The sequence below is a fragment of the Massilia varians genome (assembly GCF_027923905.1).
Taxonomy (GTDB): domain Bacteria; phylum Pseudomonadota; class Gammaproteobacteria; order Burkholderiales; family Burkholderiaceae_D; genus Telluria; species Telluria varians_B.
The window spans coordinates 5,336,027-5,447,579 of record NZ_AP026966.1; the positions used below are offsets into that span (position 1 = coordinate 5,336,027).

Genomic DNA, 111,553 nt, shown 5'->3' on the forward strand with positions numbered 1-111,553 from the left:
GGCCGGGGCGCGTGCGCGCATCGGCAGGCAGGGCCACCCGGGCCACCAGCACGGCGAGCAGGGCCGGCAGGGCAAGCCATGCCAGTCCCGCCGTCCAGCTGCCGCTGGCCTCGGCCACCAGCGGGGACAGCATGGCGCCGAGCGCGCCTCCTCCCATCAGCATGGCCGAATACAGGCCCATCACGGGCCCGGTGTGGCGCGGGAAGGCGCGCTTGATCATCCCTGGAAAGACGGCCTGCACCAGCGCCACGCCCGCGCCGATCAGGGCGGCGGTGGCGACCAGGGCCGCGCCGGAACCGGCCGCCAGGCGCAGGGCGCAGCCGCCGCAGATGGCGGCCAGGGCGAGCAGCACCGCGCGCCGCGCGCCGACCGCGCTTTCCAGGGCCGGCGCGGCGAATGCCAGGATGCCCATCAACAGCATCGGCACCAGCGTCAGCAGCGCCAGGCCCTGCAGGCCCAGCCCTGTGTGACGCTGGATGCCGGCGGCGAGCGGGCCGATGCCGGTGATGAAGGGCCGCAGGTTGATCCCGACCAGCACCACGGCGGCGATCGGCATCAGCCGGCGCACTGCGCCGGGGCTAATGGCGCTGCTGCCAGTGCGCGTACAGCGCCGGCTCGCCCTCGAGGCGGGCCGCTAGGTGCCGGATCCGCATCGACTGCTGGTCGACCGGCTTGGCCAGGTCGGCGTAGACCGCGGCCGTGGACAGGCCGAAGGGCTCGGCGTCCTGGTTGGAATAGGCGTAGGTCACCGCCGCGATCCCGGCCATGCGCATCGCCCCCATGCACATGGGGCAAGGATGGCCGCTGGCATAGACGGTACAGCCGGCCAGGCTGGCCGAGTCGAGGACGCGGCTGGCGGCCCGGATGGCCAGCAGTTCGGCATGCGCCGTCGGATCCCGGGTAGCGACAACCTCGTTGACCGCCTCGGCAATCACCTTGCCGTCCTTGACGATCAGCGCGCCGAAGGGGCGCCCGCCCCGTTCGACGTTGGCGTAGGCCAGCGCGATGGCTTGCCGCAGAAAATCCGTGTCCTGGTTCATGTGCTTTCCTCTCAAAGGCTCAGCGCCCGCCGGCGGCGCGCAAGACGCTTTCGATCTTGCGGTAGCCGCGGGCGCGCGCGTGCTGCAAGGGCGTGATGCCGTTGCGATCGGCAATGTTGGGATCGGCGCCGGCTGCGAGCAGGATGTCCACGATCTGCCGGTGGCGTTCGCCCTCCCCGCCCAGGATGATCGCCTCCAGCAAGGCGGTCCATCCGAGATTGTTGACGTGGTCCACCGCCACGCCGGCCTCGATCAGGGTTGTCACCGTGTCGACGTGGCCGCGCTCGGCCGCCGGAATCAGGGCCGTGCCGCCATAGCGGTTGGTGCTGCGCAGGTCGGCGCCATGCGCCAGCGTCATCTTGAGGATCTCCAGGTAGCCCCGGGCGCCGGCATACAGGTAGGGACTGTCGTCGATCTGGTCCTTGGCGTTGACGTCGGCGCCGGCCTCGATGAGCACCCGGGCGGCGGCGGCCTGGTCGGCCCTGGTCGCCACCAGCAAGGCGGTCGAGCCGGACGCGTCACGCGCGTCGATCCTGGCGCCTTCACGCAGCAGCCGCTCGATGGCGGGAACGTCGCCGCGCGCGGCGGCGGCATGCAGCGGATGGGCGGGCATGGGCTGCGCCGAACAGGCTTGCATGCCCACAAGCATGGTGCTTGCGCACAGGGTTGGCACGAGGGACTTGGTCATGTCTGCTCCGAATCGATGGGCCAAGCATAACCAGCCTGCCTTTTATTTGGAAATTAAATTAAAGCATCATAATTATTAAAAACCTGCATGATAGGATGTGTGCTCCACCATGAACCGGCCAGGACCATGTTCGACCTACGCTTGCTGCGTGCTTTTGTGACGATTGTCGATGCGGGCAGCTTCACCGCGGCGGCCGAGCGCCTGCACATGACGCAATCCACCGTCAGCCAGCAGATCGCCCGGCTCGAAGAAGCAGTCGGCCAGCCGCTGGTGGACCGCTCGGCGCGGCCGGTACGCGCCAGCGCCGCCGGCGAGCGGCTGCTGGGGTATGCGCGGCGCATCTTGCTGCTCGAGAACGAAGCGCAGGCGGCCCTGGCCGACCCGGCCGGCGCAAGACCGGTACGCATCGGCCTGCCCGAAGACGTCTTCGACGGCAGGATGGCCGCGGCCTTGCAGGCGCTGGCCGGCCAGGATCGCTCGATCCGGCTCGACATCACGACGGGACTGAGCCGCAAGCTGGCCGAGGCTTACCGGGGCGGCGAATTCGATATCGTGGTGGTCAAGGAAGCGGCGGCAAGCGCCGATTGCCTGGCGACGTTTCCGGAGCCGATGGCCTGGTTCGAAGGCGAAGACAGCACGCAGCCGTGGCCCGACCCGATTCCGCTGGTCGTCTTTCCGCCGGGCGGACTGTATCGGGAGGCCATGTTCGAGCGCATCGAGCGGGCGCGCCGGCGCTGGTATATCGCGTTCTCGGGCAGCAGCCTGCAAAGCATCCTGGTCGGGCTGGAGGGCGGCCTGGGATTGTCCATGCTTCCGGTGCAGGCCGCCAGGGGACGGCGCCTGCGCATCCACGCTCCGTTCGGCACGGCGCCGCCCATGGCCGTCTCGCTCTACACCTGGGACAAGAGCGGGCTGGTGGCCGAACTGGCCAGGGCAATGGCGGAGGTGCTCGACAAGCGCTGAAGGCCGCGTGGGGCCGCGGGCGTCAGGAAGCCAGCAGCTCCCGCGCATGCTTGCGCGTGGTCTCGGTGATCTCGATCCCGCCCAGCATGCGCGCCACTTCCTCCACCCGCGCCCGGGTGTCGAGCACGTCGATGCGCGAGACCGTGCGTCCGTCGCCTGTGCTGCCCTTGGCCACCTGGAAGTGCTGGTTGGCCTGGCTCGCCACCTGCGGCAGGTGGGTCACGCACAGCACCTGGCGCTGCTGGCCCAGGCGCTTGAGCAGGCGCCCCACCACCTCGGCCACGCCGCCGCCGATGCCGGTGTCGACCTCGTCGAAGATCAGGGTCGGCGTGGTGGTCGCGTGCGCGGTGATCACGGCGATGGCCAGCGAAATGCGCGCCAGCTCGCCGCCCGAGGCCACCTTGGCCAGCGGCCGCGCCGCCACGCCCGCATGGCCAGCCACCAGGAATTCGACCTGCTCGAGGCCGTGCGCGCCCGGCTCGCCCGGATTGAGCGCCACTTCGAAGCGGCCGCCGCTCATGCTCAGTTCCTGCATCGCGCTGGTGACGCCCCGGCCCAGCTCCACGGCCGCCTGCTGGCGCCGTTTGGAGAGGCGCTCGGCCACTTTCATGTAGGCCGCCTTGGCCTTGTCTTCCTGCTTGCGCAAGCCTTCCAGGTCGCTGGCGTCGGCCAGCTGGCGCAGCCTGGCGGCCAGCGCGGCATGTTCCTCGTGCAGCTCTTCGGGCGTGACGTGGTACTTGCGCGCGGCGCCGTGCAGCGCTTCCATGCGCGCGTCCACTTCGCGCAGGCGGCCCGGGTCGAGCTCGACCTTGTCGATGTAGTTGTTCAGCGCGTACACCGCTTCCTGCAGCTGGATGCGCGCCGGCTCCATGCAGTCGAGCACCTCCTGCAGCTGCGTGTCGACGTCGACCAGCTTGCCCAGCTTGGCGTTGAGCGAGGACAGCTGCGACAGAATCGGGTGGTCGGCTTCCGAGATGGCCTGCAGCGCTTCCTGCGCGCCTTCGAGCAGGCTGGCGGCATGCGACAGGCGGCTGTGCTCGTTGCTGATCTCGGCCCATTCGCCGGCCTTCGGCGCCAGCTTGTCCAGCTCGCTCACCTGCCACTCCAGGCGTTCGCGCTCGAGCAGCACGTTGCGCGCATCGTGCTCGAATTCCTCGCGCTGGCGCACCAGCGCGCGCCAGGCTTTGTAGGCGCCGGCGGTGGCCTGCACCTCTTCGCTGGCGGCCGGGTCGCGCACCGCGATCTGGTTGTCGAGCAGGGCGCGCTGCGCATCGCTTTTCAACAGCGACTGGTGCGCATGCTGGCCGTGGATGTCGACCAGCATGTCGCCCAGCTCGCGCAGCTGGGCGGCGGTGGCGCTGATGCCGTTGATCCAGGCCTTCGAGCGGCCGGCGTTGTCGATCACCCGGCGCACCAGGGCCACGCCTTCCTCGGTCGAGAACTCGTTGGACAGCAGCCACGACGAAGCCGCCGCCGTCAACGCGAATTCGGCGGTGATGTCGGCCTTGGCCGCGCCTTCGCGCACCATGCTTGCGTCGCCGCGCCCGCCCAGCGCCAGTTGCAGCGCGTCGATCAGGATCGACTTGCCGGCGCCGGTCTCGCCGGTGAACACCGTGAAGCCATGTGCGAACTCGAGTTCGATGGCGTCGACAATGACGAAATCACGGATGGTAAGTGTGCGCAGCATGAAAAATCGGGTCTCCTGTTTTTGCTCTGCTTGTGACGGGATTACGTCAATTTGCCTTCGTTGGTCGGGTATTCGTTCCAGTGCAGTTTTTCGCGCAGCGTGTGGTAATAGCTCCAGTCGCGCGGATGCAGGAAGGTGATCGTGTGCGGCGAGCGCGAGATGACGATGCGGTCGCCCAGCTGCAGGCTGGTGAAGGTCTGCATGTCGAAGTTGACGCTGATGTCGCGTCCGGCCACCAGCTCGACCACGATCTCGCTCGACTCGGGCACGACGATCGGCCGGTTCGACAGCGCGTGCGGCGCGATCGGCACCAGCACGATGCCCTGCACGCGCGGATGCAGCAGCGGACCGCCGGCCGACAGCGCATACGCGGTCGAACCGGTGGGCGTGGAGACGATCAGGCCGTCGGCGCGCTGGTTGTACATGAATTCGCCGTCCACGATGAGCTTGAGCTCGACCATGCCGGCGCCGGTGCCGCGCGCCACGACCACGTCGTTGAAGGCGACGCTGCAGAAGATCTCCTGGCCGTCGCGCACCACGCGCGCCTCGAGCAGGCTGCGCTCCTCGGCCTCGGCCTGGCCCTGCAGGATCTCGTGCAGGGCCGGCACCATGCGGTCGAGCGGGATGTCGGTGATGAAGCCCAGCCGGCCCGAGTTGATGCCGATCAGCGGGATGTCGTACTTGGCGAGCTGGCGCGCGATGCCGAGCATGGTGCCGTCGCCGCCCATGACCACCGCGTAGCTGCCCTGCGCGCCGATCTCGGCCACCGTCATGGCCTCGATGCCGTCGATGCCAAGGTAGGCCGCGGTATCGGTCTCGAACACCACCCGGTAGCCCTCTCCAGTCAGGAAGTCGGTGAGCTGCCGGGCCGGCTCTTCGATGCCGGGGGTGTTTTGCCGCACCACGAGCGCGATGATTTGTTGCTTTTCAGGCGACACTGACATGGGTCTCGACGGTTGGGATGGGACTTTGGAGATTAACCGATTATCCCCGCGTCTGCCATATGAGCCCCTGTGGGCGCTCGCAAATGACTGTACAAATAAACAGTATAACGGGCACCCAGGGCTTCCGGCAAGATCAGAGCAGCAGTCCGAGCGCCACCGCCAGGAACACCACCATCATCAGGGTGAACACGTGCAGCACCATCAGGACCATCCAGCGCAGCGCCGTGGTGAGGCGCCCGCCGCCGAAGACGCGCCGCATCGCGGTCGGCAGGTAGCACACCAGCCAGGCCAGCAGCGCCAGGCGGACGATGCTCCAGCCGTCCGCCAGCATGAACAGGCTCAGCATCAGGAAGGCGAAGCCATTGCTGTGCAGGGCGAACAGGAAGTGCTCGCCGTAGCGCCGCCCCGAGCCGAGGTAGAGCAGCTTCAGGTAGAGCGCGAACACCGGCATCATCAGGAAGATCGCGTACGGCGTATAGCTGAAGAACACGCGCTTGGCGGTCTCGCTGCGTTCCTTCTGCGACAGGGCGAAGAAGCGTTCAGCGCCCTGCTCCAGCCGCGGGCTGACATGGCCCAGCAAGCGCTTGGTCTTGACCTGGATTTCCGCCAGGTCCCGGTCATCCGCCGCCTGCGTACTGGCCGGCGCGCTCACGGCCGCGGGCGCTCCGTCGCGGCTCATGATGTTGATGTCCTGCAGGCCAAGCGTCTTGAACAGCGCAAAGAAGATGATGCTGAAGCTCAGGTACAGCCGCAGCGGCTCGATGTAGCGCACCCTGCGCCCTTCGATGTATTCGCGGCTCAGGAAACCCGGCTTGAACAGCAGCAGCTTGAGCGAGCGCCACAATTTGCCCTCGATCGCCACGTAGTGGGCGATGAACTCGTGCAGGAATTCGCGTGCGCTCGGCACGTGCAGGTGGGTCGCCTGGCCGCACTGGTGGCAATAGTTGCCGGTGGTGGCGGCATCGCAGTTCTTGCAAAAGCCGGCGTGCTGGTGGGTATCGAGGGCGTGGGCGGTCATGTTACAGGTCGTGCAATATTGTCCAAGCTGCCATGTTAACGGTTAAGTTGCAAAAAAGCATCTCGTATTGTTATGGCTTTGGCTTCAATTGCGCGACTGTTTCGGCGGGCGGCGGCTAGGATGGGGCTTAACTGGATTACAAGGAGGCCATATGGTGACCGAAACCAAAGACCGCTTCGTCAACACGAAAGCACCGATCGAGAACGATGGCGTCAAGCGCCAGCCGCACGAGCGCGACGAAAGCCCGGACGGGCAGGACCAGGCGCCGCGCGGCGTCATGGAGCAGGCCGCCTCGGACATGGCCCAGGGCCTGGTGAACACCGACATGTACGGCACCAATCCCGACGGCCTGGAAAACGCCGTCGACCCGGCGCCCGGCGCCAGCGGCCAGGCCAAGCCGCAGCCGCACAACCACGAGTCGATGCGCCGGCACGACACGAGCAACGATCAATCCGACAAAAACAACCTGTAGGGAGAACACATGACCATCAAACGCAACGGCAGCGCCGTCTGGAGCGGCGGCCTGAAGGACGGCAAGGGCGCGATCTCGACCGCGAGCGGCGTGCTCAAGGACACCCAGTACGGCTTCAACACCCGCTTCGAGGACGGCCCCGGCACCAACCCCGAAGAACTGATCGGCGCGGCCCATGCCGGCTGCTTCACCATGGCGCTCTCGGGCCAGCTGGGCCAGGCCGGCCTGACGGCGCAGGAACTGCGCACTACCGCCACGGTCTCGATGGAAAAGGTCGAGGGCGGCTTCTCGATCACCGCGGTGCACCTCGACCTGGTGGCGAAGATCCCGGGCGCCAGCCAGGAAGCCTTCGACAAGGCGGCCAACACGGCCAAGGAAAACTGCCCGGTGTCGAAGCTGCTCAACGCGGACATCACGATGACCTCGCGGCTGGAAAACTGACGCGCATTTGTAGGGTGGACGGCTTTGCCGTCCGCGCGTTCGACTACCCCTCGCGCTGCCGAGCTGCGTCCGGCAGAAATCGCGCCCAGCGCATAAAATGGCCGCTTTCCGTTTCACTAGAAGGACACCCCCATGCGCATTCTCCACACCATGCTCCGCGTCGGCGACCTGCAGCGTTCCATCGACTTCTACACCAAGGTGCTCGGCATGCAGCTGCTGCGCACCAGCGACAATCCCGAGTACAAGTACAAGCTCGCCTTCCTCGGCTACGGCAGCAACCCGGACCACGCCGAACTCGAGCTGACCTACAACTACGGCGTCGACAGCTACGACATGGGCACGGCCTACGGCCACATCGCCATCTCGGCCGAAGACATCTACGCGACCTGCGACCAGGTGCGTGCGGCGGGCGGCAACATCACCCGCGAACCGGGCCCGGTCAAGGGCGGCACCACCGTGATCGCCTTCATCACCGACCCGGACGGCTACAAGGTCGAACTCATCGAGCGCAAGGACCACGAAGCGGGCGGCGGCCTGAGCAGCTAAGCCCTCCCCGGCAGGACCGGCGGCACACTGCTACAATCGCCGGGCCTGCTTTTTCAGGCAACAAAAATGCGTCTTCGGGGCGGGGTGTGATTCCCCACCGGCGGTATGGCCTGCAATGGGCCGAGCCCGCGAGCGCCTGCGTGAGCAGGGTCAGCAGACCTGGTGAGAGGCCAGGGCCGACGGTATAGTCCGGATGAAAGAAGATGTGCGCTGCCACGCGCTGTCCTCGCTGCTTTTTTGCAGCCGGGCCAGCGCGCGCTTTGCTTTGCCCTGATGCGTTTTTCGCCAACCTACCGCGAGGAGCGTTTCACATGTTCGTCACCACCAGCCATTCCCTCACCAGCACCGACCTGGAAGGCCGCATCGCCGCCGCCCTGGACGCCGTGCGCACCGGGGTTCCCGTCATCCTGCTCGACGATTTCGACCGCGAGAACGAGGCCGACCTGATCGTCGCGGCCGACCGGCTCAGCGTCGAGACGATGGCCTTGATGATCCGCGAATGCAGCGGCATCGTCTGCCTGTGCCTGTCAAGCGACAAGGTACGCGCGCTCGAACTGCCGCCGATGGCGGCGGAGAACGGCAGCCGCTACGGCACGCCCTTCACCGTGTCGATCGAGGCGCGCCATGGCGTCACGACCGGCGTGTCGGCGGCGGACCGCGTCACCACTATCCGTGCGGCGATCGCAGCCGATGCGAAGCCGGATGACCTGGTGCGGCCGGGCCACGTGTTTCCCTTGCGCGCCACCCCGGGCGGCGTGCTGGCGCGCGCCGGGCATACCGAAGGCTCGGTCGACCTGGCCATCATGGCGGGCTTGATGCCGGCGGCCGTGCTGTGCGAGTTGATGAATCCCGACGGGACGATGATGCGCGGAGAGCAGATCGAGCGCTTCGCCGCCTTGCACGGCTTCCCGATCCTGACGATTGCAGAGATGATCGCATGGCGTAAGCGCCAATAATTGTAGGGTGGTCGGCTCTGCCGACCGCGCGTTCAAAACACGATCGAGTAGACGCAGCGCGGCTATTCTTCCGCTGGTCGAACGCGCGGACGGCGCAGCCGTCCACCCTACGGCAAACCGATCCGCTTAGGCCAGCGGATCGATCGCGAAGGCCGGCATGCGCGCCTGGTTCTTCGCGCATTCCAGGAACTTGTCGGCGGTGGCCAGCGCCTCGTTGATGGTCACGTCCATGTCCAGGTAGCGGTAGGTGCCCAGGCGCCCCACGAAGGTCACGTTCGGCTCCTCGCGCGCCACGTTGACGTAGCGTTCCAGCTGCTGCTTGTCGCGCGCCTGGCGGATCGGATAGTAGGGGATGTCCTTTTCTTCGCACTGGCGGCTGTATTCCTTGTACATCAGCGTCTTCTCGTGCTTTTCCCATGGCGAGAAGTGCTTGTGCTCGGTGATCCGGGTGTAGGGCTGGCTGTCGTCGCAGTAGTTGATGACGGCATTGCCCTGGTAGTCGCCGGTGTCGCGGAACACTTCGAAGTCCAGCGTGCGGTACGGCAGGCGGCCTTCGGAATGCTTGAACCAGGCGTCGATCGGGCCGCTGTAGAACACGTGCTCGTAATCGCCCTTGTTGGCCGGATCGAACCTGGTGTTCAGGTGCAGGGTGATGCCCGGCACGTCCATGATCTTTTCCACCAGCGCGGTGTAGCCGTCTTCCGGCATGCCCTGGTACTTGTGCGCGAAGTAGTTGTCGTCGTAGTTGAAGCGCACCGGCAGGCGCTTGAGGATGCTGGCCGGCAGTTCGGTCGGCTGCATGCCCCACTGCTTGACGGTATAGGTCTTGAAGAAGGCTTCGTACAGCTCGCGGCCGACGAAACGCAGGGCCTGGTCTTCAAACGTCACCGGATTCTCGATCGACTTGTCGCCGAGCGAAGCCAGGAATTCCTGGGCCTCGGCCGGACGGAAGGTCTTGCCGAAGAACTGGTTGATGGTGAGCAGGTTGATCGGCAGCGTGTAGACGGCGCCGTTGGTGATCGCCTTGACGCGGTTCACGTAAGGCATGAAGCGGCTGTAGCGGTTGACGAATTCCCAGACGCGCTCGATATCGGTGTGGAAGATGTGCGGCCCGTAGACGTGCACCATGACGCCGGTTTCGGCGTCACGCTCCGAGTGGCAGTTGCCCGCGATATGGGGGCGCGATTCGAAGATCTCGACCTTGTAGCCGGCCTGCGCCAGCTGATTGGCAATGACGGCCCCGGAAAAACCGGCGCCGACAATCGCGATGTTCTTTTGCATATTGTTTTTCCTTAGGGAAGAGCTGAGGGATAAGCATCCTGGCTGCGGCACTCTCGGCAGGCGGGCTGTTCTGGCCTGCCATGAAAAGGCGCGTTAACGTTGCCAGTTTATCAGCTTTGCAAAAAAATCCCCCTCGGCGCGACTTGTCGTGCGTCAACTATTCTGTCGCAAAATCAATGAGTTAGCATAAGACCAAAAAGCAAAAACCCGGTTCTTGCGGACCGGGTTTTTGACATTTCGCGGCAGCACGAAGCTGCGTGACGACTACTTTTCCAGCAGGTTGTTCACCGCTGCCAGGTCCGATTCGCGCAGCGAACCGGCGGCCGCCTTCAGGCGCAGGCCGTTCAGGATGGTGTTGTAGCGCGCCTGGGACAGGTCGGTGCGGGTCTGGTACAGCTGGCGCTGGGCATTCAGCACGTCGATGTTGATGCGCACGCCGACCTGGTAGCCCAGCTTGTTCGATTCCAGCGCCGACTGGCTCGACACTTCCGCCGCTTCCAGCGCCTTGACCTGGGCCATGCCGCTGTTCACGCCGAGGTAGGCCTGGCGCGCCTGCAGGGCGGCCTGGCGGCGCGTCGCTTCCAGGTCGTTGCGCGCCTTATCTTCCAGCGCGATGGTTTCGCGCACGCGGCTGGTGACGCCGAAGCCATTGAAGATCGGCACGCTGAACTGCACGCCGATGCCATTGTTGGTATTGGTGCCGGAAGCGCCCATGGTACCGCCGTGGATCTTGGTACGCTGGTTGCTGGCCACCAGGTCCAGGGTCGGATAGTGGCCGGCGCGGGTCTTCGAGATCTCGCGCTTGGCCAGTTCCACCTGCAGCTGCGACACGGTCACGCCGTAGTTCTGGTTTTCGGCCGAGGACACCCACGGGTCGGGATTCGCCGGCGTCGGCGCGGTCAGGGTGATGCCGCTCTTGAGCGGGGCCAGGTTGCTCGGCGCCGTGCCGATGATGGCCTGCAGCGCATTGCGCTTGTTGTCGAGGTCGTTCACCGCCGCGAATTCCTGGGCGATCACCAGGTCATACGCCGCCTGCGCTTCATGCGTGTCGGTGATGGTCTGGGTGCCGACTTCGAAGTTGCGCTTGGCCGATGCCAGCTGCTCGGTCACCGCGGTCTTCTGGGCGCGGGTCGATTCCAGCTTGTCCTGGGCCGCCAGCACGTCGAAATAGGCCTGCGCCACGCGGGTGATCAGGTCTTGCTGGGCCTGGGCGAACTGCGCTTCGGAGATGGATTGCTGCAGCTTGCTCTGCTGGTAGGTTTCCCAGCGATCCCAGCGGAACAGCGGCTGCGTCAGCAGCAGCGTGTAGGTGCTGGTGCGCAGGTTCGAGTCGTCGCCCGACACGATGGTTTCCCTGCCGGTGAGCGGATCGGTGATCCTTGCTCCTTCGTTGAACGGCGACGCTTCGCGGTCGTTCTTGATGCTGCTGCCGGTGATGCCCACGGTCGGGAGAAGTCCTGCGCGCCCCTGCGGAATCCGCTCGCGCCCGGCAGCCGCCGACGCACGCGCGCTTGCATAGGCCGCATCGTTGGCGAGTGCCTGCTGGTACACCTGGAGCAGGTCGGCCGCGCTGGCGTTCAGCGAAAAGACGGCACCGGCAACCAGCACGGCAAGAAAGGATTTGCGCAGGGGTTTCTGCATTACGTTCTCCACTGGAGTCATCAAAAGTTAAGGACAGGTAGTACTTCGCAAGTCAGTACTTCGGCATCGAAGGATCGACCTGCACGGCCCAGGCGTGTATTCCGCCCGTCAAATTCGTTACGTTGTCAAATCCGTTCCGTTCGAGGAAGGCAGCCACTTGCATGCTGCGCGCCCCGTGGTGGCAGATGCACACGATCTCTCGGTCATCTGGCAGTTCGCCGGCACGGATGGGTACCAGGTGCATCGGGATCTGGGTCGAGCCTGCGATATGGCAGGTCTCGAATTCCCAGTTTTCGCGCACGTCCAGCAGCATCGGCTGCTCGGCTGCCGGATCGGCAAGCCGGGCAGCGAGCTCCGGGGCGGTCATGTGCTGCATCGCGGCCTCAGAACTGGAAGCGCGACGGCGCCTGCGCGCCGGTCAGCGGCTTGACGATGGTCTCGAACAGCTTGACCGTGTCGTAGCCGGTTTCCGACGTGCGCGTGATGATGTTGAAGCTCATCGCCGGCGCCTCGCCCAGGATCGCGCCGATGCGGCCGCCCACCTTCACCTGCTTGAGCAGTGCTTCCGGCAGCACCGGCAGGCCGCCCGACACCAGGATCACGTCGTAGGGCGCGCCCTTGTCCCAGCCGCTGGCGCCATTGCCTTCTTCGACCGTCACGTTGGTGATGCCGGCGCGCGCCAGGTTTTCCTGCGCCAGTTTCACGGCTTCCGGCTGGATCTCGACGGTGGTCACGTGGCGCGCCTTGTGCGCCAGCAGTGCCGCCATGTAGCCCGAACCGGTGCCGATTTCGAGGACGTTCTCATGCTTCTTGACCGCCAGTTCCTGCACGATGCGCGCTTCGACCTTCGGGTTGAACATCGCTTCACCGCCCGGCAGCGGGATCTCGACGTCGGCAAACGCCAGGTTCTGGTACGCGGCCGGCACGAATCCTTCGCGCTTGACTACGTGCAGCAGGTCCAGCACGTCCTGGTCAAGCACGTTCCACGGACGGATTTGCTGTTCGATCATGTTGAAGCGGGCTTGTTCGATATTCATCTTAGTTCTCGATGGAAAAATAAATAATCCGATATTTTATCGTTGAACGGCCTCAGGACGCACATCTTAGCGATGGGCTGCCCGGACCGGGGGAAATTGCGACAGTCTGCAGTTTGGAGGGGTTGAACGCCGAAAAAACGGCGCAATGGCGCAAACGGCAACTCAGGCACTGCGGGGAAGAAGACCGTTCAGAGTCAGGTCAAGCAGGTTCTCGAGGAAGGCCTGGGGCTGCAGCTCGCCTTCCCCGCAAGGGAGCACGGCCGAGTGCCGCCACACGTTGAGCATCATCATCGGTGCGATCAGCACCTGGGTCATCTGCAGGACGTCGACATGGCGGAACTCGCCCCGGCTGACGCCGCGCTCGACGATGCTCGAAATCATGTGGATGGTGCGGCTCATGACCTCGTCCCGGTAGAACTTGGCCAGATCGGGGAAATTGACGGCCTCGGCCAGCATCAGCTTGCCCAGGCCCGACGCCTTGCTCTGGCCGATCTGGCGCGACCAGTTCATGACCACGTCGCGCAGCAGGTCGCTGCTGTGGCCATCGAATTCGGCCACCGAGGTCTCGGCCTTGCCCAGGAAAGGCAGGATGCTTTCGCGCACCACGGCCTTGAACAGTTCTTCCTTGTTCGTATAGTAGAGATAGAGCGTGCCCTTGGAGACACCGGCGCGGCGCGCCACGTCTTCCAGGCGGGTGGCGGCGAAGCCGCGTTCAACGAACAGGTCAATTGCGGCAGCAAGGAGCTCCTGGGGACGGGCATCCTTCCGGCGTTCCCACCGCGGCTTGCTGTCGAGTGGACATTGCATGTTTCTGCCTAGAAACCAACTGAACAACCATAGAATATAGTCGGGGCTTGTCAGGCAGTCAAGCAGTCCTTCCCAAAACTGTCAATATAAACAGGTATTTACGTAATTCGGCCCTCATGACGGACCGTAGATGCGGCCGTTCGCCCGCGATGCATACAGAGCGCCGTCCGGATTGCGCGGCGGCGCATCCTGCTGCTGGCGCGGCACCTGCAACACCGACAGGCGGTCCGTCAGGCCGGGGACGATCTTCTCCATCAGCACATCGAGTTCGGCCATCATGCCGACCCGCACCGTGCGCATCGGCGTCACGGCCGCATGCAGGATGGCGGCCGCCACCTCGTGCGGATCGACCTGCGGCGAAGGCAGCCTGGGTTCGCAGTCCATGTAATTGCGCGCATGCTGGGGCAGCGGCGTGTCGACGGCGGTCGGCTCGATCAGCGTGATCGATACCGGCGCCCCGTCCATGTGCTCGACCTCGATGCGCAGCGCATCGGTAAATCCCTTGACGGCGTGCTTGCTGGCCGAATACATGCCCTGCATCGGGATCGCCACCTCGGAGGCTTCGCTGCCGAGGTTGATCAGGGCGCCGCCCTGGCGCGTGAGGTGCGGCAGCGCCACCAGCGAACCGTGCACCATGCCCCAGAAATTGATGTCGAACAAGCGCCGGCTGTCGTCCTCAGATACCTGGTCGAGCCGGCCGTAAATGGTGCCGCCGGCATTATTGATCCAGGTATCGATGCGGCCATGGCGCGCGATCGCGACCCGGGCGATGCGTTCGACCTGGGCGCGCTCGGCGACGTCGGCCACCACGGCGACGGCGTCGACACCGTTCTCGACCAGTCCCTGCACGACCGCCTCGAGCACGTCGGCCCCGCGCGCGGCCAGCACCAGCTTGGCGCCCTGCTTGCCCGCTTCCTGCGCCGTGGCCAGGCCGATGCCGCTCGAGGCGCCGGTGATCACGACGACCTGGCGGTTCAGGGGTTTGAGGGGACTGGACATGGTGCCTCCTGCTTGTGCTGTGCGATGACAACAACGTAGCAGGAAAACGGTGGGCGACGCGCCCGCCATGGACGCCGCGGCGCTATACTGCGGCCCTTCCACCTCGTCCTTCCCGCCACCATGCAGTGTAGAAGCAACTGCGGCGCCTGCTGCACCGCGCCCTCGATCACCAGCCCGATTCCCGGCATGCCTGACGGCAAGCCGGCTGGCGTGCCTTGCGTGCAGCTGGGCGAGGACAATCGCTGCCTGGTCTTCGGCCGGCCCGAGCGACCGGCGTTCTGCGGCGGGCTGCAGCCCTCGCTGGAAATGTGCGGGGACAGCCGCGAGCAGGCGATCCGCTGGCTGGATGAATTAGAGAAGGCGACCGCACCGTAGAGGTGATCTGGTCCAGTGGACCAGATCACGCTCTGCCGACCGCGCGTTCAACGTGAATAAGCGCATTGGCAACGCACGCCGGAGCTGGACGCGCGGTCGGCGAAGCCGACCACCCTACGTTCAGGCATGTTCGTCGCGCGTCTTATCGTCGGGCATGACCAGCCCGAGACGCGTTTTCTTCTTCTTGATCACGGTCGCGTGCTCGACCGCCGGCTTGGTGGCCGGTGGCGGGGTGACGGGCAGTGGAAAGCCGAGGAAGGCCATTCAGTTTCTGTTTCAGCATGCCCGGCACATGGCAGCATACTTACAGAAAGCAAGACCGGACCCTTACCCACGCGGGGTAATCTGCAGTGGCGCCAGGCCGTCCAGCCCTCCGCTTACGCCGCGGCCGTCTTGCCGCGCGCCTGCTGCACGCGCTGGAACAGCCCGCCCAGCGTCATCCCTTCGTGCCAGATCTCGTCGAGCTTCACGCCGTAGCGCTCGCGCAGCGCCTTCGCCAGCGTCTCGAATTCCTGGGCGTCCGGCAGCCAGCGCGTCGGGTTCACCTCGCGGTAGATGCCGAGCACTTCGTCGTCGGGACGGAAATGCAGCCGCTCGCTTTCGCGAAAGGCAAAGGAGGACACGAAGACGGACAGGAAATCGCGGATGTCCTTCCGCGAAGCGGTAGGGAAGGTACTGCGCCAGGCCCGGCCCTGGCAGGGCCGGTAACGCAGGGAGTTGGGGCTTTGCCAGCCGTGGAATGCCGCCCAGGCAAGGGCAGCAAGGATCAGGACAACAAAGATACTCATGCGGTTGAGTCAGGAATACGCATGCTGTCCAGTGTAGCACGCGTTCGGGCTGGAGGCGCACGGAAGAATTTCACAGTCATGCCCTTGAGCTAACCCTGCGGCAACCCGGGCGCGGTACAATCTTGCACCGGACACGGCAGGCGACGTCGCCTGTTGCAATCATGTTAAGCTTCGGCCCCGCCGTACCTTCCACGGGACATCCCGACAGCATCCGCATTCAGCCGCATTCACTCAAACGCACACATGGACATTCTTCTCGCCATCAAGGCGATCATCATGGGCCTGGTCGAAGGCTTCACCGAGTTCCTCCCGATTTCCTCCACCGGGCACCTGATCCTGGCGGGCAGCCTGCTCAATTTCACCGGCGAGAAGGTCAAGGTTTTCGAGATCGCCATCCAGGCCGGCGCCATGCTGGCCGTGATCTGGGAGTACCGCCAGCGCATCGCGACCGTGCTCGCGGGCCTCGGTTCGGATCCGAAGCAGCAGAAGTTCGTCCTCAACCTGATCATCGCCTTCATTCCGGCGGCCCTGCTCGGCTTCCTGCTCAGCGGGATGATCAAGGCCGAACTGTTCGCGCCGGTGCCGGTGGCCACCGCCTTCATCGTGGGCGGCCTGGTCATCCTGTGGGTGGAACGCCGCCATACCGGCAAGGACCGCCAGGCCCGCGTGGAAACCGTGGACGATATGAGCGCCACGGACGCGCTCAAGGTCGGCATCGCCCAGGCCTTCGCCCTGATTCCGGGCACCAGCCGCTCGGGCGCGACCATCATCGGCGGCATGCTGTTCGGCCTGTCGCGCAAGGCGGCCACCGAATTTTCCTTCTTCCTGGCGATCCCGACCCTGCTGGCGGCCACCGTGTACTCGGTGCTCAAGGAGCGCCACCTGCTGTCGATGGCCGACCTGCCGATGTTCGGCCTGGGCGGCCTGGCGGCCTTCGGTTCGGCCTTCCTGTGCGTGCGCTGGCTCCTGCGCTACATCAGCACGCACGACTTCACGATCTTCGCCTGGTACCGTATCGTATTCGGTATCCTGGTCCTCGTGACCGCACACTTCGGCCTAGTGACCTGGGCTGAATAAACAGTAAGCAGCGTATGACAAGCGAAATCGGCGCGCGCGCCCTCCACGTCCTCGAGACGGTCTTCGGCTATCCCGCTTTCCGCGGGCAACAGGCCGACATCGTCGAGCACGTGGCCAGCGGCGGCGACGCACTCGTCCTGATGCCCACCGGCGGCGGCAAGTCGCTGTGCTACCAGATCCCCGCGCTGCTGCGCGAGGGCGTGGGCGTGGTCGTCTCGCCGCTGATCGCGCTCATGCAGGACCAGGTCGATGCACTGGAAGAAGTCGGCGTGCGCGCCGCCTTCCTGAACTCCACCCAGACCTTCGAGGAAACCCTGCGCATCGAGCGCCTGGTGCGCAGCGGCGAGATCGACCTCGTCTACGTGGCGCCCGAGCGCCTGCTGACGCAGCGCTGCCTGGAACTGTTCGACGTCTCGCCGATCTCGCTGTTCGCCATCGACGAAGCCCACTGCGTGTCGCAGTGGGGCCACGACTTCCGCCCGGAATACATCCGTCTGTCGGTCCTGCACGAGCGTTACCCGGGCATTCCGCGCATCGCCCTCACCGCGACCGCCGACCTGCAGACCCGCGAGGAAATCGCGCACCGCCTGCAGCTCGACGACGCGCGCAAGTTCGTCTCGTCCTTCGACCGCCCGAACATCCGCTATTCCATCGTCGAGAAGACCACCGGCCGCAAGCAGCTGCTCGATTTCATCAGCAGCGAGCACCCGCAGGATTCCGGCATCGTCTACTGCCTGTCGCGTAAAAAGGTCGAGGAGACCGCCGACTTCCTGAACGAGCACGGCATTCGCGCCCTGCCCTACCATGCCGGCATGGAGTACAGCCAGCGCGCCGCCAACCAGTCGCGCTTCCTGCGCGAAGACAACATCACGATGGTGGCGACCATCGCCTTCGGCATGGGCATCGACAAGCCCGACGTGCGCTACGTCTGCCACCTGGATCTCCCCAAGAGCCTCGAGGGTTACTATCAGGAGACCGGCCGCGCCGGCCGCGACGGCCTGCCGGCCAGCGCCTGGATGGCCTATGGTTTGCAGGACGTGGTGCTGCAGCGCCGGATGATCGACGAATCCGAAGCCGACGAGACCTTCAAGCGCGTGCTGTCGATGAAGCTCGACGCCATGCTCGGCCTGTGCGAAACCCTCAGCTGCCGGCGCATGCGCCTGCTCGACTACTTCGGCGAGCGCTCCGGTCCCTGCGGCAACTGCGACACCTGCCTGATCCCGCCGATCCAGGTCGACGGCACGGTGCCGATGCAGAAGCTGCTGTCGGCCATCTACCGCGTCGACCAGCGCTTCGCCGCCGGCCACGTGATCGACGTGCTGCGCGGCGCGCAAACCGAGCGCATCAGCCAGTGGCACCACGACAAGCTCACCGTCTACGGCGTCGGCGCCGACCGCTCCGAACCGGAGTGGCGCGCCATCGTGCGCCAGGCCATCGCGCTCGGCTTCGTCACCGTGGACCACGACGCCTTCAGCTCGCTGAAGCTGACCGACGCCGCGCGTCCCGTGCTCAAGGGCGAACAGAAGGTGCAGCTGCGCCAGTACCAGAAACCGGTCAAGGCCAAGCGGCCTTCGTCGCGCGCTGCCGGCAGCTACGAGGAACTGGAACTGTCGCGCTCCGAACAGGCCATCTTCGAGCGCCTGCGCACCTGGCGCATGGGCACCGCGCGCGAGCACGGGGTGCCGGCCTATGTGGTGTTCCAGGATGCGACCCTGCGCGAGATCGCCAAGGTCAAGCCGGGCTCGCTGGACGCGCTGCGCGGCGTGTCCGGCGTCGGCGAGAAGAAACTGGTGTCGTATGGCGACGAGATCGTCGCCATCATCAATGAAATGATGTAATCGCCGGCCGCGTTTCGGCCTTGCTGTCCGTAGGGTGGGCAGGTTTCCTGCCCACGCGTTCAAATGACGGTGATGCTTACGGCGCGGCTGTTCTTATACTGGCTGAACGCGTGGGCAAGGAACTTGCCCACCCTACGGTAAGCCTACTTTTTGGTGAAGACCAGGTCCCACACGCCGTGGCCCAGCTTGAGGCCGCGATTCTCGAACTTGGTCAGCGGCCGGTAGGACGGCTGCGGCGCGTAGCCTTCGGCCGTGTTCTCGAGTTGCGCTTCATTGCCCAGCACCTCGAGCATCTGCACCGCGTAGTCTTCCCAGTCGGTGGCGCAATGGATGTAGCCGCCCGGCGCCAGCTTGTCGCACAGGACCTTCACGAAGGCCGGCTGGATCAGGCGGCGCTTGTTGTGGCGCGCCTTGTGCCACGGGTCCGGGAAGAACACGTGCACGCCGGCCAGCGAACCATCCGCGATCATGTGGTTCAGCACCTCGACCACGTCGTGCTGGATCAGGCGCAGGTTCTCGATGCCCTGCTCGCCGATCTGCTTGAGCAGGCTGCCCACGCCCGGCGTGTGCACCTCGACGCCGATGAAATCCTTCTCCGGCATCAGGCGCGCGATGTGCGCGGTGGTGTCGCCCATGCCGAAGCCGATTTCCAGGATCACCGGCGCCTTGCGGCCGAAGGCCTGTTCCAGGTCCAGCGTCTCCTTCTTGTACTCGATCAGGTACTTGGGGCCGAGCTCCTCCAGCGCGCGCGCCTGGGCGGTCGACAGGCGGCCGGCCCGCGTGACGAAGCTGCGGATGCGGTGTTCGGTCGGATCGTACAGCATGGAACGCGCCGGGCCGGGGGTAGGCTTTTCAGAGGACATGGGGAGTGATAGTGAGGAAAAAACGGCTGTCATTATAGCCCAGCCGGGAACGTGCGAAGCCCCGCGGCGGAATCGCGGATAATCGTGCTTTATCCATGCCGAGCCCAGGAAGCCTGTCCATGCAATCAGTGAAACACCCGATCGCCGTCGACGAGAACGTCGCCACCGCCCACCTGACTTCCTTCCACTACGGCAGCCCAGGCGCCGGCAAAAAGGTCTACATCCAGGCCGCCGTCCACGCCGACGAGGTGCCCGCCATGCTGGTGGCCCACTTCCTGCGCCAGGAACTGGAGCGTCTGGACGCCGAGGGCCGGGTCAAGGGCGAGGTCATCCTGGTGCCGGCGGCCAATCCGATCGGCCTGTCCCAGGTCATCCACGGCGCGCCCTTCGGCCGCTACCACCTGGCCACCGGCACCAACTTCAACCGCCTGTACAAGCACGTGGCGGACGAGCTCAAGAAGTCGCTCGAAGGCAAGCTCGGCAGTGACGTGGACGCCAACATCGCCCTCATCCGCGAGCACGCCCGCCACCAGGTGGGACTGTGGGAGCCGAAGGACGACGTCGAGACGCTGAAGAAGACCTTGCTGTCGATGGCGATCGATGCCGACATCGTGCTCGACCTCCACTGCGATAACGAAGCGCTGATGCACATGTACACCGGCACGCCGCTGGTGGAAAGCGTGGAGCCCCTGATGGCGCTGCTGGGCGCGCGCGTGCTGCTGGTGGCCAAGGCCTCGGGCGGCGAGGCCTTCGATGAAGCCTGCAGCCGCCTGTGGTGGGACCTGGCCGAGCACTTCGAGGGCACGGCGATTCCGCCCTCCTGCGTCGCGGTCACGGTCGAGCTGCGCGGCGAGAACGACGTGCGCTACGACTACGCGCGCCAGGACGCTGCCGCCCTGCTGCAGTACCTGGGCCATGCCGGCATGCTCGACATCCCGCTCGCGCCGCTGCCGGAAACGCCCTGCCGCGCAACGCCGCTCAATGCCGTCGAGCCGCTGGCCGCACCGCATGCGGGCGTGCTGGTCTTCCACAAGAAGCTGGGCGAGCTGGTCGAAGCGGGCGAGCCGGTGGCGGACATCGTCAACCCGGTCAGCGGCCAGGTGAGCACCTTGTGCGCGGAACACGCCGGGCTGCTGTTCGCGAGCACCGCGCACCGGCACCTGCTGCGCGGCATGCATGTGTGCAAGATCGCCGGCACCGAATCCTTCCGCTCGGGCGACCTGCTCAGCGCCTGAACTTCTCCCACAGCATGGCGCCCAGCGCAAGCAGCGCGCCCGCCGCCGGCCACCAGGGCCGCGCCGCGTGCAGCTCGAGCACGGTCGCGGTGCTGGCGGCGCACCATAGCAACGGCACCACCCACAGCGACCATGGCGCGCGCCAGAACATCAGGGCGCCGAGCGTGAGCAGTGCCGTCGGGTCGGGCGCGACACCGAAGACCTCGGCCTGCCACCAGCCGCGGCCGTCGAGCGGCGCCAGCAAGGGGTAGCCGACCAGCGCCAGCAGCGCGAGGGGAAAGGCCATGGCCACCGCAGGCGTGGGAAGCGCCGGCGGCGGCGGCGCTTCCCACGCCATCCAGGCATGCAGGGCGGCCTGCAGGAAAAAAGCGGCGGCGAAATACGGCGCACCGGTGTTGATGTCGGCATAGCGCTGCAGGTGGTAGGCCCAACCCACCCACAGCCAGGCCGCGGCCAGCAGCGCGAAGGCGACCCGTGCGCTGGCCAGGCGCCGCTGCGCAATGCCGCCCAGGATGGCCGCGCCGGCGCAGAGTGCCAGCAGCTGCAGCGGCCACCACTCGCGGTTCATCAGCTCGAACTGGCGGTAATAGGTCCGCGCCGAGAACATCAACAAGTCCGACAGCGAATAGGTCCACCATTCGCTCATGCCAGCCTTTCGACGTCCTGGACGATGCGGCGGCGCAGCGCCTCGTCCGGCAGCGGCCCGGTCGCGGCCAGCAGGTTCTCGCGCACGTGGGCGACGCTGGAAGTGGCGGGAATCGCGCAGGTGACGCTCGGGTGCGCAACGATGAACTTGAGCAGCGCCTGCGCCCAGCTGCTGCAGCCGATCTCCGCGGCCCAGCCGGGCAGGCGCTTGCCCGCCAGCGCCCGGGTCAGGTCGCCTTGGCGGAACGGCCGGTTGACGATCACGCCGATGCGCCGCTCGCGCGCCAGCGGCAGGATGCGCTGCTCCACTTCGCGGTCGAGCGCGTTGTACGAGACCTGCACGAAGTCGATCGGCTGGCTGGCCATGATCTTCAGGATCTCGCCATGACGGCGCCCTTCCGAGGTGGTGATGCCGACGTAGCGTAGCCGCCCTTCCCGCTTCATCCGCAGCAGCGTCAAGAGGTGCGCTTCCCAGGCCAGCAGGTTGTGCACCTGCAGCAGGTCGAAGCGCGGGATTTGCCACAGCCGGCGCGAGGTTTCAAGCTGCGCCGGTCCCTGCGCGCCGTCGCCGATCCACACCTTGTCGGCCGAGAACAGCTGCGCGGGCTTGAGCTTGCCGACGGCTTCCCCGATCACCGCCTGGGCCGAGCCGTACATGGGCGAGGAATCGATGAGCCGGCCGCCGCTGGCGAAAAACTGGCGCATGACGGCCGCGCACTCGGCGCGCGCTTGCGGATCGCGCCCGACGTTGAAGGTGATCCAGCTGCCCAGGCCGACCAGCGGCAGCCCTTCGCCGGAAGACGGAATGGCGCGCGTCAGGAGCATCGGCCGCCCCTGGGCATGGGCGAAGGCCGGCAAGGCCAGCAGCGAGGCGAGCAGGCGGCGGCGCGATCGGGAGGCAATGGGCATGCGGGCGCTCCTTGGCGGGTGGGACGAGTAGGATCGAGCATACCGCGCCGGCGCCGGGCGCGGCGCCGCCTGGAGAAAGCCCATGCGATTCCCCGTTCGCACCCGCCTGCTCGTCCTTGCCGCGCTACTGGCCTGCATGCCGGTCCGGTCCGCGCCGGACCCGCGCGCCGTTCACTGGCTGCCCGTGCAGGACGTCGCCAGCGGCGGCGGCACCAAGGGGCCGTGGCGTCAGAACGACTCGCAGTACGACTACGTGGACGACGGCACCCTCGCCTTCCTGCCCGGCGGCCGCCTGGCCGTGGCCTGGGTCGACCAGCGCCGCAAGGAGGTGCTGCTGCGGGTCTTCACGCCGGATGGACGCGGGCACGGCGCAGCGGTGGACGTCTCGCGCAGTCCCGATACCTTTTCCTGGATGCCGCGCATCGCGGCGGACGGTCCGGACACGCTGCACGTGCTGTGGCAGGAGATCGTCTTCTCGGGCGGCGCGCATGGCGGCGAGATCCTGTATGCGCGCTCCATCGATGGGGGCCGCAGCTTTTCCCAGCCGGTGAACCTGTCGAACTCGCCGGGCGGCGACGGCAAGGGACGCCTGGACCGCGACACCTGGTCGAACGGTAGCCTGGACTTGGCGGTGGATGCGGACGGCAAGGTCTACGTGGCCTGGACGGACTACGATGGCGCCCTGTGGCTGGCGCGCTCGCACGACGGCGGGCGCGGTTTCACGCCGCCGCAGCGGATCGCCGGCGACAATGCACTCCCGGCGCGCGGCCCGGCGCTTGCCCTCGACACGGGCGACACGCTCTACCTGGCCTGGACCGTGGGCGAGGACCCGGACGCCGACATCCGCGTCAGCCGCTCGCCGGACCGCGGCGCCAGTTTTTCTCCGCCGGTACTGGTCGGCGCCAAGGGGGCGCGGGCCGATGCGCCGCGCCTGGCGTTCGATGGCGGCGGAAGGCTGCATCTGGTCTACATGGAGGGGACGGGAAAGCAGCCGGCGGCGATCCGCCACGTGCGCTCCGAGGGCCCCGAGCTGGCGTTCGGCACGCCGCGCACCCTGTCGGCCCATGGCGAAGCGGCGATGGCGCCGCAGCTGGCGGCCGATGCGCAGGGCCGCGTGCATGTCGCATGGGAGTCGGCGCAGGGGCTGCGCTACATCCGGGTAGCCAACACGATCGTCCCGGTCACCGTGCCGCATGGCAGACCGGGTGCGGGAGCACGCCAGGGCAGCCAGCAAGGGCTGCTCGGCAGGAAGCTCGCGGCCGGCGACGGGATGGTCGCGCTGGTCAACAGCAGCCTGGCTGCCGGCCACGGCAGCCGGGTATGGCTGATGCGCGGGCGCCTGCCTGATTCTTGATGCGGGGATGGAAGCTGGGGAGTGGAGCGGGTGAAGGGAATCGAACCCTCGTCTTAAGCTTGGGAAGCTCCTGCTCTACCATTGAGTTATTAATCATGGTATTTGTTCATCTTCTTTCTACATCGATGCGCAGTTTACGAAATCAAATTTCAGAATTACCATAGAAAACAACAACTTACCCGAAATGTGATTGTGAATCCCGTTCATTTATATTCACAAATCCCAAATTCGGTTACACAACAATTCGTTCGATAACACCTCGCAAGTTGCCTTTTTGTAAACCGAGCTACGAGTAAAGCTTATCTAGGATAAACCATCAAAAGTGATGTGACCTCTAGAAAGCCGGTGTCATTACTAGTCAGTATCGCAGTACTAAGCAAGCAAACCGCCAAGTTGACGTGTCAAAGTGTGCGATTAAGTGGTCTTCTGCTTAAGATTGGCTGCCAAAAAAGATGCTCCAGGGGACGTCCCTCATCGTGCAACTGTCATACATTGACGCTTGCACTACGACAGAGAGGTCTGCTTGATTTCATTTGGGTCTACCCAAGCAAGCTCAACGAGCGCGATGAATCTGCTTGTACGTATGTCCAATGCTTTTGACAACGCAAACAATGTAGAGAGGGAAGGCTGTTTTTGCGCTAGTTCTAGCGCAGAGATATGTTTCCGTTGGAGGCCAGCCCGGAAACCCAGCTCTTCTTGGGTGAGTTGACGCTCAGACCGCAGTTGCCGCAGCACTGCAGCAAACGCCAGAACAGGTGATTTTTCCAAAAATTGTCCTCATGATCATGACGCAATTTTGGTCATCATGTATCATTCGGTCTTCCCCCTACAGGGGGCACGGACTAAGTTCGTGGCCTTGGCATGCACACACTGCCTACAAAATCAGCAATTTTACGGGGTAAGAACGTATGTTTCATGTGAATGCATCGTGGGAAAATCATTCTGATCGGGATGCAATACGAGCACTAATGAAACAACCTGGACTATTGCGATTTCCGATAGTCGAGCTTCCATTAAATATACAGCTGTTTCATGTAGCTCTTCCCTTCCAAAGACACGAACAGCCGGGATACTGGCGCCGCTATATATGCTGGAATCTGTCGAATGCAGTGCAGTTATTGAAAGGCGATGAGAGCGGAAACGCGAAATTAACTTGCCAATCACCGCGAAAGGATTCGGGATACGATTTGCGAGAAGTGAGTGAAGTTGGCTTAGTTATTGATGCTGAAGGCTTAGAAGTTTATTTTTGCAGATTTTCCGATGGTAGTGCAGTCATCGATAACCTCCAAGTTGCTTCCCTTAGGATTCCGGCCAAGGCTCAAATTATTTGGAGCACGACTTTGCCACCACCAGACGAACTAAAGACTAGCCCGTGATGACCCACTAAATTTTCAGAATCTCCCCAAAATTGTATCCTAATTTATATCCTTATTAGATTCACAACATATTTTAGGGGCTAAGGTTGCGCCGTACTAATTCCTGGAGGTTCCTTATTGATCCATAAAATATGAGCGATAAGCTTACGTGTCAAGACCCGGCTGGTTATACACGCGCTTCCTGAACAATTCAGGGCGTTTTTCATGCCATTCCTTGAGCGCCTGAACGGGTGTTTTGTGTTGGAGCGCGCGTTGCGGAATGCTGTGGTTGTAGATCTTGACGTAATTGCGCAGCGTCGATTCCAGTTCGGCAGCTGAACCAAAACGGGTCTGGTTGACGATGTCGCTGATACGACCGTTGAAGCGCTCCACCATGCCGTTGGTCTGCGGATGACGAGGCGGGATGAGCCGGTGTTCGATGCCGAGCTGCTTGCACAGGCGGTCGAACACGTGTGTGCCGCTGGGTTCCTTCTTCTTGCCGCCAGCCGTGAAGCGGTCGGTGAACTGGCTGCCGTTGTCGGTCAGAAGCTTGACGATCTTGACGGGACAGGCTTGCTGGACTTTGTTGAGGAAGTCGCCACTGCTGCCATCGGTCTGGTCGGCATAGAGCTCGATGAAGACCCAGCGCGTAGCACGGTCGATGGCAACGAAGAGATAGCGCCTTGCCGTCTCGTCGGGCATCTGCGGCAGGTACTTGATGTCGATGTGCACAAAGCCCGGCTCGTAGTCCTTGAAGGTCTTTTTCGTGGCGGGCGCAGTGCCTTCCTGCTCGACCAGGTTACGTAGATCCGAGACACCGTGGCGGCGCAGGCAACGTCCCAGGCCGGCACGCGAGACGGCTGGATTGATGAACTCGCGCGTGACCGCCAGCAGGTCGTCCGTGGGCAGCAGCAACGTCTTGCGCAGCTCCACCACGATGAGCTCCTGCTCGGGCGTGAGCGTCGTGTACATCTTGTTCGGCGCATGCGACTTGTCTTCAGGAGACTCGCGGTTTTGCCACTTTCGGATGGTTTGGCGGGTGACGTTGTACATCCTGGCCAGTTCGGCCTGCGGGAGCGTCGAGTTCCTGATTTCCTCACGGATCAGGTGGGTAGTACGGGCTTGGCTGTGCAGTGCCTGGGTCATCGAGTTGCCAGTGAAGAGTCGGATTGGAACAGTGTACGCAAAACGTGTCTGGCCTTGAAGAGCGGCCAGCTACGCATGGGTACATGATCCCACGAGTCCAGACACTTACGGTCAATACCAATTCGAGCCAAAGTTGACTTGATGACGAGACCAAGGATAATCTTTTATTAACTAGCACACATTGCCGTAAAAGTATGTGGAATTTTCTTGCGACTTCGACTCTGAGAACATTATTGAGCTGTTAGCTAGGCGCTTAATAGCTCAGCGCGCAAAGGACGGCTTGATTGACAGGACGGCAGGCCATCCATGCATCTTCGTTGGCAATCAACATTAAAATAGGCTGTTGAAATTAACAACAGAAAAGGAAAGGAGTTCGCATGCCGGACCGCAGAAAAGCAAGATTCGACGTGGATCACATTACAGCTCCAGCATTAAAGCTCATGAAGGCGGCAGTACTACATGCAAATGAACATAGGGAGGTTCAACGCCATACTATGTCAACTGAAAAATTATGCCAACTTGCTGGACTGCCCACTTTAAACAATCTTGAGCTACGCCTGCTTTTGAACGAGGCCCGGAAAGTTTTAGGTGATACGGAAGATGCAAGTTGGCCAGTGTTCCGGGATATTTGGATGCATACGCAGCATGTATCCTTCGAGATTTGCGACCTTACATTTAATGAGTCGTTGCTAAAGAAACTCTCAATGCAACCAAACTGATCTTCTCAGCCCTAACAAATCTTGTTTAGAGCGGAAGCAATGCAGCAATTAGCTCAGGATTCTTTAGACGGAAGCGTCCAAGCTTTATCCCGAGGACGCCCCTAATTATTTCCGGTAGTAGGTCAAACGCATTATTGGCCGTTTAGCCCTTCAAATTGCTGCCGCCTGCAAGCTTAATGCGACGCATATAACTCTAACCTGAGGCTCGATGAAAACTCAATGATGCCATCTAAGGATTGAGTTTGGTAGGCGACTTAGAGCTCCTAACAAAACTTTCGACATACTGCCAACAGATGAGCGAGCAGGCAAGCGACAAGAACGCTTGGTGTATGTCTGCTCGCCGCTCATGCCGGATGCGTAATCTGCGGAAGCGGTGTAGCCAACCCAAGATTCGCTCAACGACCCAACGCCACCGTCCAAGCCTTTCGCGCGGCTCGACGCCGGAGCGCGTGATACGAGCCGCGATGCCCCGACTTCGCAGCTAAGCCCGATGGGCTCTCGAAGCGTACGCTTGACCGGCATGCAGCTTTACGTGGACGTTTGCGGGCACGGCCTGCCAGCCCCTTAACTGCCGGGATTAGCTCTACCAACCGGATGAGGAAACGAGAGTGCTGCACCTGCGCGCCCGAGATCTGGGCCACTTGGGAAGCCCATGCTCATCCACCAGCAAATGGTGTTTGCAGCCGAGTTTGCCGCGATCGGTTGGGTTTCGGCCCGTGTCCTCGCTTCCAGCAAGTGCCGGTACGCTTACAGCGTCAACGCAAACTCGATCCCACATGATCTTGTCGTGCTCTCGGAGCCGTCGAAGAATCGCCTCGTGGATACGCTGCCAAACGCCGGCTAGCATCTATTCGTGAGGGCGACGCCAGCATGTCATGCCGCTGCCGCAGCCGAGTTCGCGCGCAGGTACTCCCACGGTATTCCAATCAAGGCCACGCGATCATCGATCCGCGGGCGGCTGCCTTCGGCGATGGGCGATGGGTTGGAAGATGAGCTGCTATAAAGGACCGCAGGTCTTCGGGAAGAAGTGCGCGGGCCATGGTGTCAGTCCATCTATGAACACGGACGCCATGTTAGTGCTCTGACTGAGCCTGCGTACGTCCGCTATCGACCCAAAGCGGACATTGCCTCTGCCGGAGTCAGTTCTTTAGGAATCGGGTTTCGGGCTGTCTGGCCTAACCGATCCGTCATCGAAATCCATTGTGTCTGGATCAGGGTCGGATGCCAGCGGTGTTCCCATAAACTTCAGCCACGCGAAACCTACTAGCCCGGCCGTGAGGGACGCTAGCAGGATTGCCATCTTTGAGGAAGTGATCACGCCGGCTTCTCCGGTATAAGCCAGGTTGGTGATAAAAATCGACATCGTGAAGCCGATGCCGCCAAGCAGGCCTGCGCCCAGCACATGACGCCACGCGAGGTCGAGCGGCAGGCGGCAGATGCCGAGCGAGACGGCGGCGAAGCTGAAGAGCAGGATGCCGATTGGCTTGCCGACGATCAGTCCAAGCAGGATGCCGAGGCTGTTGGCCGACAAGAGTTCTTCAGCCCAGCCTGCGCCGACGACAATCCCCGTATTTGCCAAGGCGAACACGGGCAGAATAAGGAAGGCGACTGGCGTGTGCAACGCATTCTCCAGGCGATGCGAGGGAGACTCGGCATCATCTTGCTTAGCCGAGTAAGGAATGGCAAAGGCTAGCAGCACCCCAGCGACAGTCGCGTGTACGCCGGACTTGAGCATCAAGAACCACATCAGCGCGCCACCCAGCAGGTATGGCACGAGCGCCATGATGCGTAGCACGCGGTTCATCAGGATCAGGATCGCAAAGACACCAAGTGCGGCCAGCAGGTAGAGGAAGGAAAACTCTGCCGTGTAGAACACGGCGATAACGATAATCGCGCCAAGATCGTCCATAACGGCGAGCGCGGTCAGAAAAATCTTGAGGGAAGCCGGTACCCCGCTGCCGAGCAGGCTCAGCACTCCTAGTGCGAATGCAATGTCGGTCGCCATCGGGATGCCGATGCCTGCCTGGGTAATTGTCCCACCATTGAACATGAAGTGGATGAGCGCCGGAATGGTGAGGCCACCTACAGCGGCCATGATCGGCAGCATGGCATTCCTGATGTCGGACAGTTCGCCGTTATACAGTTCGCGTTCAAGCTCCAGGCCGATGAGCAGAAAGAAAATCGCCATCAGCGCATCGTTCACCCAGTGCTCGATGCTCAGGCCCCCAACATACTGGTGCCAGAATCCAAGATAGCCCTTCCCCCACGGGGAATTGGCGATGATCAGCGAAGCCAGTGTGCAGAGGATCAGGAGGACTGCCCCCGCCTTGCCGGAATGGGCAAACTGCTTGAACGTGGCCGATAGTCGCTTTTCAACACGCATTTTTCTTCTCCGCCTTTGTTTGTGTGGTTTTACGGCTTGGCTGGCGATATTAGCCTACTGGAAGTAGTCAACGCACACTCTTGGATGTCTGCTTTTGGCCGACAGCAGCCTTGGTTCTGAAACTAAGGATTACGATGCAAACTTGTACCGCTAAGCTCATCGTACATGTGGTTAACGGTTGACGCTTCACGACACTGAATGTCCGCAATTTGCTTGAACTCGCGCTCTACATAAACGCCTGCACGGTTTGCGCCGCCGTCTACTCCGAATGCTCCGTGCGCATGGTGGACGACATAAGTAAATTTCCCAACCTGGAATTTCAGTGAAGTTTCCATACCCTTAGCCCACATGTTTTCCTCGTACGCGAATCGCGCTGTTACAGTGGCTGGCGAACTTTCATACACAAGTTCAGGCTTCTGACCAAACGAACCGAACCTATATGTCAGTGCGCCGGTTGCTGTACTGAAGTTTCCAGATGCGCAGACCGACGCGATCTTCGTCTTGGCTTCGCAAGCGAACACCGTGCGTTCGTTTCGCAGACAAAGGGACCTGCTCGGAGCGGCCTGAGTGAGGTGTACTGTCAATAACGGACACGCTCGTCTTAAGCCGCCTGCGGCTGTTCGCTGAAGGATTCGGCGAACAACGCTGGCGGAACAAAGCCGATGCGGGAATGGCGCCGCTGTCGGTTGTAGAAAATTTCAATGTATTCCTGAATCGAGGCCTTTGCCTCAGCACGGGTGGCATAGCGGCGATGATGAACAAGCTCATTCTTCAGCGTGCCCCAGAAGCTCTCCATCGGCGCGTTGTCATAGCAGTTCCCGCGGCGCGACATCGACGCGCGCATGCCGAACTGCGCCACCAGCTCCTGGTAGGCATGGGCGCAGTATTGGCTTCCACGGTCCGAATGATGGATCAGCCCTGGCGCCGGCCGCTTGTGGCTCACGGCGCGCCACAAGGCCTGCGTCGTCAGCTCCTGCGTCATGCGCTCGCCCATCGCGTAGCCGACGATCTCGCAGGTAAAAACGTCCTTTACGCCGGCAAGATACAGCCAGCCTTCGGCAGTGGAGATATAGGTGATGTCGGTCACCCACACTTCGTCAGGCCTGTTCGGCGCGAACCGCTGTTCCAGCAAGTTCTCAGCGATGGGAAGGTTGTGATTCGAGTTTGTCGTTGCGATGAATTTGCGCCGTTGTTTGCAGCGCAGATTGAGCTCCTGGCGAAGTCGGCGCACACGGTCGCGACCAACTTCATGACCCTGTGCAGCAAGCTCGTGCTTTATCCGAGGCACCCCGTAGGTCTCTCGGGTTTGCCGATGCACTGCCGTAATCAGGATTTTCAACCGAGCGTCTTCCTGCTCGCGTGTCGATGGCTTGGCCTGCAGCGAGTTGTAGTAGCCGCTGCGCGAGACGTCCAATACCTGGCACATCAGCTTCACAGGATAGCCAGGGAAATCGAGTCGCATTGTCTTTATCCACGCGTACTTGGCAGCGACTCCTGCGCAAAGTACGCCGCCGCTTTTTTTACGATGTCCCGCTCCATCTCTGCCTGGGCTAGCTGCTTGCGCAGCTTCGCGTTCTCCGCTTCCAGCTCGGCCACAGAGCGGCTTCCAGGGGCTGCTGTTGCGGCCGGCCCGCGTTTGGCGGCTGCTACCCAATTGGCCAGCGTCCCTTTTGGGATACTTACTCGTGCTGCTGCCTGCTCAATGGACAAACCCTGCGCCAGCACCAGCTTCACGGCTTCTTCCTTGAGTTCCGGGGTGTACGTCTTCTTCAATGTCTTCATAAAGGCTCCTGTTGGTGAACTTTACCAAACAAGAGTGTCCGAAAAAATCAGCGTACCTCAGAGACTGCACGCAGACGGTCAGAAGGAAACCCAAAAAAATTTTCTGCCGTATTGGCAAAGTGCTACGGGATTGAACCATCTTCACGATGCGTTTGCTTTCAAAAGTCTGCTTTTGGCCGATAGCAGAATTAGGAAGAATGCCTATCTATTAACAAAGTCGCAATTTACGGTGCAGTTGCATTGATCTATGTCATGGTTAGAACACATGGGTTCTCTACAATGCACTGATGACTACTCAGCTCGAACCAAACCTTTACCGCAACGCCAAGTTGCTCGTTGCGGCTGTCCAGTTAAGGAAAACGCATGGGCTGCTGTACGCCATGCGGTTTCTTGAGGACCGTGGCTTTGCCAACGTCGTCATTTGGGAGGTACTCAATCTCATCCCGCCTGGGACAACTAGAGAACCTCCACAGTCGTAAAGTAGGTGCAGAACTGCGTTGGTCTACTAGTGGAAGCGGGGTGCACGCTTGCTGTTAGATGCGGAAGTCATCCATCGACTTTCCGCTAGCGAGCCCTTCTGCAATCCACTTCGGCTGGCGCCCACGACCAGTCCAGGTCTGGCTATTGTCCCCAGGGTTTTGATAGCGTACCTGAACCTTCTGCCCCTTGCTGCTCTTCGATTTCTTGCCACTTGTAGCAAGCAGCTCCTCGACCGAGACCCCTGCCTCCTGAGCGATCGCTAGGATTTGCTCCCGTGCTTTCTGCAAGTCCTGGTGCTGGCGGTTCTTGATTTCCGCTTCAATGTCATGCTGCAGGCCCTTCAGTTCGCTCAGGTTGTAGCCCGACAGATCGATGTTTGCCATTGATGATATCCCTTCAATTAGTTGAATGTGTTGCACACTGCTCCGATTCTACTATGCACCATGGATAGCTCGACTGCGATTGAACCTCTTCTTCTAGCTGCGGACCAAAATTAGGCCTTGCTCACTGAGGAGGTTAACATGAACACAAGTAGCGATATCGGTAGCCGGCGTATTCCATGGAACAAAGGACGTCTGGTCGGTCAGAAGTTCCCTTTGAAGTTAAAGGAAATCTGGGCGATAAGGATCCGACTGCAGATTGCGGGACACTCAAGAGATCTAGCACTTTTCAATCTAGCGATTGATCGCAAGCTGCGCGGTTGCGACCTGGTCAGTCTGAAAGTGAAAGACGTTGCTCAAGGCAGCAGCATATTCCATCGTGGGATTGTTATGCAACGGAAGACCCACCGTCCCGTTCAGTTCGAAATTACCGAGCAGACTCGCCAGTCAGTTCAAGGCTGGATTGCAGCTGGTGAGCTTACATCGAACCAGTATTTATTTCCTAGTAGGGCGAAAAACTCGCATCATCTCTCGACTCGTCAGTATGCACGCACTGTCGCCAGGTGGGTGCGATCCATCGGCTTGGATCCAAACGGCTTATGGAACTCATACAATGCGGCGGACGAAGGCGACATTGATCTACCGTGTACGAAAAATCTTCGTGCTGTACAGCGGCTCCTCGGCCATACTAAGCTAGAGAGCACAGTGCGGTATCTCGGCATTGAGGTCGATGACGCACTCGAGATCGCGGAGCAGACTGAAGTCTGACGTATAAGACAGGATTTGTTTTCTGAGCATAGCTCGTAAGTGACCCGTGGACAGGGCCGCTTACGGCCAGGAGCGGACGGCCGCTCAATAAGCCGTTACACTAAATTTTTATCAGCAAGAAACCACAAAATGAACGTTCCTTTTTCAGGCGGGTGTGCATGCGGATCGATCCGCTACACAGGTGCGCGAGAGCCCATTGCCATGATCAACTGCCATTGCAGCGATTGTCAGCTCTCAAGTGGCGCTCCTTTCGCGTCGGGTATCGTCATCATGACTGCCGATCTTCAGGTCAGCGGTACACCGAAGACCTACGCTGTGCGGGCAAGCAGTGGTGGACTCGCAACCCGCAGTTTTTGCCCCGACTGTGGCACTCCTCTGTTTACGAGCAGCGCAGCGAATCCACAATTCACATCGGTTCGATTTCCCTCGCTGGACGATGCTGCCGGCTTCAAACCCATGCTCGACATCTACACCGCAAGTGCGCAGCAATGGGTTTGCCTTGATCCGACAATTCCTCATTTTCCACAGTCGCCCCAATAGTCAAAAAAGCACTGATTTCCTGCCGAGTTCCGAAGGAACAGTCCAAGTCCGCATGGCCGGTTTCAACCCCGTTCGCTAAGGTCCGCTTCGGGTCGACTGCGGCCGGTGTGCCCGACAGTCGACCATAACGCTAGACGCAGCGGCAACGAGCCATTCAGGCTTCCGTTTGCTCCGCAATCTCAAGGGCGTCGTCCACTTCGATTCCGAGGTACCGCACGGTGCTCTCGAGCTTCGTATGTCCAAGGAGCAACTGTACAGCCCGCAGATTTTTTGTTCGCCGGTAGATGAGCGTTGCTTTAGTTCGCCGCATCGAGTGAGTCCCATATGCTGTAGCATCGAGTCCGATCGACTGAACCCAGCGCGTGACTATGCGAGCGTACTGACGTGTCGACAGGTGCGGAGAGTCGGCAACACGGCTCGGGAACAAGTACTGAGTTCCTGCGAGTTTGCGGCGGTCGATCCAGGCAAGCACCGACTGCCGGGTCTGCTCTGTAATTTCGAACTGAACGGGCCTGCTGGTCTTACGCTGCATGATAATCGCGCGGTGGAAGATACTTCGTCCTTGCGCGATATCCTTGACGCGAAGGCTCACAAGGTCGCAGCCGCGGAGCTTACTGTCGATCGCGAGGTTAAACAGGGCGAGGTCTCGCACCTGTGCGGATAGCTGCAAACGTATCCGAATTGTGTAGTGGTCAAGTAATTTCGGACACGACGATAGGTTCTTTCGCTGCCATTGTGCGTTCATAGACGCTGGGCGGCAAATTGCCCAAAACTGAATGCAGGCGCTCGCAGTTGTAGAAGCCGGCGATGTAGTTGGCCACGTCAAGCTTCGCTTCCGCGTGGTTGGCGTAATTGCGCTGCCAGACACGTTCCATCTTCAGGTTCAGGAAGAAGCGTTCAGCGACGGCGTTATCCCAGCAGTTTCCCTTGCGGCTCATGCTGCAGACAAAGCCATGTTCGGTCAACATGGCCTGGTACTGGTCGCTCGCATACTGGCTGCCACGGTCGGAATGGACGATCAGCCCCGCAGGCGGGCGGCGCGCCTGGATCGCCATGCGCAGGGCATCACAGACCAAAGTCGCTGGCATGCTCGGTGCCATCGCCCAGCCCACGACTCTGCGCGAGAACAGGTCGAGCACGACAGCCAAATACAGCCAGCCGGCGCCAGTGCGGATGTACGTGATATCCGAGGCGTAAGCCAGATTTGGCGCTGCCGGGTTGAACTGCCTGGCAAGCACGTTCGGAGCAACCGGCAGGGCATGCTTGCTGTCGGTCGTGTGCACGAACTTGCGCTTCCAGACTGGCTTCAGGCTAGCCTGCTGCATCAGCCGACGCACCTTGTAACGCCCGATCTGGAGGCCGCTATTAGCCAGCGCCGTGACCAGGCGGCGGCTGCCGTAACTCTGGCCGCTGCTCATGAACGCGGTTCGCAGGTGCACGCTCGCTTTGCAAAAAATTGGCTTGGCGGCACGGTGCTTGGCTTCGTAAAACCCGGCCCGGCTCACGCCGAGAAGGCGACAGGTTTGTGTCACAGGGATGGCCTTCATTTGCAGCTCGTCGATGAGCCGGTAGCTCACTTGAGCTCGCGGGCAAAGAAGGCCGATGCTTTTTTTAAGACGTCCACATCACTACGAAGCTGACGGTTTTCCTGCTCGAGCTGACGAATACGCTGCTGCTCAGCCGTCAACGGTTTGCCAATCCCTGGCTGGCCCTGTTGCTCGGCCTCATATTGCTTCATCCAGCGACGGATCGCGGTCACGCCGATATCCATTGTCTGGCTGACGTGAGAAATGCTGAGCCCTTGTTCCGTGATCATGCGGACGACCTCGAGCTTGAGGCTGGGGTCAAAATTGCGGCGTTGCCTGGTCATGTAAACTCCTTCGAAGGTGAATTATCCACCTATCGAGGTGTCCGGGGACATTAGACCACTACATTGCCCAAATTTCGCGCAACTTCAAAGGAAGCTTCTGGCCTACAAGGCGCCCTTTGTTCCAAGGCGCATCAGTCGTCGGTTTGCTAGTGATCGAATTCATGGAACCTCCGTGGTTGAGGAGCCCTATTCTGGTCACCCAATGGCACTTATCCAGTATCACAGCTTTTTCTTGCCCGCAAAGCAATGGAAGCCGTACACTGAGCTTTACTGCTCGGGGTGCCCTTCGGCCAGACCCGGTCGCGTCAGGGCCTCGAAACAAAAGCTGAGGATTGGAGATTGTATGGATTGTGCATGCGGTTGCGGGGATAGGCCTGTTAAGGGCGTCTTTCTGCCAGGGCATGACCAGAGACTCAGAGCTGACCTCGAACGGCGAGTTGGAGGGCTAATCCAGCTACGAATGTTGGTGGAAGCAGCAGAGTATTTCGTCGCCGGCGACGTGGGAATTCTCAGTTCAATGGCATGGTTAAAGACTTGTTCCAGAAACCAGGTGAAACCCGCTGACGGCTTCGCCAATGCTGTCCTTTGTCTGCGACAGGCAGGAGTCGGCCAGGAGCGGACATTCCGGTTTGCAAGATAGTGCCCGCCACCATTCGCAGAAAGAGATAATTCAGAAATGAATCCGTCGAGTATCTTACTGGTCGCCACTCTGAGTCTGATGGTATCCGCCTGGTCTGACGGCGGTCTGCACAGCAACGAGGCAGCTATTCCAATGAGCGACTTCGAGACGCTTACGATAAAGCGATCAGGCTGTCTTTTCGACTGCCCTGCGTTTGACGTCAGCATTCGATCAGACGGCTTGGTACGTCATTCCGGTCCACATTTCGACAACACAGGCGGCCCTATTGAATCTCGCGCGGATCAGAATGGATTGGCACAGATAGCGATGGCCCTGCGCGTCGCTCGCATCGACGAGATGCGCGACAGCTACCAGAGCAAAGCCGACGGTTGTGTCAACTTGTTTAGCGACATGCCGACGATCTATCTTTGGGTGAGCCGGGAGCAAGGAAATCGGAACAAGAGCGTATTTTTTAATGCCGGCTGCGTTGGTCCTGCTGTTCCGGCAGAGCGCCTTGATGCACTGATCAAGACCGTCGACCAAGTCGCAGGGTCAGGCGTCCTGCTTGAACAGCGAAAGCGAGCCAGACCGTTGGACGGCACTTCGGGTTAACATCGGGACGATAGAGTCGATAGCATCGTCCGCTTCAGGTCGAATCCGGTCCTTCGTGACAGTCTGCGATTTTTCGGCCATCGCCGCCTGATATGCTGAGCTAGCGGCCGGCTTCGGCCAGAAGCGGACTTTGCCATTCAATGCTTACTGCTGCGGCCAACAGAAAACCGCATGCATCCTACTTTTTCCTGAAAATAAGGCATGCGTTCTACGGTGAAGTGGAATGAAATTTTTTTGGCCGTAGCTTCACCATTCCTGACCTAAGATAACGCCGTAGTAGATGTTCTGTGATGTCGGTCTACTTAGTTTCTACGTGTACATAAGTGGTAATCTGAGAGTTATAGTTGTTCCTTTGCCTAGTCCCTCACTGGACGCATATACGGTTCCATTATGCAACTCGATCAGTTTCTTAACCAAATAGAGACCTATTCCTAGCCCAGCAGTAGTATTTTTTGTACCCGTATCGATTTGGGCGTACAAGTCGAAGATTTTTTTTAGATCTACTGAGGACATTCCAATACCGCTATCGCTCACGCAAATAACAGCGTGCCCATCTCGATCTTCCTTTAGACGAATATCAATATCGCCCCCAGGAGGGGTAAATTTGCAGGCATTCGACAGAAGGTTAACGATGACTTGCGTGAGCCGTACACCGTCACCGTGGACGCAAATCTCTTTATCCGGAAGTCCGAAAGTCAAGCGATGCTTCTTTTGAGACATCGCGGCCTCGCACATGTCAATGGCAGAAGACACTATATCGTTTATAGCGATCTTGGCCCGACGCAGCTCAAGCTCGCCTGTTTGAATACGCCTAAGATCATATACATCATCCACCAAACGCGTAATGTGCATCAGCTGGCGCGACATAATTCGTTCCGTCTTTTGGAATCCTGGAAATTCGGTTTTTCTTTGCAGTAGCTGCAGTCCTGCTTTTAAAGGACTTATACAGTTGCGCAATTCATGCGCTAACGAGAATAGAAATGAGGAGTTACGATCGTTGCATAACTGCAATTCTCTCAGCGTGTGTTGTAGTGCCTGCTCAAATGCGACTTCCTCACTTACATCAAGTATGGTGCCCATCATAGTCCGAGAACCGGGTGCATTTTCGAGTGCTCTACCAGCGCATTTGACCCAAATGTAAGTGTTGTCGGATGGATTCAGAACTCTACCGTTAAACGTGAATTGCTCTTCATTTCTTTTGAAGAAGGCATGACTTGCATCAGAAAACGCTTGCCAGTCGTCAGAGTGAATACGCTCTCTAAAAAAAGATATTGCAGAAGTGGCATACAGCTCGTTTCGGTCAGCGTAAAAGATCTCGCATGCACGTTGATTTTCTAAGAAGAGTTTGTCAGACTCTTCGTCCCAGCTCCAGCTTCCCAGACGTGCCGTGGCTAGAACGTGTTCAAGTCGACATGTTTGTCCACGTAGCTCTTCCAGTAATGTTTGAGTTTCGGTGACGTCAATCACGGTACTATGGAGACCACAAACTTTTCCTGTCATATCGCATTTGGCCTCACCGCGCACTTCAAGCCATCCTTTTTTGCCATCAACTCTGCGGTATTCGAGCTCGAGTACATACGGTGTGCCGTTCGACACTGCAGCGTTGACAGCCTCCTGCAGGCTACACCAGCTTGCTGGTGAATATAGCTTTGCATGATCTGAATATGATGGAGGCAATCGGTTGGGGTCAAGCCCAAATAACCTGTACAGTCCGGAAGACCAAGTGGTAATATCTGGCTCTATTTCCCACTCCCAACTTCCCATTCTGCCAAGCGCCTGGGCCGACTCTAGTGCCTCTTCTTTCTTTCTGAGTACAGAAATTATGTGCTGGTTGAAACCAATCTCAGCTTGTAGCGTTGCCTCGACCTGCTTAAGGATGCCGACCTCGGACACTTCAGCGATAAATCCGACGACAGTACCGTCGATGATGTCGGGATGATAACGCGCTAGGCTGTGACGTTTGATTCCGTCTGGGCCAGGAATCAGCCGCTCGAAGACCTGGGGATGTCCATCCAGCACAGCTCGTACATAGGGTGCGTTAAGCTCGAAAATTTCCGGCCCAAGCAGTTCTTGAAGTGTTCGTCCCAGCAACTGTTCGCCAGGTATCCCGAACCAGATTCGATAAGCATGGTTTGCGTAGCGGCAACGGAGGTTTGTGTCCCAATACGCCATCATCGAGGTCGCATGCTCGAGCACGCGTCCAGCGAAATCGTTTTCAGTGCCTAGGTTAGACATATGAATTCTTTGGTTCAAACGAGAATAAAATGATAACTCATGGTTAGCTATGTTAGTAACTTTTTGCTACTTCATCGTTACATTCGCTTCTTTTGTGACATCTGAGCCTCAACATCTATGCGGACAGGGTTGTTGCAGCAGAGGTTTACAGGACTTGTTACCAACTTCGTTAGGTAATTGAGATTCGAACTAACGCGTCCAAGTTGAAGTGCGGCAGTGATCGTGCCTCTCATTGTCGACAGTTGCAATGTGAGACCCTCGGGAAGTCCACCAGTCCAGCTACAAATTGCGATATGAAAACGGAAATCTTCCATTATTTTCTCTTGCCTTCATCACAAGTATTCTTCCAGTTGATAAAAAGACTCGTCAGGAACACTCGAGTGGTTCGACACTGAGCCGTTGAGCTCGAGAAGTAAGTTGACCTGATCGGAATCTTGTAGCCAGCTGGATAGTTAGTCTTCATGTTATTTTTGTACATGGAGGCTAGATGAAGAAACGTTTTACCGAAGAGCAGATCATTGGGATCTTGCGGCAGGCTGAGGCCGATGGCGTGGTCATCCGGGATCTCTGCAGGAAGCACAACATCACTGAGCAGACCTTTTTCCGGTGGCGGAACAAGTACAACGGGATGACAGTGCCGGAAGCGCGCCGGTTGAAAGACCTGGAGGCCGAGAACGCCAAGTTGAAGAAGCTGCTGGCAGAGCAGTTGTTGGCGATCGAAGGATTGAAGGAGATCGCCGGAAAAAAATGGTAACCCCGGCAGCCAGGAGGCAAGCGCTCGAGATCCTGAAAAGCAAAGGTCTATCCGAACGCGCTGCCTGCCGATTTGCCGGGGTAAGTCGGCGCGTGGCGAATTACGAGCTCAAGCAGCCGACGAAAGACCAAGCGCTGGGATCGCAGTTGATCGAGGCTTCAAGCCGCTATCCTCGGTTTGGCTATCGACGCATCGCCGTGATGACGGGCACGAAGGTGAGCCGTGTATGGCGATTGTGGAGCAAGCTGGGTTTGAATCTGCCGAAGCGCCGGCCGAGGAAACGCCGCTGCGGCAACGACATACGCATTCCAGGTTCGACTGCACCCAACGGCGTGTGGACGTATGACTTTGTGCATGACCAACTGGCCAACGGCGGCCCTCTTAAGATGCTGTGCGTTTTGGACGAGAACACGCGCGAGTGCCTGGCTATCGAAGTCGGCAAATCACTGCGCAGCCAGGACGTTATCCTGACGCTGTCCAGGCTGATGCGCATCTATGGCAAGCCGGCCTTTATCCGCTCGGACAACGGTGCCGAATTTACTGCCACGGCTGTCATGAAATGGCTGCGTGACCAGAACATCGGACCGGCTTACATCAAGCCAGGCAGCCCATGGCAAAACGGCTTCGTCGAAAGCTTCAACGGCAAGCTACGTGACGAATGCCTAAACCGGGAATGGTTTGTAAGCCGGCAGGAGGCCAAGCTGATCATTGAGAAATGGCGACACTTCTATAACAATGAGCGACCGCATTCTGCGCTTGGCAACCGAACGCCGGCTTCTGTCGGACGGGAACGGCGCCAGGAACAGGCGGCTTGATGTCGAAGACTAACTATCGCCGTGGCTACAAATTAGCCGATCAGGTCACTAGCGATATTGTCTGCCGTCTCGGCGGTGAAGAGTTAGTATTGCTATTACCTGAGTGCACTGCGGAGGCGGCCGCGAAGTGCGCTGAAAGTATTCGGCAAACATTGAATGAAATTGCAATAGCCCATCTTAATCAAAACCTTTCGGGCATATCAGCTTCGTTTGGTGTTGCATCATATCCGTTACACGCGATTCACGGTGAAGAGCTGCTGAAGGCCGCCGATCGCGCATTGTATGTTGCCAAAAATAACGGACGAAATCGGGTTGTCACAGCAGAGCCGTGCGACAGCCTTCAATTTGCAACAGCGCAAATCCCGATAGTAGCTAGTTGTCAAGACCCGGCTGGTTATACACGCGCTTCCTGAACAATTCAGGGCGTTTTTCATGCCATTCCTTGAGCGCCTGAACGGGTGTTTTGTGTTGGAGCGCGCGTTGCGGAATGCTGTGGTTGTAGATCTTGACGTAATTGCGCAGCGTCGATTCCAGTTCGGCAGCTGAACCAAAACGGGTCTGGTTGACGATGTCGCTGATACGACCGTTGAAGCGCTCCACCATGCCGTTGGTCTGCGGATGACGAGGCGGGATGAGCCGGTGTTCGATGCCGAGCTGCTTGCACAGGCGGTCGAACACGTGTGTGCCGCTGGGTTCCTTCTTCTTGCCGCCAGCCGTGAAGCGGTCGGTGAACTGGCTGCCGTTGTCGGTCAGAAGCTTGACGATCTTGACGGGACAGGCTTGCTGGACTTTGTTGAGGAAGTCGCCACTGCTGCCATCGGTCTGGTCGGCATAGAGCTCGATGAAGACCCAGCGCGTAGCACGGTCGATGGCAACGAAGAGATAGCGCCTTGCCGTCTCGTCGGGCATCTGCGGCAGGTACTTGATGTCGATGTGCACAAAGCCCGGCTCGTAGTCCTTGAAGGTCTTTTTCGTGGCGGGCGCAGTGCCTTCCTGCTCGACCAGGTTACGTAGATCCGAGACACCGTGGCGGCGCAGGCAACGTCCCAGGCCGGCACGCGAGACGGCTGGATTGATGAACTCGCGCGTGACCGCCAGCAGGTCGTCCGTGGGCAGCAGCAACGTCTTGCGCAGCTCCACCACGATGAGCTCCTGCTCGGGCGTGAGCGTCGTGTACATCTTGTTCGGCGCATGCGACTTGTCTTCAGGAGACTCGCGGTTTTGCCACTTTCGGATGGTTTGGCGGGTGACGTTGTACATCCTGGCCAGTTCGGCCTGCGGGAGCGTCGAGTTCCTGATTTCCTCACGGATCAGGTGGGTAGTACGGGCTTGGCTGTGCAGTGCCTGGGTCATCGAGTTGCCAGTGAAGAGTCGGATTGGAACAGTGTACGCAAAACGTGTCTGGCCTTGAAGAGCGGCCAGCTACGCATGGGTACATGATCCCACGAGTCCAGACATCTAGGCAGTACACACTGAGCGTTGCTTGTAGATCACAATCGAGCATTCGCTTACAGTAGGTATTCGACCATTTCGCATAGCTCCAATAACGAAGAGAGTGAGTTTTGTGAACTCGAGCGTTGCTTGCGGTCCAGCAACAATGCTTGCATTCCGAACGAGCGCGGTCCCTCGACATCGGCTGCGACAGTATCGCCAACCATTAAAACATTGCGGGGCGAGCAGTACAGTTGCTGGCAGGCATGCGCATAGATTGCCGGGTTAGGTTTGATTGCGCCTACATCAAAACTCCAGACATAAGCGTCAAATACCTGGGGGAGTGTTGACAAGACTGGTCCGGCATACTCTAGGGCGAGATTTGAGCAGAGTCCTAGTTTGTATCCGCGGTTTTTCAACTCATAGAGCGCGGGCAACGTGTCCGCAAATGGAAAGATAGATTCGACCTCAGCATGCAAATCACATCCGAGTTGCTTACGTTCGTCGTTTGTCAATCGAATTCCTAACAATTCGCCGGCTTCAAGCAAGCCGACAGGTTGAGTCATAATTATCTCCGCGTCCCTAGCACTAGGCTTTCTACCTTGGCTGGCACCGATTTGGATAAGTTGTCGAAAGGGTGCACGCTTATCAGAAATATTGACAAGGGTGCCGTAGACATCAAACAGAATGAATTTTATCGCGCTGCTGTCGAGTTTTTCCATTGTTCTAAGTGGTGAAGTTAAGCTTATAAAAAATTACAGCGAATTTAATTATGCCGTTGGTGGAGATCAATTGAGCGTGGAGATACAGCAAGTTACACGTAGATACGAAGTCCGTCAAATGGGAAATCTGTCGCAGGGATAAAGATGAGGTTGTTAATTTTGTCTGATCTTCATTTAGAGGTTTGGCGCGATCATGGGCCTCGAATCGATGTATCGATCAGTCGGCCTGATGTTGTTATCCTTGCCGGTGACATTCATACAAAGTTTCGTGCACCTTCCTGGGCTGCTCAAAACTTTTCTGGAATACCGATTGTTTACGTTGCTGGTAATCATGAATATTATGGAGAAGCAATTGAAAAAACAGGAGATGCGATCGCTCAAGAATGCATGCGCTACCCCAGTGTGCACTATCTTGACTGCGCGGAATACATTTATGACGACGTTCGCTTTTTAGGTGCAACTCTGTGGACTGACTTTGCCTTATTTAGTCCGGATCGCAAGTGGAGTGCAATGCTTGACGCCAAAGCAGCGATGAATGACTATCAACGGATCAAAGTGGCAACTGCTGGGTACAGGAAACTACATCCCCAAGATACTGCTCGCCTACACAGCGCACAACGGATTTGGCTTCAAGAAAAACTTGACGAGCCGTTTGCTGGGCATACAGTTGTCGTTACTCACATGGCCCCCTCAATGCGTTCGGTTGCTCCCAAATACGCAGCGGATCCAGTTTCGGCTGCATTCGCTTCGAACTTAGACGACTTGGTAGGGAGGGCTAACGTTTGGGTACATGGCCATACGCATAGTAGTTTCGATTATGAAGTGGAAGGATGTCGGGTCGTGGCTAATCCTCTCGGATATTTGATGCGAAATGGCGGTGCTGAGAACGAACAATTTTATCCAAATTTTATTGTTCAGCTAGAACGCTGAGCTGACAGCACGAGTGCGGATTTGCTTATTGATTTTTTTGTCTTCCTTATACCTCCACATAGGCAGCCGCTGTGGAAAGTACCTCCTTCACTCTACCATCGCGTAACGCTTCGAGGGGTGTCTCACCTAGGGAAGTAAATATGCTAGTGAAGAAATGGTATTTCAATGCAGCCGGCAACAATCCCAACGCTTTACACACCTTTTGGAGCATACGTCGATTTAGTGACGAATCACTGTAGAAGGCTGGGTAGTAGGCCTCGCCTAATGGCCCAATCACAGTGAAGAGACGACCAGTAGCTACGGCCTTTATGATAGTCACGCGCTTGACAGGCCACGCTGCCTGCAACTGTTCTAAGGAGATGTATTCGCCACGCTTAATACGCTCGACAAGGTTGTGTGCTGCAGCGATTCGGGCCTGAGCCATGAACTCTTCACCCCGCCGGATCGATTCAGGGGTAGAGTACACGGGTGTAGTGGTCTAATGTCCCCGGACACCTCGATAGGTGGATAATTCACCTTCGAAGGAGTTTACATGACCAGGCAACGCCGCAATTTTGACCCCAGCCTCAAGCTCGAGGTCGTCCGCATGATCACGGAACAAGGGCTCAGCATTTCTCACGTCAGCCAGACAATGGATATCGGCGTGACCGCGATCCGTCGCTGGATGAAGCAATATGAGGCCGAGCAACAGGGCCAGCCAGGGATTGGCAAACCGTTGACGGCTGAGCAGCAGCGTATTCGTCAGCTCGAGCAGGAAAACCGTCAGCTTCGTAGTGATGTGGACGTCTTAAAAAAAGCATCGGCCTTCTTTGCCCGCGAGCTCAAGTGAGCTACCGGCTCATCGACGAGCTGCAAATGAAGGCCATCCCTGTGACACAAACCTGTCGCCTTCTCGGCGTGAGCCGGGCCGGGTTTTACGAAGCCAAGCACCGTGCCGCCAAGCCAATTTTTTGCAAAGCGAGCGTGCACCTGCGAACCGCGTTCATGAGCAGCGGCCAGAGTTACGGCAGCCGCCGCCTGGTCACGGCGCTGGCTAATAGCGGCCTCCAGATCGGGCGTTACAAGGTGCGTCGGCTGATGCAGCAGGCTAGCCTGAAGCCAGTCTGGAAGCGCAAGTTCGTGCACACGACCGACAGCAAGCATGCCCTGCCGGTTGCTCCGAACGTGCTTGCCAGGCAGTTCAACCCGGCAGCGCCAAATCTGGCTTACGCCTCGGATATCACGTACATCCGCACTGGCGCCGGCTGGCTGTATTTGGCTGTCGTGCTCGACCTGTTCTCGCGCAGAGTCGTGGGCTGGGCGATGGCACCGAGCATGCCAGCGACTTTGGTCTGTGATGCCCTGCGCATGGCGATCCAGGCGCGCCGCCCGCCTGCGGGGCTGATCGTCCATTCCGACCGTGGCAGCCAGTATGCGAGCGACCAGTACCAGGCCATGTTGACCGAACATGGCTTTGTCTGCAGCATGAGCCGCAAGGGAAACTGCTGGGATAACGCCGTCGCTGAACGCTTCTTCCTGAACCTGAAGATGGAACGTGTCTGGCAGCGCAATTACGCCAACCACGCGGAAGCGAAGCTTGACGTGGCCAACTACATCGCCGGCTTCTACAACTGCGAGCGCCTGCATTCAGTTTTGGGCAATTTGCCGCCCAGCGTCTATGAACGCACAATGGCAGCGAAAGAACCTATCGTCGTGTCCGAAATTACTTGACCACTACAGGGCGACTTTCCTTTACGCGCCTTAGCAAGAGCGCGCTCGAAGGCAGCGTCAACAGGGTCTTGAATTAGGGGTTCACTGTTCTGAGGAATCGGTTCAGGCATTGGGCACACAGGGTTTCCTTCAAAGGTTTTGCCAAGCATGTGAGGAATCATTAGGAACTAGGATCATTGCTTGGCCTAATGTAAGTGGGGGGGACGATATCCAATCTTAGACCGATAACGAAGATCGGTACGGCTCAGTGTACGCAATTGTTGCATCTATGGAACTTTGCGTGCTTGTTTGTCTTGACGTATGGTTTGACGAACTGCGGCGCCATCAACTTGACCGTATGACCCTGGCTCTGCAGCTTGCGTGGCCAGTGATGCGCGCTGCCGCATGTTCCATGCCAATAAGACACGGTGCCAGATTAGCGAAGAAGACCGCCATTTCCTCGCGCTTGATCTGCTTCTTCAGTGCAGCTTTGCCGTGCGCATCGACCCCATACACCTGAAACACGTTTTTTGCCAAATCGATGCCGATTGTCGTAATCTTCATAGCCACGCCCCCCTTGACTCAAGTGGTTGGTTGACACTTCCACTTTGGCACATCTGATGCCGTACGGGTGGTGGCGTCCATTGGTCTTGCCCTAACGCAGTTCTTCACTACTTCGGTAGGATATTAGGCAATCCGTGATAATTTTCATGGCGCATATGTTCAGGCTATCCATGTTCCGGTCTTCGGATCCTAGACCAGCGCAGTAGTCCTTTCGATACCGGAGCGATTCTTGATAGTTTTTCTTGACACAGAGTTCACAAGCTTCGGAGAGCCATATCTAATATCGATTGGTCTTGTTGCTGACCAAAATGAGCTTTATTTTGAACTTAGTGGTGTGTCACCTGAAATTTGTGCGCCATTTGTTCGGGCTAACGTCCTACCGTTGCTTACTGGCCCTGTGTTGGAACCAATAGAAGGCTCTAAACAGTTGGCTGCCTTTCTGTCAGTATGCGGTCCTGAAGTCACCTTCTTTTGTGATGCGCCACGTTACGATATTACATTACTAACCCCCTTTTTACCGAGCGGGTTGCGCTGGAGTTTTGCGGTTCCATCTTTCCAAGATGCTGCGTGTGAGGATCTTTTCGAACTTACTCGTGAAAAAGCTTTTGCTAGCGGTTTTCGCAGACATCATGCTCTGGATGATGCAAGGGCCCTGGCTGCAGCGTGGACAGCGGCGCGTCGTACCTAATGGTCCAGTGAACGTCTGTAATGGGTCGATAGCCGACGTACTCGGCCGTAGTTCGGAAGCCAACATGGCGGCCGTGTTCCTAGACGGACTGATTCCATGGCCCAAGCACTTCGCTCAGAAGACCTTTGGTTGCTTGAAGCCGCTCATCTCTCGACCCGTCGTGAAAGGCGGACGACCACGCATTAACGATCAGGCGACACTAACCGGGATCCTGTTTGTGCTCAAGACCGGGATACCACGGGAATACCTGCCGCGCGAACTCGGCTGCGGCAGTGCATGACTAGTTGGTGCCGCCCCCTACGAATGGATGAAAGCCGGCGTTTGGCAGCGCATCCACGAGGCAGTTTTACGACGGCTGCGCGAGAACAACGAGATTATGTGGGATCGAGCTTGCGTTCACGCTGCCAGTGTGCCTGCCCCTGCGGGTGGCGAGCATACAGGCGAAGCCCGACTGATCGTAGCAAGCTCGGCTGCAAAAGGCCATCTGCTCTTAGATCAATGTGGGTTGCCGCTGGTAGACAGGATATCGGGCGCCCAAGTGCATGACTCGCGCTTGCTTATTCCACTCGTGGAAGCTATCCCAGCGGTTAAGGGGTTGTCCGGTCGTGCGTGCAGGACGTCGAGGTAAGCTGCATGCTGATCGAGCATACGCTTCACGAGCGCATCGCGCCTGGCTGCGCCGACGCGGCATTGCAACACGTATCGCGCGCTATGGCGTAGAGTCGCGCAAACGGCTCGCCGATGGCGGTGGGTCGTCGAGCGTACCTCGGGTTGGCTATAACGCTTTCGCAGACTGCGCATACGACATGAGCGAGGAGCAGACTACCAGGCGCTCTTTCATTTGCATACTCGCTCATCTGTTGGCGGTATGTCGAGCGGTTTTGTTAGGCATACGTGGTGTAGAATTCGATTATGTTAATCAGAGATAAACCTTCCCACTACGCAACTTCAGTTGAGCTCGAAGAAGCTATCTGCAGGCATCGCAAGCAAGTGAAGAAATTAATCGTTGAGGCTCGAACTCATCCCGCCAGCTCATTAAAAAAGAGGAATTTTCTAACCGACAATAAGAATAACAATTCGGGTCTCCGAAAAATAAAACGCTCCCGCTTTTTTTAATTTTCGAATTTCGGCGACATGCTTGACACTATCCTTTTGGCTGAAGACAGTCTTAATGATCAAGAGTTGATGATCATTGCGCTCAAGAAGGCACATATAGCGACGCAACTAGTGATTGCAAACGATGGGGAAGAGGCTCTCGACTATCTTCTTTGCCGTGGAAAATTCGCGTCCCGCCCTGCTGGTAATCCTGCGTTGATTTTGCTTGATCTTAAGATGCCGAAACTAAACGGAATTGAAGTCTTGCGCGTGCTACGCTCCACTCCTGAGATTTCAAGAGTTCGCGTTGTCATAATAACGGGGTCGGTAATGGAAGAGGATCTTTCTAACAGCTACAAATTTGGAATTGAATCTTTTATAATTAAACCCGTGGAGTTTGAAGATCTCGTGCGTGTGGCAAAAGACATTAAAAAAATATGCATCTCGAATGATAGTTAGTGAATTGCAAGTAGCGCAGCGCTATCGCTCCCTATATCGAAGCAGCTGATTCTTTGTATTTTATGGAAAACAACCCATTAGCATGTCGTGGTACGAGATATTTCGGATAACAAAATTGTTCGGCTTTATTCCGGGAAACACAGGTGAGCAATTGGAAATATTTAGGAACGCAACACTTTTTCCATGAGGATCGCTATATAGAGAATTCGATAGATGTCTGGACTCGTGGGATCATGTACCCATGCGTAGCTGGCCGCTCTTCAAGGCCAGACACGTTTTGCGTACACTGTTCCAATCCGACTCTTCACTGGCAACTCGATGACCCAGGCACTGCACAGCCAAGCCCGTACTACCCACCTGATCCGTGAGGAAATCAGGAACTCGACGCTCCCGCAGGCCGAACTGGCCAGGATGTACAACGTCACCCGCCAAACCATCCGAAAGTGGCAAAACCGCGAGTCTCCTGAAGACAAGTCGCATGCGCCGAACAAGATGTACACGACGCTCACGCCCGAGCAGGAGCTCATCGTGGTGGAGCTGCGCAAGACGTTGCTGCTGCCCACGGACGACCTGCTGGCGGTCACGCGCGAGTTCATCAATCCAGCCGTCTCGCGTGCCGGCCTGGGACGTTGCCTGCGCCGCCACGGTGTCTCGGATCTACGTAACCTGGTCGAGCAGGAAGGCACTGCGCCCGCCACGAAAAAGACCTTCAAGGACTACGAGCCGGGCTTTGTGCACATCGACATCAAGTACCTGCCGCAGATGCCCGACGAGACGGCAAGGCGCTATCTCTTCGTTGCCATCGACCGTGCTACGCGCTGGGTCTTCATCGAGCTCTATGCCGACCAGACCGATGGCAGCAGTGGCGACTTCCTCAACAAAGTCCAGCAAGCCTGTCCCGTCAAGATCGTCAAGCTTCTGACCGACAACGGCAGCCAGTTCACCGACCGCTTCACGGCTGGCGGCAAGAAGAAGGAACCCAGCGGCACACACGTGTTCGACCGCCTGTGCAAGCAGCTCGGCATCGAACACCGGCTCATCCCGCCTCGTCATCCGCAGACCAACGGCATGGTGGAGCGCTTCAACGGTCGTATCAGCGACATCGTCAACCAGACCCGTTTTGGTTCAGCTGCCGAACTGGAATCGACGCTGCGCAATTACGTCAAGATCTACAACCACAGCATTCCGCAACGCGCGCTCCAACACAAAACACCCGTTCAGGCGCTCAAGGAATGGCATGAAAAACGCCCTGAATTGTTCAGGAAGCGCGTGTATAACCAGCCGGGTCTTGACACCTAGATCTATCAGACGCAACCTCGGTAACATCTGCGTTCAACCATCTAGTATTCCCATGCAAGATCAAGTCATGAATGGCGTCTTGCACTTCTTGGCTAAAACGCATCGAGCATGTGACGGGCGAGATGACCCTGCATATGCTAGCTGTAACTTCAAAGGGCTGGTTAACGTTGCGTGGCGTGAAGGGAGTGCTTGTAGCAACCAGGGCAAAGTCCATTTGTGCCACAGAGCAGCTTGCTTAAAGTATTTTCCCTGTAGGTCTTGCCTCGGACTATACAACGCTTTGGCCGGGACTCCAGCATCGGAAGCGACAATCGCATTTAGAGGACTGCGGTACCTCGACCTCACTAATGATCGAGTAAATTTTTTGACCGGTGCTTTATAATTGCTAAGCCTTACCTACGGCAACAAAATCTTAGACAATGTTGCTGGCCAATACCTACAGCAACGTGCTATACAAAAGCTAGCACAGCCATATCGACTACGATCCGAATCGTAAGGTGAGATGGAGCGGGCAACGGGGATCGAACCCGTCTAACCAGCTTGGGAAGCTGGGACATTACCACTATGCTATGCCCGCCTTGACAACACAGTACTATTTTACCCTAACAATAAACAATATGTAAGAATTTTATTCATCAATACTTACATCAGCGTCAACTGAACTCTAGGTCAAGTCCAACTAGCCAGCCTGAGAATCATATAATGCGCCTTGAGTGCATACAAATGATCTGAAAATTCAGTTCGGACGGCGAAATTTTCAACTTGAATCTTTGATTGAGATAACGTTTTTTCCAATCTTAGTCGTCGGCATGGTATTTGCATGACGCTCACCGCGTGAGCGAACTCTAGCGATCTCGTCGAGCTTATCTTGAACGCCTTTCTCATGAGACTCCATTCTTCGAGCCATAGCGCCCATTTCAGATAAAGCAAGTTTCAACTTCTGCTCGAGATCCTGATTTTGTTCACGAAGCCCTTGATTGATAGTACGCAGATCTCTTCGACTCGATCGATCCTCGTCGCTTCCTGAGATCAACGCGTAGACTTTAGGATAACGGCAATTGGCATGCCCTATTTGAGTTCTTGAGAGTCCAATCCATTCTCCGTCGAGCAAGTTACCAGCTTCCAACGCAACGGCACTCACTGTAAGGCGCAGTTTCCCTAATTTTGCTTTTTTGATTAACGCCGGGCAAACTGGATTGCCATCCTTAATCCTATTAATGGCCTCAAAGAAACGCTTCTCCATGCCTTCGAAAGAGGCCGGCAAATCTTTACGCTTTCCCATGTTAATTAAATACCTCGTCTTCCAATGATATTAACGGCACATCTACACCCCATCCTCGCAAATAGCTCAAGGACTGCTCAGCTCGGTTTTTAGCGACGGTAAACTGCGATTCGACGCCAGCTATTTTTGCTTTCTGCCAAGCTGTGATATTATCGCTGTAGCGCTTCATCCAATAATCAATAGTGTCTGGTCCCGCGATAAAAAGGTAACATCCGGTGCATGTGCCAGGTCGACGGTGACCGTAATTAGGTGTTTTATTGGCCCAATGCACTGTCTGCCCCTTTTTATGGCATTCTGCCTCAGTCGGCGCAAGCCCACGAAGACAACTGCCATAACCATGGAAAAAAATTTTCAGATTCCGATTGGCACACCATGATCTTATTGCCTCATATGCGCTTTGCCCATTTGCATCTTCAATGATTTTTTCCATATCTGGCTTATAGCTATCCATTATCTTTGCTAAGCGCCCTATGTGTTTAGGTCCATGACCACGAAGTTGCTTCAGTAGCAGATCCGCTGTCATGTTTAGATTTTCGTTAGCGATGTCTTTCAACAGACTGATATCTGTTCCAACATAGGCCTTCTCCGTCATGGCCAAAGATAAATGTTTAAATTGTCGTGCAATCGCTGGAATCATTTTAGGGTTGACCTGGAACAAGAATCTAGCATAAGTTTTTCGCCACTGATGAGTGACAATACACTTGCCTTTAGTCGCTTTATAAACTCTAAAAGCTGGGTCATCGCCGAAATTTTCCCAGTTCACCATTCGGAAAAAAAATGTTTGCTGTCGTCTACTCAAGGCTTGAGCCGTCATTGGAACAATTTCGTCTTCCGAATTAGGAAATCCTGGGCACTTCCAATCGATAAATAGCAAGTCGGACGTATTTTCGTCCGCGAGCTTTCTCCATGGGTCAAGAAGTTCTTGTACTGCCACGATCGCTTGTACCGCAACTGGTAAGATTTTACTATCACGTGGCGTTGCACCTATAAGCCATTCGGTCTCTTCGGGATTTGCTCTCATTTTAGAGGTCATGCCGGTAATATAATAAAGATTTAACATCCCCGACCGCGAAGGCCTAACAGTGATACATTCTGGAAGACCTTTTGGACGTAAGCCCGCTTTTAAGCTTAAAAGCTCACTGACTCGCATTCCTGATTCGCCTTGAATTGTGGCAGAAGCTGCACCAATAAAATCATCGATGAGCCTTCTTACTCCAACTAGACGCCCACTTGATCTTAAGGGATTCGCATGCCACTTTTTGAGGCTGCGATACCTCGAATTAAAATCAAAATCTTGCACGAACTTGTCTGGAGTAGTTTTCGCTATCTTACAATAGCGCAAAGCTGCGACGTATTCAGAAATCTCTGTCAGGTCGTAGACCGAGCTATCCATGTAATTCTGCGCCACATTCAATATCTCGATGGCCACTTCGTCCGGCAACGGAGGTATAGCTGTATGAAGTGCCGTCGCTAAGTCTTCCGATATTTTGTTTATTGAAGTTCCGCCAAATGGTTTACCAGTTTTAATAGCCCCCAGTCCAGCATCTTCAACGCTGAACGTTGACTCCAGATTTTTGACCATGGCATTAGTAGATGCATAACCCATGCTGAACTCACGCCTCCGGACTGCTCGCACCACATGTCGTCGACGTCGCATTCCGGAAAATCATGGATTTCCAACCTATTAGCAATTCTCTTTTGAACGGCCTCGCGATAACGCTCCGAGGCACGTTGATCTAGTTCATCCAAATGCATGTAATTGTTTTCAACCATCCACACGGCGAGCATATTAATGCCACGTCCGAATGGAGTTAACGACGCTGGAGCGAGCGCTGCAGAATTTCGCGGATCAATGAAACAACTCCACACTAAAATTCGAAGCTCTTCTAACAGCACGGCATACTCGGGGTCGCAAAGATTGGTCCCGTCAGTCATCGGTACGTCCCAAACTATCCTGCAATATTTTTTCTTTGTTCCTGGGGTCAGATTATCAAAAATCCAAAGCGAATCGCTCCACATACTGTGGCTAGACACTCGAAATTTTTCATTCTTACTCGGGTAATAGCACTGTGATTGGCTACGCTGCTGAAGAATTGTTTGCGTTGTAAAGCAGATATCTAAAGAAAGGGGCAGAGGAAGCATCTTTATTCCAAAGGAGGCAGAGGGTTTAACCTATACTCTCTAGCTTTAATATAAACATCATTTGAGAATTCCGGAAGCCATAGTTCGAGAATTGCGTTCTTAATTGGCAACCATCTTTCCAGCCATGCTTGTGGGGCTAAGTCGCCTGATGCTTCGTCGATTGCAGCAAGCAAATTATATGCTTGAGCACAAGCATAAGGACTGCTCAAGTCAAGCGAGCCATGAGGGCAAATCGGACATTGCCCATACTCATCACACAGTTTGTCTTTCTGACCAATCGGAGAATCAAAAGGGTCGACGCATTGCCACCCTGGCGTTGCCGAACCCAGGTCTGACTTCGGCGGCTTCTTCCGCGGATCGATTTTGCCCTTAGATATACGCCACCGCTCATTAAGCAAACGAACCTCACCGAGCACCTCATCTCCACGTGCCATTTGATTTCCCGTGGTATAGCTTTTGTAGGTTACATCCGGGTCAGTATGATTTCCCGCAGCCTGCTTTGCCCGGATGTCTCCCGAAAATAATACGTCTGTGATGTCCAATCCAGTCACTCTGAATTTCTTGAACGAATGATGAGTAAGGTTGTTTTCTCGAAAGAACGAGGCGTATGCGAGATCAAAACTGGTGTCACTACCGCAGGTACCTTCATATCCATCAAATCCTCTTGGAACGTCACCGCTCCTCGAACAGGCGCTAAAAAATATGGCAAGCCTGTTTCGGAATCTAGGTTCAACCAGTGGCCGGATGCCGCGCGTCCAATCAATTAGAAATTTATAGATGCTCGCCGGGTTATCGATATCGTCCGTCGCTGGCCGAACCTGCACTTGACGCCGACCTTTAGCACGTTTTTTTCGAGGTCTCGATATTATGTAACTGCCAGCGTCCTGGTCTTCTTCCTCAAAATGTTCTGCTACATCATGAGTTTGCGAAGGAACGGCTACCAGTTCTATCTGACCGACTTCGTTAGTTCGAATCAGATAGTCATCGATATTGCTAGCGAGAATTGTTTCCAAATTAGATTCGAAATGAATCGCTAGTATGTTTAAGAAAGGGATCAGGTCTCGAGCCGTTGGATAGAAACATCGAGATACTCTTCTCAGCCCTCCATGATATCGCGAGATCGCCTTAGCTAACGAAGGATCTGATCGGTCATCCGCCAGTTGTTGCAATGAGAAAAGACCACTCGGGTAACGATGACGAAGCGTCGCTAGCACTAACCCTATATTTCGATAGATATTTGGAACTTTCCCATAACTCAGGCCATGATTTTGCACTGCAAGTTCCTCACGCTCGCGCCTTGTATCGACGAATACTATTTTATTATTCGACGAAGCGCACATTTGTTCGCGCATACTCCTTACATCAGTAGAAATAGCTTCCATTTCCTTGATGCATGTTTGATAAATGCGTGCAAAGTCTTCGTGTGGAATTGGCGACGCTTTTTTACCTGCTACCGGCGCTTGTCCGGACCAAATATTAGTTCGCACCTCAAGATCTTCTGGAATATCCTTCCCCCACGGTGTGTTTCTGAGGCCGTCAATAAGCATGCGCAACGTAGTCATTGCCCCGTCTCTCGTTGACACGGCCAATGAACTCCTGCCATTGGGGGCACGTTCTAGCCAGCGAATGTATGCGTTGATCAGAATAGTACTGATATCGCTCGCGCAGGTAATCATCATTTTCTCAGCATCAAGAAATGAATAGAAATAGCGATATACATCTCCGAGTTTTTTTCTAAGTGTTGAAGTTTCCCAAAGCCTGGGCTTTCCAGCATTTAGAAGCGCATTTGCAAACGGATTTGCTAATGCTGGAAATTTGAGCAGACGAGAGGCATCAATTACGGCGACACCGTGACGCGCCGCGGTATCCGGCCAGTACAGCAGAAGTTCGCCTTTAACTACATCATGTTCGACCCGAGCTTTTTTATTTACACGCTTTTCGACGATTGACGTAATATTATCTTTTGATGCAGCCTGTAGCCGCATTCGGGCAAAGGCGCTTTGAGTAAATTTCTTAGGCATTGTGAACGCCGCCAAGCTTTCTTGTTGCCTGCATGACCTTTTTACCGATTCTCGCTTTTTCTATGGCGCAAACATGTAAATAAAGATCTGTCGTAGTACTAAGCTGCGCATGTCCTAGTAAAATCTGAATTTCTTTCCAAGGCTCTGCATCTTTTTCAGCAATTAAAGCGAAATATTTCCAAACAGCAAATGTATGCCGAAGGTCGTGGAACGAGTGAGACGAAACCATCTGGTTATAAGACTGCATCGTTTCTGGGTCTAGATTCTCGACTCGTGTGAGTAGACCAGCAGCGCGACATGCCGAGCTGAATGCATAGGACAAAGTCTGTGGACGAATCGCCTTGCCTGCATTGTGGCCAGCATTATTGTGGTTCACAAATAAAGTCTTGGGTTCCCTAAATACTAGTCCTTTTGTTTTCGCATAGGCTCTGCCTGCGTTAACTGCGGCTTTACGCTCTCCCTCAACATACGCAATAAGCTCTGGCACTAAATATGCTGGAACTAAAATTGTTCTTGGCTTTAATCGCTTTGTTTTCGTCACCACAAGAGGAATATAGCCGCTATCTCGGCCATCTTGAGACAGACGGCGCCAATGACTGTCAAGGTTAAAGACGTCATTGGGAGTAAGTTTCGAAACTTCGTCGACCCTAAGCCCAGTACTACAGCTTAACTCTGATGCCAAGCGATCGCGCGATTTAGTTAATTCCCCTGCGCGCGCTTCGCTGGGCATAGGTCCTAATTCTCGCTTCACATGTTGCCACTCAATTTCGGTAAGAGCTCGAATTACGCCACTGGGCCCGACTTCCTCGCGATAAGCAGATACATAACTATCATCTTGCTGTCCGTTATGAGTATGCCGTAGGACATCAGAATTGGCTGGCCGAGTTCGCCCTTTCCTTACTTTAGTTTTCAAAAAATCGCCGAAATAGATACCCCGGCCGATAGCGAACTTATAAAAAGCTTCAACCGTAATTTGCCTTCTTCGGATCGTACTATCTTGGAGGGGGCGGTGAGTGACATTGCTAATCAGATCATGAAGTTGATCTCGATATTCGACGTAGTCATTCTCGTTAGCTAAATCCCAAGCTTTTCCAAACGTATTTGGTCCCGTCTCGACGTTTTGTAAGAAATCAAACCAACAACGCAAGTCATAGGCTTCCGCTGCAGTTGTATTAGCTGCCTTAGCATTCCACTTACGCTTCCCTTTGTGGTCCAAATGTTTCGCTGCGAGATAGTGCAGAGCAGGTTCGATGAGCTGCTGAGATGCGGCGTCGACGAGCATAGGGAAGCCGTTAGGCAAGGCCCATGCTCGCATGGGATGGTCCGTCGGCAACTCTACAGCGGTGACAACAGTGATCATTACGTTTGCTCATCATGAAAATTCGATGAACAATCTTAAGGCAGAAGGGCGTGATGTAGCAATGATAACGTACCGTTACTGAACGATTTTTGGTCTTGCACATCACGCAAAAGCGAAATGTGAATGGGCGCGTTCGTTACATCGCGATTGAAAGTCTTGAGAGGGAGATGTTAAGGAAGAAGGTAAATCGAGCGGGGCTTCAGTGAACAGATTTCATCTTATATAAATTGAGCTACACCCGCGTTGCCTGCATTCTACGCGCGTTTGCGGCGCTTTGACAAATCTTCAATGCAGCGCGAAGCCGGCGCTTGGCCTGCCTTCGCGCTGCATCAAGTCAGCCGCAACTATTCCGGCTGCTCGACCTTGTACCCCTTCGCGGCCAGCGCCGCCACCAGCCCCTTCGGATCGAGCAGATCCTTCATCGACAGCAGCGCGAAGCTCGACGCGTTCTTCGCCAGCGCGGCCTCCGCATTGGCGAGCCACATGGCACGATGGCGCTCTTCCGCGCCCTGGAAGGCCGGATGGTCACGCAGCACCGCGCTGTTGCGGATCGCGTTGCTGCAGCTTTCCGCTTCGTTGAAATCGAGCTTGCGGATCGCGTCGATGTCGCCCTTGGCCCAAGCGTTGGCGCGCACGCGCATCGCATCGATGTCGGTCTCCAGGCGTTTCAGGGTGTTCGAAAAGCAGGCCACGTCATCGAGCTGCGACTTCTTGAAGTCCTTGATCAGCTGGCGCGGGTTGTCGACCTTCAGTTCATTGACCGTCTTCGTTACCTTGAGCTTGTGCTGATCGACGATCTTCTCGACCTGCTTGCGCACGTCGGTGCTGGTAGTCAGGCCGGCCTGCTTCAGCGCGGCACTGAACAGCTCATTGGCCACGAAGATCGGCCGGTCGCGCTCCTTGTTCTTGGGCAAGTATTTTTCCTTGAGCGGCAGCCAGCGCGCGTAGACCTCGGCCGGGAGCACGTCGCGCAGCAGCGCGTCGTCCGGGTTCTTGTTGACGCCGATGAGGCTGGGCAGCGCCAGCGCCATCTAGAAGTAGGACGCCTCGACCTTGGTGACCGGCGGCGCCAGGTATTCCTGCGAGCGGCCAATCACCGCTTCGACCTCGTGCGAGCGCCAGTCCATCTTGACCGGCAGCGGCGAATAGGTGCCGAAGATCCACAGCACGTGATCGTCCTTCGAGACCTTCCACATGCCGGGCCCGGGCTTCTGGCCGACGACCAGGATCTGTTCCGGCGCCGCCGGCGCCTCGTCGGCCGATACCGGCGAGTCAGGCGCGCTTGCGGGGACGGGCTCCGGGGCGGCGGTCTGAGCCCGGGAAGGTGCTGCGTACAAGGCCAGGCACAGCACCGGCAGGATTGCAAATTTGAGCATCAGGACATCCTTGTTGTTGGTTGTCCATCAAGCTTAGCTCTGCAATATGAGCGAAAACTTAAGATAATGAACGGCGACTCAGACAGCGCGACCGACGACGGCGCGACGCCATTCCCAACAAGCCAATGCCCAGCAGGGCCAGGCTCGCAGGCTCGGGTACCGCTTTCGGCGCGGAGACGCGCACGTTGTCCAGACCGGCAGTCGTGATGCTCCCCCCGGCGTTCCTGGTTTGAATCGTCACGCTGGTGAAGGTGTCGCCATTGGTGGCAACGATACCCAGAAAACCGGTTGCCGCCGCGCTCGACGATGCAGTGGGGATCAGGAAGCGCTGCTGGTTGTTGATGATTACCGCATAGTTATCGGTGGTGTCGGTATTAAACCAGTCGAAGCCGAACGCGCTCACGCCGGTGGCAAACGTGAAGGTCACGGTCGGCGCCGTACCGCCATTGCCCGTACCGGAAGGAGCATTGCCCCAGCCAAAAAACTGCTGGCCGCTGAACGTAGCGGGAATCGGCCGAGTGTCGCTGACCGAGGACACGCGGCCGGTCGCAATACCCGACAGATCGCCATTGGCCACTGTGCTGAGCGTGAATCCATTGAAGCTTCCCAGATAGTTGGCATTGCTCACGCCGAGCTTTGCACTGCTGAACGTCTCCAGCGTGGTTGCCCCCGCCGCCGCCTGGAAGTTGCTCAGGCTGGAATACGTGATGAGTGCCGCTTGCGCGGATGCAGCCATGCTTGTTGCCAGAACAGCAGCGCTCAAGAGAGTAAAAGTCTTCATGCGATCCTAGTTTGGTGAAGTGTTTTCTTACTCCAAAGCAGGAAGTGTGCCTAAAAGAAATTTACTAATAGAATTAATTACTTACAGAAATTGGTCGAGACTCTTCCGCTGAAGATGTAAATCTTTTCGACAAGTTTTATCTCTTGTTCACGCCATACAAGAATGTCAGCGGCCGCCTTGAGCGTCTTCATCCGGGTCCGGCATATCCGGCCGCGCGAGCAGTTCATGCGCCAGCCTCAAGCCCTTCACCATGACGGAAAAGGCTTCGTGCTTGGCCGCTTCGTCCGGCACCCGCAGCACATAGGACGGATGGTAGATGGTCACCAGCCAGGCGCCGTCGATGCGGACCGGCTTGCCGAGGAAGTCCTTCAAAGCCACCGTGCCCTTGCGCATCACGGACTTCAGCGCCGTCGCGCCCATGGCCACGATCACCTTCGGCCTGACCGCCGCCAGTTCCTTTTCCAGCCAGTAGTGGCAAGCCTCGATCTCGCGCTGCACCGGGGTCTTGTGCAGGCGGCGCTTGCCGCGCGGCTCCCACTTGAAATGCTTGACGGCGTTGGTGAGGTAGATGGCCTTGCGGTCGAGCTCGGCCTGGGCGAATACCTGGTCGAGCAGTTTGCCGGCCGGGCCGACGAAGGGCTTGCCGGCCAGGTCTTCCTGGTCGCCGGGCTGCTCGCCGACGATCATGATGGGCGAGCGTTTTGATCCTTCGCCGCCGACCGCCTGGGTGGCGTACTGCCACAGCTCGCAGCGCCGGCACTCGTCGAGTTTCGAGGGCTGCTCGCGGTCGGGTTGGGCGGCTTCGGCGCTGATCGGGATGGTGGCGCCGCCCTTGCGGCCGACCGCCTCGACCTGCCCGATCTTGCGCGCCCCGAGTTCGGCCTGGCTCACCAGCGAAGGCACGATCGCGCCTTCCGGCAGGTTCTTCCAGAAGCGCGAAGGGATGTGGCTTTGCATCAACTGGGCGTTGACGCGCGCCGGGTTGAAGATGCTGCGGTAATAGGTGAGCCAGAGCGCCTCGCCGGCATCGTCAAGGTCGGCGGCGCTCGACATCAAGGGGCCGGTATTGTGCAGCGTGTGGCCGTCCCACAGCACGCTGGCCTCGGGCGTGGCGATCATCCAGCTGATTTTGCCCATGCGGGCCACGAAGTGTTCGGCCACCTGCGGCAGCACGTCGTGGCGCGGCTCGAACCAGGCGACGAAGCGCGGGTCGCCTGCTTCAGGCGGACGCTCGCGGAATCGGATGTAGGCATGCATGTCGTGCTCCTCGCGGCGCACCGCCTTGACCATGCCGTGCAGGCGGCTGCCGTCCGGATCGGCGGGCGACTGCACGTCGTGCTCGCCACGCGTCCAGCGCCACAGCACGCGGTACAGGAAAGCCCAGCGGTCCGGGGCGCGGAAGCACGCGGCGCGTCGCAGCATCTCCAGCAGCGATCGCGGCACGCGCGCGGCCGGCGGTCCTGGCGATTGCGCTTCCTGCAATCGGGAGCCGCCATTATCGGCCGGCGCGGTCGCGGCCGGCGCACCCCAGAACAGGTCGCCGCCGTCCAACGTGCCCCAGTTGGCCGCCTCGGGCGGCACGCCGGCCTTGAGCAGCGCGCGCGCCGCCTCGCGCCACTCGGCGAAATCGTGCACCGCCCCGGGCGTGGCGGCGGTGTTCATGCCGCCTGCAGTTCCGGCCACAGGTTCATCTGCTCGGGCGCGTCGGCCAGGTGGCGCCGGAGGATATGGGAACTGGCCGCGCCCTGCGCCGGCTTGTAGTCGGCCGTGACGATGAAGGGCGCCAGCTTCTTCATGCTGCAGCGCAGGCGCGACAGGTCTTCCCAGCGGATGCGGCGGATGCGGCGCAGTTCGACGATGCGCTTGGCGTTGCGGATGCCGATGCCCGGCACGCGCGCGATCATGGTCTCGTCGGCGCGGTTCAGGTCGAGCGGGAAGTGCTCGCGGTTGGCGAGCGCCCAGCCCAGCTTGGGATCGACGTCGAGCGCCAGGTTGCCGGATTGGGGCATCAGTTCGCCCGCGGTGAAGCCGTAGCCGCGCAGCAGGAAATCGGCCTGGTATAGGCGGTGCTCGCGCAGCAGCGGCGGCGGCGCCAGCGGCACGCTCTTCGGGCTTTGCGGGATCGGGCTGAAGGCCGAGTAGTACACCCGCTTGAGCTTGTAGCTGCCGTAGAGGGTTTCGGCGGTGTTCAGGATGGTGTGGTCGTCGCTGGCGTCGGCGCCGACGATCATTTGCGTGCTCTGCCCGGCCGGCGCGAAGTTCGGCGCCTTCGGTTCTTCACGCTTTTCGTCGAGCTTGCGGCGGATCGAGCCCATCGCCAGCTTGATGGTGTGAACGTTTTTCTCGGGCGCCAGGCGGGTCACGCTGTCGTGGGTCGGCAGCTCGATATTCACCGACAGGCGATCGGCCCAGCGGCCCGCCTCTTCGATCAGCAGCGGGTCGGCGTCGGGAATGGTCTTGAGGTGGATGTAGCCGCGGAACTTGTGCACCTGACGCAGCTGGCGCGCCACGGCCACCAGCTGTTCCATCGTGTAGTCGGCCGACTGGATGATGCCCGAGCTCAGGAACAGGCCGTCGATGTAGTTGCGGACGTAGAAATCATGGGTGAGCTTGACCACCTCGTCCACCGAGAAGCGCGCGCGCGGCACGTTGGACGTGCGGCGGTTGATGCAGTACTGGCAGTCGTAGATGCAGAAGTTGGTAAGCAGGATCTTGAGCAGCGAGACACAGCGGCCGTCCGGCGTATAGCTGTGACAGATGCCCATGCCGGTGGTGGCGCCGAAGCCGTCCTTGTCCTCCGACGAACGCTTGGGCGCGCCACTGCTGGCGCAGGACGCATCGTATTTCGCGGCGTCGGCCAGGATTTCCAGTTTGTCGCTGAGTTCCATCGCATGCCTTGAACTGTATGGGCATACAGTATACTATCGCGCGCGTATGCACAGGGCCGGTGGGCGCACCTGTACCGGCCCTCCGCCGGTTCAAAGGAGGGACAAGACGTAAAAAAACCCGGTCAACAGACTAATGCCGTTCAGTTAGCGTAAAAATGTAGGGTGGTCGGCTTCGCCGACCGCGCGTCCAAATCACCAATGCACTGTGGCAGAGCAAAATGGAGTTGAACGCGCGGCCGGGAAACCCGGCCACCCTACGCTTAACTGAACGGCATTACGGTCAACAGACCGGGCTTTCCATTACAACATCAGATCAACGAATCGGCTTGCCGTCCGCATCGACCACGGTCACCTCGCCCCAGCCGAGCGAGCGCACGCCGGCCTCGATCTTGCGCAGGTCGCCGATCACCATCCACACCGCTTCGTCCGGCTTGATGAACTTGCTCGAGGCCGCGGCCAGCTGCTCCGGCTTGAGCGCGCGCACGTTCGACGCGTAGCTGGTCCAGTAATCGTCGGCCAGGCTCAGGTTGACGGCGTCCAGCCCTGCCGCTTCGAGCGCGGCGAGGGTGGAGAAGCGGCCCGGCAGGCGCGAGGTCATGTTGCGCATGATGCTCTCGTATTCAAGGCCCACCAGCGGACGCTCGCCGGCCACGCCGCGCAGTTCCTTCTGGACCTCACGCATGGCTTCGACCGTCTTGTCGGTCTGCACCGGCGCGATGATGTAGAACGGACGCTGGCCGCGCACGTCCGGCAGGCGCGCCTGGGTGCCGTAGCTCCAGTGCTTGTCCAGGCGCAGGTTGCGGTTCAGGCGCGAGGTGGCGATGCCGCCGAAGTTGGTCATCACCGGCTCCATCGCCAGGTCTTCCGGCTGGCCGTTGGGCTGCGACACGTGGGTCGCGACGATGGTCGACTGCGGCGCGTCCGGCTTGTCGATCAGGATCAGGCGCTTGCCGCGGGTCGGCGGCACGGTGGCCATCTGCTTGGCCGGGGCGCTGCCCTGCTGCCACTTGCCGAAGCTCGCTTCCAGCGCCGGCAGCAGCTTGTCCATGGTGGTATCGCCGGCCACGACGATGGTGGCGCTGCCCGGCTTGAACCAGGTGCCGTGCCATGCCATCAGGTCGTCGCGGCTCAAGCCCTGGACGCTGCCTTCGAAGCCGGAAGCCGGCTTGCCGTAGGCATGCTCAGGGCCATACAGCACCGCCGGGATCAGGCGCAGGGCCAGGCTGTTCGGCTGGGCCTTTTCCTGGCCGATGGCGGCGATGCGGCGGCTCTTCGACAGCGCGAACTGGTCTTGCGGGAAGCTCGGGCTCAGCGCCGCCTCGGCCATCAGCTTGAGGGATGGCGCCAGGTTGGCGCTGGTGGCCTGCAGGCGCACCAGCGACTGGTCCTGGTTGGTAGCGGTGCCCAGGCGCGCGCCCAGGTTTTCCAGCGCGTCCGACAGCGCGAAGGCGTCACGCGATGTCGTGCCCTTGTCCAGCAGGTCGAGCGCCAGCGAGGCGGCGCCGGCCTTGGCCGCGGTGTCCGAGGCCGCGCCGGCGTCGACCGCCAGCGAGGCGGCGCCGGCCTTGGCCGCGGTGTCCGAGGCCGCGCCGGCGTCGACCGCCAGCGAGACGTTGACGATCGGGGCGGTGTGACGTTCGAGCAGCACGACCTTCAGGCCGTTCTTCAGCTGGGCGCGCTGCAGTGCCGGGAACTTCACGTCCGGCGCCTCGCCCAATGCGGGCAGCTGCTTGCGGTCCAGGGTCGACTTGGTGGCCGCCAGCTTGGCCGAGGGCCGCACGGTCATGGTGTAGTGGTTGGCGCGCAGCCAGCGGTTGGCAGCGGCCTTGACGTCCGCCGGGGTGCTGGTGGCGAACAGCTCGAGGCGGTCGAGGTAGGCGTCCGGCTTGCCGCCGTAGGTCTGGCTCTCGGCCAGCACGTCGTTGCGGCCGCCCATGCCGCCCACGCGCTCCAGGCCGCGCGCGAAATCGGCCAGGTCGCGGGTCTTCACGCGCTTGAGTTCCGCGTCAAGCGGGCCCTTGTCGAGCAGCTCGGCCACCACGCGCTCCATCTCGCGTTCGACTTCCGCCGGATCGACGCCCGGCTTGACGGTGACGGACAGGTTGAACGTGCCGCCCAGTTCCGCATCGTTCACGTAGGCCGAGACGCCGGTCGCCATGCCCTTCTCGTACACCAGGCGCTTGTCCAGGCGCGCGTTCTTCGAGCCGGCCAGCACGCCGGCCAGCAGGTTCAGGCGCTGGGTGTCGGCGTCCTTCCACGAGGAGGTGTGCCAGCTGCGGTAGATGCGCACCTGCGGCACGTGGTCTTCCATCTCGTCGCGGATGTTGCGGTCCAGCTGGGGGATCCATTTTTCAAGGCGCGGCAGCGGCGGACCGGGCGGGATCGCGCCGAAGTACTTGTTCACCAGCTCATAGGCGCGTTCCGGGGTGATGTCGCCGGCCAGCGAGATCACCGCGTTGTTCGGGCCGTAATAGGTGCGGTACCACTCCTTGATGTCGTCCAGCGAGGCGGCCTGCAGGTCTTCCATGTAGCCGATGGTCGACCACGAATACGGGTGCGAGTACGGGTACATCTTGCTTGATATTTCCATGCGCACGCGGCCATACGGCTGGTTCTCGCCCTGGCGCTTCTCGTTCTGCACCACGCCGCGCTCGCGCTCCAGCATCGCCTGCGAGATGTAGTTGCCCAGGAAGCCCATGCGGTCCGATTCCAGGAACAGGGTGCGCTCCAGCGCCGACACCGGCACGTCTTCGAAGAAGTTGGTGCGGTCGACGTTGGTGGTGCCGTTGCGGTTGTTCGCGCCCAGGTCGTCCATCGCCTCGCGGAAGCCGTGCGGGTAGTTCTCGGAACCGTTGAAGAAGAAGTGCTCGAACAGGTGGGCGAAGCCGGTCTTGCCGCGCTTCTCGTTGCGCGAACCGACGTGGTACCACATGTTCACGCCGACCACCGGCACGCTGTGGTCGGCGTGGACCAGCAGGGTCAGGCCGTTGGGCAACACGAATTTTTTATGGTCGATGCTGTAGGCCTTGCGGTCGAAGACGGTTTGCTTCGTAGCGGGTGCGGCGGCGTGGGAAGGCAGGGCTGCTGCGGCTGCGATACCGAGCAGGATGGGCAGTGCGAGTTTTTTCATGGCGTCTCGTGGACAGTTGTTGTATGTATGCGTCCCGTCGAATCGCGCGCCGGTTGGACGCGCGGTCGGCAGAGCCGACCACCCTACAGGAATCGCCGGGCTTGCGCCAGTGGGGAAACTCAGGAAGAAGCCTGCGCCTGCGCCAGCAACTGCGGCTCCATGCGCGCCGCGATCTTCTTCAGATAGCCTGACGCGGCGGCGACGCCGGCGCCGCCCGCGCGCTGCAGCCAGGCATAGGCCTCGACCAGGTCGCGCTGCACGCCCTGCCCCGCCGAGTACATCACGCCAAGGTTGAACTGGGCGCGCGCATGGCCCTGGCGCGCCGCGCACAGGTACCAGAAATGCGCCGCTTCGTAGTCGCGCTCGATGCCCTTGCCGCAGTCGTGGCGCAGGCCCAGCTCGAACTGCGCCAGCGCGTGGCCCTGGTCGGCGGCCTTGTGAAACCAGTCGGTCGCTTCGCTTGGATCGGCGTGTTCGGCGCGGTCCAGCAGCACGCCCACCATGTACTGGGCCGGCGCGTAATCCTGGGCCGCCGCGCGGCGGTACCACTCCAGCGCCTGCGCCTCGTCGCGCGCCACGCCGATCCCGCCTTCGTAGCGCAGGCCGAGGTCGAACTGGGCGCGCAGGTGGCCCTGCTCGGCCGCCTTGCGGTACCAGTGCGCCGCCTGGGCGGGGTCCTGCGGCACGCCGCTGCCGGCATCGAACAGCTGGCCGAGATGGTACTGGGCCGAGGGCATGCCCTGCTCGGCGGCCTGGCGGTACCAGTGCGCGGCCTGGGTCCAATCGCGTTCGACGCCCTGCCCGTGCTCGTAGCGCACGCCGAGGTTGTCCTGGGCGCCGGCATGGCCTTGTTCGGCCGCGCGGCGGTACCAGTGCAGCGCCAGCGCTTCGTCGCGCGGCACGCCGTGGCCGCTGTCGTAGATGAGGGCGAGGTTGAACTGGGAACTGGCGTGGCCCTGGTTCCCGGCGCGGCCGTACCACTGGATCGCCAGCTCGCTGTCCTGCTCGACGTCCTGCCCCTTGTCGTAGCGCAGTCCGAGGTTGAACTGAGCCGGCGCGTAGCCCTGTTCGGCGGCCTTGCGGAACAAGTCGACGGCTTGCATGCCGCTGCTGCGCAGAGCGAGGCTGAACTGCGAGCGCGCATAGCCCTGTTCCGCCGCGCGCCGGTACCACTCGGTGGCCGCGTCCTGGTCCTGGGGCACGCCCTTGCCGGTCTCGTACATCATGCCGAGGTTGTGCTGGGCGCCGGGTTCGCCCTGGCTTGCTGCCTGGCTGAACCAGTGCAGGGCCTGCTGCACGTCGCTCGGCACGCCCTGCCCTTTCGCATACAGCCAGCCCAGGTTGTACTGCGCCGGCGCATAGCCCTGCTCGGCGGCGCGGCGGTACCAGTAGGCGGCCTGGCCATAGTCCTGGCCGACGCCCTGCCCCTTCTGGTACATGACGCCGAGGTTGTACTGGGCCAGCTCGAGGTCGGCGCTGGCCGCCATGCGATACCAGGCGACCGCCAGTTCGTAGTTCTGCGGCACGCCCTGGCCGCTGGCGTACATGAAGCCCAGGCTGTGCTGGGCGCTCGGCACGCCGCGCTCGGCCATGCCCTTCACGCGCAGGAATTCCGCGGTGTGGCGACCTTCGATGTCGCCAGGCTGGGCAGGTATGTCGAGCATGGCGTCCGCTTACGCCTGCACTGCCCGCAGGCCGAACAGCGTCGGCTGGGTGCGCAGCGCCTTGATGAATTCGCCCAGCGGGATCGGGCGGTAGTACAGGTAGCCCTGCATGGTCATGCAGCCGTTGGCGCGCAGGTAGCGCGCCTGTTCCTCGGTCTCCACGCCTTCGGCGATCAGGTTCAGTCCCAGGCCCCGTGCGATCGAGATGATCGCCAGGATCACCGGATAGTGGCCGCCCTCTTCGTGGATCTCCTTGACGAAGGACTGGTCGATCTTGACCGTGTGGATCGGGAAGCGGTGCAGGTAGGACAGCGACGAGTAGCCGGTGCCGAAATCGTCGATCGCCACCGACACGCCGAGCTGGCACAGTTTGTTCAGCTGCTCGATCGCGTACTGCGGGTTGCGGATGCAGATGTTCTCGGTGATCTCGACTTCGATCTGGCCGGGCTGGATGCCGTAGCGCACCAGCGCGTTGCGCATCTTTTCGAAGAAGTCGCCGCGGTCCAGGTATTGCGGCGACAGGTTGAGCGACAGGCGCACGTGGTCGGTGCCCGAGGCATTCCACTGCAGCATGTCGCGGCACAGCGCGCCGATCATCCAGTCCGAGATCGGCAGCATCAGGCCGTTCTCTTCCGCGAAGGGCAGGAACTCGCCGGCCGACAGGAGGCCCCGGGTCGGGTGGTTCCAGCGCATCAGCGCCTCGGCGCCGACGATGCGGCCGGTGAGCGCGTCGATCTGCGGCTGGTAGTACATCTCCAGCTCGTCCTGCTCGAGCGCGCGGCGCAGCGCCTGCTCGAGGGCGATCTTCTGGTGCGAGATGTCCAGCATCGAGGTGTGGTAGAAGCTGTGCCCGTTCTTGCCCTGGGCCTTGATCTGGTACATGGCGATGTCGGCATGGCGCAGCAGCTCGTCGATCGATTCGCCGTCGGTCGGGTAGATCGCGATGCCGATCGAGGCCGAGATGTGCACTTCGTGGCCGTCCAGGTCGAAGGGCTCCTGCAGGGTCTCGAGGAACTTGTCGGCGACCATGCGCGCGTCGTCGCGGTCGCGCAGTTCCGGCAGCACGATGGTGAATTCGTCGCCGCCCTGGCGCGCCAGCGTGTCGCCCTTGCGCAGGCAGCCCTTCAGGCGGGTGGCGGCCTGCTGCAGCAGTTCGTCGCCCTTCACGTGGCCGAGCGTGTCGTTGACCAGCTTGAAGCGGTCCAGGTCGATGAACATCACCGCCAGCTCGGTCTTCTTGCGCTTGGCCTGGATCACGGCCAGTCCGAGGCGGTCCTTGAACAGGATGCGGTTCGGCAGGTCGGTCAGGATGTCGTGGTAGGCCTGGTAGGAGATGACCTCTTCCGCGCGCTTGCGGTCGGTGATGTCGCGCGCCACGCCGTAGGTGCCGAAGAACTCGAGCTTCTTCACTTCCTGGTCGGGCACGTGCATGCCGATCGCGTTGAGCGAAATCGTCATCAGGGTGGTGTTGAAGGTGCGGTCCAGGCCGTTGCCGCCGCTGTTGCGGCATTTCAGGCGCAGCTCGACGTTGCGCGAGGCGCGTTCGTCGACGCGGCGCTCGTTGAAGACGTAGCGCGCGCGCTCCAGGTCTTCCTCGTGCACCAGCACCGAGTAATGCTTGCCGAGCAGCTCGTCGCGCGAGTAACCCAGCAGCTGGTAGGCGCGGTCGTTCACGAAAGTGAAGCGGCCTTCGTGGTTCAGCGTGTAGATGATGTCCGGCGAGGAGTCCACCAGGTAGCGGTACATCTTCTCGGAGTTTTCCAGCTGGGTGGCCATGCGCTCGTTCTCGAGCGCCAGGCGGCGGCCCTTGAGGGCGTTGACCACCGTGGCCAGCAGTTCTTCCCTGGCATAGGGCTTGCGCAGGTAGTCGTAGGCGCCGCGCTTGAGCGCGCCGATCGCCGCATCGATGCCGACCTCGCCGCTCATCACGATCACGTCGGCGTCGATGCCCCGCTCGTTGATGAAGTCCATGATCTCGTGGCCGCCGATGTCCGGCAGGCGCAGGTCGAGCAGGACCAGGTCGAAGCGCAGGCGCGACAAATGGGCCAGGGCTTCGCTGCCCGAGGATGCGGTGGTGAGCTGGTAGCCGCGGCCCTTCAGCAGCTCGTACAGCGAGGACAGCAGGCGCGGCTCGTCGTCGACCAGCAGCAGGCGTGGCTGGCTGTCGGTCTCGAGCGTCGGGGAATACGGAGCCGGTTCGCCGGAAAACATGGCGTGATGCGCGTTGATCATGATCTTATGCAGAGCCGATCGCGCGGGCCGGCAGCGCGACAGGGTTACCAAGGCTGGTGCTGGTGGCGCCGGACCACGCAGGCAGGAGGATTTCGAATGCGGTGCCGTTGCGCCCGCTGCGGCAGCCGATGTGGCCGCCCAGCTTCTTGACCAGGCTGTGCACGATCGACAGGCCCAGGCCGTGGTGGGCACCGTCCTTGGTGCTCTTCACCGGCGAGAACAGGTGGGCCAGCACCTCGCGCGACAGGCCGGGGCCATTGTCGCTGACGACCAGTTCCAGGTAGAGCTGGCGCTCGCGGTTCACGTGGCCGCGGTTGACGATTTCCACGCGCCCGCCGCCCGTGCCGAGGGCCTCGATGGCGTTCTTCACCAGGTTCACCAGGATCTGCTTGAGCACGTCGGCGTCGCCCTCGATGCGGGTCGCCTCCTCGTGCATGGTGACGACGATGTCGACCGTGGCCGGGACGAAGCCGGTGCTGAGGAACAGGCGCTGTACCTCGTCCACCACCTTGGCGACGTCGGTCGGGCGCGGGGCCGTGTCGGCCGGCTTGAGCTCGGCCAGGCTGCTGACCAGCTGGCCGACGCGGTCGATCTCTTCGTTCAGAATCGACATCTCGGTGCTGACCGGCTCCTGGCGCGCCAGCTTGCTGTCCAGGACACTCAGGTAGTTCTTGATGATCGACAGCGGGTTGTTCACTTCGTGCACCACGCGGCGCGACGCCTCGCGGTATTCCTCGGCCACGTGCGCGAGCTGGCGCCGGGCGTGGCCGCGCTCGGACAGCATGTTCTCCAGCGCGGTGGCGGCCTGCGCCCCGAAGGACTGCATGAAGCGCTCGCGCCGCTGGCAATACGGGACCTGCCAGGCCGCGATGCCGCCGATCAGCACGCCCAGGCAGCGCGCGCCGGCAACCAGCGGCACGCACACCAGGCTGTCGGTGCCGAGCATGCGCAGCAGCTGTTCCTCGGCCAGGCCGAGGCTGGCGCCATCGCGCCCGATGAAGGCCGGACGGCGCTCCAGCGCGCTCTTGGCGATGGCGCCGCCTTTCGCGAGCGGCACGGCGAATTCGGCGATGCGCTGGCTGCCCTGGGTCGGGGCGCCGACCAGGGCGTGGCCGGTCGGATTCTCCAGCAGGACCACGGCATTGCCGAAGTCGAACAGGATGCGCGCCGAGCGCGTCATCGCTTCCAGCAGGCCCGATTCGCCCTGCTGGCGCGCGAAGCTCTGGCCCACTTCCGAGACCAGCACCATGTTGCGCACTTCTTCGGACAGGCGCTGCTGCACCGGGTCCAGCGCGGGCGGCGCATAGGCCGGCGGCGCCGGGATGTCGTCGGCGCCCGCCAGGTCGATGCCCAGGTGGGCGGCGGCCTTATCGACCTGGCGCGCGGCGCCCGCCAGCATCTGTCCGGCCTGCTCGTCGTCGATGCCGCACAGGGCGGCGGCCTCGCGCAACATGGCCTCGTCGTCCGCATGGCTGGACAGCACGTGGGCCAGGCGCACGATGCGGATCAAGGGGTGGGCCGACTCCAGACGCTCGCTCGGCTCGTGGTGGTACAGCACGGCGTCGGCCAGGAAGGAGTCGAGCTGCCAGCGTTCGATCAGCCAGGCGCCGGCTTCGGCGTGGGTGATCTGCAGGGTGCGCTGCTCGACGGCGCACAGGTCCTCGTCGTCGCGCGCGCCGAAGTTGTAGGCGTATTCCTTGGGGGCGGTGGCCAACAGGGCCAGGCGGCCGACGTTGTGCAGCAGGCCGGCCAGGTAGGCTTCTTCCAGGTGCGGATACTCGACGGCGTGCGCGATCTCCCGTGCGATGACGGCCGTGCTCAGGGCGTTCTTCCAGAAGGCGCGCAGGTCGGTGCTGCCGGAATGCGGGAAGTTGTTAAAGGTCTGGAACACCGAGTCGCTGATCACCAGCGTCTTGATCATGTCGGTGCCGAGGGCGACCAGGGACTGCTCGAGGTTGACGTTGCGGTGGTGGCGCTGGTACGCCGAGCTGTTGGCCACGGCCAGCAGCTTGCCGGTCATGCCGGCATCCTTCGAGATCAGAGCGGCCAGTTCCGGCATGCCGAGGTCGTCGGCCTGCAGGTGTTCGATGAGACGCACGAGGATCTGCGGCATTGCCGGCAGACGAGCAATCAAGAGACGATTGCGGATATCCTGATCCGAAGCTTGCATGGGTCTCAAACGCGGCCGCGTGTCGAAGGTTGTCCGAGGCAGCCCGGGTAGAGTTGCCACAAAGTCTTTCTTTTCTATTTACCGGATAGAACGATCTTTAAACGTTTGTTCCGGGCATGAAAAACTTATCTTAGCATATAGACATTTCTGATCGGGAACAATACTTTCTGTAAAAAGTGTTGTCGAGATGTCGTACTAAAGCTAGAGGCGAAGAAACGCTATGTCGGCAGGAATGAAAGAATATTTCATATATGCATGCATACATGAAATATTCTTTCATTCATACAGCCAGGAGCGGCTACGTACAGCGATCGGGTTCGGTGAACCCGATCACGGCATCGGATGCCCGTCGCGGATTTTCTGGCGCCGGTAGCGGCGTGCGGTGGCCCACAGGCCGATCGACAGCAGCGTGAAGCCGGCCTGGCCGAGCGCCAGCGACAGCACCGAATGCGACAGCATCGGCGAGATCACCCCGGCCACGATGGCGCCGGCCAGGGTGGTGATGAAGGACTGGCAGGAGGCCACGGTGCCGCGGATGTGCGGGAACATGTCGAGCGCCATCAGGGTGGCGCCCGGCGCGATGATCGAGCTGCCGAAGGTGAAGAAGAACATGTGCGCCACGCTCCAGGGCAGCGAAGGCGGCAGGAAGCTGTGGTAGGTCACGTTGAAGGCGACCGCGCCCAGCATGAAGAAGAAGCCGATCCGGATCTGGCGCGCGAAGCCCAGCTTGCCCGCCATGCGGTTGGCCGCCAGCGCGCCCAGGAAGATCCCGCTCACGGTCGGCACGAACAGCCAGGCGAACTGCGACGGCCCCAGGCCGAGGTGCTCGGGCAGCATCACCGGCGCCGACGCGATGTACAGGAACAGGCCGGCGAAGTTCAGGGCCACCACGCCCGACTTCATGTGGAACAGGAAGGAGCTGAAGATCGCGCCGTAGCTCTGCGCCAGGAAGCGCGGATTGAACGGCTGACGCCTTTCCTTCGGCACGGTTTCCGGCAGGTGCTTCCAGCAGAACCAGCCCAGGACGACGGTGTAGGCGCACAGCGCCAGGAAGATCGCGCGCCAGTCGGCCAGGGTCACGATCCAGCCGCCCAGCACCGGCGCGATGGCCGGCGCGATCGAGAAGATCATGGTTACCATCGACAGCAGGCGCGCCGCCTCGGCATCCGAATACAGGTCGCGGATGATGGCGCGCCCCACCACCACGCCCGCCCCCGCCGACACGCCCTGCATGATGCGGAACACCCACAGGTAGTGCACCGAGCTGGCCGCCGCACAGCCGAAGGTGCCGATCGCGAACACCACCAGCGCGAACAGGACCACGTTGCGCCGACCGAAGGCATCGGACAGCGCACCGTGCCACAGCACCATGCCGGCGAAGGCCAGCATGTAGGCGGTGAGCGTCTGCTGCACTTCCAGCGCCGAGGCGTTCAGTTCGGAACGGATCTGCGGGAAGGCCGGCAGGTAGGCGTCGATCGAGAACGGCCCCAGCATCGACATGGCCGCCAGCAGCGTGGCCAGGCCGCCGGCGCTGAGCATGGCGATCTTGTGGGGCGCGGGCAGCGGAACCGGGATGACCGGATCCTTGGGCAAGTCGTCGGGTTCGGTCGGCGGCAGCATGGAGGCTTATTGCTCCTGTCTTGGTTTGGCTTCCTCGCGGCGGTTGAAACCGGCCACCATGTCGAAGCGGAACAGGCGGCATTCGAGCGCGCCGTTGAAGAACGGGGTCTTGCGCGATTCCTTCAGGCGCAGCAGCTTGGGCAGCCCCAGATCCGCCGTGAACAGGAAGGCGGTCCAGCCGGCGAAGCGCTGCTTCAAGGTGGTGCCGAGCGCGGAATAGAAGGACAGCGCCATCTCGTCCTGCGGCACCGTGGAATCGCCGCGCACGCCGATCCGCTCGCCGTACGGCGGGTTGGTCAAGAGGATGCCCGGCTGGCTGGTGGGCGGCGACACGTGCTGGGCCTCGATCTGCTTGAGCGGCACGTCGAACAGGATGCCGGCGATCTTCAGGTTATGGCGCGTCATCGCGACCATGTCGCCCGAGATGTCGGAACCGAAGATGGTCGGCTCGGCAGGCAGGGGATTCGGCTTGATCTCGGCTTTCAGCGCGGCCCAGGCCTCGCGGTCGAAGTCGGCGAATTTCTCGAAGGCGAAGCGGCGCCTGCTGCCTGCCGGGATGCCCTGCACCATCTGGGCCGCTTCGACCAGGATGGTGCCGGAGCCGCACATCGGGTCGAACAGCGGGATGCCCGGCTTCCAGCCGGCCACGCGCAGCATGCCGGCGGCCAGGTTCTCGCGCAGCGGCGCGTCGCCGGTCTCTTCGCGCCAGCCGCGCTTGAACAGCGCTTCGCCCGAGGTGTCGAGGTAGATGATGAAGTTGCGCTGGTCGAGGAAGCCGACGATGCGCATGTCCGGCTCGCGGGTATTCACCGAGGGACGCTTGTTAAACTGGTCGCGGAAGCGGTCGCAGACGGCGTCCTTGATCTTCAGCGTGGTGAACTCGAGGCTCTTGAGCGGGGACTTCACCGCGGTGACGTCGACGCGGATGGTGTGGTTGACGCCGAACCAGTCTTCCCAGGGCTGCTCGAGCACCAGGTCGTAGATGTCGTTCTCGTTGTTGTAGCTGCGCTGCCCCATGCGCATCAGGACGCGCGAGGCGATGCGCGAGTGCAGGTTGATGCGGTAGGCGTCCACCAGCGAACCGGAGCAGTGGACGCCGCCTGGCACCTGGTTGTGCACGCGCATCGTGGTGCTGTGCTGGGCGATTTCGCCCAGTTCTTCGGCAAGTGCCGCTTCCATGCCGCGCGGGCATGGGCAGAAATATGAGGCCATGAGGGGTACCCTTTGTCCGTTGAAAAATCAGAAAGCAGTGGCGCCGGCCCATGCCGGCGCGCCAGATGATACAGCTTCGGCAGGCGTCAGAACGGCTTGACGACCACCAGGATCACGATCGCCAGCAACAGCAGCACCGGCACTTCATTGAAATACCGGTACCACTTGTGGCTGCGCGCATTCGCTCCGCGCTCGAACTTTTTCAGCAGCGAGCCGCAGGCGTGATGGTAGCCGATCGCCAGGATCACGAGCGCCAGTTTCGCGTGCAGCCAGCCGCCCCGGATGCCGTAGCCCAGCCACAGCCAGATGCCCAGCGCCAGGGCCGGCACCATCAGGATGGTGGTGAAGCGGTACAGCCGGCGCCCCATGCCCAGCAGGCGGTCCAGTGCCGCCGGATTGGTTTCCTGGGCCAGGTTCACGAAGATGCGCGGCAGGTAGAACAGCCCCGCGAACCAGGAGGCGATGAAGACGATGTGCAGGGCCTTGATCCAGAGGTACATGCGTTTCCTTGTGATTAATTGCGCACTTCGCCGTGGCCGAATACGACGTACTTGAGCGAGGTGAGTCCTTCCAGCCCGACCGGGCCGCGCGCATGCAGCTTGTCGTTCGAGATGCCGATCTCCGCGCCCAGGCCGTATTCGAAGCCGTCCGCGAAACGGGTCGAGGCGTTCACCATCACCGAGGCCGAGTCGACCTCGCGCAGGAAGCGCAGCGCGGCGCTGTAGTCTTCGGTGACGATCGATTCGGTGTGCTTCGACGACCAGGTGTTGATGTGGTCGATCGCGCCATCCAGCCCTTCCACCACCCGGACCGCCAGGATCGGCGCCAGGTATTCGGTACTCCAGTCCTGCTCGGTCGCATGCTTCAGGTACGGGTAGCCGGCCAGGATCGCATGCGCTTCGGCATCCGCGCGCAGCTCGACCTCCTTCGTCTTGTACAGCTGCGCCAGCTGCGGCAGCACGGTCGGGGCGATCGCGCGCGCCACCAGCAGGGTTTCCATGGTGTTGCAGGTGCCGTAGCGGTGGCACTTGGCGTTGAAGGCGACCGGCAGCGCCTTGGCGATGTCGGCCTTGTCGTCGATGTAGACGTGGCAGATGCCGTCCAGGTGCTTGATCATCGGGACCGTGGCTTCCGCCATCAGGCGCGCGATCAGGCCCTTGCCGCCGCGCGGAACGATCACGTCCACGTACTGCGGCATCGTGATCAGGGCGCCGACGGCGGCGCGGTCGATGGTGTCGACCACCTGCACCGCGTCCAGCGGCAGGCCGGCGCCGGCCAGGCCTTCGCTCACCAGCTTGGCCAGCGCGCGGTTGCAGTGGATCGCTTCCGAGCCGCCGCGCAGGATCGCCGCGTTGCCGCTCTTGATGCACAGGCCGGCCGCGTCCACCGTCACGTTCGGGCGCGCTTCGTAGATGATGCCGATGACGCCCAGCGGCACGCGCATCTGGCCGACCTGGATGCCGCTCGGGCGCGGCTTCATGTTGCTGATTTCGCCGACCGGATCGGGCAGCGCGACGATCTGGCGCAGGCCCTCGACCATGGTCTTGATGGCGCCGTCGGACAGCAGCAGGCGGTCGAGCAGCGCCGGCTCCAGGCCATTGGCGCGGGCAGCAAGCATGTCCTCCTGGTTCGCCGCGCGCAGCACGGCGGCGTCGCGCTCGATGGCGTCGGCGATCAGGAGCAGCGCGCGGTTGCGGGTGGCGCCGTCGGCGCGCGCCATGGCGCGCGAAGCGGCACGGGCCTTGCGGCCCATGGAGTGCATGTGTTCGGTGATGTCCATCGTGTAGCCCGTGTTGCGGTTTTCGTAGGGTGGGCAGGTCCCCTGCCCACGCGTTCAAATCACATTCGAGAAATAACAGCAGCCGAGTAATTCACGCGCCGGTTGAACGCGTGGGCGGGGGACCCGCCCACCCTACCGCGCTACCCGCAGCGCCAGCTGCAGCATGGCATCCCACGCGTCCCCGGCAAACGCCTTCGCGCGCAGGCCCTTGACCATCCGGTCCACCTGCGCCGCCTCCTGCAGCGCCGCTTCCAGCGTGGCAATCGACACGCGCCGCAGCGCCGGTTCCATCATGCGCTCGCGCGGGCCCCAGATGCGGTATTCCTTCAGCAGCGCGCCCAGCGGACGGCCCTGCGCCATCCCGGATTTCAATTTTAGCAGCGTGCGGATTTCTTCACTGACGGCCCATAAAACCAGCGGCAGGGCCTCGCCCTCGCCCTTCAGGCCGTCGAGCATGCGCGCCAGGCGCGCCGGGTCGCCGGCCAGCATGGCTTCGGACAGCTTGAATACGTCGTAGCGCGCCACGTTGAGCACGGCGTCATGCACCTGCTCGAAGCTCAGCTTGCCCGGCTCGTACAGCAGGCCGAGCTTCTGGATCTCCTGGTGCGCCGCCAGCAGGTTGCCTTCGACGCGGTCGGCGATGAAGTCCAGGCTCTGGCGCTCGGCGCCCTGCCCCTGTGCGGAGAGCCGCATGCCGATCCAGTTCGGCAGCTGGGCGCGTTCCACGTTCGGGATCTCGATGTAGACCGCCGCCGCCTGCAGCGCCGCCACCCACGAGGCCTTGGCGGTCTGCCAGTCCAGCTTCGGCAAGGTGATGAGGGTCAGGTTGTCGGGACCGAGATCCTTGACGTAGGCCTGCAGGGCGGCGCTGCCGTCCTTGCCCGGCTTGCCGCTCGGGATGCGCAACTCGATCAGTTTCTTGTCGCCGAACAGCGACATGGCCTGGTTCGCGGCCAGCAGTTCGCCCCACTTGAAGTTGCGCTCGACCGTGAGCACGTCGCGCTCGGTATACCCCCGGGCGCGGGCGGTCGCGCGAAGGCGGTCGGCCGCTTCCAGCGCGAGCAGGTGCTCGTCGCTGGTGATCACGTACAAGGGCGCCAGGCCCTTGGCCAGGTGGCCCTCGAGGGCCTCAGGCCGCAGTTGCATAAATCAGGCTCAATGCGTCAAGTTCAAACCGGTTTGATTGCGGCCAGGCGGCGCAGGATCTGCTGCACCAGGTCGGCCTGCATGTCGCGGTACAGCAGCGCTTCTTCCGATTCCTTGGCCAGCACCTGCGATTCGTCGAAGGCGATGTTGCGGCGCAGGGTGATCTCGGTCGGGCCCAGCAGTTCCTTGTTGTTGGCATCGCGTACGCGGAACACCAGGGTGTAGCTCAGCGAGTACTCGCGCACCCGGCCCAGGCTGTTGAGCGACAGGATGGACTTGCCGCGCGACTCGGACAGCACGTCGAACAGGGCCTGCGCCCTGGAGGCGTCGGTCTCGACGCGCACCGAGTCGCCCGCGCGCAGGTTGCGCTTGAGCTCCGTGCCCAGCGGCGAGGTCTCGGGGAAGGCCAGGTAGATGCTCTGGAAGGGCATGTTGTACTGGCCGGTCGAGCCGCGCAGCTGGAAGCCGCAACCGGCGACGGTTGTGGCCACCAGGAGCGCTGCCAGCGTGCGTACCACGATGGTTTTCATCGATTTACACCACGATGTTGATGAGTTTGCCCGGCACCACGATGACCTTCTTCGGCGTGCCTTCGATGAACTTGCTGACCGATTCCTCGGCCAGCGCGGCGGCTTCGATGGCCGCCTTGTCGGCATCCTTCGGCACCTTGACCGAGCCGCGCAGCTTGCCGTTCACCTGGATCATCAGTTCGATCTCGGACTGCTCCAGCGCGGCCGGGTCGACTTGCGGCCACTGCACGTTGAGGATGTCGCCGTAGACGGCGGCGTAGCCCAGGTCCTGCCACAGCACGTGGGTGATGTGCGGCGCCACCGGGTTCAGCAGGCGCAGGAAGATCGAGAAGCCTTCGGCGATCACGGCGTCGCTCGCCACACCTTCCGCCAGCTTGGCCGACTCCAGGGTGTTGAGCATCTTCATGCAGGCCGAGACCACGGTGTTGTACTGGATGCGCTTCAGGTCGTAGTCGGCCTGCTGCAGCACCTTGTGCACTTCGCGGCGCAGGGTCTTCTGGGCGTCGTCCAGGGTGCCCTGCTGCGGGCCCTTGAGGGCGCTGGCGATGCGCTCGCGCTGCGCGTAGCCGTAGGCCCAGACGCGGCGCAGGAAGCGGCTCGCGCCTTCCACGCCGCTGTTCGACCACTCCAGGGTCTGTTCCGGCGGCGAAGCGAACATGGTGAACAGGCGCGCGGTGTCGGCGCCGTACTGCTGGATCTGCGCCTGCGGGTCGATGCCGTTGTTCTTCGACTTCGACATCTTCTCGGTGCCGCCGATCTCCACCGGCTGGCCATCGGCTTTCAGGACCGCGCTCTGCGGGCGGCCCTTGTCGTCAAAGGTCAGCTCGACGTCGGCCGGGTTGTACCAGGTCTTCTTGCTCGATGCGTCTTCGCGGTAGTAGGTCTCGTTCAGCACCATGCCCTGGGTCAGCAGGTTCACGAAGGGCTCGTCGAACTTGAGCAGGCCGAAGTCGCGCATGACCTTGGTCCAGAAGCGCGCGTACAGCAGGTGCATGACGGCGTGTTCGATGCCGCCGATGTACTGGTCCATCGGCATCCAGTAGTCGTTGCGCTCGTCGACCATCTTGTCATTCGAGCCCGGCGAGGTGTAGCGCATGTAGTACCAGGACGAATCGATGAAGGTATCCATCGTGTCGGTCTCGCGGCGCGCAGCTTTGCCGCACTTCGGGCAGGAGCAGGCCAGGAAGGCTTCGTCCTTGTTCAGCGGGTTGCCGCTGCCGTCCGGGACCAGGTGTTCCGGCAGCACGACCGGCAGGTCGGCCTCCGGCACCGGCACCGCGCCGCAGTCGCCGCAGTGGATCATCGGGATCGGGGTGCCCCAGTAGCGCTGGCGCGAGATGCCCCAGTCGCGCAGGCGGAAGGTGACCTTCTTGTCGCCCAGGCCTTGCGCGGCGAGATCGCCCGCCACCGCGTTGACGGCGGCGATGTAGTCCAGCCCGTCGTACTTGCCCGAGTTGATGGTCTTGCCGTGTTCTTTATCGCCGTACCACTCCTGCCAGCCGTCCAGGGAGAATTCCTGGCCTTCGACGGCCACCACCTGCTTGATCGGCAGGCCGTACTTGGTGGCGAAGCCGAAGTCGCGCTCGTCGTGGCCCGGCACGCCCATCACGGCGCCGTCGCCGTAGGTCATCAGGACGTAGTTGCCGACCCAGACCGGCAGCTGCTCGCCCGTGACCGGGTGGGTGACGGTCAGGCCGGTCGGCATGCCCTTCTTTTCCATCGTCGCCATGTCGGCTTCGATGACGGAACCGAGCTTGCACTCGGCGATGAAGGCCTGCAGTTCCGGGTTGTTTTTTGCCGCGTGCTGGGCCAGCGGGTGCTCGGCCGCCACGGCGCAGAAGGTCACCCCCATGATGGTGTCGGCGCGGGTGGTGAAGACGTACAGCTTGCCCTCGTTGATGAGCTCACCCGATGCGTCCTCGATCTGGTGCGGGAAGGCGAAGCGCACGCCGGTCGACTTGCCGATCCAGTTGGCCTGCATGGTGCGCACGCGCTCCGGCCAGCCCGGCAGCTTGTTGTCGACGTAGTCGAGCAGCTCGTCGGCGTAATCGGTGATGCGCACGTAGTACATCGGGATCTCGCGCTTCTCGATCAGCGCGCCCGAGCGCCAGCCGCGGCCGTCCACCACCTGTTCGTTCGCCAGCACGGTCTGGTCCACCGGGTCCCAGTTCACGGTGCCGGTCTTCTGGTAGATGATGCCCTTCTCGAGCATCTTCAGGAACATCCACTGGTTCCACTTGTAGTATTCCGGCTTGCAGGCGGTCATCTCGCGCGACCAGTCGATGGCCAGGCCCATCGATTCCATCTGCCCGCGCATGTGGGCGATGTTCGAATAGGTCCATTCGGCCGGCGGCACGTTGTTCGCCATGGCCGCGTTCTCGGCCGGCATGCCGAAGGCGTCCCAGCCCATCGGCATCAGGACGTTGTAGCCGTTCATCCGCAGGTAGCGGTACATCACGTCGTTGATCGTATAGTTGCGCACGTGACCCATGTGCAGCTTGCCCGACGGGTAAGGCAGCATCGAGCAGGCGTAATACTTGCCTTTCGGGAAACGTGGGTCGTGTTCGACGGCCTTGTAGGCGTCGATCGACTTCCAGTAGGCCTGGGCGGCCTGTTCGACTTCAGCTGGACTATATTTTTCTTGCATGATTTCTTGCAGACGTGGAGGGTGGAACAGAACATTATACTGTTTCATTTTGCACTGCGGCGAAAGGCGGCGCCGCAATGAAAAACCGCCATGCCTGCCCTGGCAGGAATGGCGGTGACGGGATCGCGTCAGGAACGGCCGCTCAGCGCAGCACCAGCTCCAGCGCCGGCTTCTCGCCGTAATCCTCGTAGCGTTCGTTGATGCCGCCCACGCAGAAGGCGATCTCGTCCAGCAGGTCGGGCACGGCGGCCTTCATCCGGTCGGCATCCGCGACGACGATTTCCAGCACCTCGTCCGGCCCCAGCCGGAACTTGGTCATGTTCTCCTCGTCGCGCAGGTAGCTCAGGCAGTCGACCCAGGCGTCGATGCTGTCGGTATACGACGCGGGAAAGCCGAACGCGCGCCGGGATTCCCGATGGAAGGACGCCTCGTCGACGATGGCGGCGCCGTTCAGTTCCGCGACGGCCATGCTCACCCCTTCAGGCCCAGCACGTCGTCCATGCCGAACAGGCCGTTCGGCTTGCCCGCCAGGAAGCGTGCGGCGCGCACGGCGCCATGGGCATAGGTGACGCGGCTGCTCGACTTGTGGCTGATCTCGATGCGTTCGCCGGTGCCGAGGAACATCACGGTGTGGTCGCCCACCACGTCGCCGCCGCGCACGGTGGCAAAGCCGATGGTCGACGGGTCGCGCTCGCCGGTCACGCCTTCGCGGCCGTAGACGGCGCATTCCTTCAGGTCGCGTCCCAGCGCGTCGGCGATGACTTCGCCCATCTTGAGGGCGGTGCCGCTCGGCGCATCGACCTTGTGGCGGTGGTGCGCCTCGACGATCTCGATGTCGTAGCCTTCGCTGAAGCTTTTCGCCGCCATTTCCAGGAGCTTGAGGGTGACGTTCACGCCCACGCTCATGTTCGGGGCGAACACGATGCCGACCTTGTCGGAGGCACGCCGGATCGCCGCCTTGCCCTCATCGTCGAAGCCGGTGGTGCCGATCACCAGCTGCACGTCGTTGGCCGCGCAGTATTCCAGGTGGCGCAGCGTGCCTTCCGGACGGGTGAAGTCGATCAGCACGTCGGCGTTCTTCAGCGCGGCGGCCAGGTCGGACTGGATGATCACGCCGGTCAGCTGGCCGGCGAAGGCGCCGGCGTCCATGCCGATCGAGGGCGAACCCGCGACGTCGAGCGCGCCCGCCAGTTCGGCGTCCGGCGCGGCCTGGATGGCTTCGACCAGCATGCGGCCCATGCGGCCGCTGGCGCCGGCGACGGCGATTTTCAACGGGGCACTCATGGCTGCACCGTCGGCGCGCCGCCGACCTTGGGCGCTTCCATCGGGCGCGATTCGGCCTTGGCCTTGGTGCTCACCTTGGAAGGGCCGGCGATGCGGTCGATGTATTCGCGCTCGGTCGGCAGGTTGCCGCCTTCGAAGCGCTCGACCTTGTCGTCCTTGAAGAAGACGGTGACGCGGCTGGTGGTCAGCTCGCCGTTGCCGCGCGCGAGGTAGAACGGGTAGTCCCAGCGGTCCTGGTGGAAGACGTCGTTCAGCAGCGGGGTACCGAGGAGGAAACGCACCTGGTCGCGGGTCTGGCCGACCTTGAGCTGGTCCAGCATCTCCTGCGAGACGAAGTTACCTTGCTGGATGTCGGGGCGGTAGGGCGAGAACACCCACATGAACTTCTGCAGCTTGGTGGCCTGGACGGTCTGGGCGCCGGCATTCGCGGCGGCAGCCGACTTCTGTGCGTCCGCGGCGACTGCCGCCGGGTCCGTGCTCACCGGCGGCGCGGGACGCGTCTGGTTGCGCCAGGCGGCGCAGCCGGACAGCATCAGCGTGCATGCGAGGCCGGCCACGACGACTGCCCGGCTTGAGAATCGGTGGAGAACGGCTGGTTTGACGCGCATAGGTAACCTCAAAACGTTTGAGCGGGAGCTCCAAAACGCTATATCATAAAGCACTATGCCAAACTACGAGCAACAAACGTGAGTGAACTGCGATGAGTAACAACCCGAGCGACCTGAAGGCCAGCGGCCTGAAGGCAACCCTGCCGCGCCTGAAAATCCTGGAAATCTTCCAGAACAGCGCCGTTCGGCACCTGACGGCGGAAGATGTCTACAAAATCCTCCTCGCCGACAACATGGATGTGGGCCTGGCCACCGTCTACCGCGTGCTGACCCAGTTCGAACAGGCCGGCCTGCTGAACCGCAACCACTTCGAGACCGGCAAGGCCATCTACGAGCTGAATGCCGGTTCGCACCACGACCACCTCGTCTGCCTCGACTGCGGCCACGTGGAGGAATTCTACGACGACGAAATCGAGGCGCGCCAGCACAAGATCGCGGTCGAACGCGGCTTCAAGATCGCCGAGCACTCGCTGGCGATCTATGGCAATTGCGTGAAGCCGGCCTGCCCGCACCGCCACTGATTCACAGAGACTTGAGGTATTCGGCCAGGTCCGAGATCTCCGCGGCGCTCAGGCCCAGACCCTTGCGCTCGTTATAGCGTGCCACCACCTCCGCCGTGGTGGCGGCGCTGCCGTTGTGGAAGTATGGCGGGTGCTGCCACAAGCCCCGCAAGGGCGTGGTCCGATACTGCTTCGTCGCCGTGCGCGAGGCATAGCTGGGCGCTCCGCCCGGCTCCTGCTCGCTGACCACGTCCGATACCGGATGCAGCCGCAGGTTCGCATCCGTGAATTTTTCCCCGCCATGGCAGCTGATGCACTGCCCCTTCCCCTTGAACAGCAGCGCGCCGCGCGCGGCCGCGGCCGCGTCGACACTGCCGGGCGGCGCCGGCGGCGCTTCCAGCGACAGCTGGTAGGCGCGCAGGGCCGGCAGCTTGGGGCCGACCAGGTCGACGTCGCCGTTGCGCACGTGAACGCCGATGCGCGGGTCGGAAAAACTGCCCAGTCCACCCATCTGGGTGACGGCCACGTAGCGGTTCCAGTAGGTGACATCGTCGCCGTCGCCGGTATAGGTGATCCGGTGGATGCCCCGCAGGCCGTAGGCCGGCGGGATGAGCACCGGGCCATTGATGCCGTCCAGGCTGAAGCGGGGGTCGTACCGGCCCTTGCCCCAGGAGTTATACACCGCCTTCTGCGCCGTGCTCAGCGCCGGCGACAGCGCGATGATCGCCCCCGGGTTCAGGTCGCGGTTGGCCCAGCCGTCGAGGCGCCTGCCGATGCCGGCGGCGAAGGAGTTGTCGACCGTGGAGTGGCACAGCGCGCAGGTCACCCCGACCCGCCTGAGGACGTCCTTCCCGTGCACGGTCTCGACCTTGCCGATCACGCCGACCACCGCGTTCAGCTTCAGCAGCGTGACCGTGGTGTGCGGGCTGTTCAGGTCCACGCTGCCATTCTTGATGCCTTCGCGTACGGCGGGCGGCAAAGCATCCGCGTCGACCTTCAGGCCGACCGCCAGCGCCGTGGCCGGCGACACCTGGGTCGCGATGACCTCATGCATGCGCAAGGTGTCGGTCCAGCGCGCCTCGTCGCCGAAGGTGTCGAAACGGAAGATCTTGCGCCCTTCGGCCACCAGGTCCGGGTCGGGCTGGTCGGGGCGGTCGTCGTCGCTGCCGCAACCGGCAAGGAAAACCATGCCGAGCAGCGCCGGCACAGCCAGATACTTGGTCAACATGGGAACCCTCCTTCGTCACAGGACCGCCTGGGTTCACCGTAGACCGCGCCGGCGCGGAGGGATTCGGCCAGCGCAAGCGCGGGCGCCGGGCGCGACCTGGCGCAAAGGGGATGTTTCCTGCAGGAGATTCAGGAGCCAGGCGCGGGCGCTAGGACTGGCTCAGGGCGTTCGACAGCAGCTTGGCCGTGATGTCGACGATCGGGATCACGCGCTCGTAGGCCATGCGGGTCGGGCCGATCACTCCCAGGGTGCCGACGATGCGTCCGTTGACCTCGTACGGGGCCGTCACCACGCTCATTTCGTCCATCGGCACCAGCTTCGATTCGCCGCCGATGAAGATCTGCACCCCGCCGGCCTTGCTCGACACCTCGAGCAGCTGCATCAGGCCGGTCTTCTGCTCGAACATCTCGAACATCTGGCGCAGGGACGACATGTTGGACGACAGGTCGGATACCGACAGCAGGTTGCGCTCGCCCGCGATCACCATGTCGTCGCCCTCGGCCATCGCCTCGCTGCCCGCCTCCACCGCGACCTGCATCAGCTTGCCCATGTCGTCGCGCAGCTGGCGCAGTTCGCCGCCCAGGCGCGCGCGCACCTGATCGAAAGTGAGGCCCGCGTAGTTCTGGTTCAGGTAATTGGCCGACTGCGTCAGCTGCCCCGGCGTGTAGTCGACGTCGGTGTGCAGGAGCCGGTTCTGGACGTCGCCGCGCGGATCGACGATGACCAGCAGGATGCGCTTTTCGGACAGGCGCAGGAATTCGATCTGCTGGAACACCGACTCGCGCCGCGGGCTTTGCACCACGCCGGCGAACTGCGACAGCGAGGACAGCATCTGGGCCGCGTTGGCGATGATCTTCTGGGGCTGCTGGCTCGGCAGGCGCATGTGCTGGGCGCCGACCGCCTGCTCGTCGATGTGCTGCACGGTGAGCAGGGTGTCGACGAACAGCCGGTAGCCGCGCGGCGTGGGGATGCGGCCGGCGGAGGTGTGCGGACTGGCGACGTAGCCCATTTCCTCGAGGTCGGCCATGATGTTGCGGATCGTGGCCGGCGACAGGTCGAGGCCGGAAATCTTCGACAGCGCACGCGAACCGACAGGCTGGCCGTCGGCGATGTAGCGCTCGACGAGGGCTTTGAGCAGGGTCTGAGCGCGGGGTTCGAGTTGCATGCTCTGTATTATGCACGCGATGGCGGGCGGGGCGCCAGTTCAGGCGTGTTCGCGCTTGAGCCAGTCGAGCAGGCCATCCAGGCTGCTCACCTCGAGGTCGGGCCGGACCTGCTCCGGCATGTCGTTGACCTTGCCGATCCGGTTCATCCAGACGGCGCGCAGTCCGGCACGCTGGGCGCCGTCGACGTCGAGCAGCAGGTCGTCGCCCACGTACAGCGCCTCCTGCGGCGCCACGCCCAGCAGGCGGCAAGCCTCCAGGAAGATGCGCGGGTCCGGCTTGGCGACGCCGAAGCTGGGGGCGGCGACCGAGGCGTCGAAATGGCGCGCCAGCCCGATCGTCTGCAAATCGGCATTGCCATTGGTGACCGAGCCGATCAGCACCCTGCCCTTCAGGCGCAGCAGGCCGGGCAGCACGTCGTCGTAGGGAATCACGGCATTGCGGGCGGCGAAGAATTCGGTCATCGCCAGCTCCACCTTGCCCGCATCCTCGCCGGCCTGCTCGAAGGCGGCGATCAGGCCGGCCCGGCGCAGGGCGCCCAGGTCGAGCTGGAATTCGGGCTGGCGCGCCAGCAGCTCGAGCCGGGCCTGGCGCAGGGTCTCGATGGTGAACTGCTGCGCCACCCGCGGCGCATGCTCGCGCAGCCAGGCGAACAGGATCTGCTCGGCCTCCAGGATTACCGGGGCGATCGGCCACAGGGTGTCGTCGAGATCGAACAATACGGCTTTGGGCCAGGCGCGGCGCTGCTTCATGGTTTGCTTGCTTGGGAGATGGGTACCTGGCCCAAGGATAGCGAGCACGCCCGTAGAAAGCAATCGGGCACCGTCCCGCGCTACCCACGGTTACAGCGTGATACAAAGGCAAACCGTCCAGTTGCTTGTTAAATGGACTAAAATGTTGGGCTAATATAATGTGGTCGTCCGTCGTCCACCCGCGTGTCCACAGCTCACTTGCACACGCTTTGCACGTTCACCAGTCAGATTTTTTGGAGAAATTATGAAGAGTTCGTACCTGCGTGCCGGTGCTGCGCTGGCATGCGCGCTGGCGCTGTCCGCCTGCGGCGGCGGCGGCGGCGACCGCGTTATCAGCGGTTCGTTTTCCGGCGTGACCAGGGCTGGCCTGGTCCTGCAGAACAATGGCGGCTCCGACCTGGCCATCAATCCGACCAACAACGGTGTCGGCAGTTTCTATTTCCCTGATATGGTGGAAACCGATTCCGAGTACAACGTCACGGTCAAGAGTTTCCCGACCAATGCCGAGACCTGCAAGGTCACCAACGGAAAAGGCAAGGTCGCGATCGATGTCAACACCATCTATGTCGAGTGCACCATCCGCCAGCATGCGCTGACGGGAACGGTCAGTGGCCTGACCGGCAACCTGGTGCTGGTCAATGGCGCCGACCGCGTTACGATCGCGCCCGGCGCCACCTCTTTCACGATGGCCAAGGTCAACGAGGACGCGCCCTACGGCATCGCGGTCCTGACCCAGCCCGAGAACCAGACCTGCACGGTGGCCAATGGCACCGGCACCGTCGGCCAGGCCGACATCACCAACGTGACCGTGACCTGCGGCCCGCGCACTTGATCAACACTGTCTATCCTGGAGCAAGCTTCATGAAGTTTACCCTGATCCGTCCGGCAAGCATGCTGGTAATGGCAGCGGCCCTGGCATCCTGCGGTGGCGGTGGCGACGACGATAATTTCACGGTGGGCGGTAGTGTCTCCGGCGTCGTTTACCCGGGCATGATGCTGACCAATAACGGCACCGACACCATCAACATCGCGCCGCCGGCCAAGGCCGGCGACGATGTCAAGTTCAGTTTCTCGAAAAAGCTCGAGTACGGCGACACGTATGACGTGCGCATCACGTCCAATCCGCAGCACCAGAACTGCCGTGTCTTCCAGTACGCGCCGAACAGCCCGACCGGCACGGCCGGCCAGCTGGCCGTCATTAACGCCCGTTTCGAGTGCTTCATTGCGACGCACGAGATTGGCGGAGAAGTCTCGGGCCTGACCAAGGACAATACCGGCCTCGTGCTGACCAATGGCAGCAACACCGGCAGCACCCTGATCGTACCGGGCGACACCAATACCGACGGCGCCGCCTTCAAGTACACGATGGGCGCGCCAGTGGAGTACAACCAGTCCTACGGCGTCACCATCGTGACCCAGCCGAAAGACGCCGTCTGCACGGTCCAGAACCCGACCGGCGTCATGGGCGATGCCGATGTTACCAACATCAACATCACCTGCGTTCGCTCGGCGCCATAAGATATTCAAAAAACTTATGTCGAATATGCGAAACTAATATTGGACTTATATGCTGTGACGCAGCATACTAGCTCCTGTCTCCTCCAACTCTCCTCAGAAAAGAATTGGATTTCAAGCCCGCTACCCAGCGGGCTTTTTTTTGGTTCTTCGCGGGGAATGGGGGAAGACGGGGTTGACGATCTAATCGGGAGGTGGTGGCGGTGGCCTGATGTTGGTAGATTGATAGTCGCCAAACAAATCAGTCTATCAAACCACCGCCATGCTCAATGCTATGTCGTCTGTCCCGTTTTGGGAAGGCCATATTGTCGACACCGTCCAAGAACAAGAAGACGGATCACTGTTAATCGTTCTCGATACCTGCCCGGCAAGGGATGCTGTGTGCGGAGCGTGCCACCAGCCTTGCGCCCTGGTGCATGAGCGCCGAAGGCGTAAGGTGCGCGATCGCGACGTTCTGGACAAGCGCGTCTGGCTCGATGTGCCGGTACGGCGGCTGGACTGCCATCACTGCAATGCACGAGTGGCCGAGCACATTGTTTGGCTCGACCGCCGGGCGCGCATCACGCACCGCGTGCGTCTGTGGGTCGAGGCGCTGGCGCAGTTGCTGCCCATAGCCCATATAGCCCGGTTGACCGGGCTGCACTGGCATACCATCAAAGAGATTGATCATCGGCGACTAAAGCAGCTGCACGGCGACTTCTCGGCGGTGGGCGTACGCCGCTTGGTCATGGACGAATTTGCCCTGCACAAGGGCCATCGCTACGCTACCGTGGCCATGGATGCCGAGCGTATGCGCGTCTTGTGGGTTGGGGAAGGCAACAGCCGGGAAGCGATCCGGCCATTCTTTGAGCTGCTGGGCGAGCAAGGCTGCCAGCGAATCGAGGCGGTGGCCATGGATATGAACACGGCCATGGACCTTGAAGTGCGTCAGCAATGTCCAAACGCGGAGGTGGTCTACGATTTGTTTCATGTCGTGGCCCGCTTCGGCCGCGAAGTCGTCGACCGGGTGCGCGTCGATCAAGCCAATACGTTACGGGCCGAACCAAAAGCGCGCCAGGTCATCAAGCGTAGCCGCTGGCTGTTACTACGCAACCGCGACAACCTCAAGGCCGAACAGGCCGTCAAGCTCGAAGAACTGCTCGCCGCCAATCAGCCGCTGGCAACGGTCTACCTGCTCAAGACCGAATTGAAAGAGATCTGGTATGCGCCATCGGTCCGGGAAGGTGCTCGTCGATGGAAGGCTTGGCTCAAACTCGCCTTGGAAAGCCATATCACACCGCTGATCCAGTTTGCCAAACGGCTGGCCAAGTACCGGCGCGGCATTCTGGCTTCGGCCATCTATCCGATGAACTCATCGATCCTGGAAGGCGTCAACAACCGCATCAAAGTCATCAAGCGCATGGCCTACGGATTTCGGGATGCATCCTACTTCTTCCTGAAAATCAAGGATGCGTTTCCCGGCAAAACGCGATGAACCTTTTTTTTCGCCCGCCCTCCGGCACGGCCGGAACCGGCGGTCGGGAATCAGGCCGGACGCTTGGCCGTGACCTTCACCACGGCGACCTGCGAGGCGCCGACCGAGACCTGGGCGTTGTAGGCCTCGGCCGCGCGGCTGGTGGCGGCCTGCGCATAGCTGCTGACGCCGGCGAGGACCAGGGTGGCGAGGAAGATGGCTTCCATGTGCTTGAGGACGTTCATGATATGCTCCCTTCGGTGAGTTGGTGGGCCGCTTCGTGTGTCGCGCGGCTTGTCGATGGGAGTACTTTAGCCAAGGCCTCCCGCGGCTTCCACCGGGGTGCGACGGACTGCAGGAATTGGCGGATGAAGGGACGAAATGCGGGATGCGCTGCTCTTGTGCAGCGCAATGTAGAGCAGGATTCGGTGGCGTTTCGCAGGACGGCGAGGAGCCGTCCTGCGCAGGGAGATCAAAGCAGATTGGCCAGCGCCACGTACTGTTCCAGGCCCACCGCCTCCGGCCGCGCGCCCGGATCGATGCCGGCCTCGACCAGCTGCGCCTCGGTGAACATCCCCGCCACGCAGTTGCGGATCACCTTGCGGCGCTGCGAGAAGGCCTTGGCCACGACTTTTTCCAGCGTGCCGCCATCCACCTCGAGTTTCTGGCGCTTGGGGATCATGCGCACGATTGCCGAATCCACCTGGGGCGGCGGGTCGAAGGCGGTCGGCGGGACGATGAACAGCAGGTCCATGTCGTAGCGCCATTGCAACATCACCGACAGGCGGCTGTAGGCCTTGGTGCCCGGCTCGGCCACCATGCGCTCGACCACTTCCTTCTGCAGCATGAAATGCTGGTCCTCGACCAGCGGCGCGAATTCGGCCAGGTGGAACAGCAGCGGGCTCGAGATGTTGTACGGCAAGTTGCCGACGATGCGCAGCTTCTGGCCTTCCGGCACCGGGATCGCGCCGAAATCGAACTTCAGCGCATCGCCCGAGTGCACGGTGAGCTTCTCGCGCGGGTAGGCCTTTTCCAGGCGCGCCACCAGGTCGCGGTCCAGCTCGACGACGTGCATGTGGTCGAGCGACTTGAGCAGCAGCGCCGTCATGGCGGCCAGGCCCGGGCCGATCTCGACCATCGCCTGGCCGCGCTGCGGGCCGATGGCGTCGATGATGTTGTCCAGGACGAGTTTGTCGGTCAGGAAGTTCTGGCCGAAGCGCTTGCGTGCTACGTGTTTGCTCATGGTGTTCTAGTGATGGTTCGTTTTAGCGGCGGTTCGAGGCCGCCATCTGCATGGCGGCGCGGATCGCCTCGATCATGCTGCCGCAGTCGGCCAGGCCCAGGCCCTGCGCCGCCAGGTCGAGCGCGGTGCCGTGGTCGACCGAGGTGCGCACGATCGGCAGGCCGAGCGTGACGTTGATGCCGCGCCCGAAGGTGGCGTGCTTGAGCACCGGCAGGCCCTGGTCGTGGTACATCGCCAGCACGCAGTCGGCCCCCGAGAGGTACTTCGGCTGGAACAGGGTGTCGGCCGGATACGGCCCGCGCACGTCGATGCCGCGCGCCCGGCTTTGCTCCAGCACCGGCGTGATGACCTCGATCTCCTCGCGGCCCAGGTAGCCGTTCTCGCCCGCATGCGGGTTCAGGCCGGTGACCAGGATGCGCGGTGCGGCGATGCCGAACTTGTTCTTCAGGTCGGCGTCGATGATGTCGATGGTCTGCGCCAGGTTCTCCGGCGTCAGCGCCGCCGGGACGTCCTTCAGCGGCAAATGGGTGGTGGCCAGCGCCACCCGCAGGTAGGGCTGCTCGCTTCCCCCTGCCGCGCCGGGCTGCCCGGCAAGCATCATCACGACCTTCGGCGTATTGGTTTTTTCGGCCAGGTATTCGGTATGGCCGGAAAAGGCCACGCCGGCGTCGTTGATGGTGCTTTTCTGGAGCGGCGCGGTGACGATGCCGTCGAACCAGCCCGTCAGGGCGCCTTCGATCGCGAGGTCCAGGGTGGCCAGCACGGCGCGCCCGTTGTCCGGATCGAGCTTGCCGGGGACGACGTGGGCGGCGAGCGGCACGTCGATCACGGCCAGGCGGTCCGTGCCGAAGTGCGGCAGGCCGCCGTTGCGCAGGGCCTGGATCGACAGGGCCGACAGGCGGATGGCGGGATCGATCAGGCTGGCGGTGAGCGCCAGGAAGGCGGCGTCGCCGACCAGCACGCAGTTGGCGGATTCGCGCAGCGCCCAGGCCGCGCGGATCGAGATCTCGGGACCGATGCCGGCCGGCTCGCCGACCGTGACCGCGAGGGTAGGCCGGCGTCCATTCGGCATGGCCATGGCTTAGTGCTCCTCGCGGAACTCGACGTAGGCGCGGTCGCGCACCTGGCGCATCCAGTCTTCCAGCGCTTCCTGCATCTTGCGTTCGCGCAGCACCTGGCGTGCGTTATTGCGTTCGCGCTGCTTGCTCTGGTCTTCCGACTTGCGCTCGGTGACGCGCAGGATGTGGAAGCCGAACGGCGATTCGATGACGTCCGAGACCTCGCCCGGCTTCAGGGTGGACAGGGCCTGGTCGAATTCCGGACCGGCGTCGCCCGGCTCCAGCCAGCCCAGGTCGCCGCCCTTGGCCGCGCTGCCCGGCTCCTGGCTGTTCTGGCGCGCCAGGTCTTCGAAGGTGGCGGTCTTGTTGTCGATCTTTTCCTTCATTTCGAGCAGCTTCTTCTTGACCTCGGCCGCGTTCATGGTCGGCGTCGGCTTCATGAGGATGTGGCTGACGCGGGTCTGCTGGACCACGGCGTCCTCGCCCGCGGCCTCGTCGGCCAGGCTGCGCTGGTCCGCCATCCTGAGGATGTGGAAACCGACGTTGGTCTTGATGATCGGGGTCACCTGGCCCGGCTTGAGCTTGCGCAGCTGGGTCGCGAAGATTTCCGGCAGGCGGTCCGGATCGCGCCAGCCGATCTCGCCGCCCTTCAGGGCGTCGGGGGCGTCGGAATAGGTCGCGGCCATCTTGGCGAAGTCGGCGCCGGTGCGCAGCTGGCGCGCCACTTCCTCGGCGCGGGCGCGGCGTGCGGCGATCTGCTCGGGCGAGGCGTTCTCGGGCACCGCCACCAGGATCTGCGCCAGGTTCATCTCGACGCGGTCGGCCGCGGCGGCCTTGGAGGCGGCCAGGTAGGTGTCGATCTCGGCTTCCGAGACCTGGATCTTGGAGTCGACCTCGTGCTCGCGCAACTGCTGCATCATGATCTCGTTGCGGATGTCTTCACGGAACTGCCCGAAAGGCAGGCCCTCTTTCTCCATCTGGTTGCGCATCTCCTGCACCGACATCTTCTGGTTCTCGGCGATGCGGGCGATGGTGGCGTCGAGCCTGCGGTCGTCGACGCGCACGCCCATTTCCTTGGCCAGCTGGAGCTGGGCGCGCTCGACGATCATCGCCTCGACCACCTGGCGTTCCAGGGTGGACTGGTCCGGCAGCTGCACGTTGCGCGCCTTCAGGTTCTGCGCGGTCTGGGCCACGCGGTTGCGCACCTCGTTTTTCGTGATCACTTCGTCATTGACCACGACGTGGATCGAGTCGAGCACCTTGGCGCTGGCCGACGCCGGCGGCAGGAAGCCGCTGCCCGGCTTGGCGGCCGGCGCCGTGTCTTGGGCCAGGACCTGGCCCGCGGTCAGCGCGCACAGCAGGGCTGCGGCGAGCTTAATAGTGTGCAAACGGGTGGTACGCGTCATCTGGAAAGCACTCATTCAGGGTGAAGAATCATATAGCCAGCCGTGGAGTGTACTCCACAGCGTTTAAGACGTCCTTAAAAATCAGGGCCGCCCCACATTGCTCGTCAGCTGCTGGTAGCCCGGCACCGCCTTGTTGAAGGCGTCGAGCGGGCTGCCCGAACCGAGGCGCGACAGTCCGTTGAGCTCGAGCTGGAAGAAGATCGGCGTCGAGGTATTTTGGGCCGCGGTCACGAAGCGCTGTGCGCCGAAACGGAACACCCAGCAATCGGCCTTGTACTCCAGGCCGATCAGGCTCTCGAGCAGCTTGCCCTTGCCCGGCTCCAGGCTGCCCACGGAGTAGGAGCGCAGCGCATAGCTCACCCGGCCGACGCCGTACCAGCGCGAGGACAGCGGCCACTGCCCCGACAGGTCGACGTTGCGGAAGCTGCCGCGCTGGTAGCGGTATTCGGCGTTCAGGACCTTCATCGGGGCCGGCCGCCACTGCGTGCTCAGGTTCGAACTGTACAGGTTGCTGCCGGTGGCGTCGTATTGTACGCCGCTGTCGAAGCTCCAGGTCTCGGAAATGCGGCCCGATGCCGCCAGCAGCACGTCCGAGCGGCTCTGGTGCACCGGCTCGCCCGGCAGGCGCACGCGCGGTTCGTCGAAATAGATGCGCTGGCCGAAGGCCAGGCGCAGCCGCTCGGCGCCGTCGGTCTGGATGTAGCGCGACACCACGGCGGCGGTCAGCTGGTTGGCGTCCGAGACGCGATCCAGCCCAACGTAGCGGTTCTCGCTGAACAGCTGCGCGTAGTTGAAGCCGGCGCGGCCGGTGTCGAAGTTCGGGAACAGGCTCTGGTCCTTGTACGGCGTGCGCACATAGAACATGCGCGGCTCCAGGGTCTGGGTGACGCCGTTGCCGAACAGCGAGGCCTCGCGCTCGAACACCAGGCCGCTGTCGAGCGAGAAGGTGTTCAGGCTGCGCGACAGCTTGGTCGGGCCGGTGTAGCCGTTGGCGCGGTCCAGGTCGTACTTGGTGTGGTGGCTGATGACTTTCGGCGTGACGAACCAGCCCGGACGCACGATCGGATAGCTGACCTGGGCCACGGCCACGGCACGGTTGCCGCGCAGGAGCTTCGGGTGCCAGAAGCTCACCGCCTCGGCATCCACCGCCCAGTCGAAGCCCTTCACGTCGTAGCGGCCGGCGTGGAAGTTAATCTGCGGCAGGCGGTCGTAGGGGCGCGGCACCTCCAGCCTCGGGTCATCGACCGCGGCCGGGTCCTGCAGCACCTGGTAGTTCTGGGCGCGCGCGGAGAGGTTCCAGAACTGGCCGACGAAGTCGGTGCGCACCTCGCGCAGCAGCTGGCGCTCGGCGCTGGCGGCCACAGTGCGCGAGAAATCGCTTGGGTATTCGTCGTCCGAGGCCCCATGCAGGTTCCAGCCGTAGGACCAGCCCGGGCCCAGCGCCTGGGTATGCACCGAATCGACGCGCCAGCGGTTTTCACCGGTCACGCGGTCCTTGCGCAGGCCCTCGACGTGGGTCTCGCCGTTGTAGGCGCCCAGGTCGGTGACGCCCAGGTAGCGCCCGGTGGCGCCGAGCTGCAGGCCGCGGTCGAACATCATGCGCGGGTAGAACGTCAGGTCGCGGTTGGGCGCGATGTTGAAGTAATACGGCACCATGACCTCGGCCTTGCCCTTGGAGCCGAAGCCCACGGTGGGCGCCAGCCAGCCGGAGCGGCGCGCCCCCGACAGCGAGAACGACAGGGCCGGGGTGCCGATGATCGGCACGTCCTTGAAATAGATGACGGTCTTGCCGGCCAGGCCGACGTCGCGGCCGCTGTCCAGGCGCAGGGTGCTCGACTTGAGGTACCAGTCCGGGTCCGGCCCTTCGCAGGTGCTGTAGGTGCCGTCGCGCACCAGCGCCACGTCCTCGCCCAGGAAGTCGATGCGCGAGGCATTGCCCTGGGCGTTATTCAGCTGCAAGCGGTATTCGGGGCGCAGCACGTAGCCCTTGCCCGTCTCGAGGTTCAGCTGCAGCTCGTCGCCCTTGTAGCGGTCGCCGAAGCGCCACATATTGACGTTGCCGGTGGCCGTGACCTGGTCTTCGACGCGCAGGTAGCAGGCGCTGTCGGCGCTCAGGCGGGTCTGGCCGCGCGTCAGTTCGACGTTGCGCTCGAGGTTGATCTGGCGGTCGGGACGGCCGCTGATCTCCTCGGCGCGGATCGTGATCGGCAGGTCCTGCTCGTCGCGCGATGCGCTCGACTGTGGCGTGGGAGCGACGTCCTGCGCATGCAGCGGCAGCGCGACGCCGGCGGCCGCACTGGCCAGTACATACAATGCGAGCGCTTGTCGCGGAGGAAATGGGTGGGCCGAAAACCAGCTCATGGAGAATCTGCGTGCGCCATAAAGGGCGGTATTTTTGGAATGAATCCCTTATTATATGGGAATAACTTTGATCAACCCGATTCACCAGGCCGCTTCATGTCATCTTTGTATCAAAATTCTTCCACTTCCGCTGACAAGGACGCGCGCCTGCAGCAGCTGAACGAATGGCTGGCCTCGACCGGCCTGGTGGAAGTGGAAACCGGCCGCCCGGCATCCGCGGATGCCAGCTTCCGTCGTTATTTCCGCTACGACGTTGTCCCGGCCATGCGCGAGAAGCTGGGCCCGACCCTGGTGGCCATGGATGCCCCGCCCGAGCGCGAGAACGTGCCGGCCTTCATCCACGTGCAGGGCCTGCTGCTGGACGCCGGCGTCACCGCCCCGGCCATCGTCGCCAGAGCCGTCGAGAACGGCTACCTGCTGCTGTCCGACCTCGGCGTGACCACCTACCTGCAGCGCCTGGATTCGGACAATGCCGCCTTCATGTACTCGAGCGCCGTGGACGCCCTGCTCAAGTTCCAGCTCGCCAGCGAGCCGGGCAAGCTGCCGGAATTCGACCGCGCCTTCGTGCTGCGCGAGATGAATCTGTTCCCGGAGTGGTATATCGGGCGCCACCTGGGCGTCACCCTGGACGAAAAACAGCAAAAGCAGCTCGATGGCGTATTCGAGGCGATCACCGCCAACGTGCTGGCGCAGCAGCAGGTCTACATGCACCGCGACTTCCATTCGCGCAACCTGATGTGGCTCGAACAGGGCAATCCGGGCGTGCTTGATTTCCAGGACGCCGTCTACGGCCCGATCACCTACGACCTGGCTTCGCTGCTGCGCGACGCCTACATCCAGTGGGACGAGGAAATCGTGCTGGACTGGGTGGTGCGCTACTGGCAGAGCGCGAAGCAGGTCGGCCTGCCGGTCAACCCGGACATCGACGCCTTCTACCGCGACTTCGAATTCATGGCCCTGCAGCGCCACCTGAAGATCCTCGGCATCTTCTGCCGCCTGAACTACCGCGACAGCAAGCCGAACTACATGGGCGACCTGCCGACCGTGATGGATTACGTGCGCCGCACCGCCAACCGCTACACCGAACTGAAGCCGCTGCTGCGCCTGCTCGACTCGCTCGAGGACAAGGCGCCGCAGGTCGGCTACACCTTCTGAGGACGATTCCTTTCTCATGAAAGCCATGATTTTCGCCGCCGGCCGCGGCGAGCGCATGCGCCCGCTCACGGACGCCTGCCCCAAGCCGCTGCTCAAGGTGCGTGGACGGCCGATGATCACCTATCACGTGCTGAACCTGGTGCGCGCCGGGATCAAGGACATCGTCATCAACCACTCACACCTCGGCCACATGATCGAGGAAGAGCTGGGCGACGGCAGCAAATACGGCGCCCGCATCGTGTATTCGCACGAGCCGACCCCGCTCGAGACCGCGGGCGGCATCGCCAATGCCCTGCACCTGCTGGGCGACGAGCCTTTTCTCGCGGTGTCGGGCGACATCTATGCGCCCTACTTCGACTTCTCGCAGGTGTTCGACGTCCTGAAGGACAAGGACATGCTGGGCATCCCCTACCCGGCGGACAAGCGCGACATCGCCTGGCTGTGGCTGACGCCGAATCCCTGGCATAACCCGCAGGGCGACTTCGCCCTCGACATGTATACCTTGAGGAACGACGGGCCGGAGAAGTGGAACTTCGCCGGCATCGGCGTCTACCGCCCCGAGATGTTCGCGGGGATCCAGGCCGGGGACTTCGTCAAGTTCGGCCCCCTGATGCGCAAGTTCATCGAGCAGGGCCGCGTGGGCGGCGAGCTGTACCAGGGCCCCTGGGTCAACGTCGGCACCGCCCAGCAGCTGGAAGAACTGAACGCGCCGCTGGCGGCCAAGACGGGGTCATGACGGCCGCGGTTGCGCGCCACATCGAACGCCGTGCGCGCCTGGCGGCGCGCATGCAGCCGGGATCGGTCGCGGTGCTGGCCACCGCGCCGGAGGTGCTGCGCAACGGCGACAGCGACTATCCCTACCGGCACGACAGCTATTTCTATTACCTGAGCGGTTTCACCGAGCCGGACAGCGTGCTGGTGCTGGTTGCGCCCACCGGCGACACGCCCGCGCGCTCGATCCTGTTCTGCCGCGAGAAGAATCCGGAGCGCGAGATCTGGGACGGCTACCGCCATGGGCCGGAAGCGGCGCGCATCGCCTTCGGCTTCGACGAGGCGTTTCCGATCGCTGAGCTGGATGCGCAGATGGGCAAGCTGCTGGCCAACGTGCCGGCGCTGTACTACGCGCTCGGCCACAGCGCCGCGCTCGACGCCCAGGTCGCAAGCTGGCTCAAGGCCGTGCGTGCGCAGGGCCGCAGCGGCATCACGGCCCCCGGCAGCACCCACCACCTGCTCGGCATGCTCGACGAGATGCGCCTGCTGAAGGATGCGGACGAGCAGGCGCTGATGGCGCGCGCCGCCGCCATCAGTGCAGCCGCCCACGCCCGTGCGATGCGCTTTACCCGTCCCGGCGTGTTCGAATACGAGATCGAGGCCGAGCTGCTGCATGAATTTCGCCGTAACGGCGCCCAGTTCCCGGCGTACACCCCGATCGTCGCTTCCGGCGCCAACGCCTGCGTCCTGCACTACAACCGGAACGACCGCCAGTGCCGCGAGGGCGAGCTGGTGCTGGTCGATGCGGGCTGCGAGCTAGATGGCTATGCCTCGGACATCACCCGCAGCTGGCCGGTGAGCGGACGCTTCAGCGAAGCGCAGAAAACCTTGTACGCGCTGGTGCTGCGCGCGCAGGAAGCCGCCCTTGCCGCAATCGCGCCGGGCCGGCCCTACAGCGGCATGCACGAGGCCGCGCTCAAGGTGCTGGCCCAGGGCATGCTGGACCTCGGCCTGCTCGAGCGCGCCAGATACGCCTCGCTTGATGATGCGATCGCCGACAAGGCGCATCTGCAGTTCTACATGCACGGTACCGGCCACTGGCTCGGCATGGACGTGCACGACGTCGGCCCTTACCGCGACCTGAGCGCGGCCGACAAACCCTCGCGCCCCCTGCTGCCGGGCATGGCGCTGACGGTGGAGCCGGGCATCTACGTGCGTCCGGCGCAGGGCGTGCCGGAAGAGTACTGGAACATCGGGATCCGGATCGAGGACGACGTGATCGTCACGGACGACGGCTGCCGGGTGCTCTCGGGGGATGCGCCGAAAGGCGTGGCCGAGATTGAGAACATGATGAAGGAGCGCTGATGACGGACGAACGCATGGAAGTCGATGTGGCGATCTGCGGCGCCGGTCCGGTCGGGCTGGCGCTGGCCGCGCACCTGGCACGGCGTGGCGTCGAGGGCAGCCGCATCGCCCTCATCGACGGCAAGTCGCTGGGCCAGGCGATCACCGACCCGCGCTCGATCGCGCTGTCCTGGGGCAGCGTGCAGCTGCTCGAAGAAGTGCGCGCCTGGCCGCTGCCGGCCACGCCGATCCACGAGATCCATGTCTCGCGCCGCGGCCAGCTAGGCCGCAGCCTGATGGACCGCGCCGAGCACAAACTGCCGGCGCTCGGCTATGTGGCGCGCTACGGCGACGTGGTGGACGCGCTGGCGCGCGCCTGCGACAAGGCCGGCGTCGCCACCTTGCGCCCGGCCCGCGTCGCCTCCTTCGACGAAGAGGACGATGGCGTGGCGCTGCGCCTGGACGACGGCCGCGCCGTGTTCGCCCGGGTGGCGGTGCAGGCGGAGGGCGGCGTGTTCGGCCAGCAGGACGGCAAGGCGCAGCAGCGCGACTACGGCCAGACGGCCCTGATCGCGCGCGTGAGCGTGAGCCAACCGTTCGCCCACCGCGCCTTCGAACGCTTCACCGAAGAAGGTCCGCTGGCCCTGCTGCCGCAGGATGGCGGCGATGGCCACCAGTACGCGCTGGTGTGGTGCATGCGCCCGGAGCGGGCGCTGGATGTCCAGCTGCTCGACGATGCCGCTTTTCTCACCCAGTTGGGCGAGGCCTTCGGCACCCGCCTCGGCACATTCACCGCCGCCTCGCCGCGCGTGGCCTTCGCGCTCGGCCTGAACGCCGAAGCCCGCGCCACCGCGCGGACGGTCGCGATCGGCAATGCCGCCCAGACCCTGCACCCGGTGGCCGGCCAGGGCCTGAACCTGGGCCTGCGCGACGCCGCCGTGCTGGCGCGCCAGCTGGCACGCGGCGCAACCCCTGGCGCGGTCGAAGGCTTCATGCGCGAACGCGCCCAGGACCGCCGCCTGACGATCTCCCTCACCGACACCATGGCCCGCGCCTTCACCGGCGCCGGCCCGCTGCAGCCCCTGCTGGGCCTGTCGCTGGCCGCGCTGGACCTGGTCAAGCCGGCGCGCCTGCTGCTGGCCGACCTGATGATGTTCGGCCGCCGCTAAAGCCTAGCTGGCAGGGAGGCGCTCGACCGTGTTGCGCCTGGGCGTGGCGTCTTCATGGAACAGATCGGCCAGGTAGTCGGCCAGGCCCTCCTCGCTGACGTCGGCGGGAACGATGAAGTCGGCCGGCCGTCGCGTGCCGTCATTGCCGGGATAGAAGGCCTGCCATGCGCCCGGCTTGCCGCTAATGGCAATCAAGGTGCCGAAAACATTGAAACGGTGTGTGTGCATGGTGGAGGAATGAGGGTCAGCGTCGAATGATTCGCCAACAGCCCCGGATCAGTTGAGGAGGCGCCGTTTCTAATTCAAGCGCGACAGATCGCGGGATCCACTGGAAAATAATTCAACGCTGACCCTCATTTGGTTGCAAGTAGTTGATTATTCGACGGCTTTCACCATCGATTCGATCACCTTCTTGGCGTCGCCGAACACCATCATCGTGTTCGGCTGGTAGAACAGGTCGTTGTCCAGGCCGGCATAGCCGGAGGCCATGGAGCGTTTGTTGACGATGATGCTCTTGGCTTTGTAGGCCTCCAGGATCGGCATGCCGGCGATCGGCGACTTCGGGTCCTTGGCGGCAGGGTTCACCACGTCGTTCGCACCCAGCACCAGCACCACGTCGGTCTGGCCGAACTCGCCGTTGATGTCTTCCATCTCGACCACCTGGTCGTAGGGCACCTCGGCCTCGGCCAGCAGCACGTTCATGTGGCCCGGCATGCGGCCCGCCACCGGGTGGATCGCATAGCGCACCTGCACGCCATGTTCAAGCAGCTTGTCGGCCAGTTCCTTCACCGAGTGCTGGGCGCGCGCCACCGCCAGGCCGTAGCCGGGGACGATGATCACCGATTCCGCGTTCTGCAGGATGAAGGCGGCGTCGTCGGCCGAGCCGGACTTCACCGGGCGCTGCTCCTTCGCCGCGCCATCGTCCACCGCCGCCTCGCCGCCGAAGCCGCCCAGGATCACGTTGAAGAAGGAGCGGTTCATCGCCTTGCACATGATGTAGGAGAGGATCGCGCCGCTCGAGCCCACCAGCGAACCGGCGATGATCAGCATCGAGTTGTTCAGCGAGAAGCCGATGCCCGCCGCCGCCCAGCCCGAGTAGGAATTCAGCATCGACACCACCACCGGCATGTCGGCGCCGCCGATCGGGATGATGATCAGCACGCCCAGAACAAAGGAGAGCGCGGCCATGACGATGAAGGGCGTCCACGCCGGCGCCACGTTGTCGTCGAAGCAGAACACCAGTCCCAGCGCGATGATCGCGATCGCCAGCGCCAGGTTGAGGATGTGCTGTCCGGCGAAGCGCACCGGCGCGCCCTGGAACAGGCGGAACTTGTACTTGCCCGACAGCTTGCCGAAGGCGATCACCGAACCCGAGAAGGTCACCGCACCGACGAAGGTGCCGATGAACAGTTCCAGTCGGTTCCCGAAAGGCAGCGCACCGCCACGCTCGGCAATATTAAACGCCCAGGGCTCGGACACGGCGGCGATCGCGATGCACACCGCGGCCAGGCCGATCAGCGAGTGCATCGCCGCCACCAGCTCCGGCATCTTGGTCATCTCGACCTTCCTGGCCGCCACCGCGCCGATCGCGCCGCCCACCACTACCCCTAGCAGCACCAGGGTGAAGCCCATGCCGCCGCCCGTGGCCACTTGCGCCTGCAGCTTGAACATCAGGGCGATGGTGGTCAGGACGGCGATTGCCATGCCGGCCATGCCGAAGGTATTCCCGATGCGCGCCGTGGACGGCGAGGACAGGCCCTTGAGCGCCTGGATGAAGCAGACCGAGGCCACCAGGTAGAACAGGGTCACGAGGTTCATGCTGATGAAGTTCATGCCCGCTCCTCCGCCGTGGTCTTCGCAGCCGCCGGATCGCCGGACCGTTTCGGCTCCTTCTTCTTGAACATCTCGAGCATGCGGCGCGTGACCATGAAGCCGCCGAACACGTTGACGGCGGCCAGCGCCACGGCAACGGTGCCGGCCACCTGCCCGGCCAGCCCTTCGGTGAGGCCGGCGGCCAGCATGGCGCCGACGATGATGATGGCCGAGATCGCGTTGGTCACCGCCATCAGGGGCGTGTGCAACGCGGGCGTGACGTTCCAGACCACGTGGTAGCCGACGTAGATGGCCAGCACGAAGATGATCAGGTTGATGATGGTGTGGCTGATTTCCATGCTCCGCTCCTCGGGTCCGGTTCTTAGCTACGCAATACCGCGCCGTCCGCGCACACCAGCGTGGCGCGCACGATCTCATCCTCGCGATCGATCACGAACCGGTCTTCCTTGTCGATGACGAGCTTGAGGAAGTCCAGCACGTTGCGGGCATACAGGGCGGAAGCGTCGGCCGCCACCAGCGAGGCCAGGTTCGGTTCGCCGATGATGTAGACGCCATGCTTGACCACCGTGCGGCCCAGCTCCGTGAGCGGGCAGTTGCCGCCCTGCTCGACCGCCATGTCGACGATCACCGAGCCCGGCTTCATGGCCTGCACGGTCTCTTCGCCGATCAGGACCGGCGCCTTGCGGCCCGGGATCAGGGCGGTTGTGATGATGATGTCGGCCAGCTTGGCGCGCTCGTGCACCAGCGCCGCCTGGCGCTGCATCCAGCTGGCCGGCATCGGACGCGCATAGCCGCCGCTGCCTTGCGCGATCTCGCGCTCCTCTTCGGTCTCGTAGGGCACGTCGATGAACTTGGCGCCGAGCGACTCGACCTGTTCCTTTACTGGCGGGCGCACGTCCGAGGCTTCGATCACGGCGCCCAGGCGCTTGGCGGTGGCGATCGCCTGCAGGCCGGCCACGCCCACGCCCATGATCAGCACGCGCGCGGCCTTGACCGTGCCGGCCGCCGTCATCAGCATCGGCATGAAGCGCTGGTAGGTGTTCGCGGCCAGCATCACGGCCTTGTAGCCGGCGATGTTGGCCTGCGAGGAAAGCACGTCCATCGACTGGGCGCGCGTGATGCGCGGCGCGGCCTCGAGGGCAAACGCGGTCAGGCCGGCGCCGGCCAGCGCCGCCAGGTTCTCGGTATCGAAGGGATTGAGCATGCCGACCAGGACGCTGCCCGGACGCATGCGGGCACGCTCGGCGCCGTCGGGGCTGCGCACCTTGAGCACCATGTCGGCGCCGAAGGCGGCGGCGCCATCGACGATGTGCGCGCCGGCCGCTTCATAGGCGGCATCGGGGTAGGAGGCGCGGACCCCGGCGCCGCTCTCGACCAGCACCTGGTGTTTCGCGGCCAGCTTCTTGACGGTTTCGGGAGTTGCAGCAACGCGGGTCTCGCCCGGCCTGGTCTCGGCCGGTATGCCAATTCTCATGAATCCCTCCGTTCAGTGGACACATCGGTCCACAATCTATCATGTAATTACGCGAATTGCTCAAAAACAAACACTAAAAGTAATATTTGATTGTCACGAAAACCCATCACTGTAACCAGCGCCGTCCATTTGTTGTTTGCAATGAATCAAGGCCATTTAACGACAGGCAAGCGCACCGTAGCGGAGGGGGATGAGCAGAGATGCCACCTGTCAAGGTAAAATGTCGGCTCATTTTCAAGGACGCGCATGACCGATATCTTCAAACCATCCGTGACCGTCGCCGCGATCATCGAGCGCGATGGACGCTTCCTGCTGATCGAGGAAGAGACGAGCGAAGGCGTGAAGCTGAACCAGCCGGCGGGCCACCTCGACCCTTACGAATCGCTCGAGCAGGCGGTGGTGCGCGAAGCGCTGGAGGAAACCGCGCATGAATTCATCCCGACCGCGCTGGTGGGCATGTACATGTCGCGCTACCATTCGAAGTCGCGCGGCGCCGAGGTCACTTACCTGCGCTTCACCTTCTGTGGCCATGCCGGCCGTGAACTGGACCAGCCGCTCGACGAAGGCATCCTGCGCACCATGTGGATGACGCGCGACGAGATCGCCGCCACCGCCGAGCGCCACCGCAGCCCGATCGTGCTGCAGTGCGTGGACGACTACCTGGCCGGCCACCGCACCCCGCTGCACCTGCTGTACACCCACCCCTCGGTCTTCGAGGGTGGTATCTAAAAGAATACGGACGCGAAGTTAACTAAGATGAGCAAGAAAAAAGTCGTGATCGGGATGTCCGGCGGTGTCGATTCCTCGGTCGCGGCGTGGATGCTGAAGGAACAGGGCTACGAAGTCATCGGCCTGTTCATGAAGAACTGGGAAGACGACGACGATTCGGAATACTGCTCGACGCGCCAGGACTGGATCGACGCGGCCAGCGTGGCCGACGTGGTCGGCGTGGACATCGAGGCCGTCAATTTCGCCGCCGAATACAAGGACCGCGTGTTCGCGGAATTCCTGCGCGAGTACCAGGCCGGCCGCACCCCGAATCCGGACGTGCTGTGCAACGCCGAGATCAAGTTCAAGGCCTTCCTCGACCATGCGATGAAGCTGGGCGCCGACCTGATCGCGACCGGCCACTACGCGCGCGTGCGCGAGAACGACGGCCGCTTCGAGCTCCTGAAAGCGTTCGACCACACCAAGGACCAGAGTTACTTCCTGCACCGCCTGAACCAGGCCCAGCTGTCGAAGTCGCTGTTCCCGCTGGGCGAGATCCCCAAGACCGAGGTGCGCAAGATCGCCGAACGGCTGGGCCTGCCGAACGCGCAGAAGAAGGACTCGACCGGCATCTGCTTCATCGGCGAGCGCCCTTTCCGCGAGTTCCTGAACCGCTACCTGTCGCACAAGCCGGGCCCGATGAAGCTCGACACCGGCGAGACCGTGGGCGAGCACATCGGCCTGTCCTTCTACACCCTGGGCCAGCGCAAGGGCATCGGCATCGGCGGCCTGAAGTCGCGCAAGAACGCGGACGGCACCAGCGAACCGTGGTTCGTGGCGCGCAAGGACGTGGCCAGCAACACGCTGTACATCGTGCAGGGGCATGACCATCCGTGGCTGCTGTCGCCGCGCCTGGAGGCCGGCCAGGCCAGCTGGACCGCGGGCGAGGCGCCCGTGAGTGGAACCGCCCTGTCGGCCAAGACCCGCTACCGCCAGGCCGACGTGGCCTGCACCGTGCATGCCGACGGCATGGCGCGTTTCGCGCTCGATTTCGAGGAGCCGCAATGGGCGGTGACGCCGGGGCAGTCGGCCGTGCTGTATGACGGCGACGTGTGCCTGGGTGGCGGGATCATCGATTCGAACGCTGCGTGATTCTCGTAGGGTGGTCGGCTCTGCCGACCGCGCGTTCAACTCCGCTATGCTCTGTAGCAACGCATCTGTGATTTGAACGCGCGGACGGCAGTGATTCAGGCCAGTGGCCTGAATCACAAACCGTCCACCCTACCTTGCAGCCAGCCAATCGGCCAGCGCCGCCGGCGCCATCGGCCTTCCATAGTAATACCCCTGCGCCTCGTCGCAGCCCGCCGCGCGCAGCAGTTGCGCCACTTCCTCCGTCTCCACGCCCTCCGCTACCACCCGGTGGCCGAGGTCGTGCGACAGCTTGATCATGGTCGTCACCAGCGCCAGGGTGCGCTCGTCCTTTTCCATGCCGCGCACGAAAGACTGGTCAATCTTGACCACGTCGGCGGGCATGTCCTGCAGGTAGGACAGGCTGCTGTAGCCGGTGCCGAAATCGTCGATGGCGATCTTCACGCCGCCCGCGGCCAGGCGCGCCATCGTGTCATGCGCGATCTTCGGCTTGCGCATCAGCGCGCTTTCCGTCATTTCCAGCGCCAGGCAGGCGGCCGGCAGGCCGTGCCGTGCCAGCCCCTCCAGTACGCGGTCGCTGAAGTCCGGCTCCTCGAGGTTCACGGCGGAGACGTTGACGGCGACCTGCAGCGCCACGCCTTGCGCGCGCCAGGCCGTCAGCTGGCGCAAGGCCGCCTCCAGCACCCATTCGGTGGTGGCGCGCGCCAGCGCGGTGGTTTCCACGATCGGCATGAATTCGCCCGGCGGGATCGGGCCGGCATCGGGATGGTTCCAGCGCAGCAGGGCTTCCACGCCGACGCAGGCGCCGTCGCGCAGGGAGACCTTGGGCTGGAACACGAGGTGCAGCTCGCGCGGCTGCGCCAGCGCGCGGCCGAGCTCGCTGATCAGCCAGAAGCGGTGGCGGTAGGCGGCATCCTGCTCGGGAGAATAGACGCGCAGGCCGGATTCGGCGTCGCGCGCATCGTGGGCGGCGCTGTGCAGGTTGCGCAGCACGTCGAGCGGCGCGTCCTGGCCCACGGCGAAGCGCACCAGGCCGACCGTGGCCGTGGTCAGGAAACCGCACTGCCCCATCGGCTTGCGCTCGCCCAGCCAGGCCATCAGGCTGCTGCTGAAGCGCACCAGGGACAGGCCGGGCGGCGCCAGGAAGGCGAACTGGGTCGGCGCGACGTGGTAGACCTTGCCGCCGCCGGCCACCCTGCGCAGGGCCGGCACGGCATCGCGCACGATGTCGTCGAGCCAGGTGCCGCCCATCACCCGCATGGCGTCGCTCAGCTCTTCCGGCGTGGCCAGGCTGACCAGGGCCGCCAGCTGGGGCGACCCCTCGGCGCTGACCAGGCCCAAGTCGCGTACGTCGCTGACGAACTGGTTCCGGTTGGGCAGGCCGCTGACCGGATCGATCCGCCCCAGCGCGTGCTGCAGCTCGATCTGCGCCATGACCATGGCCGCCAGGTCGGCCAGCGTGCTGCGGTCCGCATCGCTCACGCTGCGCGGCTCGGTGCCGAGCACGCACATCGCGCCCAAGCAGTATCCGGCTTTTGTCACCAGCGGCGCGCCCAGGTAGAAGCGGATGCCGCTGTCGGCGAGGAGGCTGTCGCGGAAGCACTCGCTTTGCAACAGGTCCGGCACTTCCAGCATCCGGCCGCTGTCCGCCACCGCGGCGCAGGGCGCCTTGATGCGCGGGATCGCATCGTGCGCGACGCCCACCTTCGACTTGAACCACTGGCGGTCGCTGTCGGTCAGCGACACCGCGGCGATCGGCAGCTGGAACAGCTGCGCGGCCATGCGCGTGATGCGATCGAAAGCTTCGCTGGGGGCGGTGTCGAGCAGCTCGAGCTGGCGCAGTGCTTCCAGCCGGCTGGCTTCCTCGATCGACGGGTCATACGGTGAATTCATGGGCGGCCTGTGCAGTCGCACACCCAGGAAAGGCGCACGTATTTATCGGAACTGACGATTATAACCGTATTCTTGCGTTATATAATGCCTACAGTCAATATATATTCCAATCGTGCGCGCATTTTCGTCAAATATTGTCGCGTTTCAGTTAGAATATGTGCATTGACTACAAATCACCGGAAACATGAGCGAGGACGATCCAATCCTGACGACGCGGGAAGCGGCGCACATGCTGGGCGTTGCCGTCAGTACCGCCCAGCTCTGGATGGAAAGCGGCGCGCTGCCGGCATGGAAGACGCCCGGCGGCCATCGGCGCGTGCGCCTGAGCGCGGTGCGTCAGCTGCAGGCGCGCCAGGGCGGCAACGGCACGGCGCCGGGTGAGCCGGCGGGCGCAGGCACCGTGCTCCTGCCTGCGCCCGCGGCGGCCGCGCCGCTGTCCAGCCATGCCCTGCTCGGCACCCCGCCCGAGGACGTCTTCGACCGCCTGGCGCGGCTGGCCGCGCAGGTGACGGACTGTCCGATCGCGCTGGTGACGGTGCTGGCCGGGGAGCGCCAGTGGTTCAAGGCCCGCGTTGGCCTCGACCTGCGGGAGACGCCGCGCGAATGGGCATTCTGCAAGCATGCGCTGGCCAGCGGCGAGCCATTCGTGGTGGGCGACGCCGCGCTTGACGCGCGCTTCGCCGCCAATCCGCTGGTGACGCGCGCCCCGCACGTGCGCTTCTATGCCGGCGTGCCGCTGGAGGATGCGCAGGGCCGCCGCTTCGGCACCCTGTGCGTGCTGGACCGCGAGCCGCGCCGCCTGCGCGAGCGCGAGATGCGCGCGCTGCGCGAGCTGGCGGCGATCGCGTCCGACGAAATCAAGCGGCGCGGCTGAGCTTCTACTGCTCCTTGGCAGCGGCCTGCTGCTTGCGCACCACCGCGATCACGGTATTGCGGATGGTCTTGAGCACGGCGTCGGCCTTGAAGGGCTTGACGATGAAGCCGTGCACGCCGCGCCCGAGGGCGTCCTGGATGGCGGCGGCATCCAAGGTGCCCGACACCATGAAGATCATCGCCTTGGGCAGTTGGGCGCGCAGTTCCTCGACGATGCGGCTGCCGTCCTCGACCTGTTCGCGCGCGATGCAGACGATCTGCGGGCGATGCTTCATCGCCAGGCCGTAGCCGAGCGTGCCGGTGTGGGTCTGCGCGACGACGTCGTAGCCGCCATCCGTCAGTACGGTATTGAGCAGGCCGCGCGCGATGGCGCTGCCGTCCACGATCAGTGCCTTCAGCATCGGCGCTTTCCTTCAATCGGATTCATAGGCCAGCATGTTCCAGGTGACGCCCAGCCGCACATCGAGCTTGAGCGACACCAGGCAGCGCGACATCTCGAGTATCTCGCGCTCGGCGCGCAGCCTTTCGCCCAGCGGCGTCTTGAGGATACCGGCGCCCGCCATCACGGCGTCCAGGCTGCCGTAGGCATTGAGCAGGCGCGCCGCGGTCTTCATGCCGATCTTCGACACGCCCGGCACGCCGTCGGTCGGGTCGCCCATCAGCGCCAGCAGGTCGTGCAGCAGTTCCGGCGCCACGCCGAAGCGCTGGCGTACCCAGGCGTCGTCATGCCATTCGTTCTTGAAATGGTCCCACACCAGCGCGCCATGGGCGATCAGGATGTGCAGGTCCTTGTCGGTGGTGGCCACGATGGCCTCGCCCCGCCCTTCCTGCAGCCAGCGCATGACGCCGGTGGCGATCACGTCGTCGGCCTCGACCTGGGGCACGGCCAGCACGTGCAGGCCGGCCTGGCGCAGGCGCTCGTGGAATTGCGGCAGGGCTTCGCGCAACGGCGCCGGCATGGCGGTGCGTCCTTCGCGGTAGCGCGGATAGAGCGCATGGCGCCAATTGGGGCCGCCGTAGTCGAAGGCCGCCAGCACGTGGGTGGGCGCGTGCGCTTCCAGCACGTTGCGGAAGGACGAGAACGCGTGGCGCAGCGCGATGCTGGCCTTCAGGTCGGAGTCCGGTTCGGGGCTGGCTTCGTACACGCGGCGCACGATGTTCAGGCCGTCGATGGCGAGCAGCTTTCCCTGTTTGCTCATGGTGGTGCGTCTATCGGATTGGTCACTAGCGCCGCCATGATAAACCGGGCGGCCTGTCAGGCATAGTCGTACTTGCCGCCGCGCTCCAGCGCGCGCGCGTAGGCCGGTCGCGCATGGATCCGCGCCAGGAAAGCGGACAGCTTCGGATACTGGCTGCCGAGCCCTCCGCGCGAGGCGGCCGCCTCCAGCGCAAAGCTCATCTGGATGTCGGCGGCGCTGAACTCCTCGCCGGCGAACCAGGTCGACTTGCCCAGCTCGCTCTCCAGGAAGTCGAGCTGGCCGCGGATGTTCGGCATGATGAAGCTGTCCTTGACCTTGCGCGCGATCGAGCGCGCGATCGGTTTCGCAAAGAAGGGCATCGGACTGTTCTCGACCTTGTCGAACACCAGCTTCATCAGCAGCGGCGGCATGGCCGAGCCTTCGGCGAAGTGCAGGTAGTAGGTATAGCGCAGGCGTTCCGGCGTGCCGGGCGCCGGCACCAGGCGCCCGTTGCCGTAGCGGCCGGTGAGGTATTCCACGATCGCGCCCGATTCGGCGACCACAATGGTGTCACCCGGGCCGTCATCGGTGATCACCGGCGACTTGCCGAGCGGGTGCACCGCCTTCAGCTCCGGCGGCGCCAGCATGGTCTTCGGGTCGCGCTGGTACTTCTTGATCTCGTAGTCGAGCCCGAGCTCTTCGAGCAGCCAGAGGATGCGCTGCGAGCGCGAATTGTTCAGGTAGTGGACGACGATCATGGCTATTTCCGCAGAGTTCGACAGGTTGCCAGCTTAGCATGTCGTGCGCCTGCCGACGGATGAGGCGGTATATGGTAGGCGCCTTATGAGCGGATCGGTCTACATCGGCATTTCCGGCTGGCGCTACGTGCCGTGGCGCGGCGTGTTCTATCCCAAGGGGCTGGTCCAGCACCGCGAGCTCGCGTACGCGGCCGGGCAGCTGCCCAGCATCGAGATCAATGGCTCGTTCTATTCGCTACAGCGCCCCGAAAGCTATGCCGCCTGGCATGCCGCGACCCCGCCGGGCTTCGTGTTCGCGGTCAAGGGCAACCGTTTTCTCACCCACATGCTCAAGCTGAAGGACATCGAGGGTCCGCTCGCCAACGTGCTGGCCTCGGGCGTGTTCGAGCTGCGCGAGAAGCTGGGGCCCTTCCTGTGGCAGTTCCCGCCCATCGTGAAATTCGATCCGCAGCGCTTCGAGCACTTCCTGTCGCTGCTGCCGCAGGATACCGACAGCGCCCGCGAACTGGCGCTGCAGTACCAGCCGCGCATGGAAGGCCGGGTCGCGCTCGCATCCGGCCCCAACCGCCCGATGCGCCATGCGGTCGAGATCCGGCACGAGAGCTTCCTGATTCCTTCCTTCATCGCCATGCTGCGCCGCTACAAGGTGGCGCTGGTGGTGGCCGATACCGCCGGCAGGTGGCCGCTGTGCGAGGACGTCACCGCGGACTTCGTCTACATCCGCCTGCATGGCGACAAGGAGCTGTACGCGAGCGGCTACCAGGACGAGGCCATCGCGGCCTGGGCGGCGCGCATCGATGCCTGGCGCCGGGGGCGGCAGCCGGAAGGGGCGCGGCTGGTGTCGGACGAGGCGCCGCCGCAGGCCGGGGCGCGCGACGTCTACTGCTACTTCGACAACGACATCAAGGTGCATGCGCCTTTTGACGCACGGCGCCTGATCACTGCGGTAGACGCCATGGCGCCACAATCGAGCTAGAATGGTGTCCCACCCACGCAGTGTTTGACCAGGAGGCTATTATGAAATTGCTTCGAGTCAGTACCGCTGTCATTTCCCTGCTGTTTTCCGCCACCACCCTCGCCGCCGACAGCACTCCGCTGAAGCACGCACACGGCATGCTCGTCGATCACGCCGGCATGACCGTCTACACCTATGACAAGGACACCCCGAACAGTGGCAAGAGCGCTTGCGTCGCCACCTGCGCCAAGAACTGGCCGCCCGTGATGGCCCAGGGCACGCCGCCCGCCCCCTATTCGGTCGTCACGCGCGAAGACGGCAGCAAGCAGCTGGCCCACAAGAGCAAGCCGCTGTACACCTTCGTGAAAGACAAGAAAGCGGGAGACAAGACCGGCGACGGCGTCGGCGGCGCCTGGCACATCGTCGGGGAAGAATAAGCAGCGCGTCAGCGCCGCTCGTGGATCTTGATGACCTTGCCGTTGCCCTTGCCGGGCGGCGGCGCGGGCTCGGCCGGCCCGCAGGTACCGCAGCTGTTGCAGCCGCTGCCGCAGCTGGCCGAGGTATCCAGCCACTTGACCAGCCTCGATTGCCGGCCGCCCCTGGAGAGACGGTGCACGATCGCGCGCCGCCAGCTGTCCGGCAGGTACTTCGCGCCGGCGTACAGCACGGCCAGCGCGACGATGATCCCGGTGACCAGCTCCTGCCACATGTCCTAGCCTCCCGTGAGGAACAAGGTGGTGCGGTAGACGATGAAGGCGGCCACGTAGGCCAGGCCGAACATGTAGCCGGCCATGATCCAGGCGTAGCGGCGGCTGCCGGTCTCGCGCGCCACCGTGGCCAGCGTCGGTAGGCAGTGCGGCGCGTAGACGTACCAGGTCAGGAGCGCCAGGCCGGTTGCCAGCGACCACGACTGCGCGATCACCGGCGCCAGGGCATTGGCGGCTTCGTCGCCGCCCGACAGGGCGTACACGGTGCCCAGCGCGCCGACCGCCACTTCGCGTGCGGCCATGCCCGGCACCAGGGCGATCGCGATCTCCCAGCCGAAGCCGATCGGCGCCAGGATGACTTCCAGCGCGCGGCCGATCATGCCGGCCACGCTGTAGTAGATCGGCGGGTGGGTCGCGCCTTCCGGTGCGCCCGGGAAGCTCGACAGCAGCCACAGCAGGATCATCATGGTAAGGATCAGGGTGCCGACCCGCTTCAGGAAGATCTTGGCACGCTCCCACAGGCCGGAGACCAGCGCACCGGGCTGAGGCCAGTGGTAGGTCGGCAGTTCCATCATGAGCACGTGCTGCTTGTAGTCGCTGCGGCGCTTCATGAACCAGGCCACCGCCATGGCGCTCAGGATACCCGCCATGTAGAGGGCGAACAGCACCAGGCCCTGCAGGTTCATGATGCCGCCCACTTCGCGGTCCGGAATGAAGGCGGCGATCAGGAGCGCATACACCGGCAGGCGCGCCGAGCAGGTCATGAGCGGCGCGATCATGATCGTCACCAGGCGGTCGCGCGGGTTCTGGATGGTGCGCGCGGCCATGATGCCCGGGATCGCGCAGGCGAACGAGGACAGCAGCGGCAGGAAGGCGCGGCCCGACAGGCCGACGCTGCCCATGATGCGGTCGAGCAGGAAGGCGGCGCGCGGCAGGTAGCCCACGTCTTCCAGCACCAGGATGAAGAAGAACAGGATCAGGATCTGCGGCAGGAACACCAGCACGCTGCCGACGCCGGCGATGATGCCGTCCACGATCAGGCTGTGCAGCACGCCCTCGCCCAGCAGCACGCCGACCTGCTCGCCAAGGGCGGCCACGCCCGCCTCGATCAGTTCCATCGGCGTCTCGGCCCAGCTGAACACGGCCTGGAAGATCAGGAACATCAGGGCGGCCAGGATCACCGGGCCGAGCACCGGATGCAGCACCACGTTGTCGATCTTTTCCGTCAGGTTGCCGCGGTCGCCGTCGGTCACGACGGCCAGCTCGAGGATGCGGCGCACTTCGCGCTGGGTTTCCTCGACCGGCACGGCGTCGATCGCGGAAAGCGGATTCGGCTTGACGGTGGTATCGAAGACCATGCGGTCGAGCTGGGCCAGCAGGGCGTCTTCGCCGTGGGCATGGATGGCGACGGTTTCCACCACCGGCATGGCGAGCGCGGCGGAGAGCTTGGCGGTATCGATGCTGATGCCGCGCTTCTTGGCGACGTCGACCATGTTCAACACGAGCACCATGGGAAGCCCGAGACGCTTGAGCTCGAGCACCATGCGCAGGTTCAGGCGCAGATTGGTGGCGTTGACCACGCACAACACCGCATCCGGCGCCGCTTCGCCTGCGCGCAGGCCGGCGACCACGTCGCGCGTGATGGCTTCGTCCGGCGTGTAGGCGCTCAGGCTGTAGGCGCCCGGCAGGTCGAGCACGCGGAACGCGCGGCCCGCCGGCGAGGTGAAGCTGCCTTCCTTGCGTTCGATGGTCACGCCGGCGTAGTTCGCGACCTTCTGGCGCGAACCGGTCAGGCGGTTGAAGAGCGCGGTCTTGCCGCAGTTGGGATTGCCGAGCAGTGCGACCAGGGGCGTGCGCGACGCCACCTGTTGTTCCATGACACCCATCCGCTTATTCCGGCTTGATCGACACGAGGGCCGCTTCGAAGCGGCGCAGCGCGAAGGTCGATTCGCCGACCTTGACGGCCAGCGGGCCGCCCAGCACGCGCTTGAGCACGCGGATACGTTCGCCCGGCACGAAGCCGAGCTCCATCAGGCGGCGCTGAACGTCGAAACCGCCCTGTTGCGCCGGCGGCGCCAGGTGGATCACGGTAGCGCTCTGGCCGGCAGGAAGGGCGTCGAGCGTGGTGAGGGAGGGAGCAAGAGTCATGGTCGCG

The 111,553-nt window shown here is 61.9% G+C and carries 104 protein-coding genes, 1 tRNA gene, 4 pseudogenes and 1 riboswitch (1 of these 110 only partly in view); of the genes and pseudogenes, 36 read left to right on the top strand and 73 right to left on the bottom strand.

The window, feature by feature from the left end:
* The 3 genes in view from MasN3_RS24050 to MasN3_RS24060 are tightly spaced (at most 22 nt apart) and all read right to left on the bottom strand, a layout consistent with a single transcriptional unit that may run on beyond the window.
* Nucleotides 1-556, bottom strand: partial view of an MFS transporter gene (locus MasN3_RS24050; RefSeq protein ID WP_281910842.1) — the 5' end (the start) only. Its footprint begins 692 nt before the window's first position; the window shows 556 of its 1,248 coding nt (coding positions 1-556); it begins with the start codon at nt 554-556; its stop codon lies beyond the left edge, outside the window.
* A gap of 22 nt (nt 557-578) precedes the next feature.
* Nucleotides 579-1,040, bottom strand: coding sequence for a nucleoside deaminase (locus MasN3_RS24055; RefSeq protein WP_281910844.1), 462 nt, complete (start codon nt 1,038-1,040; stop codon nt 579-581).
* A 19-nt stretch (nt 1,041-1,059) separates the two neighbouring features.
* Nucleotides 1,060-1,728, bottom strand: coding sequence for an ankyrin repeat domain-containing protein (locus MasN3_RS24060; RefSeq protein ID WP_370662315.1), 669 nt, complete (start codon nt 1,726-1,728; stop codon nt 1,060-1,062).
* 126 nt (nt 1,729-1,854) lie between these two features.
* On the opposite strand from MasN3_RS24060, the gene MasN3_RS24065 reads away from it, so the two are divergent.
* On the top strand, nt 1,855-2,691 hold the full coding sequence (locus tag MasN3_RS24065) for a LysR family transcriptional regulator (RefSeq protein WP_281910846.1): 837 nt from the start codon (nt 1,855-1,857) through the stop codon (nt 2,689-2,691).
* Between the two features lie 22 nt (nt 2,692-2,713).
* On the opposite strand, the gene recN is transcribed toward MasN3_RS24065, so the two are convergent.
* From recN to MasN3_RS24080, 3 genes are all read right to left on the bottom strand, one after another.
* Nucleotides 2,714-4,378, bottom strand: a complete 1,665-nt coding sequence (gene recN / locus MasN3_RS24070; RefSeq protein ID WP_281910848.1) for a DNA repair protein RecN — start codon at nt 4,376-4,378, stop codon at nt 2,714-2,716.
* 41 nt (nt 4,379-4,419) lie between these two features.
* A complete protein-coding gene (locus tag MasN3_RS24075; protein WP_281910849.1) occupies nt 4,420-5,322 on the bottom strand; it encodes an NAD kinase in 903 nt (300 codons plus the stop codon).
* 133 nt (nt 5,323-5,455) lie between these two features.
* On the bottom strand, nt 5,456-6,340 hold the full coding sequence (locus MasN3_RS24080) for a DUF3667 domain-containing protein (protein ID WP_281910851.1): 885 nt from the start codon (nt 6,338-6,340) through the stop codon (nt 5,456-5,458).
* Between the two features lie 151 nt (nt 6,341-6,491).
* On the opposite strand from MasN3_RS24080, the gene MasN3_RS24085 reads away from it, so the two are divergent.
* From MasN3_RS24085 to ribB, 4 genes are all read left to right on the top strand, one after another.
* Entirely contained in the window at nt 6,492-6,812 is a 321-nt protein-coding gene (locus tag MasN3_RS24085) for a hypothetical protein (protein WP_281910852.1), read from the top strand.
* 9 nt (nt 6,813-6,821) lie between these two features.
* On the top strand, nt 6,822-7,253 hold the full coding sequence (locus MasN3_RS24090; protein WP_156923776.1) for an OsmC family protein: 432 nt from the start codon (nt 6,822-6,824) through the stop codon (nt 7,251-7,253).
* A gap of 132 nt (nt 7,254-7,385) precedes the next feature.
* Nucleotides 7,386-7,799, top strand: coding sequence for a lactoylglutathione lyase (gene gloA / locus MasN3_RS24095; protein WP_281910856.1), 414 nt, complete (start codon nt 7,386-7,388; stop codon nt 7,797-7,799).
* Nucleotides 7,800-7,865: 66 nt separating this feature from the next.
* Nucleotides 7,866-8,008, top strand: a riboswitch (FMN riboswitch).
* A 102-nt stretch (nt 8,009-8,110) separates the two neighbouring features.
* The gene (ribB, locus tag MasN3_RS24100; RefSeq protein ID WP_281910859.1) at nt 8,111-8,755 is read left to right on the top strand and encodes a 3,4-dihydroxy-2-butanone-4-phosphate synthase; all 645 of its coding nucleotides are present in this window, start codon (nt 8,111-8,113) and stop codon (nt 8,753-8,755) included.
* Nucleotides 8,756-8,881: 126 nt separating this feature from the next.
* Here ribB and glf read toward each other — a convergent pair whose 3' ends face one another.
* The 6 genes from glf to MasN3_RS24130 form a co-directional block, all read right to left on the bottom strand.
* Nucleotides 8,882-10,036 (bottom strand): UDP-galactopyranose mutase, encoded by a 1,155-nt coding sequence (glf, locus tag MasN3_RS24105; RefSeq protein WP_370662316.1) that lies wholly within the window; start codon nt 10,034-10,036, stop codon nt 8,882-8,884.
* Nucleotides 10,037-10,300: 264 nt separating this feature from the next.
* Nucleotides 10,301-11,677 carry a TolC family outer membrane protein gene (locus MasN3_RS24110; RefSeq protein ID WP_281910864.1) on the bottom strand — a complete coding sequence of 459 codons (1,377 nt, stop codon included), beginning with the start codon at nt 11,675-11,677 and terminating at the stop codon, nt 10,301-10,303.
* A gap of 52 nt (nt 11,678-11,729) precedes the next feature.
* Nucleotides 11,730-12,053 carry a rhodanese-like domain-containing protein gene (locus MasN3_RS24115; protein ID WP_281910865.1) on the bottom strand — a complete coding sequence of 108 codons (324 nt, stop codon included), beginning with the start codon at nt 12,051-12,053 and terminating at the stop codon, nt 11,730-11,732.
* Nucleotides 12,054-12,060: 7 nt separating this feature from the next.
* Nucleotides 12,061-12,714, bottom strand: coding sequence for a protein-L-isoaspartate O-methyltransferase family protein (locus MasN3_RS24120; RefSeq protein ID WP_281910868.1), 654 nt, complete (start codon nt 12,712-12,714; stop codon nt 12,061-12,063).
* A 162-nt stretch (nt 12,715-12,876) separates the two neighbouring features.
* On the bottom strand, nt 12,877-13,521 hold the full coding sequence (locus MasN3_RS24125; protein WP_281910870.1) for a TetR/AcrR family transcriptional regulator: 645 nt from the start codon (nt 13,519-13,521) through the stop codon (nt 12,877-12,879).
* A gap of 114 nt (nt 13,522-13,635) precedes the next feature.
* Nucleotides 13,636-14,520 (bottom strand): SDR family oxidoreductase, encoded by an 885-nt coding sequence (locus tag MasN3_RS24130; RefSeq protein WP_281910873.1) that lies wholly within the window; start codon nt 14,518-14,520, stop codon nt 13,636-13,638.
* 120 nt (nt 14,521-14,640) lie between these two features.
* On the opposite strand from MasN3_RS24130, the gene MasN3_RS24135 reads away from it, so the two are divergent.
* Nucleotides 14,641-14,895: a YkgJ family cysteine cluster protein gene (locus MasN3_RS24135; protein WP_281910875.1), complete on the top strand. Its 255-nt coding sequence runs from the start codon at nt 14,641-14,643 to the stop codon at nt 14,893-14,895.
* 120 nt (nt 14,896-15,015) lie between these two features.
* Here MasN3_RS24135 and MasN3_RS24140 read toward each other — a convergent pair whose 3' ends face one another.
* Both MasN3_RS24140 and MasN3_RS24145 read right to left on the bottom strand, forming a co-directional pair.
* The gene (locus MasN3_RS24140) at nt 15,016-15,159 is read right to left on the bottom strand and encodes a hypothetical protein (RefSeq protein WP_281910877.1); all 144 of its coding nucleotides are present in this window, start codon (nt 15,157-15,159) and stop codon (nt 15,016-15,018) included.
* Nucleotides 15,160-15,272: 113 nt separating this feature from the next.
* Nucleotides 15,273-15,683 carry a hypothetical protein gene (locus MasN3_RS24145; RefSeq protein ID WP_281910879.1) on the bottom strand — a complete coding sequence of 137 codons (411 nt, stop codon included), beginning with the start codon at nt 15,681-15,683 and terminating at the stop codon, nt 15,273-15,275.
* Between the two features lie 243 nt (nt 15,684-15,926).
* On the opposite strand from MasN3_RS24145, the gene MasN3_RS24150 reads away from it, so the two are divergent.
* Nucleotides 15,927-16,760: an undecaprenyl-diphosphate phosphatase gene (locus tag MasN3_RS24150; RefSeq protein WP_281910881.1), complete on the top strand. Its 834-nt coding sequence runs from the start codon at nt 15,927-15,929 to the stop codon at nt 16,758-16,760.
* 14 nt (nt 16,761-16,774) lie between these two features.
* Nucleotides 16,775-18,598, top strand: coding sequence for a DNA helicase RecQ (gene recQ / locus MasN3_RS24155; RefSeq protein ID WP_281910883.1), 1,824 nt, complete (start codon nt 16,775-16,777; stop codon nt 18,596-18,598).
* A gap of 143 nt (nt 18,599-18,741) precedes the next feature.
* Here the strand turns inward: recQ and trmB are convergent, their stop codons facing one another.
* Entirely contained in the window at nt 18,742-19,422 is a 681-nt protein-coding gene (gene trmB / locus MasN3_RS24160; RefSeq protein ID WP_281910884.1) for a tRNA (guanosine(46)-N7)-methyltransferase TrmB, read from the bottom strand.
* Between the two features lie 158 nt (nt 19,423-19,580).
* On the opposite strand from trmB, the gene MasN3_RS24165 reads away from it, so the two are divergent.
* Complete coding sequence (locus MasN3_RS24165) at nt 19,581-20,696, top strand: succinylglutamate desuccinylase/aspartoacylase family protein (protein ID WP_281910885.1); 1,116 nt, start codon at nt 19,581-19,583, stop codon at nt 20,694-20,696.
* Here MasN3_RS24165 and MasN3_RS24170 read toward each other — a convergent pair.
* Nucleotides 20,686-21,342, bottom strand: coding sequence for a DUF6064 family protein (locus tag MasN3_RS24170; protein WP_281910886.1), 657 nt, complete (start codon nt 21,340-21,342; stop codon nt 20,686-20,688). The two genes, MasN3_RS24165 and MasN3_RS24170, sit on opposite strands and share 11 nt — an antisense overlap.
* Nucleotides 21,339-22,250, bottom strand: coding sequence for an aldo/keto reductase (locus MasN3_RS24175; RefSeq protein ID WP_281910887.1), 912 nt, complete (start codon nt 22,248-22,250; stop codon nt 21,339-21,341). Before MasN3_RS24175 ends, MasN3_RS24170 begins: the two co-directional genes overlap by 4 nt.
* 82 nt (nt 22,251-22,332) lie before the next feature.
* On the opposite strand from MasN3_RS24175, the gene MasN3_RS24180 reads away from it, so the two are divergent.
* Nucleotides 22,333-23,604 carry a sialidase family protein gene (locus MasN3_RS24180; protein WP_281910889.1) on the top strand — a complete coding sequence of 424 codons (1,272 nt, stop codon included), beginning with the start codon at nt 22,333-22,335 and terminating at the stop codon, nt 23,602-23,604.
* A 504-nt stretch (nt 23,605-24,108) separates the two neighbouring features.
* Here the strand turns inward: MasN3_RS24180 and MasN3_RS24185 are convergent.
* Nucleotides 24,109-24,339 (bottom strand): helix-turn-helix domain-containing protein, encoded by a 231-nt coding sequence (locus MasN3_RS24185; protein WP_281914590.1) that lies wholly within the window; start codon nt 24,337-24,339, stop codon nt 24,109-24,111.
* A 233-nt stretch (nt 24,340-24,572) separates the two neighbouring features.
* Between MasN3_RS24185 and MasN3_RS24190 the strand changes: the two genes are divergently transcribed.
* Nucleotides 24,573-24,980, top strand: a complete 408-nt coding sequence (locus tag MasN3_RS24190) for a hypothetical protein (RefSeq protein ID WP_281910891.1) — start codon at nt 24,573-24,575, stop codon at nt 24,978-24,980.
* Nucleotides 24,981-25,124: 144 nt separating this feature from the next.
* On the opposite strand, the gene MasN3_RS24195 is transcribed toward MasN3_RS24190, so the two are convergent.
* Nucleotides 25,125-26,105 carry an IS481-like element ISKpn27 family transposase gene (locus MasN3_RS24195; RefSeq protein WP_223723632.1) on the bottom strand — a complete coding sequence of 327 codons (981 nt, stop codon included), beginning with the start codon at nt 26,103-26,105 and terminating at the stop codon, nt 25,125-25,127.
* A gap of 377 nt (nt 26,106-26,482) precedes the next feature.
* Here MasN3_RS24195 and MasN3_RS24200 point away from each other — a divergent pair, with 377 nt between their 5' ends.
* The gene (locus MasN3_RS24200) at nt 26,483-26,824 is read left to right on the top strand and encodes a hypothetical protein (RefSeq protein WP_281910892.1); all 342 of its coding nucleotides are present in this window, start codon (nt 26,483-26,485) and stop codon (nt 26,822-26,824) included.
* Between the two features lie 229 nt (nt 26,825-27,053).
* Here the strand turns inward: MasN3_RS24200 and MasN3_RS24205 are convergent.
* The 4 genes and pseudogenes from MasN3_RS24205 to MasN3_RS24220 form a co-directional block, all read right to left on the bottom strand.
* A pseudogene (locus MasN3_RS24205) lies at nt 27,054-27,864 on the bottom strand (IS5 family transposase).
* Between the two features lie 107 nt (nt 27,865-27,971).
* A complete protein-coding gene (nhaA, locus tag MasN3_RS24210) occupies nt 27,972-29,207 on the bottom strand; it encodes a Na+/H+ antiporter NhaA (RefSeq protein WP_005664141.1) in 1,236 nt (411 codons plus the stop codon).
* A 601-nt stretch (nt 29,208-29,808) separates the two neighbouring features.
* Nucleotides 29,809-30,989, bottom strand: a protein-coding gene (locus MasN3_RS24215) for an IS3 family transposase (protein ID WP_281907664.1) whose coding sequence is annotated in 2 segments (ribosomal slippage) — nt 29,809-30,722 and nt 30,722-30,989 — 1,182 coding nt in all. Because the reading frame shifts where the segments join, the coding sequence is not laid out codon by codon here.
* 533 nt (nt 30,990-31,522) lie between these two features.
* Complete coding sequence (locus MasN3_RS24220; protein ID WP_281910894.1) at nt 31,523-31,852, bottom strand: H-NS histone family protein; 330 nt, start codon at nt 31,850-31,852, stop codon at nt 31,523-31,525.
* Between the two features lie 138 nt (nt 31,853-31,990).
* On the opposite strand from MasN3_RS24220, the gene MasN3_RS24225 reads away from it, so the two are divergent.
* Both MasN3_RS24225 and MasN3_RS24230 read left to right on the top strand, forming a co-directional pair.
* Nucleotides 31,991-32,617 carry a tyrosine-type recombinase/integrase gene (locus MasN3_RS24225; protein ID WP_281910895.1) on the top strand — a complete coding sequence of 209 codons (627 nt, stop codon included), beginning with the start codon at nt 31,991-31,993 and terminating at the stop codon, nt 32,615-32,617.
* Nucleotides 32,618-32,746: 129 nt separating this feature from the next.
* Nucleotides 32,747-33,157 (top strand): GFA family protein, encoded by a 411-nt coding sequence (locus MasN3_RS24230; protein ID WP_281910897.1) that lies wholly within the window; start codon nt 32,747-32,749, stop codon nt 33,155-33,157.
* Between the two features lie 154 nt (nt 33,158-33,311).
* Here the strand turns inward: MasN3_RS24230 and MasN3_RS24235 are convergent.
* Both MasN3_RS24235 and MasN3_RS24240 read right to left on the bottom strand, forming a co-directional pair.
* Nucleotides 33,312-33,839 (bottom strand): annotated as a pseudogene (locus tag MasN3_RS24235) (tyrosine-type recombinase/integrase); the annotation flags it as partial.
* Nucleotides 33,840-33,849: 10 nt separating this feature from the next.
* A protein-coding gene (locus MasN3_RS24240) for an IS3 family transposase (protein WP_370662286.1) occupies nt 33,850-35,027 on the bottom strand; the annotation gives its coding sequence in 2 pieces (ribosomal slippage) (nt 33,850-34,760 and nt 34,760-35,027; 1,179 coding nt in all).
* 772 nt (nt 35,028-35,799) lie between these two features.
* Here MasN3_RS24240 and MasN3_RS24245 point away from each other — a divergent pair.
* On the top strand, nt 35,800-36,258 hold the full coding sequence (locus MasN3_RS24245; RefSeq protein WP_281910898.1) for a DUF6438 domain-containing protein: 459 nt from the start codon (nt 35,800-35,802) through the stop codon (nt 36,256-36,258).
* Between the two features lie 309 nt (nt 36,259-36,567).
* Here the strand turns inward: MasN3_RS24245 and MasN3_RS24250 are convergent, their stop codons facing one another.
* Nucleotides 36,568-38,493 (bottom strand): sensor histidine kinase, encoded by a 1,926-nt coding sequence (locus MasN3_RS24250; protein WP_281910900.1) that lies wholly within the window; start codon nt 38,491-38,493, stop codon nt 36,568-36,570.
* A gap of 487 nt (nt 38,494-38,980) precedes the next feature.
* Here MasN3_RS24250 and MasN3_RS24255 point away from each other — a divergent pair.
* Both MasN3_RS24255 and MasN3_RS24260 read left to right on the top strand, forming a co-directional pair.
* Nucleotides 38,981-40,062 (top strand): IS3 family transposase gene (locus tag MasN3_RS24255; protein WP_184240519.1). Its coding sequence is split into 2 segments (ribosomal slippage): nt 38,981-39,230 and nt 39,230-40,062, totalling 1,083 coding nucleotides; the frame shifts between segments, so codons are not numbered across the junction.
* Nucleotides 40,062-40,475 carry a GGDEF domain-containing protein gene (locus MasN3_RS24260; protein ID WP_281910903.1) on the top strand — a complete coding sequence of 138 codons (414 nt, stop codon included), beginning with the start codon at nt 40,062-40,064 and terminating at the stop codon, nt 40,473-40,475. Before MasN3_RS24255 ends, MasN3_RS24260 begins: the two co-directional genes overlap by 1 nt.
* On the opposite strand, the gene MasN3_RS24265 is transcribed toward MasN3_RS24260, so the two are convergent.
* Together MasN3_RS24265 and MasN3_RS24270 are read right to left on the bottom strand one after the other, a co-directional pair.
* Nucleotides 40,435-41,415 (bottom strand): IS481-like element ISKpn27 family transposase, encoded by a 981-nt coding sequence (locus MasN3_RS24265; protein WP_281907834.1) that lies wholly within the window; start codon nt 41,413-41,415, stop codon nt 40,435-40,437. The two genes, MasN3_RS24260 and MasN3_RS24265, sit on opposite strands and share 41 nt — an antisense overlap.
* A 155-nt stretch (nt 41,416-41,570) precedes the next feature.
* On the bottom strand, nt 41,571-42,215 hold the full coding sequence (locus tag MasN3_RS24270; protein ID WP_281910905.1) for an HAD family hydrolase: 645 nt from the start codon (nt 42,213-42,215) through the stop codon (nt 41,571-41,573).
* Nucleotides 42,216-42,359: 144 nt separating this feature from the next.
* On the opposite strand from MasN3_RS24270, the gene MasN3_RS24275 reads away from it, so the two are divergent.
* Nucleotides 42,360-43,145, top strand: a complete 786-nt coding sequence (locus tag MasN3_RS24275; RefSeq protein ID WP_281910907.1) for a metallophosphoesterase — start codon at nt 42,360-42,362, stop codon at nt 43,143-43,145.
* Nucleotides 43,146-43,677: 532 nt separating this feature from the next.
* Nucleotides 43,678-44,855 (top strand): IS3 family transposase gene (locus MasN3_RS24280; RefSeq protein ID WP_370662286.1). Its coding sequence is split into 2 segments (ribosomal slippage): nt 43,678-43,945 and nt 43,945-44,855, totalling 1,179 coding nucleotides; the frame shifts between segments, so codons are not numbered across the junction.
* 280 nt (nt 44,856-45,135) lie between these two features.
* Here the strand turns inward: MasN3_RS24280 and MasN3_RS24285 are convergent.
* Nucleotides 45,136-45,398, bottom strand: a pseudogene (locus tag MasN3_RS24285) (IS110 family transposase); the annotation flags it as partial.
* A gap of 229 nt (nt 45,399-45,627) precedes the next feature.
* On the opposite strand from MasN3_RS24285, the gene MasN3_RS24290 reads away from it, so the two are divergent.
* From MasN3_RS24290 to MasN3_RS24305, 4 genes and pseudogenes are all read left to right on the top strand, one after another.
* Nucleotides 45,628-46,086, top strand: coding sequence for a hypothetical protein (locus tag MasN3_RS24290; protein WP_281910909.1), 459 nt, complete (start codon nt 45,628-45,630; stop codon nt 46,084-46,086).
* Between the two features lie 96 nt (nt 46,087-46,182).
* Nucleotides 46,183-46,974 (top strand): annotated as a pseudogene (locus MasN3_RS24295) (IS5 family transposase).
* Between the two features lie 246 nt (nt 46,975-47,220).
* Nucleotides 47,221-47,640: a response regulator gene (locus tag MasN3_RS24300; RefSeq protein WP_281910910.1), complete on the top strand. Its 420-nt coding sequence runs from the start codon at nt 47,221-47,223 to the stop codon at nt 47,638-47,640.
* Between the two features lie 318 nt (nt 47,641-47,958).
* Complete coding sequence (locus MasN3_RS24305) at nt 47,959-48,939, top strand: IS481-like element ISKpn27 family transposase (protein ID WP_223723632.1); 981 nt, start codon at nt 47,959-47,961, stop codon at nt 48,937-48,939.
* A gap of 503 nt (nt 48,940-49,442) precedes the next feature.
* Here MasN3_RS24305 and MasN3_RS24310 read toward each other — a convergent pair.
* The 25 genes from MasN3_RS24310 to MasN3_RS24430 all read right to left on the bottom strand — a co-directional run bounded on the left by MasN3_RS24310 (nt 49,443) and on the right by MasN3_RS24430 (nt 80,737).
* Nucleotides 49,443-49,516 (bottom strand) — tRNA-Gly (locus MasN3_RS24310).
* 180 nt (nt 49,517-49,696) lie between these two features.
* A complete protein-coding gene (locus MasN3_RS24315) occupies nt 49,697-50,221 on the bottom strand; it encodes a hypothetical protein (protein ID WP_281910911.1) in 525 nt (174 codons plus the stop codon).
* A 1-nt stretch (nt 50,222) separates the two neighbouring features.
* Nucleotides 50,223-51,827: a hypothetical protein gene (locus MasN3_RS24320; RefSeq protein WP_281910913.1), complete on the bottom strand. Its 1,605-nt coding sequence runs from the start codon at nt 51,825-51,827 to the stop codon at nt 50,223-50,225.
* On the bottom strand, nt 51,713-52,363 hold the full coding sequence (locus MasN3_RS24325; RefSeq protein WP_281910914.1) for a hypothetical protein: 651 nt from the start codon (nt 52,361-52,363) through the stop codon (nt 51,713-51,715). The genes MasN3_RS24320 and MasN3_RS24325 overlap by 115 nt, the downstream gene beginning before the upstream one ends.
* 2 nt (nt 52,364-52,365) lie before the next feature.
* Nucleotides 52,366-54,384 carry a hypothetical protein gene (locus MasN3_RS24330; protein ID WP_281910916.1) on the bottom strand — a complete coding sequence of 673 codons (2,019 nt, stop codon included), beginning with the start codon at nt 54,382-54,384 and terminating at the stop codon, nt 52,366-52,368.
* Complete coding sequence (locus MasN3_RS24335) at nt 54,377-55,666, bottom strand: tyrosine-type recombinase/integrase (protein ID WP_281910919.1); 1,290 nt, start codon at nt 55,664-55,666, stop codon at nt 54,377-54,379. The genes MasN3_RS24330 and MasN3_RS24335 overlap by 8 nt, the downstream gene beginning before the upstream one ends.
* Before the next feature lie 422 nt (nt 55,667-56,088).
* Nucleotides 56,089-56,775 carry a TraB/GumN family protein gene (locus MasN3_RS24340; RefSeq protein ID WP_281910920.1) on the bottom strand — a complete coding sequence of 229 codons (687 nt, stop codon included), beginning with the start codon at nt 56,773-56,775 and terminating at the stop codon, nt 56,089-56,091.
* Nucleotides 56,776-57,120 carry a hypothetical protein gene (locus tag MasN3_RS24345; protein ID WP_281910921.1) on the bottom strand — a complete coding sequence of 115 codons (345 nt, stop codon included), beginning with the start codon at nt 57,118-57,120 and terminating at the stop codon, nt 56,776-56,778.
* Between the two features lie 58 nt (nt 57,121-57,178).
* Entirely contained in the window at nt 57,179-57,901 is a 723-nt protein-coding gene (locus MasN3_RS24350; protein WP_281910924.1) for a PEP-CTERM sorting domain-containing protein, read from the bottom strand.
* A 165-nt stretch (nt 57,902-58,066) separates the two neighbouring features.
* A complete protein-coding gene (locus MasN3_RS24355; protein ID WP_281910927.1) occupies nt 58,067-59,563 on the bottom strand; it encodes a UdgX family uracil-DNA binding protein in 1,497 nt (498 codons plus the stop codon).
* Nucleotides 59,560-60,789, bottom strand: a complete 1,230-nt coding sequence (locus MasN3_RS24360; RefSeq protein ID WP_281910930.1) for a putative DNA modification/repair radical SAM protein — start codon at nt 60,787-60,789, stop codon at nt 59,560-59,562. Before MasN3_RS24360 ends, MasN3_RS24355 begins: the two co-directional genes overlap by 4 nt.
* 313 nt (nt 60,790-61,102) lie before the next feature.
* Entirely contained in the window at nt 61,103-63,919 is a 2,817-nt protein-coding gene (locus MasN3_RS24365) for a M16 family metallopeptidase (protein ID WP_281910932.1), read from the bottom strand.
* A 119-nt stretch (nt 63,920-64,038) separates the two neighbouring features.
* Nucleotides 64,039-65,583 carry an SEL1-like repeat protein gene (locus MasN3_RS24370; protein ID WP_281910934.1) on the bottom strand — a complete coding sequence of 515 codons (1,545 nt, stop codon included), beginning with the start codon at nt 65,581-65,583 and terminating at the stop codon, nt 64,039-64,041.
* 9 nt (nt 65,584-65,592) lie between these two features.
* Nucleotides 65,593-67,794, bottom strand: a complete 2,202-nt coding sequence (locus MasN3_RS24375) for an EAL domain-containing response regulator (RefSeq protein WP_370662376.1) — start codon at nt 67,792-67,794, stop codon at nt 65,593-65,595.
* 25 nt (nt 67,795-67,819) lie between these two features.
* Nucleotides 67,820-69,985 (bottom strand): HDOD domain-containing protein, encoded by a 2,166-nt coding sequence (locus tag MasN3_RS24380; protein ID WP_281910939.1) that lies wholly within the window; start codon nt 69,983-69,985, stop codon nt 67,820-67,822.
* Nucleotides 69,986-70,315: 330 nt separating this feature from the next.
* Nucleotides 70,316-71,605, bottom strand: coding sequence for a multidrug effflux MFS transporter (locus tag MasN3_RS24385; RefSeq protein ID WP_281910941.1), 1,290 nt, complete (start codon nt 71,603-71,605; stop codon nt 70,316-70,318).
* Nucleotides 71,606-71,611: 6 nt separating this feature from the next.
* Nucleotides 71,612-72,817, bottom strand: a complete 1,206-nt coding sequence (locus MasN3_RS24390; RefSeq protein ID WP_441905182.1) for a THUMP domain-containing class I SAM-dependent RNA methyltransferase — start codon at nt 72,815-72,817, stop codon at nt 71,612-71,614.
* An 86-nt stretch (nt 72,818-72,903) separates the two neighbouring features.
* Complete coding sequence (locus MasN3_RS24395) at nt 72,904-73,317, bottom strand: CopD family protein (protein ID WP_281910943.1); 414 nt, start codon at nt 73,315-73,317, stop codon at nt 72,904-72,906.
* 14 nt (nt 73,318-73,331) lie between these two features.
* Nucleotides 73,332-74,597 (bottom strand): glutamate-5-semialdehyde dehydrogenase, encoded by a 1,266-nt coding sequence (locus MasN3_RS24400; protein WP_281910944.1) that lies wholly within the window; start codon nt 74,595-74,597, stop codon nt 73,332-73,334.
* A 132-nt stretch (nt 74,598-74,729) separates the two neighbouring features.
* Nucleotides 74,730-75,743: a DNA polymerase III subunit delta gene (gene holA, locus MasN3_RS24405; RefSeq protein ID WP_281910947.1), complete on the bottom strand. Its 1,014-nt coding sequence runs from the start codon at nt 75,741-75,743 to the stop codon at nt 74,730-74,732.
* 23 nt (nt 75,744-75,766) lie between these two features.
* Nucleotides 75,767-76,273 carry an LPS-assembly lipoprotein LptE gene (locus MasN3_RS24410; RefSeq protein WP_281910950.1) on the bottom strand — a complete coding sequence of 169 codons (507 nt, stop codon included), beginning with the start codon at nt 76,271-76,273 and terminating at the stop codon, nt 75,767-75,769.
* Nucleotides 76,274-76,277: 4 nt separating this feature from the next.
* Nucleotides 76,278-78,920: a leucine--tRNA ligase gene (leuS, locus tag MasN3_RS24415; protein ID WP_281910953.1), complete on the bottom strand. Its 2,643-nt coding sequence runs from the start codon at nt 78,918-78,920 to the stop codon at nt 76,278-76,280.
* 142 nt (nt 78,921-79,062) lie between these two features.
* On the bottom strand, nt 79,063-79,389 hold the full coding sequence (locus MasN3_RS24420) for a barstar family protein (protein ID WP_281910955.1): 327 nt from the start codon (nt 79,387-79,389) through the stop codon (nt 79,063-79,065).
* Between the two features lie 2 nt (nt 79,390-79,391).
* Nucleotides 79,392-80,204, bottom strand: a complete 813-nt coding sequence (gene dapB / locus MasN3_RS24425) for a 4-hydroxy-tetrahydrodipicolinate reductase (protein WP_281910957.1) — start codon at nt 80,202-80,204, stop codon at nt 79,392-79,394.
* Nucleotides 80,201-80,737 carry an outer membrane protein assembly factor BamE gene (locus MasN3_RS24430; protein ID WP_370662377.1) on the bottom strand — a complete coding sequence of 179 codons (537 nt, stop codon included), beginning with the start codon at nt 80,735-80,737 and terminating at the stop codon, nt 80,201-80,203. Before MasN3_RS24430 ends, dapB begins: the two co-directional genes overlap by 4 nt.
* Nucleotides 80,738-80,904: 167 nt before the next feature.
* Here MasN3_RS24430 and fur point away from each other — a divergent pair, with 167 nt between their 5' ends.
* A complete protein-coding gene (fur, locus tag MasN3_RS24435) occupies nt 80,905-81,333 on the top strand; it encodes a ferric iron uptake transcriptional regulator (RefSeq protein ID WP_281910963.1) in 429 nt (142 codons plus the stop codon).
* Between the two features lies 1 nt (nt 81,334).
* On the opposite strand, the gene MasN3_RS24440 is transcribed toward fur, so the two are convergent.
* The 3 genes from MasN3_RS24440 to MasN3_RS24450 all read right to left on the bottom strand — a co-directional run bounded on the left by MasN3_RS24440 (nt 81,335) and on the right by MasN3_RS24450 (nt 84,455).
* A complete protein-coding gene (locus MasN3_RS24440; RefSeq protein ID WP_281910966.1) occupies nt 81,335-82,540 on the bottom strand; it encodes a c-type cytochrome in 1,206 nt (401 codons plus the stop codon).
* 148 nt (nt 82,541-82,688) lie between these two features.
* Nucleotides 82,689-83,705 carry a heat-inducible transcriptional repressor HrcA gene (hrcA, locus tag MasN3_RS24445; protein ID WP_281910969.1) on the bottom strand — a complete coding sequence of 339 codons (1,017 nt, stop codon included), beginning with the start codon at nt 83,703-83,705 and terminating at the stop codon, nt 82,689-82,691.
* A 39-nt stretch (nt 83,706-83,744) separates the two neighbouring features.
* Entirely contained in the window at nt 83,745-84,455 is a 711-nt protein-coding gene (locus tag MasN3_RS24450) for an HAD family hydrolase (protein WP_281910971.1), read from the bottom strand.
* A 244-nt stretch (nt 84,456-84,699) separates the two neighbouring features.
* Between MasN3_RS24450 and MasN3_RS24455 the strand changes: the two genes are divergently transcribed.
* The 3 genes from MasN3_RS24455 to MasN3_RS24465 all read left to right on the top strand — a co-directional run bounded on the left by MasN3_RS24455 (nt 84,700) and on the right by MasN3_RS24465 (nt 87,444).
* Nucleotides 84,700-85,287 carry a hypothetical protein gene (locus MasN3_RS24455; RefSeq protein WP_281910973.1) on the top strand — a complete coding sequence of 196 codons (588 nt, stop codon included), beginning with the start codon at nt 84,700-84,702 and terminating at the stop codon, nt 85,285-85,287.
* Between the two features lie 29 nt (nt 85,288-85,316).
* Nucleotides 85,317-85,973, top strand: coding sequence for a hypothetical protein (locus MasN3_RS24460; RefSeq protein WP_281910974.1), 657 nt, complete (start codon nt 85,317-85,319; stop codon nt 85,971-85,973).
* Between the two features lie 271 nt (nt 85,974-86,244).
* Complete coding sequence (locus MasN3_RS24465) at nt 86,245-87,444, top strand: ISL3 family transposase (protein WP_370662345.1); 1,200 nt, start codon at nt 86,245-86,247, stop codon at nt 87,442-87,444.
* Between the two features lie 50 nt (nt 87,445-87,494).
* On the opposite strand, the gene MasN3_RS24470 is transcribed toward MasN3_RS24465, so the two are convergent.
* From MasN3_RS24470 to MasN3_RS24490, 5 genes are all read right to left on the bottom strand, one after another.
* On the bottom strand, nt 87,495-87,668 hold the full coding sequence (locus MasN3_RS24470) for a hypothetical protein (RefSeq protein ID WP_169728133.1): 174 nt from the start codon (nt 87,666-87,668) through the stop codon (nt 87,495-87,497).
* Between the two features lie 227 nt (nt 87,669-87,895).
* Nucleotides 87,896-88,666, bottom strand: coding sequence for a 16S rRNA (adenine(1518)-N(6)/adenine(1519)-N(6))-dimethyltransferase RsmA (rsmA, locus tag MasN3_RS24475; protein ID WP_281910976.1), 771 nt, complete (start codon nt 88,664-88,666; stop codon nt 87,896-87,898).
* A 22-nt stretch (nt 88,667-88,688) separates the two neighbouring features.
* A complete protein-coding gene (gene pdxA / locus MasN3_RS24480) occupies nt 88,689-89,738 on the bottom strand; it encodes a 4-hydroxythreonine-4-phosphate dehydrogenase PdxA (protein WP_281914592.1) in 1,050 nt (349 codons plus the stop codon).
* Between the two features lie 9 nt (nt 89,739-89,747).
* Nucleotides 89,748-91,130: a peptidylprolyl isomerase gene (locus MasN3_RS24485; RefSeq protein ID WP_370662317.1), complete on the bottom strand. Its 1,383-nt coding sequence runs from the start codon at nt 91,128-91,130 to the stop codon at nt 89,748-89,750.
* Between the two features lie 81 nt (nt 91,131-91,211).
* Nucleotides 91,212-93,491, bottom strand: coding sequence for an LPS-assembly protein LptD (locus tag MasN3_RS24490; RefSeq protein WP_281910978.1), 2,280 nt, complete (start codon nt 93,489-93,491; stop codon nt 91,212-91,214).
* Between the two features lie 96 nt (nt 93,492-93,587).
* On the opposite strand from MasN3_RS24490, the gene MasN3_RS24495 reads away from it, so the two are divergent.
* From MasN3_RS24495 to MasN3_RS24510, 4 genes are read left to right on the top strand one after another with little or no spacing between them, the layout of a single operon-like run.
* Nucleotides 93,588-94,646 carry an aminoglycoside phosphotransferase family protein gene (locus MasN3_RS24495; RefSeq protein WP_281910980.1) on the top strand — a complete coding sequence of 353 codons (1,059 nt, stop codon included), beginning with the start codon at nt 93,588-93,590 and terminating at the stop codon, nt 94,644-94,646.
* A gap of 16 nt (nt 94,647-94,662) precedes the next feature.
* Nucleotides 94,663-95,382, top strand: a complete 720-nt coding sequence (gene murU / locus MasN3_RS24500) for an N-acetylmuramate alpha-1-phosphate uridylyltransferase MurU (protein ID WP_281910981.1) — start codon at nt 94,663-94,665, stop codon at nt 95,380-95,382.
* Nucleotides 95,379-96,722, top strand: a complete 1,344-nt coding sequence (locus MasN3_RS24505; protein ID WP_281910983.1) for an aminopeptidase P N-terminal domain-containing protein — start codon at nt 95,379-95,381, stop codon at nt 96,720-96,722. Before murU ends, MasN3_RS24505 begins: the two co-directional genes overlap by 4 nt.
* A complete protein-coding gene (locus MasN3_RS24510; RefSeq protein ID WP_281910984.1) occupies nt 96,722-97,870 on the top strand; it encodes a UbiH/UbiF/VisC/COQ6 family ubiquinone biosynthesis hydroxylase in 1,149 nt (382 codons plus the stop codon). The genes MasN3_RS24505 and MasN3_RS24510 overlap by 1 nt, the downstream gene beginning before the upstream one ends.
* A gap of 3 nt (nt 97,871-97,873) precedes the next feature.
* Here MasN3_RS24510 and MasN3_RS24515 read toward each other — a convergent pair whose 3' ends face one another.
* The 4 genes from MasN3_RS24515 to MasN3_RS24530 form a co-directional block, all read right to left on the bottom strand.
* Nucleotides 97,874-98,098, bottom strand: coding sequence for a DUF7661 family protein (locus tag MasN3_RS24515; RefSeq protein ID WP_281910987.1), 225 nt, complete (start codon nt 98,096-98,098; stop codon nt 97,874-97,876).
* Between the two features lie 147 nt (nt 98,099-98,245).
* Complete coding sequence (locus MasN3_RS24520; protein ID WP_281910989.1) at nt 98,246-99,703, bottom strand: NAD(P)(+) transhydrogenase (Re/Si-specific) subunit beta; 1,458 nt, start codon at nt 99,701-99,703, stop codon at nt 98,246-98,248.
* Nucleotides 99,700-100,041: an NAD(P) transhydrogenase subunit alpha gene (locus MasN3_RS24525; RefSeq protein ID WP_281910990.1), complete on the bottom strand. Its 342-nt coding sequence runs from the start codon at nt 100,039-100,041 to the stop codon at nt 99,700-99,702. Before MasN3_RS24525 ends, MasN3_RS24520 begins: the two co-directional genes overlap by 4 nt.
* Nucleotides 100,042-100,064: 23 nt before the next feature.
* A complete protein-coding gene (locus MasN3_RS24530; RefSeq protein WP_281910991.1) occupies nt 100,065-101,177 on the bottom strand; it encodes a Re/Si-specific NAD(P)(+) transhydrogenase subunit alpha in 1,113 nt (370 codons plus the stop codon).
* 246 nt (nt 101,178-101,423) lie between these two features.
* Between MasN3_RS24530 and MasN3_RS24535 the strand changes: the two genes are divergently transcribed.
* Nucleotides 101,424-101,906: an NUDIX hydrolase gene (locus tag MasN3_RS24535; RefSeq protein ID WP_281910992.1), complete on the top strand. Its 483-nt coding sequence runs from the start codon at nt 101,424-101,426 to the stop codon at nt 101,904-101,906.
* A 27-nt stretch (nt 101,907-101,933) separates the two neighbouring features.
* Entirely contained in the window at nt 101,934-103,037 is a 1,104-nt protein-coding gene (mnmA, locus tag MasN3_RS24540) for a tRNA 2-thiouridine(34) synthase MnmA (RefSeq protein WP_281910994.1), read from the top strand.
* 129 nt (nt 103,038-103,166) lie between these two features.
* Here the strand turns inward: mnmA and MasN3_RS24545 are convergent, their stop codons facing one another.
* The gene (locus MasN3_RS24545; protein ID WP_281910995.1) at nt 103,167-104,927 is read right to left on the bottom strand and encodes a putative bifunctional diguanylate cyclase/phosphodiesterase; all 1,761 of its coding nucleotides are present in this window, start codon (nt 104,925-104,927) and stop codon (nt 103,167-103,169) included.
* Nucleotides 104,928-105,111: 184 nt separating this feature from the next.
* Here MasN3_RS24545 and MasN3_RS24550 point away from each other — a divergent pair, with 184 nt between their 5' ends.
* Complete coding sequence (locus MasN3_RS24550; RefSeq protein WP_281910997.1) at nt 105,112-105,801, top strand: GAF domain-containing protein; 690 nt, start codon at nt 105,112-105,114, stop codon at nt 105,799-105,801.
* Nucleotides 105,802-105,805: 4 nt separating this feature from the next.
* On the opposite strand, the gene MasN3_RS24555 is transcribed toward MasN3_RS24550, so the two are convergent.
* The 3 genes from MasN3_RS24555 to MasN3_RS24565 are packed head-to-tail and all read right to left on the bottom strand — an operon-like array spanning nt 105,806 to nt 107,736.
* Complete coding sequence (locus MasN3_RS24555; protein ID WP_281910999.1) at nt 105,806-106,201, bottom strand: ANTAR domain-containing response regulator; 396 nt, start codon at nt 106,199-106,201, stop codon at nt 105,806-105,808.
* Between the two features lie 12 nt (nt 106,202-106,213).
* A complete protein-coding gene (locus tag MasN3_RS24560; protein WP_281911000.1) occupies nt 106,214-106,999 on the bottom strand; it encodes a 5'-3' exonuclease in 786 nt (261 codons plus the stop codon).
* A gap of 56 nt (nt 107,000-107,055) precedes the next feature.
* Nucleotides 107,056-107,736, bottom strand: coding sequence for a glutathione S-transferase (locus MasN3_RS24565; RefSeq protein ID WP_281911001.1), 681 nt, complete (start codon nt 107,734-107,736; stop codon nt 107,056-107,058).
* An 85-nt stretch (nt 107,737-107,821) separates the two neighbouring features.
* On the opposite strand from MasN3_RS24565, the gene MasN3_RS24570 reads away from it, so the two are divergent.
* The gene (locus tag MasN3_RS24570) at nt 107,822-108,712 is read left to right on the top strand and encodes a DUF72 domain-containing protein (RefSeq protein ID WP_281911002.1); all 891 of its coding nucleotides are present in this window, start codon (nt 107,822-107,824) and stop codon (nt 108,710-108,712) included.
* 41 nt (nt 108,713-108,753) lie between these two features.
* Complete coding sequence (locus MasN3_RS24575; protein ID WP_281911004.1) at nt 108,754-109,128, top strand: COG4315 family predicted lipoprotein; 375 nt, start codon at nt 108,754-108,756, stop codon at nt 109,126-109,128.
* 8 nt (nt 109,129-109,136) lie between these two features.
* On the opposite strand, the gene MasN3_RS24580 is transcribed toward MasN3_RS24575, so the two are convergent.
* Genes MasN3_RS24580 through MasN3_RS24590 form a run of 3 tightly spaced genes read right to left on the bottom strand, consistent with a single transcriptional unit; the run spans nt 109,137 to nt 111,546 of the window.
* The gene (locus MasN3_RS24580) at nt 109,137-109,400 is read right to left on the bottom strand and encodes a DUF6587 family protein (protein WP_281911006.1); all 264 of its coding nucleotides are present in this window, start codon (nt 109,398-109,400) and stop codon (nt 109,137-109,139) included.
* Nucleotides 109,401-109,403: 3 nt separating this feature from the next.
* Nucleotides 109,404-111,284: a ferrous iron transporter B gene (gene feoB, locus MasN3_RS24585; RefSeq protein ID WP_281911007.1), complete on the bottom strand. Its 1,881-nt coding sequence runs from the start codon at nt 111,282-111,284 to the stop codon at nt 109,404-109,406.
* A 4-nt stretch (nt 111,285-111,288) separates the two neighbouring features.
* The gene (locus MasN3_RS24590) at nt 111,289-111,546 is read right to left on the bottom strand and encodes a FeoA family protein (RefSeq protein ID WP_027866507.1); all 258 of its coding nucleotides are present in this window, start codon (nt 111,544-111,546) and stop codon (nt 111,289-111,291) included.
* Between the last annotated feature and the right edge of the window lie 7 nt (nt 111,547-111,553).

What these genes read in the sequence shown, in the direction of transcription:
- MasN3_RS24055 (WP_281910844.1), bottom strand. Translation starts at nt 1,040, where the DNA reads ATGAACCAGGACACGGATTTTCTGCGGCAAGCCATCGCGCTGGCCTAC.
- MasN3_RS24060 (WP_370662315.1), bottom strand. Translation starts at nt 1,728, where the DNA reads ATGACCAAGTCCCTCGTGCCAACCCTGTGCGCAAGCACCATGCTTGTG.
- MasN3_RS24065 (WP_281910846.1), top strand. Translation starts at nt 1,855, where the DNA reads ATGTTCGACCTACGCTTGCTGCGTGCTTTTGTGACGATTGTCGATGCG.
- recN (WP_281910848.1), bottom strand. Translation starts at nt 4,378, where the DNA reads ATGCTGCGCACACTTACCATCCGTGATTTCGTCATTGTCGACGCCATC.
- MasN3_RS24075 (WP_281910849.1), bottom strand. Translation starts at nt 5,322, where the DNA reads ATGTCAGTGTCGCCTGAAAAGCAACAAATCATCGCGCTCGTGGTGCGG.
- MasN3_RS24080 (WP_281910851.1), bottom strand. Translation starts at nt 6,340, where the DNA reads ATGACCGCCCACGCCCTCGATACCCACCAGCACGCCGGCTTTTGCAAG.
- MasN3_RS24085 (WP_281910852.1), top strand. Translation starts at nt 6,492, where the DNA reads ATGGTGACCGAAACCAAAGACCGCTTCGTCAACACGAAAGCACCGATC.
- MasN3_RS24090 (WP_156923776.1), top strand. Translation starts at nt 6,822, where the DNA reads ATGACCATCAAACGCAACGGCAGCGCCGTCTGGAGCGGCGGCCTGAAG.
- gloA (WP_281910856.1), top strand. Translation starts at nt 7,386, where the DNA reads ATGCGCATTCTCCACACCATGCTCCGCGTCGGCGACCTGCAGCGTTCC.
- ribB (WP_281910859.1), top strand. Translation starts at nt 8,111, where the DNA reads ATGTTCGTCACCACCAGCCATTCCCTCACCAGCACCGACCTGGAAGGC.
- glf (WP_370662316.1), bottom strand. Translation starts at nt 10,036, where the DNA reads ATGCAAAAGAACATCGCGATTGTCGGCGCCGGTTTTTCCGGGGCCGTC.
- MasN3_RS24110 (WP_281910864.1), bottom strand. Translation starts at nt 11,677, where the DNA reads ATGCAGAAACCCCTGCGCAAATCCTTTCTTGCCGTGCTGGTTGCCGGT.
- MasN3_RS24115 (WP_281910865.1), bottom strand. Translation starts at nt 12,053, where the DNA reads ATGCAGCACATGACCGCCCCGGAGCTCGCTGCCCGGCTTGCCGATCCG.
- MasN3_RS24120 (WP_281910868.1), bottom strand. Translation starts at nt 12,714, where the DNA reads ATGAATATCGAACAAGCCCGCTTCAACATGATCGAACAGCAAATCCGT.
- MasN3_RS24125 (WP_281910870.1), bottom strand. Translation starts at nt 13,521, where the DNA reads ATGCAATGTCCACTCGACAGCAAGCCGCGGTGGGAACGCCGGAAGGAT.
- MasN3_RS24130 (WP_281910873.1), bottom strand. Translation starts at nt 14,520, where the DNA reads ATGTCCAGTCCCCTCAAACCCCTGAACCGCCAGGTCGTCGTGATCACC.
- MasN3_RS24135 (WP_281910875.1), top strand. Translation starts at nt 14,641, where the DNA reads ATGCAGTGTAGAAGCAACTGCGGCGCCTGCTGCACCGCGCCCTCGATC.
- MasN3_RS24140 (WP_281910877.1), bottom strand. Translation starts at nt 15,159, where the DNA reads ATGGCCTTCCTCGGCTTTCCACTGCCCGTCACCCCGCCACCGGCCACC.
- MasN3_RS24145 (WP_281910879.1), bottom strand. Translation starts at nt 15,683, where the DNA reads ATGAGTATCTTTGTTGTCCTGATCCTTGCTGCCCTTGCCTGGGCGGCA.
- MasN3_RS24150 (WP_281910881.1), top strand. Translation starts at nt 15,927, where the DNA reads ATGGACATTCTTCTCGCCATCAAGGCGATCATCATGGGCCTGGTCGAA.
- recQ (WP_281910883.1), top strand. Translation starts at nt 16,775, where the DNA reads ATGACAAGCGAAATCGGCGCGCGCGCCCTCCACGTCCTCGAGACGGTC.
- trmB (WP_281910884.1), bottom strand. Translation starts at nt 19,422, where the DNA reads ATGCTGTACGATCCGACCGAACACCGCATCCGCAGCTTCGTCACGCGG.
- MasN3_RS24165 (WP_281910885.1), top strand. Translation starts at nt 19,581, where the DNA reads ATGCAATCAGTGAAACACCCGATCGCCGTCGACGAGAACGTCGCCACC.
- MasN3_RS24170 (WP_281910886.1), bottom strand. Translation starts at nt 21,342, where the DNA reads ATGAGCGAATGGTGGACCTATTCGCTGTCGGACTTGTTGATGTTCTCG.
- MasN3_RS24175 (WP_281910887.1), bottom strand. Translation starts at nt 22,250, where the DNA reads ATGCCCATTGCCTCCCGATCGCGCCGCCGCCTGCTCGCCTCGCTGCTG.
- MasN3_RS24180 (WP_281910889.1), top strand. Translation starts at nt 22,333, where the DNA reads ATGCGATTCCCCGTTCGCACCCGCCTGCTCGTCCTTGCCGCGCTACTG.
- MasN3_RS24190 (WP_281910891.1), top strand. Translation starts at nt 24,573, where the DNA reads ATGAAACAACCTGGACTATTGCGATTTCCGATAGTCGAGCTTCCATTA.
- MasN3_RS24195 (WP_223723632.1), bottom strand. Translation starts at nt 26,105, where the DNA reads ATGACCCAGGCACTGCACAGCCAAGCCCGTACTACCCACCTGATCCGT.
- MasN3_RS24200 (WP_281910892.1), top strand. Translation starts at nt 26,483, where the DNA reads ATGCCGGACCGCAGAAAAGCAAGATTCGACGTGGATCACATTACAGCT.
- nhaA (WP_005664141.1), bottom strand. Translation starts at nt 29,207, where the DNA reads ATGCGTGTTGAAAAGCGACTATCGGCCACGTTCAAGCAGTTTGCCCAT.
- MasN3_RS24220 (WP_281910894.1), bottom strand. Translation starts at nt 31,852, where the DNA reads ATGGCAAACATCGATCTGTCGGGCTACAACCTGAGCGAACTGAAGGGC.
- MasN3_RS24225 (WP_281910895.1), top strand. Translation starts at nt 31,991, where the DNA reads ATGAACACAAGTAGCGATATCGGTAGCCGGCGTATTCCATGGAACAAA.
- MasN3_RS24230 (WP_281910897.1), top strand. Translation starts at nt 32,747, where the DNA reads ATGAACGTTCCTTTTTCAGGCGGGTGTGCATGCGGATCGATCCGCTAC.
- MasN3_RS24245 (WP_281910898.1), top strand. Translation starts at nt 35,800, where the DNA reads ATGAGCGACTTCGAGACGCTTACGATAAAGCGATCAGGCTGTCTTTTC.
- MasN3_RS24250 (WP_281910900.1), bottom strand. Translation starts at nt 38,493, where the DNA reads ATGTCTAACCTAGGCACTGAAAACGATTTCGCTGGACGCGTGCTCGAG.
- MasN3_RS24260 (WP_281910903.1), top strand. Translation starts at nt 40,062, where the DNA reads ATGTCGAAGACTAACTATCGCCGTGGCTACAAATTAGCCGATCAGGTC.
- MasN3_RS24265 (WP_281907834.1), bottom strand. Translation starts at nt 41,415, where the DNA reads ATGACCCAGGCACTGCACAGCCAAGCCCGTACTACCCACCTGATCCGT.
- MasN3_RS24270 (WP_281910905.1), bottom strand. Translation starts at nt 42,215, where the DNA reads ATGGAAAAACTCGACAGCAGCGCGATAAAATTCATTCTGTTTGATGTC.
- MasN3_RS24275 (WP_281910907.1), top strand. Translation starts at nt 42,360, where the DNA reads ATGAGGTTGTTAATTTTGTCTGATCTTCATTTAGAGGTTTGGCGCGAT.
- MasN3_RS24300 (WP_281910910.1), top strand. Translation starts at nt 47,221, where the DNA reads ATGCTTGACACTATCCTTTTGGCTGAAGACAGTCTTAATGATCAAGAG.
- MasN3_RS24305 (WP_223723632.1), top strand. Translation starts at nt 47,959, where the DNA reads ATGACCCAGGCACTGCACAGCCAAGCCCGTACTACCCACCTGATCCGT.
- MasN3_RS24315 (WP_281910911.1), bottom strand. Translation starts at nt 50,221, where the DNA reads ATGGGAAAGCGTAAAGATTTGCCGGCCTCTTTCGAAGGCATGGAGAAG.
- MasN3_RS24320 (WP_281910913.1), bottom strand. Translation starts at nt 51,827, where the DNA reads ATGGGTTATGCATCTACTAATGCCATGGTCAAAAATCTGGAGTCAACG.
- MasN3_RS24325 (WP_281910914.1), bottom strand. Translation starts at nt 52,363, where the DNA reads ATGCTTCCTCTGCCCCTTTCTTTAGATATCTGCTTTACAACGCAAACA.
- MasN3_RS24330 (WP_281910916.1), bottom strand. Translation starts at nt 54,384, where the DNA reads ATGCCTAAGAAATTTACTCAAAGCGCCTTTGCCCGAATGCGGCTACAG.
- MasN3_RS24335 (WP_281910919.1), bottom strand. Translation starts at nt 55,666, where the DNA reads ATGCTCGTCGACGCCGCATCTCAGCAGCTCATCGAACCTGCTCTGCAC.
- MasN3_RS24340 (WP_281910920.1), bottom strand. Translation starts at nt 56,775, where the DNA reads ATGGCGCTGGCGCTGCCCAGCCTCATCGGCGTCAACAAGAACCCGGAC.
- MasN3_RS24345 (WP_281910921.1), bottom strand. Translation starts at nt 57,120, where the DNA reads ATGCTCAAATTTGCAATCCTGCCGGTGCTGTGCCTGGCCTTGTACGCA.
- MasN3_RS24350 (WP_281910924.1), bottom strand. Translation starts at nt 57,901, where the DNA reads ATGAAGACTTTTACTCTCTTGAGCGCTGCTGTTCTGGCAACAAGCATG.
- MasN3_RS24355 (WP_281910927.1), bottom strand. Translation starts at nt 59,563, where the DNA reads ATGAACACCGCCGCCACGCCCGGGGCGGTGCACGATTTCGCCGAGTGG.
- MasN3_RS24360 (WP_281910930.1), bottom strand. Translation starts at nt 60,789, where the DNA reads ATGGAACTCAGCGACAAACTGGAAATCCTGGCCGACGCCGCGAAATAC.
- MasN3_RS24365 (WP_281910932.1), bottom strand. Translation starts at nt 63,919, where the DNA reads ATGAAAAAACTCGCACTGCCCATCCTGCTCGGTATCGCAGCCGCAGCA.
- MasN3_RS24370 (WP_281910934.1), bottom strand. Translation starts at nt 65,583, where the DNA reads ATGCTCGACATACCTGCCCAGCCTGGCGACATCGAAGGTCGCCACACC.
- MasN3_RS24375 (WP_370662376.1), bottom strand. Translation starts at nt 67,794, where the DNA reads ATGTTTTCCGGCGAACCGGCTCCGTATTCCCCGACGCTCGAGACCGAC.
- MasN3_RS24380 (WP_281910939.1), bottom strand. Translation starts at nt 69,985, where the DNA reads ATGCAAGCTTCGGATCAGGATATCCGCAATCGTCTCTTGATTGCTCGT.
- MasN3_RS24385 (WP_281910941.1), bottom strand. Translation starts at nt 71,605, where the DNA reads ATGCTGCCGCCGACCGAACCCGACGACTTGCCCAAGGATCCGGTCATC.
- MasN3_RS24390 (WP_441905182.1), bottom strand. Translation starts at nt 72,817, where the DNA reads ATGGCCTCATATTTCTGCCCATGCCCGCGCGGCATGGAAGCGGCACTT.
- MasN3_RS24395 (WP_281910943.1), bottom strand. Translation starts at nt 73,317, where the DNA reads ATGTACCTCTGGATCAAGGCCCTGCACATCGTCTTCATCGCCTCCTGG.
- MasN3_RS24400 (WP_281910944.1), bottom strand. Translation starts at nt 74,597, where the DNA reads ATGGACATCACCGAACACATGCACTCCATGGGCCGCAAGGCCCGTGCC.
- holA (WP_281910947.1), bottom strand. Translation starts at nt 75,743, where the DNA reads ATGCAACTGCGGCCTGAGGCCCTCGAGGGCCACCTGGCCAAGGGCCTG.
- MasN3_RS24410 (WP_281910950.1), bottom strand. Translation starts at nt 76,273, where the DNA reads ATGAAAACCATCGTGGTACGCACGCTGGCAGCGCTCCTGGTGGCCACA.
- leuS (WP_281910953.1), bottom strand. Translation starts at nt 78,920, where the DNA reads ATGCAAGAAAAATATAGTCCAGCTGAAGTCGAACAGGCCGCCCAGGCC.
- MasN3_RS24420 (WP_281910955.1), bottom strand. Translation starts at nt 79,389, where the DNA reads ATGGCCGTCGCGGAACTGAACGGCGCCGCCATCGTCGACGAGGCGTCC.
- dapB (WP_281910957.1), bottom strand. Translation starts at nt 80,204, where the DNA reads ATGAGTGCCCCGTTGAAAATCGCCGTCGCCGGCGCCAGCGGCCGCATG.
- MasN3_RS24430 (WP_370662377.1), bottom strand. Translation starts at nt 80,737, where the DNA reads ATGCTGTCCGGCTGCGCCGCCTGGCGCAACCAGACGCGTCCCGCGCCG.
- fur (WP_281910963.1), top strand. Translation starts at nt 80,905, where the DNA reads ATGAGTAACAACCCGAGCGACCTGAAGGCCAGCGGCCTGAAGGCAACC.
- MasN3_RS24440 (WP_281910966.1), bottom strand. Translation starts at nt 82,540, where the DNA reads ATGTTGACCAAGTATCTGGCTGTGCCGGCGCTGCTCGGCATGGTTTTC.
- hrcA (WP_281910969.1), bottom strand. Translation starts at nt 83,705, where the DNA reads ATGCAACTCGAACCCCGCGCTCAGACCCTGCTCAAAGCCCTCGTCGAG.
- MasN3_RS24450 (WP_281910971.1), bottom strand. Translation starts at nt 84,455, where the DNA reads ATGAAGCAGCGCCGCGCCTGGCCCAAAGCCGTATTGTTCGATCTCGAC.
- MasN3_RS24455 (WP_281910973.1), top strand. Translation starts at nt 84,700, where the DNA reads ATGAAGAGTTCGTACCTGCGTGCCGGTGCTGCGCTGGCATGCGCGCTG.
- MasN3_RS24460 (WP_281910974.1), top strand. Translation starts at nt 85,317, where the DNA reads ATGAAGTTTACCCTGATCCGTCCGGCAAGCATGCTGGTAATGGCAGCG.
- MasN3_RS24465 (WP_370662345.1), top strand. Translation starts at nt 86,245, where the DNA reads ATGTCGTCTGTCCCGTTTTGGGAAGGCCATATTGTCGACACCGTCCAA.
- MasN3_RS24470 (WP_169728133.1), bottom strand. Translation starts at nt 87,668, where the DNA reads ATGAACGTCCTCAAGCACATGGAAGCCATCTTCCTCGCCACCCTGGTC.
- rsmA (WP_281910976.1), bottom strand. Translation starts at nt 88,666, where the DNA reads ATGAGCAAACACGTAGCACGCAAGCGCTTCGGCCAGAACTTCCTGACC.
- pdxA (WP_281914592.1), bottom strand. Translation starts at nt 89,738, where the DNA reads ATGCCGAATGGACGCCGGCCTACCCTCGCGGTCACGGTCGGCGAGCCG.
- MasN3_RS24485 (WP_370662317.1), bottom strand. Translation starts at nt 91,130, where the DNA reads ATGACGCGTACCACCCGTTTGCACACTATTAAGCTCGCCGCAGCCCTG.
- MasN3_RS24490 (WP_281910978.1), bottom strand. Translation starts at nt 93,491, where the DNA reads ATGAGCTGGTTTTCGGCCCACCCATTTCCTCCGCGACAAGCGCTCGCA.
- MasN3_RS24495 (WP_281910980.1), top strand. Translation starts at nt 93,588, where the DNA reads ATGTCATCTTTGTATCAAAATTCTTCCACTTCCGCTGACAAGGACGCG.
- murU (WP_281910981.1), top strand. Translation starts at nt 94,663, where the DNA reads ATGAAAGCCATGATTTTCGCCGCCGGCCGCGGCGAGCGCATGCGCCCG.
- MasN3_RS24505 (WP_281910983.1), top strand. Translation starts at nt 95,379, where the DNA reads ATGACGGCCGCGGTTGCGCGCCACATCGAACGCCGTGCGCGCCTGGCG.
- MasN3_RS24510 (WP_281910984.1), top strand. Translation starts at nt 96,722, where the DNA reads ATGACGGACGAACGCATGGAAGTCGATGTGGCGATCTGCGGCGCCGGT.
- MasN3_RS24515 (WP_281910987.1), bottom strand. Translation starts at nt 98,098, where the DNA reads ATGCACACACACCGTTTCAATGTTTTCGGCACCTTGATTGCCATTAGC.
- MasN3_RS24520 (WP_281910989.1), bottom strand. Translation starts at nt 99,703, where the DNA reads ATGAACTTCATCAGCATGAACCTCGTGACCCTGTTCTACCTGGTGGCC.
- MasN3_RS24525 (WP_281910990.1), bottom strand. Translation starts at nt 100,041, where the DNA reads ATGGAAATCAGCCACACCATCATCAACCTGATCATCTTCGTGCTGGCC.
- MasN3_RS24530 (WP_281910991.1), bottom strand. Translation starts at nt 101,177, where the DNA reads ATGAGAATTGGCATACCGGCCGAGACCAGGCCGGGCGAGACCCGCGTT.
- MasN3_RS24535 (WP_281910992.1), top strand. Translation starts at nt 101,424, where the DNA reads ATGACCGATATCTTCAAACCATCCGTGACCGTCGCCGCGATCATCGAG.
- mnmA (WP_281910994.1), top strand. Translation starts at nt 101,934, where the DNA reads ATGAGCAAGAAAAAAGTCGTGATCGGGATGTCCGGCGGTGTCGATTCC.
- MasN3_RS24545 (WP_281910995.1), bottom strand. Translation starts at nt 104,927, where the DNA reads ATGAATTCACCGTATGACCCGTCGATCGAGGAAGCCAGCCGGCTGGAA.
- MasN3_RS24550 (WP_281910997.1), top strand. Translation starts at nt 105,112, where the DNA reads ATGAGCGAGGACGATCCAATCCTGACGACGCGGGAAGCGGCGCACATG.
- MasN3_RS24555 (WP_281910999.1), bottom strand. Translation starts at nt 106,201, where the DNA reads ATGCTGAAGGCACTGATCGTGGACGGCAGCGCCATCGCGCGCGGCCTG.
- MasN3_RS24560 (WP_281911000.1), bottom strand. Translation starts at nt 106,999, where the DNA reads ATGAGCAAACAGGGAAAGCTGCTCGCCATCGACGGCCTGAACATCGTG.
- MasN3_RS24565 (WP_281911001.1), bottom strand. Translation starts at nt 107,736, where the DNA reads ATGATCGTCGTCCACTACCTGAACAATTCGCGCTCGCAGCGCATCCTC.
- MasN3_RS24570 (WP_281911002.1), top strand. Translation starts at nt 107,822, where the DNA reads ATGAGCGGATCGGTCTACATCGGCATTTCCGGCTGGCGCTACGTGCCG.
- MasN3_RS24575 (WP_281911004.1), top strand. Translation starts at nt 108,754, where the DNA reads ATGAAATTGCTTCGAGTCAGTACCGCTGTCATTTCCCTGCTGTTTTCC.
- MasN3_RS24580 (WP_281911006.1), bottom strand. Translation starts at nt 109,400, where the DNA reads ATGTGGCAGGAGCTGGTCACCGGGATCATCGTCGCGCTGGCCGTGCTG.
- feoB (WP_281911007.1), bottom strand. Translation starts at nt 111,284, where the DNA reads ATGGGTGTCATGGAACAACAGGTGGCGTCGCGCACGCCCCTGGTCGCA.
- MasN3_RS24590 (WP_027866507.1), bottom strand. Translation starts at nt 111,546, where the DNA reads ATGACTCTTGCTCCCTCCCTCACCACGCTCGACGCCCTTCCTGCCGGC.